The sequence below is a fragment of the Streptomyces sp. NPDC054883 genome (genome assembly GCF_053610645.1).
In genome coordinates this window covers 1-114,777 of sequence record NZ_JBSGYT010000015.1, presented here as the reverse complement: position 1 = coordinate 114,777, position 114,777 = coordinate 1, and the positions used below count along the sequence as shown (strand labels likewise).

The 114,777-nt window shown below is 72.6% G+C and carries 99 protein-coding genes, 1 tRNA gene, 1 pseudogene and 1 riboswitch (1 of these 102 only partly in view); of the genes and pseudogenes, 63 read left to right on the top strand and 38 right to left on the bottom strand.

The annotated features are described in order from the left end of the window. Both aroA and ACWGH1_RS14390 read right to left on the bottom strand, forming a co-directional pair. Positions 1-734 carry the 5' portion of a 3-phosphoshikimate 1-carboxyvinyltransferase gene (gene aroA, locus ACWGH1_RS14395; protein WP_453353279.1) on the bottom strand. It extends 619 nt beyond the left edge of the window, so only the first 734 of its 1,353 coding nucleotides appear in the window; the start codon lies at positions 732-734; its stop codon lies beyond the left edge, outside the window. Positions 735-857: 123 nt separating this feature from the next. Further along, the gene (locus ACWGH1_RS14390; RefSeq protein WP_453353280.1) at positions 858-1,571 is read right to left on the bottom strand and encodes a M50 family metallopeptidase; all 714 of its coding nucleotides are present in this window, start codon (positions 1,569-1,571) and stop codon (positions 858-860) included. 53 nt (positions 1,572-1,624) lie between these two features. On the opposite strand from ACWGH1_RS14390, the gene ACWGH1_RS14385 reads away from it, so the two are divergent. The 8 genes from ACWGH1_RS14385 (at position 1,625) to def (ending at position 9,147) form a co-directional block, all read left to right on the top strand. Next, positions 1,625-2,440: an SOS response-associated peptidase gene (locus tag ACWGH1_RS14385; RefSeq protein WP_453353281.1), complete on the top strand. Its 816-nt coding sequence runs from the start codon at positions 1,625-1,627 to the stop codon at positions 2,438-2,440. Between the two features lie 30 nt (positions 2,441-2,470). Beyond that, a complete protein-coding gene (locus tag ACWGH1_RS14380) occupies positions 2,471-3,121 on the top strand; it encodes an alpha/beta hydrolase family protein (RefSeq protein ID WP_453353282.1) in 651 nt (216 codons plus the stop codon). 356 nt (positions 3,122-3,477) lie between these two features. After that, a complete protein-coding gene (locus tag ACWGH1_RS14375) occupies positions 3,478-4,122 on the top strand; it encodes a sigma-70 family RNA polymerase sigma factor (RefSeq protein WP_008741505.1) in 645 nt (214 codons plus the stop codon). Next, positions 4,119-4,421: a mycothiol system anti-sigma-R factor gene (gene rsrA / locus ACWGH1_RS14370; RefSeq protein ID WP_453353283.1), complete on the top strand. Its 303-nt coding sequence runs from the start codon at positions 4,119-4,121 to the stop codon at positions 4,419-4,421. Before ACWGH1_RS14375 ends, rsrA begins: the two co-directional genes overlap by 4 nt. Positions 4,422-4,598: 177 nt before the next feature. Then, a complete protein-coding gene (locus ACWGH1_RS14365; protein WP_453353284.1) occupies positions 4,599-6,056 on the top strand; it encodes an HD-GYP domain-containing protein in 1,458 nt (485 codons plus the stop codon). Next, positions 6,053-7,330 (top strand): HD-GYP domain-containing protein, encoded by a 1,278-nt coding sequence (locus ACWGH1_RS14360; protein WP_453408686.1) that lies wholly within the window; start codon positions 6,053-6,055, stop codon positions 7,328-7,330. Before ACWGH1_RS14365 ends, ACWGH1_RS14360 begins: the two co-directional genes overlap by 4 nt. A 119-nt stretch (positions 7,331-7,449) precedes the next feature. Next, positions 7,450-8,445 (top strand): tetratricopeptide repeat protein, encoded by a 996-nt coding sequence (locus tag ACWGH1_RS14355; RefSeq protein WP_453357033.1) that lies wholly within the window; start codon positions 7,450-7,452, stop codon positions 8,443-8,445. 66 nt (positions 8,446-8,511) lie between these two features. Continuing rightward, positions 8,512-9,147: a peptide deformylase gene (def, locus tag ACWGH1_RS14350; RefSeq protein WP_453357034.1), complete on the top strand. Its 636-nt coding sequence runs from the start codon at positions 8,512-8,514 to the stop codon at positions 9,145-9,147. A gap of 69 nt (positions 9,148-9,216) precedes the next feature. Here the strand turns inward: def and ACWGH1_RS14345 are convergent, their stop codons facing one another. From ACWGH1_RS14345 to ACWGH1_RS14320, 6 genes are all read right to left on the bottom strand, one after another. Next, positions 9,217-10,233: a ribonucleotide-diphosphate reductase subunit beta gene (locus ACWGH1_RS14345; RefSeq protein WP_453354199.1), complete on the bottom strand. Its 1,017-nt coding sequence runs from the start codon at positions 10,231-10,233 to the stop codon at positions 9,217-9,219. Then, a complete protein-coding gene (locus ACWGH1_RS14340) occupies positions 10,233-12,647 on the bottom strand; it encodes a ribonucleoside-diphosphate reductase subunit alpha (protein WP_453354200.1) in 2,415 nt (804 codons plus the stop codon). Before ACWGH1_RS14340 ends, ACWGH1_RS14345 begins: the two co-directional genes overlap by 1 nt. 154 nt (positions 12,648-12,801) lie before the next feature. Beyond that, positions 12,802-12,925: riboswitch (cobalamin riboswitch) on the bottom strand. Between the two features lie 53 nt (positions 12,926-12,978). After that, positions 12,979-13,479 carry a GNAT family N-acetyltransferase gene (locus ACWGH1_RS14335; protein WP_453354201.1) on the bottom strand — a complete coding sequence of 167 codons (501 nt, stop codon included), beginning with the start codon at positions 13,477-13,479 and terminating at the stop codon, positions 12,979-12,981. A gap of 75 nt (positions 13,480-13,554) precedes the next feature. Beyond that, a complete protein-coding gene (locus ACWGH1_RS14330) occupies positions 13,555-13,752 on the bottom strand; it encodes a YbdD/YjiX family protein (protein WP_453354202.1) in 198 nt (65 codons plus the stop codon). Next, positions 13,749-15,962 (bottom strand): carbon starvation CstA family protein, encoded by a 2,214-nt coding sequence (locus tag ACWGH1_RS14325; protein WP_453354203.1) that lies wholly within the window; start codon positions 15,960-15,962, stop codon positions 13,749-13,751. Before ACWGH1_RS14325 ends, ACWGH1_RS14330 begins: the two co-directional genes overlap by 4 nt. A gap of 128 nt (positions 15,963-16,090) precedes the next feature. Beyond that, the gene (locus ACWGH1_RS14320) at positions 16,091-16,855 is read right to left on the bottom strand and encodes a GntR family transcriptional regulator (protein WP_453354205.1); all 765 of its coding nucleotides are present in this window, start codon (positions 16,853-16,855) and stop codon (positions 16,091-16,093) included. A gap of 291 nt (positions 16,856-17,146) precedes the next feature. On the opposite strand from ACWGH1_RS14320, the gene ACWGH1_RS14315 reads away from it, so the two are divergent. From ACWGH1_RS14315 to ACWGH1_RS14300, 4 genes are all read left to right on the top strand, one after another. Continuing rightward, the gene (locus tag ACWGH1_RS14315) at positions 17,147-18,436 is read left to right on the top strand and encodes an extracellular solute-binding protein (RefSeq protein WP_453354204.1); all 1,290 of its coding nucleotides are present in this window, start codon (positions 17,147-17,149) and stop codon (positions 18,434-18,436) included. Between the two features lie 74 nt (positions 18,437-18,510). Continuing rightward, positions 18,511-19,506 (top strand): carbohydrate ABC transporter permease, encoded by a 996-nt coding sequence (locus ACWGH1_RS14310; RefSeq protein ID WP_453357123.1) that lies wholly within the window; start codon positions 18,511-18,513, stop codon positions 19,504-19,506. Continuing rightward, on the top strand, positions 19,503-20,366 hold the full coding sequence (locus ACWGH1_RS14305; RefSeq protein WP_453357124.1) for a carbohydrate ABC transporter permease: 864 nt from the start codon (positions 19,503-19,505) through the stop codon (positions 20,364-20,366). The genes ACWGH1_RS14310 and ACWGH1_RS14305 overlap by 4 nt, the downstream gene beginning before the upstream one ends. Before the next feature lie 6 nt (positions 20,367-20,372). Next, positions 20,373-21,860, top strand: coding sequence for a glycoside hydrolase family 3 protein (locus ACWGH1_RS14300; protein ID WP_453408685.1), 1,488 nt, complete (start codon positions 20,373-20,375; stop codon positions 21,858-21,860). Between the two features lie 57 nt (positions 21,861-21,917). Here the strand turns inward: ACWGH1_RS14300 and nagB are convergent, their stop codons facing one another. Beyond that, positions 21,918-22,703, bottom strand: coding sequence for a glucosamine-6-phosphate deaminase (nagB, locus tag ACWGH1_RS14295; RefSeq protein WP_453355325.1), 786 nt, complete (start codon positions 22,701-22,703; stop codon positions 21,918-21,920). Positions 22,704-22,832: 129 nt separating this feature from the next. Beyond that, entirely contained in the window at positions 22,833-23,594 is a 762-nt protein-coding gene (locus ACWGH1_RS14290) for an SDR family oxidoreductase (protein WP_453355324.1), read from the bottom strand. An 83-nt stretch (positions 23,595-23,677) separates the two neighbouring features. Here ACWGH1_RS14290 and ACWGH1_RS14285 point away from each other — a divergent pair, with 83 nt between their 5' ends. Both ACWGH1_RS14285 and ACWGH1_RS14280 read left to right on the top strand, forming a co-directional pair. Then, positions 23,678-24,280: a TetR/AcrR family transcriptional regulator gene (locus ACWGH1_RS14285; protein ID WP_453355323.1), complete on the top strand. Its 603-nt coding sequence runs from the start codon at positions 23,678-23,680 to the stop codon at positions 24,278-24,280. Positions 24,281-24,686: 406 nt separating this feature from the next. Next, positions 24,687-26,156, top strand: coding sequence for a sensor histidine kinase (locus ACWGH1_RS14280; protein WP_453355326.1), 1,470 nt, complete (start codon positions 24,687-24,689; stop codon positions 26,154-26,156). 182 nt (positions 26,157-26,338) lie between these two features. Here the strand turns inward: ACWGH1_RS14280 and ACWGH1_RS14275 are convergent, their stop codons facing one another. Next, positions 26,339-26,596, bottom strand: a complete 258-nt coding sequence (locus ACWGH1_RS14275) for a WhiB family transcriptional regulator (RefSeq protein ID WP_003953983.1) — start codon at positions 26,594-26,596, stop codon at positions 26,339-26,341. A gap of 323 nt (positions 26,597-26,919) precedes the next feature. Further along, positions 26,920-27,885: a diacylglycerol/lipid kinase family protein gene (locus ACWGH1_RS14270; protein WP_453355322.1), complete on the bottom strand. Its 966-nt coding sequence runs from the start codon at positions 27,883-27,885 to the stop codon at positions 26,920-26,922. Between the two features lie 107 nt (positions 27,886-27,992). On the opposite strand from ACWGH1_RS14270, the gene ACWGH1_RS14265 reads away from it, so the two are divergent. Then, positions 27,993-28,442 (top strand): hypothetical protein, encoded by a 450-nt coding sequence (locus ACWGH1_RS14265; RefSeq protein ID WP_453408684.1) that lies wholly within the window; start codon positions 27,993-27,995, stop codon positions 28,440-28,442. A 52-nt stretch (positions 28,443-28,494) separates the two neighbouring features. Here the strand turns inward: ACWGH1_RS14265 and ACWGH1_RS14260 are convergent, their stop codons facing one another. From ACWGH1_RS14260 to ACWGH1_RS14250, 3 genes are all read right to left on the bottom strand, one after another. Next, positions 28,495-29,490, bottom strand: a complete 996-nt coding sequence (locus tag ACWGH1_RS14260) for an RNA polymerase sigma factor SigF (protein ID WP_453354684.1) — start codon at positions 29,488-29,490, stop codon at positions 28,495-28,497. Then, positions 29,487-29,900, bottom strand: coding sequence for an ATP-binding protein (locus ACWGH1_RS14255; RefSeq protein WP_136215044.1), 414 nt, complete (start codon positions 29,898-29,900; stop codon positions 29,487-29,489). The genes ACWGH1_RS14260 and ACWGH1_RS14255 overlap by 4 nt, the downstream gene beginning before the upstream one ends. Positions 29,901-30,116: 216 nt before the next feature. Continuing rightward, entirely contained in the window at positions 30,117-30,377 is a 261-nt protein-coding gene (locus ACWGH1_RS14250) for a UBP-type zinc finger domain-containing protein (RefSeq protein WP_453354683.1), read from the bottom strand. Positions 30,378-30,440: 63 nt separating this feature from the next. On the opposite strand from ACWGH1_RS14250, the gene ACWGH1_RS14245 reads away from it, so the two are divergent. Beyond that, positions 30,441-32,021: a Na+/H+ antiporter gene (locus ACWGH1_RS14245; RefSeq protein ID WP_453354682.1), complete on the top strand. Its 1,581-nt coding sequence runs from the start codon at positions 30,441-30,443 to the stop codon at positions 32,019-32,021. Here the strand turns inward: ACWGH1_RS14245 and ACWGH1_RS14240 are convergent. Beyond that, positions 32,000-32,944, bottom strand: a complete 945-nt coding sequence (locus ACWGH1_RS14240; protein WP_453354681.1) for a 1-aminocyclopropane-1-carboxylate deaminase/D-cysteine desulfhydrase — start codon at positions 32,942-32,944, stop codon at positions 32,000-32,002. The two genes, ACWGH1_RS14245 and ACWGH1_RS14240, sit on opposite strands and share 22 nt — an antisense overlap. Positions 32,945-33,010: 66 nt before the next feature. After that, positions 33,011-33,601: an N-acetylmuramoyl-L-alanine amidase gene (locus ACWGH1_RS14235; RefSeq protein ID WP_453354680.1), complete on the bottom strand. Its 591-nt coding sequence runs from the start codon at positions 33,599-33,601 to the stop codon at positions 33,011-33,013. A gap of 275 nt (positions 33,602-33,876) precedes the next feature. On the opposite strand from ACWGH1_RS14235, the gene ACWGH1_RS14230 reads away from it, so the two are divergent. From ACWGH1_RS14230 to ACWGH1_RS14215, 4 genes are all read left to right on the top strand, one after another. Next, positions 33,877-35,289: a family 2B encapsulin nanocompartment shell protein gene (locus tag ACWGH1_RS14230; protein ID WP_453354679.1), complete on the top strand. Its 1,413-nt coding sequence runs from the start codon at positions 33,877-33,879 to the stop codon at positions 35,287-35,289. 30 nt (positions 35,290-35,319) lie between these two features. Further along, positions 35,320-36,384, top strand: a complete 1,065-nt coding sequence (locus tag ACWGH1_RS14225; RefSeq protein ID WP_453354678.1) for a family 2 encapsulin nanocompartment cargo protein polyprenyl transferase — start codon at positions 35,320-35,322, stop codon at positions 36,382-36,384. A gap of 125 nt (positions 36,385-36,509) precedes the next feature. After that, a complete protein-coding gene (locus tag ACWGH1_RS14220) occupies positions 36,510-37,103 on the top strand; it encodes a GNAT family N-acetyltransferase (protein WP_453356090.1) in 594 nt (197 codons plus the stop codon). A gap of 46 nt (positions 37,104-37,149) precedes the next feature. Further along, positions 37,150-37,344 (top strand): hypothetical protein, encoded by a 195-nt coding sequence (locus ACWGH1_RS14215; RefSeq protein ID WP_453356091.1) that lies wholly within the window; start codon positions 37,150-37,152, stop codon positions 37,342-37,344. A gap of 4 nt (positions 37,345-37,348) precedes the next feature. On the opposite strand, the gene snpA is transcribed toward ACWGH1_RS14215, so the two are convergent. After that, positions 37,349-38,008 carry a snapalysin gene (snpA, locus tag ACWGH1_RS14210; protein ID WP_453356092.1) on the bottom strand — a complete coding sequence of 220 codons (660 nt, stop codon included), beginning with the start codon at positions 38,006-38,008 and terminating at the stop codon, positions 37,349-37,351. A gap of 207 nt (positions 38,009-38,215) precedes the next feature. Here snpA and ACWGH1_RS14205 point away from each other — a divergent pair, with 207 nt between their 5' ends. The 3 genes from ACWGH1_RS14205 (at position 38,216) to ACWGH1_RS14195 (ending at position 41,178) form a co-directional block, all read left to right on the top strand. Further along, complete coding sequence (locus ACWGH1_RS14205) at positions 38,216-39,148, top strand: LysR family transcriptional regulator (protein ID WP_453356093.1); 933 nt, start codon at positions 38,216-38,218, stop codon at positions 39,146-39,148. Positions 39,149-39,332: 184 nt separating this feature from the next. After that, positions 39,333-40,262 (top strand): DUF4097 family beta strand repeat-containing protein, encoded by a 930-nt coding sequence (locus ACWGH1_RS14200; RefSeq protein ID WP_453356094.1) that lies wholly within the window; start codon positions 39,333-39,335, stop codon positions 40,260-40,262. 1 nt (position 40,263) lies between these two features. Further along, positions 40,264-41,178 (top strand): helix-turn-helix transcriptional regulator, encoded by a 915-nt coding sequence (locus tag ACWGH1_RS14195; RefSeq protein WP_453356095.1) that lies wholly within the window; start codon positions 40,264-40,266, stop codon positions 41,176-41,178. A gap of 197 nt (positions 41,179-41,375) precedes the next feature. Here ACWGH1_RS14195 and ACWGH1_RS14190 read toward each other — a convergent pair whose 3' ends face one another. Further along, positions 41,376-42,338: a zinc-binding dehydrogenase gene (locus tag ACWGH1_RS14190; RefSeq protein WP_453352903.1), complete on the bottom strand. Its 963-nt coding sequence runs from the start codon at positions 42,336-42,338 to the stop codon at positions 41,376-41,378. A gap of 505 nt (positions 42,339-42,843) precedes the next feature. Further along, entirely contained in the window at positions 42,844-44,046 is a 1,203-nt protein-coding gene (locus tag ACWGH1_RS14185; RefSeq protein WP_453352902.1) for an NAD(P)-dependent malic enzyme, read from the bottom strand. 525 nt (positions 44,047-44,571) lie between these two features. Between ACWGH1_RS14185 and ACWGH1_RS14180 the strand changes: the two genes are divergently transcribed. The 4 genes from ACWGH1_RS14180 to ACWGH1_RS14165 all read left to right on the top strand — a co-directional run bounded on the left by ACWGH1_RS14180 (position 44,572) and on the right by ACWGH1_RS14165 (position 48,150). Then, positions 44,572-45,528 (top strand): ABC transporter substrate-binding protein, encoded by a 957-nt coding sequence (locus ACWGH1_RS14180; protein ID WP_453352901.1) that lies wholly within the window; start codon positions 44,572-44,574, stop codon positions 45,526-45,528. Between the two features lie 35 nt (positions 45,529-45,563). Next, on the top strand, positions 45,564-46,514 hold the full coding sequence (locus ACWGH1_RS14175; RefSeq protein WP_136215061.1) for an amino acid ABC transporter permease: 951 nt from the start codon (positions 45,564-45,566) through the stop codon (positions 46,512-46,514). Further along, positions 46,511-47,278, top strand: a complete 768-nt coding sequence (locus tag ACWGH1_RS14170) for an amino acid ABC transporter ATP-binding protein (protein WP_308433567.1) — start codon at positions 46,511-46,513, stop codon at positions 47,276-47,278. The genes ACWGH1_RS14175 and ACWGH1_RS14170 overlap by 4 nt, the downstream gene beginning before the upstream one ends. A 242-nt stretch (positions 47,279-47,520) precedes the next feature. Continuing rightward, positions 47,521-48,150 carry a CGNR zinc finger domain-containing protein gene (locus ACWGH1_RS14165; RefSeq protein WP_453352900.1) on the top strand — a complete coding sequence of 210 codons (630 nt, stop codon included), beginning with the start codon at positions 47,521-47,523 and terminating at the stop codon, positions 48,148-48,150. On the opposite strand, the gene sodX is transcribed toward ACWGH1_RS14165, so the two are convergent. After that, on the bottom strand, positions 48,054-48,473 hold the full coding sequence (gene sodX / locus ACWGH1_RS14160) for a nickel-type superoxide dismutase maturation protease (RefSeq protein ID WP_453352899.1): 420 nt from the start codon (positions 48,471-48,473) through the stop codon (positions 48,054-48,056). The genes ACWGH1_RS14165 and sodX overlap by 97 nt on opposite strands. 171 nt (positions 48,474-48,644) lie before the next feature. On the opposite strand from sodX, the gene sodN reads away from it, so the two are divergent. Beyond that, positions 48,645-49,040 carry a superoxide dismutase, Ni gene (gene sodN, locus ACWGH1_RS14155; protein ID WP_136215065.1) on the top strand — a complete coding sequence of 132 codons (396 nt, stop codon included), beginning with the start codon at positions 48,645-48,647 and terminating at the stop codon, positions 49,038-49,040. Positions 49,041-49,178: 138 nt separating this feature from the next. Here sodN and ACWGH1_RS14150 read toward each other — a convergent pair whose 3' ends face one another. Next, on the bottom strand, positions 49,179-50,522 hold the full coding sequence (locus tag ACWGH1_RS14150) for a hypothetical protein (RefSeq protein WP_453352898.1): 1,344 nt from the start codon (positions 50,520-50,522) through the stop codon (positions 49,179-49,181). A gap of 159 nt (positions 50,523-50,681) precedes the next feature. Between ACWGH1_RS14150 and ACWGH1_RS14145 the strand changes: the two genes are divergently transcribed. Then, the gene (locus ACWGH1_RS14145; RefSeq protein WP_453352897.1) at positions 50,682-51,176 is read left to right on the top strand and encodes a hypothetical protein; all 495 of its coding nucleotides are present in this window, start codon (positions 50,682-50,684) and stop codon (positions 51,174-51,176) included. A gap of 137 nt (positions 51,177-51,313) precedes the next feature. Continuing rightward, a complete protein-coding gene (locus ACWGH1_RS14140) occupies positions 51,314-51,502 on the top strand; it encodes a hypothetical protein (RefSeq protein WP_453352896.1) in 189 nt (62 codons plus the stop codon). Positions 51,503-51,533: 31 nt separating this feature from the next. Here ACWGH1_RS14140 and ACWGH1_RS14135 read toward each other — a convergent pair whose 3' ends face one another. Then, the gene (locus ACWGH1_RS14135) at positions 51,534-51,719 is read right to left on the bottom strand and encodes a DUF6104 family protein (protein ID WP_361309586.1); all 186 of its coding nucleotides are present in this window, start codon (positions 51,717-51,719) and stop codon (positions 51,534-51,536) included. A 131-nt stretch (positions 51,720-51,850) separates the two neighbouring features. On the opposite strand from ACWGH1_RS14135, the gene ACWGH1_RS14130 reads away from it, so the two are divergent. From ACWGH1_RS14130 to fxsT, 7 genes are all read left to right on the top strand, one after another. Continuing rightward, positions 51,851-53,947, top strand: a complete 2,097-nt coding sequence (locus tag ACWGH1_RS14130) for a VMAP-C domain-containing protein (protein ID WP_453352895.1) — start codon at positions 51,851-51,853, stop codon at positions 53,945-53,947. A gap of 46 nt (positions 53,948-53,993) precedes the next feature. Next, positions 53,994-55,007, top strand: a complete 1,014-nt coding sequence (locus ACWGH1_RS14125; RefSeq protein ID WP_453352894.1) for an AAA family ATPase — start codon at positions 53,994-53,996, stop codon at positions 55,005-55,007. A gap of 5 nt (positions 55,008-55,012) precedes the next feature. Continuing rightward, the gene (locus ACWGH1_RS14120) at positions 55,013-58,135 is read left to right on the top strand and encodes an SAV_2336 N-terminal domain-related protein (RefSeq protein WP_453408683.1); all 3,123 of its coding nucleotides are present in this window, start codon (positions 55,013-55,015) and stop codon (positions 58,133-58,135) included. Between the two features lie 97 nt (positions 58,136-58,232). Beyond that, entirely contained in the window at positions 58,233-58,427 is a 195-nt protein-coding gene (gene fxsA / locus ACWGH1_RS14115) for an FxSxx-COOH cyclophane-containing RiPP peptide (RefSeq protein ID WP_453354264.1), read from the top strand. A 111-nt stretch (positions 58,428-58,538) separates the two neighbouring features. Then, the gene (locus ACWGH1_RS14110) at positions 58,539-59,879 is read left to right on the top strand and encodes an FxsB family cyclophane-forming radical SAM/SPASM peptide maturase (protein WP_453354263.1); all 1,341 of its coding nucleotides are present in this window, start codon (positions 58,539-58,541) and stop codon (positions 59,877-59,879) included. Continuing rightward, complete coding sequence (locus ACWGH1_RS14105; RefSeq protein ID WP_453354262.1) at positions 59,876-61,129, top strand: HEXXH motif domain-containing protein; 1,254 nt, start codon at positions 59,876-59,878, stop codon at positions 61,127-61,129. The genes ACWGH1_RS14110 and ACWGH1_RS14105 overlap by 4 nt, the downstream gene beginning before the upstream one ends. A gap of 72 nt (positions 61,130-61,201) precedes the next feature. Next, a complete protein-coding gene (gene fxsT / locus ACWGH1_RS14100; RefSeq protein ID WP_453354261.1) occupies positions 61,202-64,204 on the top strand; it encodes an FxSxx-COOH system tetratricopeptide repeat protein in 3,003 nt (1,000 codons plus the stop codon). A 161-nt stretch (positions 64,205-64,365) separates the two neighbouring features. Here fxsT and ACWGH1_RS14095 read toward each other — a convergent pair whose 3' ends face one another. The 4 genes from ACWGH1_RS14095 to ACWGH1_RS14080 form a co-directional block, all read right to left on the bottom strand. After that, on the bottom strand, positions 64,366-68,256 hold the full coding sequence (locus tag ACWGH1_RS14095) for a multifunctional oxoglutarate decarboxylase/oxoglutarate dehydrogenase thiamine pyrophosphate-binding subunit/dihydrolipoyllysine-residue succinyltransferase subunit (RefSeq protein WP_453355416.1): 3,891 nt from the start codon (positions 68,254-68,256) through the stop codon (positions 64,366-64,368). Between the two features lie 259 nt (positions 68,257-68,515). Beyond that, positions 68,516-69,640 carry a HAMP domain-containing sensor histidine kinase gene (locus ACWGH1_RS14090; protein WP_453355417.1) on the bottom strand — a complete coding sequence of 375 codons (1,125 nt, stop codon included), beginning with the start codon at positions 69,638-69,640 and terminating at the stop codon, positions 68,516-68,518. Next, on the bottom strand, positions 69,637-70,377 hold the full coding sequence (locus tag ACWGH1_RS14085; protein ID WP_453355418.1) for a response regulator transcription factor: 741 nt from the start codon (positions 70,375-70,377) through the stop codon (positions 69,637-69,639). The genes ACWGH1_RS14090 and ACWGH1_RS14085 overlap by 4 nt, the downstream gene beginning before the upstream one ends. A gap of 149 nt (positions 70,378-70,526) precedes the next feature. After that, positions 70,527-71,054 (bottom strand): hypothetical protein, encoded by a 528-nt coding sequence (locus ACWGH1_RS14080; RefSeq protein WP_453355528.1) that lies wholly within the window; start codon positions 71,052-71,054, stop codon positions 70,527-70,529. Positions 71,055-71,096: 42 nt separating this feature from the next. On the opposite strand from ACWGH1_RS14080, the gene ACWGH1_RS14075 reads away from it, so the two are divergent. The 4 genes from ACWGH1_RS14075 (at position 71,097) to ACWGH1_RS14060 (ending at position 76,902) form a co-directional block, all read left to right on the top strand. Then, positions 71,097-72,512: a glycosyltransferase family 39 protein gene (locus ACWGH1_RS14075; RefSeq protein WP_453355527.1), complete on the top strand. Its 1,416-nt coding sequence runs from the start codon at positions 71,097-71,099 to the stop codon at positions 72,510-72,512. Positions 72,513-72,569: 57 nt separating this feature from the next. Continuing rightward, the gene (locus ACWGH1_RS14070) at positions 72,570-73,421 is read left to right on the top strand and encodes a sulfurtransferase (protein ID WP_453355526.1); all 852 of its coding nucleotides are present in this window, start codon (positions 72,570-72,572) and stop codon (positions 73,419-73,421) included. Positions 73,422-73,814: 393 nt separating this feature from the next. Beyond that, entirely contained in the window at positions 73,815-76,214 is a 2,400-nt protein-coding gene (gene lon / locus ACWGH1_RS14065; RefSeq protein ID WP_453408682.1) for an endopeptidase La, read from the top strand. A 247-nt stretch (positions 76,215-76,461) separates the two neighbouring features. Next, positions 76,462-76,902, top strand: coding sequence for a MarR family winged helix-turn-helix transcriptional regulator (locus ACWGH1_RS14060; protein WP_453356545.1), 441 nt, complete (start codon positions 76,462-76,464; stop codon positions 76,900-76,902). Positions 76,903-76,918: 16 nt separating this feature from the next. Here ACWGH1_RS14060 and ACWGH1_RS14055 read toward each other — a convergent pair whose 3' ends face one another. Next, positions 76,919-77,692 carry a hypothetical protein gene (locus ACWGH1_RS14055; RefSeq protein ID WP_453356546.1) on the bottom strand — a complete coding sequence of 258 codons (774 nt, stop codon included), beginning with the start codon at positions 77,690-77,692 and terminating at the stop codon, positions 76,919-76,921. A gap of 454 nt (positions 77,693-78,146) precedes the next feature. Here ACWGH1_RS14055 and ACWGH1_RS14050 point away from each other — a divergent pair, with 454 nt between their 5' ends. The 5 genes from ACWGH1_RS14050 to ACWGH1_RS14030 are packed head-to-tail and all read left to right on the top strand — an operon-like array spanning position 78,147 to position 83,862. Next, positions 78,147-81,086, top strand: a complete 2,940-nt coding sequence (locus ACWGH1_RS14050; protein ID WP_453408681.1) for a nitrate- and nitrite sensing domain-containing protein — start codon at positions 78,147-78,149, stop codon at positions 81,084-81,086. Beyond that, positions 81,083-81,556 carry a roadblock/LC7 domain-containing protein gene (locus tag ACWGH1_RS14045; RefSeq protein ID WP_453356697.1) on the top strand — a complete coding sequence of 158 codons (474 nt, stop codon included), beginning with the start codon at positions 81,083-81,085 and terminating at the stop codon, positions 81,554-81,556. Before ACWGH1_RS14050 ends, ACWGH1_RS14045 begins: the two co-directional genes overlap by 4 nt. After that, on the top strand, positions 81,553-81,936 hold the full coding sequence (locus ACWGH1_RS14040; protein WP_453356696.1) for a DUF742 domain-containing protein: 384 nt from the start codon (positions 81,553-81,555) through the stop codon (positions 81,934-81,936). Before ACWGH1_RS14045 ends, ACWGH1_RS14040 begins: the two co-directional genes overlap by 4 nt. Then, positions 81,917-82,537: a GTP-binding protein gene (locus ACWGH1_RS14035; RefSeq protein WP_453356695.1), complete on the top strand. Its 621-nt coding sequence runs from the start codon at positions 81,917-81,919 to the stop codon at positions 82,535-82,537. The genes ACWGH1_RS14040 and ACWGH1_RS14035 overlap by 20 nt, the downstream gene beginning before the upstream one ends. A 59-nt stretch (positions 82,538-82,596) precedes the next feature. Then, positions 82,597-83,862, top strand: a complete 1,266-nt coding sequence (locus tag ACWGH1_RS14030) for a styrene monooxygenase/indole monooxygenase family protein (RefSeq protein WP_453356694.1) — start codon at positions 82,597-82,599, stop codon at positions 83,860-83,862. On the opposite strand, the gene ACWGH1_RS14025 is transcribed toward ACWGH1_RS14030, so the two are convergent. Continuing rightward, positions 83,808-85,091 carry a C40 family peptidase gene (locus ACWGH1_RS14025; RefSeq protein WP_453408680.1) on the bottom strand — a complete coding sequence of 428 codons (1,284 nt, stop codon included), beginning with the start codon at positions 85,089-85,091 and terminating at the stop codon, positions 83,808-83,810. The two genes, ACWGH1_RS14030 and ACWGH1_RS14025, sit on opposite strands and share 55 nt — an antisense overlap. 222 nt (positions 85,092-85,313) lie before the next feature. Between ACWGH1_RS14025 and ACWGH1_RS14020 the strand changes: the two genes are divergently transcribed. Next, entirely contained in the window at positions 85,314-86,687 is a 1,374-nt protein-coding gene (locus tag ACWGH1_RS14020; protein ID WP_453354915.1) for an FtsW/RodA/SpoVE family cell cycle protein, read from the top strand. Continuing rightward, positions 86,684-88,156: a penicillin-binding transpeptidase domain-containing protein gene (locus tag ACWGH1_RS14015; protein ID WP_453354916.1), complete on the top strand. Its 1,473-nt coding sequence runs from the start codon at positions 86,684-86,686 to the stop codon at positions 88,154-88,156. Before ACWGH1_RS14020 ends, ACWGH1_RS14015 begins: the two co-directional genes overlap by 4 nt. 103 nt (positions 88,157-88,259) lie before the next feature. Here the strand turns inward: ACWGH1_RS14015 and ACWGH1_RS14010 are convergent, their stop codons facing one another. Beyond that, positions 88,260-89,381, bottom strand: coding sequence for a ferritin-like domain-containing protein (locus ACWGH1_RS14010; protein WP_453354917.1), 1,122 nt, complete (start codon positions 89,379-89,381; stop codon positions 88,260-88,262). 178 nt (positions 89,382-89,559) lie between these two features. Between ACWGH1_RS14010 and ACWGH1_RS14005 the strand changes: the two genes are divergently transcribed. From ACWGH1_RS14005 to ACWGH1_RS13995, 3 genes are read left to right on the top strand one after another with little or no spacing between them, the layout of a single operon-like run. After that, positions 89,560-90,489 (top strand): AurF N-oxygenase family protein, encoded by a 930-nt coding sequence (locus ACWGH1_RS14005; protein WP_453354918.1) that lies wholly within the window; start codon positions 89,560-89,562, stop codon positions 90,487-90,489. 29 nt (positions 90,490-90,518) lie between these two features. Continuing rightward, a complete protein-coding gene (locus ACWGH1_RS14000) occupies positions 90,519-91,235 on the top strand; it encodes a TetR/AcrR family transcriptional regulator (protein WP_453354919.1) in 717 nt (238 codons plus the stop codon). 10 nt (positions 91,236-91,245) lie between these two features. Then, positions 91,246-91,512: a hypothetical protein gene (locus ACWGH1_RS13995; protein WP_453354920.1), complete on the top strand. Its 267-nt coding sequence runs from the start codon at positions 91,246-91,248 to the stop codon at positions 91,510-91,512. 1,080 nt (positions 91,513-92,592) lie between these two features. On the opposite strand, the gene ACWGH1_RS13990 is transcribed toward ACWGH1_RS13995, so the two are convergent. The 3 genes from ACWGH1_RS13990 to ACWGH1_RS13980 form a co-directional block, all read right to left on the bottom strand. Then, positions 92,593-93,837, bottom strand: a complete 1,245-nt coding sequence (locus tag ACWGH1_RS13990; RefSeq protein ID WP_453356671.1) for a histidine kinase dimerization/phospho-acceptor domain-containing protein — start codon at positions 93,835-93,837, stop codon at positions 92,593-92,595. Next, the gene (locus tag ACWGH1_RS13985; protein ID WP_453356670.1) at positions 93,834-94,523 is read right to left on the bottom strand and encodes a hypothetical protein; all 690 of its coding nucleotides are present in this window, start codon (positions 94,521-94,523) and stop codon (positions 93,834-93,836) included. The genes ACWGH1_RS13990 and ACWGH1_RS13985 overlap by 4 nt, the downstream gene beginning before the upstream one ends. Positions 94,524-94,676: 153 nt before the next feature. Then, a complete protein-coding gene (locus ACWGH1_RS13980; protein WP_453356669.1) occupies positions 94,677-94,997 on the bottom strand; it encodes a hypothetical protein in 321 nt (106 codons plus the stop codon). A 183-nt stretch (positions 94,998-95,180) separates the two neighbouring features. On the opposite strand from ACWGH1_RS13980, the gene ACWGH1_RS13975 reads away from it, so the two are divergent. Then, positions 95,181-95,978, top strand: coding sequence for a nuclease-related domain-containing protein (locus ACWGH1_RS13975; protein WP_453356668.1), 798 nt, complete (start codon positions 95,181-95,183; stop codon positions 95,976-95,978). Positions 95,979-96,096: 118 nt separating this feature from the next. Here ACWGH1_RS13975 and ku read toward each other — a convergent pair whose 3' ends face one another. After that, the gene (ku, locus tag ACWGH1_RS13970; RefSeq protein WP_453408679.1) at positions 96,097-97,188 is read right to left on the bottom strand and encodes a non-homologous end joining protein Ku; all 1,092 of its coding nucleotides are present in this window, start codon (positions 97,186-97,188) and stop codon (positions 96,097-96,099) included. A 31-nt stretch (positions 97,189-97,219) separates the two neighbouring features. On the opposite strand from ku, the gene ligD reads away from it, so the two are divergent. Continuing rightward, complete coding sequence (ligD, locus tag ACWGH1_RS13965; protein ID WP_453356914.1) at positions 97,220-98,104, top strand: non-homologous end-joining DNA ligase; 885 nt, start codon at positions 97,220-97,222, stop codon at positions 98,102-98,104. Continuing rightward, on the top strand, positions 98,101-99,006 hold the full coding sequence (locus tag ACWGH1_RS13960; RefSeq protein WP_453356913.1) for an ATP-dependent DNA ligase: 906 nt from the start codon (positions 98,101-98,103) through the stop codon (positions 99,004-99,006). The genes ligD and ACWGH1_RS13960 overlap by 4 nt, the downstream gene beginning before the upstream one ends. A gap of 40 nt (positions 99,007-99,046) precedes the next feature. Here ACWGH1_RS13960 and ACWGH1_RS13955 read toward each other — a convergent pair whose 3' ends face one another. Next, entirely contained in the window at positions 99,047-99,487 is a 441-nt protein-coding gene (locus ACWGH1_RS13955) for a DUF6479 family protein (RefSeq protein ID WP_453356912.1), read from the bottom strand. Between the two features lie 140 nt (positions 99,488-99,627). Then, on the bottom strand, positions 99,628-100,644 hold the full coding sequence (locus tag ACWGH1_RS13950) for an XdhC family protein (RefSeq protein ID WP_453408678.1): 1,017 nt from the start codon (positions 100,642-100,644) through the stop codon (positions 99,628-99,630). Positions 100,645-100,799: 155 nt separating this feature from the next. Between ACWGH1_RS13950 and ACWGH1_RS13945 the strand changes: the two are divergent. Next, a pseudogene (locus tag ACWGH1_RS13945) lies at positions 100,800-101,435 on the top strand (phosphoribosyltransferase); the annotation flags it as partial. 575 nt (positions 101,436-102,010) lie between these two features. Here ACWGH1_RS13945 and ACWGH1_RS13940 read toward each other — a convergent pair. Beyond that, positions 102,011-103,024: a hypothetical protein gene (locus tag ACWGH1_RS13940; protein ID WP_453353652.1), complete on the bottom strand. Its 1,014-nt coding sequence runs from the start codon at positions 103,022-103,024 to the stop codon at positions 102,011-102,013. A 338-nt stretch (positions 103,025-103,362) separates the two neighbouring features. Here ACWGH1_RS13940 and ACWGH1_RS13935 point away from each other — a divergent pair, with 338 nt between their 5' ends. Continuing rightward, positions 103,363-104,982, top strand: a complete 1,620-nt coding sequence (locus tag ACWGH1_RS13935) for an Eco57I restriction-modification methylase domain-containing protein (RefSeq protein WP_453353651.1) — start codon at positions 103,363-103,365, stop codon at positions 104,980-104,982. A 211-nt stretch (positions 104,983-105,193) separates the two neighbouring features. Here ACWGH1_RS13935 and ACWGH1_RS13930 read toward each other — a convergent pair. Then, positions 105,194-105,265: transfer RNA gene (locus ACWGH1_RS13930), tRNA-Arg, on the bottom strand. Positions 105,266-105,371: 106 nt separating this feature from the next. Between ACWGH1_RS13930 and ACWGH1_RS13925 the strand changes: the two genes are divergently transcribed. The 7 genes from ACWGH1_RS13925 (at position 105,372) to rho (ending at position 114,717) form a co-directional block, all read left to right on the top strand. Then, on the top strand, positions 105,372-105,842 hold the full coding sequence (locus ACWGH1_RS13925) for a response regulator (protein WP_453353650.1): 471 nt from the start codon (positions 105,372-105,374) through the stop codon (positions 105,840-105,842). A 106-nt stretch (positions 105,843-105,948) separates the two neighbouring features. Next, positions 105,949-106,974: an ArgS-related anticodon-binding protein NrtL gene (gene nrtL / locus ACWGH1_RS13920; protein ID WP_453353649.1), complete on the top strand. Its 1,026-nt coding sequence runs from the start codon at positions 105,949-105,951 to the stop codon at positions 106,972-106,974. 19 nt (positions 106,975-106,993) lie between these two features. Then, positions 106,994-108,385: a diaminopimelate decarboxylase gene (gene lysA, locus ACWGH1_RS13915; RefSeq protein ID WP_453353648.1), complete on the top strand. Its 1,392-nt coding sequence runs from the start codon at positions 106,994-106,996 to the stop codon at positions 108,383-108,385. 156 nt (positions 108,386-108,541) lie between these two features. Next, positions 108,542-109,834: a homoserine dehydrogenase gene (locus tag ACWGH1_RS13910; RefSeq protein WP_453353647.1), complete on the top strand. Its 1,293-nt coding sequence runs from the start codon at positions 108,542-108,544 to the stop codon at positions 109,832-109,834. Positions 109,835-109,840: 6 nt separating this feature from the next. After that, on the top strand, positions 109,841-110,911 hold the full coding sequence (gene thrC / locus ACWGH1_RS13905; protein WP_453353646.1) for a threonine synthase: 1,071 nt from the start codon (positions 109,841-109,843) through the stop codon (positions 110,909-110,911). 326 nt (positions 110,912-111,237) lie between these two features. After that, the gene (gene thrB, locus ACWGH1_RS13900; protein WP_190183428.1) at positions 111,238-112,164 is read left to right on the top strand and encodes a homoserine kinase; all 927 of its coding nucleotides are present in this window, start codon (positions 111,238-111,240) and stop codon (positions 112,162-112,164) included. A 438-nt stretch (positions 112,165-112,602) separates the two neighbouring features. Beyond that, positions 112,603-114,717: a transcription termination factor Rho gene (gene rho, locus ACWGH1_RS13895; protein WP_453408677.1), complete on the top strand. Its 2,115-nt coding sequence runs from the start codon at positions 112,603-112,605 to the stop codon at positions 114,715-114,717. Positions 114,718-114,777 lie beyond the last annotated feature (60 nt).

Below are 114,777 nucleotides of genomic sequence, written 5' to 3'. Positions count from 1 at the left end.
GTGACCCGCCACACGTTCTTCTCGCCGCCCGCCTCAGGGGTGTCCACCTGCGCGCCCGCCGCGCGCAGCATCTCCACCGTCATCCGGATGTGCGGCATGGAGGGCAGGGTGTCACCGGTGTGCCGGACCTCGACGCCCTGGTTGAAGCGCGGGGCGGAGAGCAGCAGCGCCGAGACGAACTGCGAGGAGTTGGAGGCGTCGATCTCGACCGTGCCGCCCTCCAGGGCCCCGCCGCCCTGCACGGTCAGGGGCAGCGCCCCCCGGCCGTCGTCGTCGATCCGGGCGCCGAGGACGCGCAGGGCGTTGATGACCTCGCCCAGCGGGCGCTCGTAGGCACGCGGGTCGCCGTCGAAGCGGATGTCACCGGAGGCGAGGGTCGCGACGGGCGGCAGGAAGCGCATGACCGTGCCCGCGTTGCCGACGTCGACGGTGGCCGGGCCGTGCAGGGCCGCCGGGATGACCCGCCAGGCCTCCCCGCCCGCGCCCCCGCCGGCCGAGCTGGAGGAGACGGTCTCCTCGATGCCGACGCCCATCGCGCGCAGCGCGTCCGACATCAGCTGGGAGTCGCGCGAACGCAGCGGACGGCGCACCCACCCCGGCTCGGAGGCCAGCGCGGCGAGCACCAGGGCCCGGTTGGTGACCGACTTGGAGCCCGGCACGGTGACGGAGGCGTGGACGGCGCCGTCCGCGAGGGGGGCGGGCCAGAGGGCGTGGGGCGCGGGGGTCTCGGTCATGGCCTCCACTTTAGTGGCTCCACCCGTGCCGGGATCGTGCCCGGGGCCCGTTCGGGGCCCTGCCGCGGGGGCGCCACCGGCACCGTCTCAGCAGGTGGGAAGCAGGCGGGGAGCCGGCCCGTCTCAGAGACCGAGGAGCCAGCGCGCCCCGCCGGTCAGCGCGCACAGCGCGACGGCGTGGAAGAACAGCAGCCATACCACCGGGTGGACGTGGGTGAGCCGCCCCAGCTGGTCGGCGTCGGAGTCCGGGGCGCCGCCGTGCCGGCGTTTGGCCTGGAGCTCGAACACCGGCCGGACCCCGCCCAGCAGCAGGAACCACACCACCCCGTACGCGAACACCGCCTGCACCTCGGCCGGCGTCAGCCAGGAGACCAGGACGAAGGTCCCCCCGGTCAGCACCACCGTCAGCAGCCCGTACGCGTTGCGGATCATCACCAGCAGCGCGATCAGCAGCGCGGTCGCCGCCCACAGCAGCAGCGTGATCCGGTGCGCCGAGAGCAGGGCGGCCCCGCCGAGGCCGAGCAGCGAGGGCGCCGTGTACCCGGCGGCGGCGGTCAGCACCATGCCGAGCCCGCTGGGCTTGCCCCGGCTGACGGTGACGCCGCTGGTGTCGGAGTGCAGCCGGATCCCGTCGAGCCGGCGCCCGGTCAGCAGCGCCAGCAGCCCGTGGCCGCCCTCGTGGGCGATGGTGATCGCGTTCCGGGACAGCCGCCACACGGGCCGGGGCGCCACGGCGGCCAGCGCGGCGAGCCCCGTCGCGACCACCAGCCACCAGACGGGCTCGGTCTGTATGCCGCTCAGCCGGTCCCACAGACCGGCCGTCGTCGTGCTGTCCATGGAGTGGCGGACTCCTTGCGGTAGGGGGAGCGGGCCATGGCAGTGTGTCAGCCATGTGCGGAAGGTATGCAGCGGGCCGGGCGCCCGGGGAACTGGCGCGGATCTTCGGTGTCGAGCGGTGGGAGCCCGAGGAGTCCCTGGCCCCCGACTTCAACGTGGCGCCGACGAAGGAGGTCCACGTCGTCCTCGACCGTCCTGTGAAGGACGCGCCGAGCCGCCGTCCGGTTCGCCAGCTGCGCGTGCTGCGGTGGGGGCTCGTCCCCTCCTGGGCCGGCGGCCCCGAGGGCGCGGCCCGGATGATCAACGCCAGGGCCGAGACGGTCGCCGAGAAGCCGTCCTTCCGCCGCCCCTTCGCGCAGCGGCGCTGCATCGTCCCCGCCGACGGCTACTTCGAGTGGGTCACCGCCCACGACGAACGGCAGCTGGAGGTCGAAGGGAAGAAGAAGCGGGCGCGCAAGCAGCCGTACTTCGTGCTCCCCGCCGACGGAACCGCCTTCGCCATGGCGGGCATATACGAGTTCTGGCGCGACCGGACCCTGCCCGACGAGCACCCGAACGCCTGGTGGGCGACCTGCTCGGTGATCACCACCGAGGCGGAGACGGGGCCGCTGGCAGTGGCGCCCGAGGAGGGCCCCCGCTCGCTCGCCGACATCCACCCCCGGATGCCGCTGATGCTGACCCCCGACAAGTGGGACCCCTGGCTGGACCCCGCCCGCACGGACGCCGACGAGCTCCGGGCGCTGCTGGCGCCGCCGCCCGGCGGGCTGATGCGGGCCTACCCGGTCTCCACCGCCGTGAGCAACGTGCGCAACAACGGGCCGGAGCTGCTGACCGAGCTCGCCGCGCCGGAGGAGGCCACGCTCTTCTGAGCCCCGCCCCGGCGACGGCATGATCGGCGCATGACCACGCGTACCGAAAGCGTCGACACCCCGGCGGGCGAGGCCCGGATCACCTGGCACCCCGCCCGCACGGCCCGGCTCGTGCTCGCCGTCGGCCACGGCGCCGGGGGCGGGATCGAGGCCCGTGACCTCCAGGCGCTGGCCGCCGCCCTGCCCGGCGGCGGAGTGACCGTCGCGCTGGTCGAACAGCCCTGGCGGGTCGCCGGGAAGCGGGTCGCCGCCGCGCCCAAGGTGCTGGACGAGGGCTGGCGCGCCCTGTGGCCCGCCCTGCTGGCACCCGGGGTGCCGGTCGTCGCGGGCGGCCGCAGCGCCGGAGCCCGGGTGGCCTGCCGGACGGCCGCCGAGCTGGACGCGGCCGGGGTGCTGGCCCTGGCGTTCCCGCTGCACCCGCCGGGCCGGCCGGAGAAGTCCCGCGCCGAGGAGCTGCTGGGCGCCGGGCGGCCCACCCTGGTGGTCCAAGGCGGCCGCGACCCCTTCGGGCACCCGGGGGAGTTCCCGCCGCCCGGCCCGCACGCCCCGTACGAACTGGTCGCCGTCCCGCACGGCGACCACGGGTTCGCGGTGCCGAAGCGGGCGGACGTGACCCAGGCCGAGGCCCTCACCGCGATCACCGGGGCCGTGGCCGACTGGCTCGGCCGGCTCCCGCTCTGAGACCGGCCGGCTCCCGCTGCGAGACCGATCTGACGGATTCCCGGGTGATCCGGCTCACTCCTCGCCCGCCGGCCGCCGCGGGCCCCCCGACGGGCCCGGAAGCCCTTGTGCCGCCCGGGAATGCGCCGCCCGGGCCCGTCGTTAACCGGGTGTCGGTACGCACGGAACTTTCGTCGGAGGAGAGGGAGCGCATGACCCAGGTCATCAGCCAGAACCGTCGGCAGGCCGCTGACCTGGACTGGACGGTGCTGCCCGCACCCAAGCGCGGGACGCTTCGGGCGGCGGAGGCCCGGGAGGGTCGACTATTCTCCGATTCGAGCGGGTCCGCTTTCGGAGCCGCCACGCTGTCGGAGGAGGTGGGTCCTGTCGCTGGGACCGACGAAGGCCACGCGGAGGAGACGACCCCGGAGCGCAACGCGCGCTTCGAGCGGGACGCCCTCGGCTACCTCGACCAGATGTACTCCGCCGCGCTGCGCATGACGCGCAACCCGGCCGACGCCGAGGACCTGGTCCAGGAGACGTACGCGAAGGCGTACGCGTCCTTCCACCAGTTCCGCGAGGGCACCAACCTCAAGGCGTGGCTGTACCGCATCCTGACCAACACCTTCATCAACTCCTACCGCAAGAAGCAGCGCGAGCCCCAGCGCAGTGCGGCGGAGGAGATCGAGGACTGGCAGTTGGCGCGCGCCGAGTCGCACATGTCGACCGGGCTGCGCTCCGCCGAATCGCAGGCGCTCGACCACCTGCCCGATTCGGACGTGAAGGAGGCGCTCCAGGCCATTCCCGAGGAGTTCCGCATCGCGGTCTATCTTGCCGACGTAGAGGGCTTTGCGTACAAGGAGATCGCGGACATCATGGGTACACCCATCGGTACGGTCATGTCCCGGCTGCACCGTGGCCGCCGTCAACTCCGCGGAATGCTGGAGGACTACGCCCGCGAGCGCGGGCTGGTCCCGGCCGGAGCGGGAGAGTCGAACGACCTGAAAGGCTCGGGCTCATGAGCTGCGGAGAGCCGCACGAGACGGAGTGCGCCGAGGTCCTGGACCACCTTTACGAGTTCCTGGACCACGAGATGCCCGACAGCGACTGCACGAAGTTCGAGACCCACTTCGGCGAGTGCAATCCCTGTCTTGAGAAGTACGGTCTGGAGCAGGCCGTCAAGAAGCTGGTCAAGCGGTGCTGCGGGTCGGACGACGTGCCGAGCGACCTGCGCTCGAAGGTCATGGGACGGATCGAGCTGATCCGTTCCGGACAGGCCGTCCCCGACCACGACGTCACCGCGGATCCCGCCTCCGGCTGAGCCGTCCACAACCGCCCCCGGAATTCCACTTCGTTCACTCGAAGGTGCTAATCCGGGGGCGTCCGTATGCCCCGAAGCCGAAATGCGGCCCGCTGCCCCGCGGGCCCCGCCTATTCTCCCCTTCCGGTACCGGTCGGTTTCGCGCCCGGCCCGGCCGGGTGCAGGGAGGAGGGTGCCGTGCGGGTACTTCCGCCGGGGGCGCGCGCCTTCATCCTGTGCGCCGTCCTCGCCGCCTGCGGGTGCGTCGCCCCCGCCTTCACGGATTCCGGTACGCCGTGGCCCGCCGTGGCCCTGCTCTGTGTCCTGTGCCTCGGCTGCCAACTCATGGGGGGTCGCCGACTGCCGGGGGGCCGGGTGCCCGGGGGCACGGGCGCCTTCTTCCCGGTCGTGCTGGCCGCCGTGTTCCTCCTGCCGCCCGCGGCCGCCGCGCTCGTGGCGCTGCCCGGCGGGCTCGCCGCACCCGTGGTGCAGCGGCCGGCAGGGGTGCGCCGGACCTGGCACGCGGCCCAGCAGGCGACCGCCGCCTGGGCCGCCGGGCAGGTGTACCGGCTGCTCGGCGGGCCGGCCACGCTCGGCGGCGCCGGATCCCCCGCCGGGGTGGCGGACTTCCCGTACGCCGTCCTGCCCGCGCTCGCCGCCGCCGTCGCCTTCTGCCTGGTGCTGACCGCCCTCGACGGGGGCATCCTGGCCGCCGCCGAACACCGCCCCGCGGTCACGGCCCGGCGCGGACTGCCGGCCTTCTCCGTCGCCCCGTACTGCGTGCACGGGCTGGCCGGGCTGATGATGGCCGTGATGTGGCGCAGCCCCTACGGGGTACCGGCCGCGCTGCTTGTGCTGCTGCCGATGTACATCTCCTGCTGGGCCTTCGCGCAGTACACCCGCGAGCGCACCGCCCACCAGGCGACGATCCGGGCGCTGGTGCAGGCCGTCGACATCAAGGACCGCTACACGCGCGGGCACAGCGAGCGCGTCGGGCAGGCCTCCGCGATGATCGCCCGTGAGCTGGGCATGTCCGATGACCGGATGGAGGTCGTCCGGATCGCCGGGATCCTGCACGACGTCGGCAAGCTCGGCGTCCCCACCCGGCTGCTGCGCAAGGCCGGGCCGCTGACCCCCGAGGAGCGGCGGGTCATCGAACTGCATCCCGAGTACGGGCACGAGATGGTGCGCGGCATCGGTTTCCTGGGGGAGGCCCGGGCCGCGATCCTGCACCACCACGAGCGGGTCGACGGCACCGGGTACCCGTACGGGCTGGCCGGCGAGCAGATCCCGGTGCTGGCCCGGGTCGTGGCGGTGGCCGACTCCTTCGACGCGATGACCTCGACCCGCACCTACAGCCGGGCCCGGCCGGTTCCCGTCGCCCTGGCCGAACTGGAGCGCTGCGCGGGGGCGCACTTCGACCCGGTCATGGTGCGGGCCCTGGTCGACGCCATCGGGCGGCACGGCTGGCACCCGGTGGTGACCTCCGACGACGACGTACGGGCCCCGGCCCCGCACGCCCAGACCCCCACCCCCGCCCCGGCCCCTCAGGAGCCGGTGCTGCCCGGGCTCCCGGGCCAGGGCCGCCGGGACGGCCCCGGTGGCGGGGCCGAAGCCCGCCCCGGCAGCGGCCGGGGCGCCGGAGGCGGGGCGTGAGGGCCGGCGCCGCCCGGGCCGTACGGGCGGCCGCCGCCCTGCTCACCCTCGCGGCGCTCGGCCACACCCTGTGGAACGGGGTCGTGGAAGGCGGCACCGCCCTCGCGTTCGGCGTCCTCATCGGCATCGGCGAGCTGGCCCGCGGCGACCACCGCGAGGCCGCCGGGCCCGTCCCGGCGGAGGAGCGCCGCCCCGCGCCGCTCGGCTTGGCCGGGGCCCTCGCCTACGCGCTGCTCGGCGGGGCCGCGGGGCACCCCACGCACCACGGGGTGCTCCAGGTCGTCGCCGTCGTCGTCGCCGCGGCCCTGGCCGGCATCGTCCCGCACATCGCCCGGGGGCGCGGGCCCGCCTTCGACCACGTGGCCCGGCGGGTGCTGACCGTGGCCTTCGCCGCCGTCTGCTTCCAGCCGCTGCACTACGCCGGGCGGCCGGCGGACCGGGTCGGGCAGGGCCCGTACCTCGTGCTGTTCCTCGTACTGCTGCTGGGCCTCACCGCCCTGTGCGACGCCGTGATCGCCGCCGCGCTGGCCGGGGCCCGCACCGGCCGCCCCTACGGCAGCCTGCTCCGCGACGAGCTGCGCGCGCCGGCCGGGATCGGCTCGGCGATCTGCGCCACCGGTCTGGTGATGGCGCTGGCCACGGCCGTCGCCGGGCTGTGGGCGCTGCCCGTGTTCAGCCTGCCGCTGCTGCTCACGCAGATGTCCTTCCACCGGATCGCCGCCGTCCGCACCACCTACCGCCAGACCATCACCTCCCTCGCCCGGGCCACCGAGATCGCCGGTTGCACCAGCCCCGGCCACTCCCGCCGGGTGGCGGCCCTGAGCTGCGCCGTCGGGCGGGAGCTGGGGCTCTCGGAGCGGGAGCTCACGGTGCTGGAGTACGCGGCCCTGATGCACGACATCGGCCAGCTCTCGCTGGTCGACCCCGTGCCGGCCGGGGCGACGGCCCGGCTGCCGCCCGCCGAGGCCCGCCGGATCGCCGGGCTCGGCGGGGAGGTGGCCCGGCAGACCGGGGTGCCGGCGGAGGTCGCCGTCGTGGTGGAGCGCCAGGCGGACCCGTACCGGGAGCAGCCCGTCGCCGCGCGGATCGTGCGCGCGGTGAACGCGTACGACGACCTGTGCGGCGGCGACGCTCACCCGGGCGGCTCACTGGCCGCTCTGGAACGGCTGCGCCTGGGCACCGGGCGGGACTTCCAGCCCGAGGTCGTGGAGTGCCTGGCGAGGGTTCTGGCCAGGGACGCACGGGCCGGAGTCGGCCCGCTCCCGCCTGGGTAACCCATGGGTAATGAGCGGCCGTCCGAGTGGGCATGGTTGGATGCGAGTAAGAGTGTCCGCAAGGCTGCACCGTTGTCCCCCAGCTACCGCTGGGAGGTGCCCCCAGGCAGGCGGGAATTGTGAGGATCTTCGGGAAGGTACGGCATCGGCCCTCCGCCTCGTGGCGGCAGGCCACCGACCGCGCGTTCACGCTGATCGGCGACGGGCGGTACGAGGACGCGGGCGCGCTCCTGACCAGAGCGGCGGACCTGGAACCCTGGCTGTCCGAGTCCTGGTTCAATCTGGCCCTGCTGCACAAGTTCCGCCACGACTGGGAGCAGGCACGGGCCGCCGGACTGCGCGCCGTGGCCCTGCTGGACCGCGAGACCGGCGCCCCGGACTGGTGGAACGTGGGAATCGCCGCGACCGCGCTCCAGGACTGGCCGCTGGCCCGGCGGGCCTGGCAGGCGTACGGCCTCAAGGTCCCCGGTGACCCGCACGGGGCGGCGGCGGGCGCCGAGCCCGTCGGGATGGAGCTGGGCAGCGCCGCCGTACGGCTCTCGCCGGAGGGCGAGGCCGAGGTGGTGTGGGGCCGCAGGCTCGATCCGGCCCGGATAGAGGTCCTCTCGATCCCGCTGCCCTCCTCCGGGCGGCGCTGGGGCGAGGTGGTCCTGCACGACGGCGTCCCGCACGGCGAGCGGATCACCGCGGCCGGGCCCTCGTACCCCGTCTTCGACGAGATCGAGCTGTGGGCGCCCTCGCCGGTGCCGACCTGGGTGGTCCTGCTGGAGGCGGCCACCGAGGCCGACCGGGACGCGCTGGAGCAGCTGGCCTCGGACGCGGGCTTCGCCGCCGAGGACTGGTCCTCGTCGGTGCGCCTGCTGTGCCGGACCTGTTCGGAGAGCGCGATGCCGAGCGACGAGGGCGACGGCGAGCACCTGGATCCGCACGACCACAGCGAGCCCGGCCACCCCGGTCCGCTGGGCCACCGCACGGCCGGCTCGGGCTCCCTGTGGGTGCCCGAACGGGAATGCGGCATCGCGGCGCCGGCCGGTCTGGTGCGCGGACTCCTGGACGGGTGGGTGGCGGACAGCCCCGACAGCCGCGAGTGGCGCGATCTCGAAGAGGTCTGCTGAGCGGGGGCCGTAGGCTGTACCGGTCACAGCGGTGACTCGGAGACTTACGGAAGGCGTACGGCGGACATGGCCCAGCAGGAGAACCAGGTTGTCCCGGTCGACGACGAAGGCTACGTCGTGGACACCGAGGACTGTGAGGCACGCGAGCTCGCCCACCGTGAGCGCGGCACCTCCCGCCCGATCACGGTGGTCGGCAACCCGGTCCTGCACCGGGAGTGCAAGGACGTCACGGAGTTCGGTGACGAACTGGCGCAGCTGATCGACGACATGTTCGCCAGCCAGAAGACCGCCGAGGGCGTCGGTCTGGCCGCGAACCAGATCGGCGTGGACGCCAAGGTCTTCGTCTACGACTGCCCGGACGACGAGGGCCGGCGCCACACCGGCGTCGTCGTCAACCCGAAGCCCGTGGAGCTGCCGGCCGAGGCGCGCGTCCTGGACGACTCCAACGAGGGCTGCCTCTCGGTGCCGACCGCGTACGCCGCGCTGGCCCGCCCGGACTACGCGGAGGTCACGGGCCAGGACGCGCAGGGCAACCCGATCAAGGTGCGGGGCACCGGCTACTTCGCCCGCTGCCTCCAGCACGAGACGGACCACCTGTACGGGTACCTGTACATCGACCGGCTCTCGAAGCGGGACCGCAAGGACGCGCTGCGGCAGATGGCCGAGGGCACCCCGCGCTACGAGACCGTCCCGAACGAGTAGCCGACGCGGACCACATGGGAAAGGCCCCGCACCGGCAGGTGCGGGGCCTTCCCGTTGCCGGGGCCCGGCTCAGAAGTCCTCGTCGAGGTCGACCGTGCCCTCGACGGCGACCTGGTAGGCCGACGGACGGCGCTCGAAGAAGTTCGTCAGCTCCTGGACGCCCTGGAGCTCCATGAACGAGAACGGGTTCTGCGAGCCGTACACCGGGGGGAAGCCGAGGCGGACCAGGCGCTGGTCCGCGACGCACTCCAGGTACTCGCGCATCGACTCGGTGTTCATGCCCGGCAGGCCGTCACCGCACAGGTCGCGGCCGAACTGCAGCTCCGCCTCCACGGCCTCCTTGAGCATGTCGGTGACCTGCTGCCGGAGGGCCTCGTCGAAGAGCTCCGGCTCCTCCTTGCGGACCGTGTCCACGACCTCGAAGGCGAAGTTCATGTGCATGGTCTCGTCGCGGAACACCCAGTTGGTGCCCGTCGCCAGACCGTGCAGCAGACCCCGCGAGCGGAACCAGTAGACGTACGCGAACGCGCCGTAGAAGAACAGGCCCTCGATGCAGGCGGCGAAGCAGATCAGGTTCAGCAGGAAGCGGCGGCGGTCGGCCTGCGTCTCCAGCCGCTCGATCTTCTCGACCGAGTCCATCCACTTGAAGCAGAACTGCGCCTTCTCGCGGATCGACGGGATCTCCTCGACCGCGTCGAACGCCGCCGCCCGGTCGTCCGGGTCGGGCAGGTAGGTGTCGAGCAGCGTCAGGTAGAACTGGACGTGCACGGCCTCCTCGAACAACTGGCGCGACAGGTACAGGCGCGCCTCCGGGGAGTTGATGTGCTTGTACAGGGTCAGCACGAGGTTGTTCGAGACGATCGAGTCGCCCGTCGCGAAGAACGCGACCAGACGGCCGATCATGTGCTGCTCGCCCGGCGTCAGCTTCGCGAGGTCGGCGACGTCCGAGTGCAGGTCGACCTCCTCGACCGTCCACGTGTTCTTGATCGCGTCGCGGTAGCGCTCGTAGAAGTCCGGGTAGCGCATCGGGCGCAGGGTCAGCTCGAAGCCCGGGTCGAGCAGGTTCTTGTCGGTGTCGGAGCTCATTACTGGCAGGCCTCGCAGGACTCGGGGTTTTCCAGGGAGCAGGCCAGCGCGTCGGCGTCGACGGCCTGCGGGAGGGGCGTGGCGGCGGCCGGGGCGGCGGCGCCGGACGCCGCGCGGGCGATCTTCGTCGCCGGGCGGGAGCGCAGGTAGTACGTGGTCTTGAGGCCCTGCTTCCAGGCGTACGCGTACATCGAGGAGAGCTTCCCGATGGTCGGCGTCTCCAGGAACAGGTTCAGCGACTGCGACTGGTCCAGGAACGGCGTACGGGCCGCCGCCATGTCGATCAGGCCGCGCTGCGGGATCTCCCACGCCGTGCGGTACAGCTCGCGCACCTCGGCCGGGATCCAGCCGAAGCCCTGCACCGAGCCGCTGGCCTCGCGCAGCGCCTCGCGGGTCTGCGCGTCCCACACGCCGAGCTTCTTCAGCTCGTCCACCAGGTACGCGTTGACCTGGAGGAACTCACCGCTGAGCGTCTCGCGCTTGAAGAGGTTCGAGACCTGCGGCTCGATGCACTCGTACACGCCGGCGATCGAGGCGATCGTCGCCGTCGGGGCGATGGCGAGCAGCAGCGAGTTGCGCATGCCGCTCTTCGCGACCCGGGCGCGCAGCGCGTCCCAGCGCTCGGGCCAGTTCAGCTCGACGTCGTAGTGGTCCGGGTGCAGGACACCGCGGGCCGTACGGGTCTGCTCCCAGGCGGGGAGCGGGCCGCTGCGCTCGGCGAGGTCGCAGGAGGCCTCGTACGCGGCCAGCATGATCCGCTCGGAGAGCTTCGTGGACAGGGCCTTCGCCTCGGGGGAGTCGAAGGGCAGCCTCAGCTGGAAGAAGACGTCCTGGAGGCCCATCGCGCCCAGACCCACCGGACGCCAGCGGGCGTTGGAGCGGCCGGCCTGCTCGGTCGGGTAGAAGTTGATGTCCACGACGCGGTCGAGGAAGGTGACGGCGGTGCGGACGGTCTCGTCCAGCCGCTCCCAGTCGATGGCATCCTCCCGCCTGCCGGCTCCTGCCAGGACGAAGGCGCCGAGGTTGACCGAGCCCAGGTTGCAGACAGCGGTCTCGCCGTCGTTGGTGACCTCGATGATCTCGGTGCAGAGGTTCGAGGAGTGGACGACCGTGCCGGGTTCGGCAGTCTGGTTCGCCGTCCGGTTGGAGGCGTCCTTGAAGGTCATCCAGCCCTGGCCGGTCTGCGCGAGGGTGCGCATCATCCGGCCGTACAGGTCGCGGGCGGGCATGCTCTTGCGGGCTAGGCCGGCCGCTTCGGCCTTGCGGTAGGCGGCGTCGAAGTCGTCGCCCCACAGGTCGACCAGCTCGGGCACGTCTGCGGGGGAGAACAGCGACCACTCGGCGTCGGCGTTCACCCGGCGCATGAACTCGTCCGGCACCCAGTGGGCCAGGTTCAGGTTGTGCGTGCGGCGCTGGTCCTCACCGGTGTTGTCGCGCAGTTCGAGGAACTCCTCGATGTCCGCGTGCCAGGTCTCCAGGTAGACCGCGGCGGCGCCCTTGCGGCGGCCGCCCTGGTTGACGGCGGCGACGGAGGCGTCGAGGGTCTTGAGGAACGGGACGATGCCGTTGGAGTGGCCGTTGGTGCCGCGGATCAGCGAACCGCGGGCGCGGATGCGGGAGTACGACAGGCCGATGCCGCCGGCGTGCTTGGACAGGCGGGCGACCTGGTGGTAGCGGTCGTAGATCGAGTCGAGCTCGTCCAGCGGGGAGTCCAGCAGGTAGCAGGAGGACATCTGCGGGTGCCGGGTGCCGGAGTTGAAGAGGGTGGGGGAGGACGGCAGGTAGTCCAGGCGGCTCATCAGCCGGTACAGCGAAGCCACTTCCTCGACGGCGCCCACGCTGTCGTCCGCCGCGAGACCGCAGGCCACGCGCAGCATGAAGTACTGCGGCGTCTCGATCACCTGACGGGTGATGGGGTGGCGCAGCAGGTAGCGGCTGTGCAGGGTGCGCAGGCCGAAGAAGCCGAAGCGGTCGTCGGCGCCCTCGACGAGCGCGTGCTCGACCAGTGCGTCGAGGCGGCTCGCGTGGGCAGCGACGAACTCGGCCGTACGGTCGGCGATCAGGCCCTCGCGGTGCCCGACCGCGACGGACGCGGCGAAGGAGGTGGCGCCCTGGCCCGTGGCCTCGTCGCGCACGGCCAGCGTCAGCAGGCGCGCGGCCAGCCGGGAGTACGCCGGGTCCTCGGAGATCAGCCCGGCGGCGGCCTCGGTGGCCAGCAAGCGCAGTTCGGCCTCGTCCGCGACGGCGCTGCGGCCGCGCAGGGCGGCGGCGGCAACCCGGCCGGGGTCGGTGTCGGGGAGGTCCGCCGTCAGCTCGGTGAGGGTACGCAGCAGCGCGGCCCCATGGCCCCCGCCGGTGGTTGCGCTGTCGGACGGGTCGGACTCGGCGCGCGGTGCGGCGGGCGCGATGGTCACGGGGGGAGCTCTCCCTCACTCGGCTCCGGGGCACCTTCGGTGCGGGGCGCGAGCGGGCACGCGCGGGCGCGTCCCCGACTCCGGGCACGCTTGCGCCGCGCTGCGTCCACCGGCCCAACCGCGAGGCCCGGACGTGGCTGTACCCGGTTCGGTCGAGCCGGGCTCGCTGTCGGCAGGTCCTCGGACTTGCGCATGCACCAATGGGCACAGTTCACACCGTTGCGGGACAGTTCCGGATTCGCACCGGATTCCCCTGCGGCGACAGCGAGCACGAGCATACATGTGGGGGCCCCCTCCTGGGGGACCCCCTAGATGTTGTGTCGCGCGCCGACTACAGCGCGAGACCGTACGTGAGCAAAGGGAGGTCGGGGACGGGCTCCCAGTCCCGCTCCGGGGACCGGACGAAGCCCAGGCGCTCGTAGATCCGGTGCGCGCCGAGCATGTCCGGCGTGGTCGACAGCACGAGTCGCCGTACGCCCTCCAGGGCCCGGGCGCGGTCGATGCAGGCCCGGACCAGTGCCTCGCCGGCGCCCCGGCCGCGGCCCTCGCGGGCGACCGCCAGCATCCGGAACTCGGCCTCGTCGGGGCCGGCGATGTCGCAGAGCGGGCTGCCCGGAGCGGCGAAGGTGACACCGCCCACCACGCGCCCGTCGCCGAGCGCGGCGACGAACACCTCGGCGGCGGCGGCCCGTCCGGCCACGTCCCGGAGCCTGGCGAGGTACGGATCGTCCTCGCCGTACGTGAGCAGCCCGTCGCCGAGGTAGGCCGCGGCGGTGATGTCCCCGAGCGCCTCGTACTGCGACGGCAGCGCCCGTCTGATCGTGATGTCCATGGACCGAGTGTGCCCCGGGGACAGCGCAAGGGCCGCCGCGTTTTCCCTGGCGGGACGCGGCGGCCCGGGGCCGGTTCAGCAGCAGCGGAAGCCCTCGCGCGGGTCGGCTTCGCGGGCGTCCGTGCGGGCCCGCTCGAAGGCGCGCCGGGTGAGGACCGGGGCGTCCGGGTCGTGGGAGCGGGCGTGGGCCGCGTAGCGGTCGTACGCGGCCTCGCCGGTGAACTCCCGTACGTAGTGCGCGGCCTTGGCCAGCGCCGCCCGGACGCCGCTCACGCCACCGGCTCCTTGACCTTGCCGCCGCCGGAGTCGAGGCCGGCCGCGGCCAGCTCCGCCCGCTCCTCGGGGGTCGCGATCAGGCCCGCCGGGGCGACGATCTTCGACTCGGTCCAGGGGACTTCGGTGAGTGCGACGTCCTGCGGCGCGCGGACCGCCTTGACGCAGGTCCGGGCGGCGTCCACCAGCACGATGACGATCAGCAGGGCGAAGAGCACCGACAGGACGCCGTCCACCGTGGCGTTGGTGACCACGGTGTGCATCTGCGAGAGGTCCTTCGCCGGCTTGATGACCTTTCCGGCGTCGATGCCGTCCTGGTACAGGTCGCGCTGCGCGAAGAAGCCGATCTTCGGGTTGTCGGAAAAGACCTTCTGGTAGCTGGCGGTGAGGGTCACCGCCACGTCCCAGGCCAGCGGGACGCCCGTCACCCATGCCCACTTGAGCCGGCCCGACTTGACCAGCAGCGTGGTGCAGACCGCCAGGGCGACCGCCGCGAGCAGCTGGTTCGCGATGCCGAACAGCGGGAACAGCTGGTTGATGCCGCCCAGCGGGTCCTCGACGCCCACCCACAGGAAGTAGCCCCAGCCGCCGACGACGACCGCGCTGGCGATCCACACGCCGGGCTTCCAGCTGACGTCCTTGAAGGACTTGTGCAGGTTTCCGAGGGTGTCCTGGAGCATGAAGCGGCCGACGCGGGTGCCGGCGTCGACCGTCGTCAGGATGAACAGGGCCTCGAACATGATGGCGAAGTGGTACCAGAAGGCCTTCATCCCGGCCCCGCCGATGACGGAGGAGAAGATCTGCGACATTCCGAGTGCGAAGGTCGGCGCACCGCCCGTACGGGACAGCAGGGTGGTTTCCTCGACGTCCTTCGCGGCCTGCGCGAGGGCATCCGGGGAGATGGCGAAGCCGAAGTGGGTGACCGCCTGGGAGGCGGTCTCGACGGTGGCGCCGACCACCCCGGCGGGGGAGTTGACCGCGAAGAACAGGCCCGGCTCGATGATGCAGGCCGCGATCACGGCCATGACGGCGACGAAGGACTCGGTGAGCATCGCGCCGTAGCCGATGACCCGGACCTGGGTCTCCTTCTGGATCATCTTCGGGGTGGTCCCGGAGGAGACCAGCGCGTGGAACCCGGACAGGGCGCCGCACGCGATGGTGATGAAGACGAACGGGAACATCGAGCCGGAGAAGACGGGGCCGTCGCCGCGGGAGGCGAAGTCGGTCACGGCGGGCATCTTGAGCACCGGCATCGCGATGACCACGCCGACCGCCAGCAGGGCGATGGTGCCGACCTTCATGAAGGTCGAGAGGTAGTCGCGGGGGGCGAGCAGCATCCACACCGGCAGCACGGAAGCCACGAAGCCGTAGGCGACCATCCAGATGACCAGGGTCTGCTTGTCCAGGGTGAAGACGCCGGCGAAGGAGGAGTCGGCGATCCAGCCGCCCGCGACGATGGCGAGCAGCAGCAGCGCGACACCGATCAAGGAGACCTCGGTGATCCGTCCCGGTCGCAGGACGCGCAGGTAGAAGCCCATGAAGAGGGCGATCGGGATGGTCATGCCGATGGAGAAGACGCCCCAAGGGGAGTCGGCCAGCGCGTTGACGATGACCAGGGCCAGCACCGCCAGCAGGATGATCATGATGACGAACACGGCGACCAGCGCGGCCGCTCCGCCGACCGGGCCGATCTCGTCACGGGCCATCTGGCCCAGCGAACGGCCGTTGCGGCGGGTGGAGAAGAACAGCGTCACCATGTCCTGGACGGCGCCCGCGAAGATCACGCCCGCCACGATCCAGATGGTCCCCGGCAGGTAGCCCATCTGCGAGGCGAGCACCGGACCGACCAGGGGGCCCGCGCCGGCGACGGCGGCGAAGTGGTGGCCGAAGAGCACCCGGCGGTCGGTCGGGTGGAAGTCGACACCGTTGTCGAGGCGTTCGGCGGGCGTGGCCCGGGTCTTGTCCACCTTCAGGACGCGGTCCGCGATGAAGCGCGCGTAGAAGCGGTAGCCGATGGCGTACGAGCCCAGCGCGGCGGCGAGCAGCCACGCGGCCGAGATCTCCTCACCGCGCGAGAGGGCCAGTACGCCCCAGCCGATGGCCCCGATCAGGGCCACGAACACCCACACGGCGACCGACTTCGGCGAGAGCCCCCCTGACGAGGCTCCCGCCGTCTCCCGTGACGTGCCTGTTGCTTCCGGTTCCGGCATGATCCTCGTCCCCTCGTTGATCACTGCTGAGCGCAGGGAATCTACGGGGGCCCGACCGGTGGACGTAAGCCCCCGTCCGTATAGCGGTACGAGCGTCCACCGAGGGTCGTTCAGGAGTCAATGAGGTATCAGAGGGCGGGCCGTCTGAGGCGGGCAACGAACTTGTAACGGTCGCCGCGATACACCGAACGTACCCATTCGACCGGCTCGCCGTCCGCGTCCAGCGAATGCCGGGAGAGCATCAGCATGGGGAGGCCGACGTCCGTGCCGAGCAGTCCGGCCTCGCGCGGGGTGGCCAGCGAGGTCTCGATCGTCTCCTCGGCCTCGGCCAGGCGCACGTCGTACACCTCGGCGAGGGCCGTGTAGAGGGAGGTGTACTTGGCCAGCGAACGGCGCAGCGCGGGGAAGCGCTTGGCCGAGAGGTGGGTGGTCTCGATGGCCATCGGCTCGCCGCTCGCCAGGCGCAGCCGTTCGATGCGCAGGACGCGTCCGCCGGGGGAGATCTTCAGGAGCCCGGCGAGGGTGTCGTCGGCCGTCACGTAACCGATGTCCAGGAGCTGGGAGGTCGGTTCCAGGCCCTGGGCGCGCATGTCCTCCGTATAGGAGGAGAGTTGCAGCGGCTGGGAGACCTTGGGCTTGGCGACGAAGGTGCCCTTGCCCTGGATGCGTTCGAGCCTGCCCTCGACCACGAGCTCCTGCAGGGCCTGGCGGACGGTGGTCCGCGAGGTGTCGAACTCGGCCGCGAGCGTGCGTTCGGGCGGCACGGGGGTGCCGGGCGGCATGGTATCGGTCATGTCGAGCAAGTGCCGCTTGAGTCGGTAGTACTTGGGAACCCGGGCCGTGCGAGTGGCCGCCCCGCCTTCCGGCTCCGTGGTCGCCCCTTCGGTGGCCATCGCCGCCCGCCTTCCCGACTCCAGTTTCGCTGCCGTCACCGGCTCCTCCGATATGTGCGGTCACATCGTGACACGGGAGGGAGGACAGGCCTCCTCCCTCCCCCAGGTGTCGGTCCGGTAACGGACCGATCACCCGCTCATTAGACCCTTGACACCCCTAAAGGTCTAGGCCAAGCTCCGGTTGCTGGTCTACACCAATATGGATCGGATCCCGGCCCCACGCTCAGTGCTTCGCGTATGTCACCGCGGCGGGCAAGGGACGTGCATGAAGGCATCCCTGAGGAGGGTGGCGTGAAGCGCAAGCTCATCGCGGCGGTTGGAGTCGCGGGCATGGTGATCGGCCTGGCGGCGTGCGGTGGCTCGGACGGCAAGGGCGGGGACACGGCCGACAAGGCGTCCGGGGCCAAGGAGCTGACGGTCTGGCTGACGGTCGACGCCCAGAAGAACTGGCCCGAGCTGGTCAAGGCGGCCGACGACGCGATCGTCGCGAAACACCCCGGTCTCACCATCAAGCACGAGTACTACGGCTGGCCGGACAAGAACGCCAAGCTGGACGCCGTCCTCGCCACGGACAAGGCGCCCGACGTCGTCGAGATGGGCAACTCCGAGATGATCGGCTACATGTCGACCGGTGCCTTCTCCGAGGTCGACCCGGCGAAGTTCGACAACTCCGCCGCCTGGCTGGACGCGCTGAAGCAGTCGGTCACCTACGACGGCAAGACCTACGGCGTCCCCTACTACGCCGGTGGCCGCGTCGGCACCTGGCGCAAGGACCTGGCCGCCGAGGCCGGCGTCACCGCCCCCCCGAAGAGCTGGACCGACCTGACCTCCGCCCTGGACAAGATCCAGGCCGCGAAGGGCGACAAGTTCAGCGCCCTCTACCAGCCTTCGCCGGACTGGTACGCCGCGATGTCCTTCGTCTACGACGCGGGCGGCGCCATCGCCAAGAAGGACGGCTCCGCCTGGAAGGGCTCCCTGTCCTCCCCCGAGTCGGTCAAGGGGCTCAAGCAGTACAAGGAGCTCCTCGACAAGTACATGCACGCGGACAAGACCAAGGACGAGTCCGACCGCCCGGTCGTCTTCGGCCAGGGCAACGCCGCCGCCATGTTCGCCGCCGCGTGGGAGGGCGCCGACGCGGCCGACCCCAAGAGCGACAAGGTAGGCGGGCTGAAGGACAAGATCGAGAACTTCGTGATGCCCGGCCCGAACGGCAAGAACCTTCCGGTCTTCCTCGGCGGTTCGGACCTCGCGGTCCCCTCCAAGTCCAAGGCCAAGGACATCGCGTCCGAGTGGATCAACGCCTTCACCGGCTCCCAGGGCCAGAAGGGTCTGATCGCCAAGGGCAACCTGCCGAACAACAAGACTGACCTCGGCCCGCTCAAGTCCGACCCCAAGACCGAGGTGCCGGCCACCGCGGCCGAGTCCTCCTGGTTCGTCCCGACCGCCCCCGGCTGGGGCCAGGTCGAGAAGGGCAAGGTCCTCCAGACCATGCTCCAGGACATCGGCACCGGCAAGAAGTCGGTCGAGGACGCGGCCAAGGCCGCCGACGCCGAGATCGACAAGGTCATCAACACCAAGTGACCTGAAGTGAGGGGCCCCGCCGGATCGGCGGGGCCCCGCTGCCCGTCAAGAGAGGGACCCCCGAGGAGCACGCGATGAGTGCCGCACAGACAACCACCGCCGATCTGCCGCCGGCACGGCGCCAGACTTCCACCGGACCCGGGACAGGCAAGACCTCCGCGCCGCGACAGCGGGACCGCAAGGGCCCCGGCGCGACCCCCTGGCTGCTGCTGGCCCCCTGCCTGCTGATCATCGTCCTCGTCATGGGCTACCCGCTGTTCAGACTGGTGTCCCTCTCCTTCCAGAGCTTCGGCAAGTCCGAACTCTGGGGCTTCAAGGACGCGGAGTTCGTCGGACTCGACAACTTCACCAAGATCCTCGGCAACGGCGTGTTCTGGACCGTCGTGCTGCGCACCATCGTCTTCGCGGCCGGCGCGGTCGTCCTGACCATGGTCATCGGCATGCTCGTCGCCCTGCTGCTCCAGAAGGTCTCCGGCTGGGTCAAGGCGCTCATCAGCGTCGCGCTGGTCGCGAGCTGGGGCATGCCCATCATCGTCGCCACCGCCATCTTCAAGTGGATATTCGACGCCGACTACGGCGTCCTCAACTACCTGATGAGCCGGCTCCCCGGCGTCGACATGATCGGCCACAACTGGTTCGCCGGCGGCCCCCAGGGTCTCGCCGTGATCATGCTGCTCGTGGTCTGGGGCGCGGTGCCCTTCGTCGTCATCACCCTCAGCGCGGGCCTGACCCAGGTGCCCAAGGAACTGGAGGAGGCGGCGCGCCTGGACGGCGCGGGCGCCTGGGGCGTGTTCCGCCACGTCACCCTCCCCATCCTCAAGCCGATCATCGTGATGCTCACGACCCTGTCGGTCATCTGGGACATGGGCGTCTTCCCGCAGGTCTTCGTGATGCGCAACGGCAACCCCGAGGCCGAGTTCCAACTGCTGACCACCTACTCGTACAAGCAGGCGTTCGTGGTCAACGACTACTCGGGCGGCTCCGCGATCGCCCTGGTGACCGTCCTGCTCCTGCTCGCGGTGGTCGCCGTCTACATGCGCCAGATGCTCAAGATCGGAGAGGTGGAGTGACCTCGACCACCGCGACCGCCAGCGCCCCCCGCTCCAAGCAGCGCAAGAAGTCCCGGCTCGGCTGGAACCTCATCGGCCTGCTGGTCTTCGTCACCGCCGGGTTCCCGGTCTACTGGATGCTCAACACGGCGTTCAAACCCGCCAAGGACGCGATCGACCCGCACCCGCACTTCTTCCCGGCCACCTTCACGCTCGACAACTTCAAGCGGGCGCTGGAGATCTCCGACTTCTGGGGACCGGTCGGGCGCAGCCTGATCGTGTCGCTGACCGTGGTCGTCATCGGCATCGCCGTGGGCATGCTGGCCGCCCTCGCCATCTCCCGGTTCGCGTTCCGCGGCCGCAAGATCGTGATCGTCGGCATCCTCGCCGTCCAGATGATCCCGCTCGTCGCGATGATCATCCCGGTCTTCCTGCTCCTGAACGACCTGGGCCAGTACGACAAGCTCAGCGGTCTGATCATCACCTACCTGACCTTCATCCTGCCCTTCACGGTGTGGACGCTGCGCGGATTCATCGTCAACATCCCCAAAGAGCTGGAAGAAGCCGCCATGGTCGACGGCTGCACGCCGACCGGCGCCTTCCTGCGGGTCGTCTTCCCGCTGCTCGCCCCGGGCATGGTCGCCACGTCCGTCTACGGCTTCATCCAGGCGTGGAACGAGTACCTCTACGCGCTGATGCTGATGAGCCAGCAGAACCAGACGGCCACCGTCTGGCTCGGCAACTTCACCACCCTGCACGGCACCGAGTTCGCCCCGATGATGGCCGGCTCCACCATGATGGCGCTCCCCATCGTGATCCTCTTCCTCATCGTCCAGCGCAAGATGGCCGCTGGCCTCACCGCCGGCGCCGTGAAGGGATAACGGCCCATGACTGTCCTCGCGCACCAGACGGACACGCTCACCCGCGACGCCCTCGCGGTCCTCCAGCCCGGCTTCGAGGGCACCACCGCCCCCGCCTGGCTGCTGCGCCGGCTCGGCGAAGGCCTGCACTCCGTCGGCCTGTTCGGCCGCAACATCACCTCCCCCGACCAGCTCGGGCGGCTCACCGCCCAGCTGCGCGCCGAGCGGGACGACGTCCTGGTCGCCATCGACGAGGAGGGCGGCGACGTCACCCGCCTGGAGGTCCGCGACGGCTCCTCCTTCCCGGGCAACCTGGCCCTGGGCTCCGTCGACGACACCGGCCTGACCCGGGACGTCGCCCGCGAGCTGGGCCGCCGGCTCGCCGCCTGCGGGGTCAACCTCAACTGGGCGCCGTCCGCCGACGTCAACTCCAACCCCGACAACCCGGTCATCGGCGTACGGTCCTTCGGCGCCGACCCCCACCTCGCCGCCCGGCACACCGCCGCCTGCGTCGAGGGCCTCCAGGCCGCCGGGGTCGCGGCCTGCACCAAGCACTTCCCCGGCCACGGCGACACCAACGTCGACTCGCACCTCGCCCTGCCGCGCATCGACGCCGACCTGGACACCCTGACGGCACGTGAACTCGTACCGTTCAAGGCCGCCGTCGAAGCCGGCACCAAAGCCGTCATGAGCGCGCACATCGTGGTCCCCGCCCTCGACCCCACCCGCCCGGCCACCCTCAGCCCGCAGATCCTGACCGGCCTGCTGCGCAAGGAGCTGGGGTACGAGGGCCTCATCGTCACCGACGGCATGGAGATGAACGCCATCGCGGGGACGTACGGCATCGAGCGGGGCTCCGTGCTCGCCATCGCCGCCGGCGCCGACGCGATCTGCGTGGGCGGCGGACTCGCCGACGAGGCCGTGGTCCTGCGGCTCAGGGACGCCCTGGTCGCCGCCGTGCGCGAGGGCGCACTGGCCGAGGAGCGGCTGGCCGACGCCGCCGCCCGGGTCCGTGACCTGGCCGAATGGACCCGCGCCAAGCGGGCCGCCGCGATGCCGGGCGCGCCGGAGGGGGGCGCACCCGGCATCGGCCTGACGGCGGCCCGCCGGGCCCTGGTGCTGACCGGCCGGGCGAGCGCCGTCGGCGCCCCGTACGTGGCCACGTTCGCCCCGCAGGCCAACATCGCGGTGGGCGACGAGACCCCGTGGGGCGTGGCCGCCGAGCTCGCGGCGCTGGTCCCCGGCACCATGGCGGGCGTCTACCCCGAGGGGGCCGGCGCGGGGGAGGTGCTGGCCGCCGCCGGGGACCGTACGGTCGTCGCGGTGGTCCGGGACGCGCACCGCCACCCCTGGATGACCGAGGCGCTGGACGCGCTGGTCACGGCCCGGCCGGACACCGTGGTGGTCGAGATGGGGCTGCCCCGGGCCGAGCCGCGCGGCGCCCTGTACATCGCGACCCACGGCGCCTCACGGGTGTGCGGCCGGGCGGCCGCGGAGGTCATCGCGGGCGCGTAGCACCCCGTACGCACGAAGGCCGGGCCCCGTGGAGGGGGCCCGGCCTTCGTGCCGGTGCTACAGGCCCTGCCAGGCGGGCTTGTCGGCATAGGTCTGGCGGAAGTAGTCGGCCAGCTTCAGCTTCGAGGCGGCGGCCTCGTCCACGACCACGGTGGCGTGGCGGTGCAGCTGCAGCGCGGAGGCCGGGACGAGGGCCGACACCGGCCCCTCGACGGTCTGGGCGACGGCCTCCGCCTTTCCTTCGCCGGTGGCGAGCAGGACCAGGTGGCGGGCGTCGAGGATGGTGCCGATGCCCTGGGTGATGACGTGGTGCGGGACCTGGTCCATGTCGCCGTCGAAGAAACGGGCGTTGTCGACGCGGGTCTGCTGGGTCAGCGTCTTGATCCGGGTGCGCGAGGCGAGCGAGGAGCAGGGCTCGTTGAAGCCGATGTGCCCGTCCGTGCCGATGCCGAGCAGCTGGAGGTCCACGCCTCCGGCCTCGGCGAGCGCGCGGTCGTAGGCCTCGCAGGCGGCCACGATGTCCTCGGCGGAGCCGTCGGGTCCCATGAAGGAGGCCTCGGTCAGCCCGAGGGGTTCGACGACCTCGCGCAGTACGACGGCGCGGTAGGACTCCGGGTGCCCGGCCGGCAGGCCGACGTACTCGTCCAGCTGGCATATGCGGGCCTTGGAGACGTCGGCCTCGCCGGCCTTGACCTTTGCGGCGAGCGCCTCGTAGACGGGCAGCGGGGTGGAGCCGGTCGCCACCCCGAGCAGGGCGTCGGCCTTGCGGCGGACCAGGGCGGCCATGGCCTCCGCGATGAGCTCGCCGCCTGCCTTGGCGTTGGGGACGATGACAACTTCCACGCGGGGCCTGCCGATCTGGAGAGGGTGTGTGGTATAGACCAATCTAACAGAATCGGGCCCGTTTGCGGCGGCCCTTCCGCCCTCTCTTCCATGGTGATCCGATTCCCGCCAGGTGGCCTCTCGGCACCCCTACAGCAGCGCGAGCTGCAGGCCGCCCGTCGCGTCGAGGTGCCGGCCCGTCATCCAGCGGGAGTCCGGCGAGGCCAGGAAGGCGACGATGTCCGCGACCTCCTCCGCCGTGCCGGTGCGGCCGAAGACCGAGCGGGCCGAGACGTGCGCCCGGGCCGCCGGATCGGCCAGCCAGCCCGCGTTCAGATCGGTCTCGATGACGCCCGGGCCCACCGAGTTCACGGTGATGGCGCGGGGGGCGAGCGTGGCGGCCAGCGACACCGTCAGGGCGTTCACGGCCCCCTTGGCCGTGATCGTCGCCAGGATCGCCGGCAGCGCGATGTCCGGAGTGCCCGTCACGTTCACGATCCGGCCTCCGTCCCGCAGTCGCGGCAGTCCGTGTTTGATCACGAAGAACGGCGCCTTCGCGTTGAGCGCGTGCGCGCGGTCGTAGGCCTCCTCGTCCGTCTCCTCGATGCCCCCGAAGGTGGCCGCGCCCGCGTTGTTGACCAGGATGTCCAGCTCCGGACCGGCCGCCGGGTGGGCGTCGTACGCGGCCCAGAGCGCCCGCGCGTCACCCGGGACCCCGAGTTCCGCGCCGATCGCGAAGGCCCGGCCGCCCTCCGCCTCGATCGCGTCCACCGTCTCCTTGGCCGCTGCCGCGTCGTGGCCGTAGTGCACCGCGACCAGCGCCCCGTCCCGCGCCAGCCGCTGCGAAACGGCCCGGCCGATGCCCCGGCTGCCGCCCGTGACCAGTGCCGTCTTCCCCTTGAGCACGCCCATGACGCGCCCCCCTTCGCAATCTCTAGTGGTCGCTACAGAAAGAAACGTATCAGATTCCTTAGCGGCCGCTATAGAATCAGCGCATGGTGACCGGACAGCGCGGCAGGCCCCGCTCCTTCGACCGCGACACCGCTCTGGACACGGCCATGCGCGTCTTCTGGGAGCGGGGCTACGAGGCGACCTCGATCGCCGACCTCACCCGGGAACTGGGCATCGGCGCCCCCAGCCTCTACGCGGCCTTCGGCGACAAGCGCACGCTCTTCGACGAGGCCGTCTCGGCGTACGGCGACCGGTACGGGGGCTTCGCGGCCGTCGCCCTCGCCGAGGAGCCCACGGCGGGCGCGGCCGTACGGCGGATCCTGCGCGAGGCCGCCGACATCTACACCGACCCGGCCCACCCCAAGGGCTGCATGGTCATCAGCGCGGCCGTCAACACCACCGCGGACGCGGTGGCCGAGGCGCTGCGGCAACGGCGCAACGCAAACCTGGTGATGTTCGAGCGCCGGATCGAGGCGGACATCGCCACCGGCGCACTGCCCGTCGGTACGGACGCGGGGACGCTCGCCCGCTACGTCGGGGCGGTGCTCCAGGGGATGTCGCAGCAGGCGCGCGACGGGGCCGGCCGCCGGGAACTTGAAGCGGTCGCGGAGACGGCGGCGCGGGCCTGGCCGGTGGGCAACCCGTAGGGGCCCGGTATTTCCCTGAGGCGCTTCCGCGGTGGGGTTTCCCGGGGGCATTTCCGCTGGTCTTTCCTCTGGGCCACGGTGCAGGACGGGACCCTCAGCCCGTCCGGCACCGTAGCCCGGAGTACTTACGGCCGGCGGGTGTGCGGTTCCCGGCGGCCGGTTGGGAGGTGGCCTGCGCGGTCAGGGCAGAGCGCGCGGCGACCTCTATCCGTCCTCCTGTGCGGGGAGGGCGGAAGCTTAGACCATTGTGGACTAGACCAATCTGTCCTGTCCATCCAAGGACAGGGGTTGCAATCCCGTCACTTCCTCCAACACTACGCGCCGCGAGGGCCTCCTGGATACTCCTGGGTATCCGCCGTGGGGAAAGTCATGGACGTACCCGGGGTACGCTCGGCCCGTGCCCTCCATGAACGACCTCGTACGCCAGCACACCGCTCTCAGTGAAACCGACCTGGAGTGGCTGCACCTGCTGGTCTCGGAGTGGCAGCTGCTCTCCGACCTGTCTTTCGCCGACCTCGTGCTCTGGGTTCCCACCCTGGACGGCACCCGGTACGTCTCGGTCGCGCAGATGCGCCCCAACACCGGCCCCACCTCGTACCAGGACGACATGGTCGGCCACCTGGTCCCGCGCGGCCGCCGTCCGCTCCTCGACGCGGCGCTCGACGAGGGCCGGATCGTCCGCGAGGGCGACCCGGAGTGGCGCGAGGAGGTCCCGGTGCGCGTCGAGTCGATCCCCGTCCGGCGCGAGGGCCGGGTACTCGGAGTGATCGCGCGCAACACCAACCTGCTCACCGTGCGTACACCGAGCCGGCTGGAGCTCACCTACCTCCAGTCGGCCTCCGACCTGGCCCAGATGATCGCGGCGGGCTCCTTCCCCTTCCCCGGCCAGCAGGTCGACATGGACGCCTCCCCGCGCGTCGGGGACGGGCTGATCCGGCTCGATGCCGAGGGCGTGGTGACGTACGCGTCCCCGAACGCCCTCTCCGCCTACCACCGCCTCGGGCTCGCCTCCGACCTGGTCGGCCAGCACCTCGGCACCACCACCGCCGAACTGGCCCCCTTGCGGGGCCCGGTGGACGAAGCGCTGGTGAAACTGGCCAGCGGCTGGGCCCCGCGCGAGACGGAGATCGAGGGCAACGGCGGGGTCATCCAGCTGCGCGCCATCCCGCTCAAGCCCAAGGGCACCCGCATCGGTTCGCTGGTGCTGTGCCGGGACGTCACGGAACTGCGCCGTCGCGAGCGCGAACTGATCACCAAGGACGCGACCATCCGGGAGATCCACCACCGGGTGAAGAACAACCTCCAGACGGTGGCCGCACTACTGCGCCTGCAGGCCCGCCGGATGGATTCCCCGCAGGGGCGCGAGGCGCTGAACGAGGCCGTGCGGCGCGTCGGTTCGATCGCGATCGTGCACGAGACGCTCTCTCAGAACCTTGACGAGCGCGTGGAGTTCGACGAGATCGCCGACCGGGTCATCGCGATGGTCGCCGAGATCTCGCCGGGGAAGGTCGCGTGCCGGCGCACCGGCCGGTTCGGAATCCTGGACGCGGAGGTCGCCACCCCGCTCTCGATGGTGCTGACCGAGATCCTCCAGAACGCCCTGGAGCACGCCTTCACCCAGGGGGAGGGCGGCACGGTCGAGGTGTCCGCCACCCGCTCGGGCACCGGCCGGGCCGACGCGCGGCTGCTGATCAAGGTGCTGGACGACGGGTGCGGTCTGCCCGAGGGCTTCGACCCGCAGCGGGCCGGCAACCTCGGGCTCCAGATCGTCCGCACCCTGGTCGAGGGAGAGCTCGGCGGCACGTTCGACATGGTCCGGGCCGAGCCGCAGGGGACCCGGGTCGTCCTCGACATCCCGGCCAGCCCGCAGAAGTAGGGCGACCCACGGTAACGCAGCGCAGCGACGGGGTTCTCACCCTGCGTGACGAAGGCCCGGCCCAGCGGGGCCCGCACAGCACTGAGCCCCGGACCGATGGTGACCGGTCCGGGGCTCAAGAGCACGTTGCTGAGCGCTTCTCAGGGTTCTACGCGCTGCGGCTCGAGGCTCGAAAGTCGATGTCAGGCGCTGGCGTTGCGCGCCCGGTTGCGAGCGGCGCGGCGCTTCATGGCGCGGCGCTCGTCCTCGCTGAGACCGCCCCAGACGCCGGAGTCCTGACCGGACTCGAGCGCCCACTGCAGGCACTGCTCCATGACGGGGCAGCGGCGGCAGACGGCCTTGGCTTCCTCGATCTGCAGCAGCGCAGGACCGGTGTTGCCGATGGGGAAGAAGAGCTCCGGGTCTTCCTCGCGGCAAACGGCGTTGTGACGCCAGTCCATGGCTGCTCCATCTCCTTGTATTGCGGGCAGGTTGCTTGTGAATGTGAACGCTTTCACGAATCCCCCCGTGAGGGAAGGGCCGACCCCCGGATGACGACCGGGGGAGTCCGAAGATTCGTGGTGGGGTTCTGGCGGTCTGTGTGGGTGCCGGGTTGTGCGGGCTGTCCCGATCGCCATGTAGAGATTCGCAAACCTCGGACGGGGATACAACCCCTTCCGGAAAGTTTTTTTGGATTCGTCGGTGTCGACTAGGTCACAGCCCTAGTTCCTGGGGGTGTACCGGCGTGTAAACGTTCGAGTGAAAGGACTTTGGCCCCTTCTACTCACACAATCACACGCAGTGCACGACGAACGCCTGTGAACCGAACGCTGGTGCGCAGTCCAAGGTGGTCCCCGTCCATCTGGAACGGGAGCGGAACCTTCGAATGCAAGGTGAAGTCGGTCAGATCGTGCAGAGTCACCGCGTGCTTGCCCTGCGGACCGCGCTCAGGAGTCGAGGTCAGGAGCTGCGTGACGTACTTGGCGACGGCCGGAGTTGACAAACGGTCCAGGGCCAATACGTCAAGTGCGGTATCGAACGACGCGTCCGGGGACGCGTACAGCGGCCGATTGCCCAGGTACGTCCAGGGCGAGGTGTTGCAGACTATCGACAGCACCAGGTCCGTCACGGGATCCGCGCCGGGCCGCTCCAGGGTGACCGTCCCGTGCCGCCGGTTGGGCTCGTCGAGGAACTGGCGCACCAGCTGCCGTACGTAGAGGGCGTGCGTCGAACGCTTGCCGCGCTCGCGCTGCTGCTCGACCCGGCCGACCACCCCCGCGTCGAAACCGAAGCCGGCGCAGAACGTGAACCAGCGCGCCGGGACCGACTCGTCCTCCGTGCCGGGAGTCCCGGCCGCCAGCCCCAGGCCGACCGTGCGCTCGCGCTGCTCCCGCAGTGCGTCCAGCAGGGCGCCGGTCGCCTCGACCGCGTCGTTGGGCAGGCCGAGCGCGCGGGCGAACACGTTCGTCGACCCGCCCGGGACCACCGCCAGCCTCGGCAGCCGGTCCGGGTCGGGGCCGTCGTGCAGCAGGCCGTTGACCACTTCGTTGACGGTGCCGTCACCACCCAGGGCCACCACGAGGTCCAGCCCCTCGTGGGCGGCCCTGCGTCCCAGGTCGCGGGCGTGGCCCCGGTACTCGGTGGTCACCGCCTCCAGCTTCATCTCGCTGGCCAGCGCATGGGTCAGGACGTCACGCGTACGCGCACTGGTGGTCGTCGCTGCTGGGTTGGCCACGAGGAGTGCACGCATGAACGCCAGCCTACCCACCGGCTCGGAGCCGGCCGGTACTGCCTGCCCCCGTCCCGCCCGGGCACCGTCCGCTGCGGCCCCGGGCGGCGCGCGGCTACCCTGCTGGAGTGAGTGAGAAGCCGACCCAGAACGCCCCTGCCGCCGCCGCGGCCCCCGGCGGCAAGCCCGCCGCACTGCCCGGCCGGCTGACCGTCGCCGCCGTATTCTGCGCGCTCCAGGGCCTGGCCCTGGCCGGCCTCGGCGGTTATCTGCTGTACGCCGGAGCCGCCGGACACGTCGACTCCGCGCAGCAGGCCGAGACCGGCGGCCTGACCCTGCTCGCGCTCGCCGCGCTGCCGCTGATCGCGGCGCGCGGGCTGCGCCTGGGCCGCCGGTGGAGCCGGGGTCCGGCGCTGATCACCCAGCTGATGGCGCTGCCGGTGGCATGGACGCTGTGGAGCGCCGGCGGGGCGCTGACCGCCGCCGCGGTGGCCCTGGCGGCGGCCGCGCTGGCGGTCGTGGTCCTGCTGGTGAACCCGACGGCGACCGAGGCCCTGGGCATCGGGCCCGCGGCTTAGCGGGTGCCCGGCGGACCGGGGGCGGGCCGCCCCCGGTCTCCGTCGCCGCCGCTCACTCCTCCACGAGGAGCTTCTCGCGCAGCTGGGCCAGGGTGCGGGCCAGCAGCCGGGAGACGTGCATCTGGGAGATGCCGACCTCCTGCGCGATCTGCGACTGCGTCATGTTGCCGAAGAAGCGGAGTAGCAGAATCCGCTTCTCCCGCGGCGGCAGTCCCTCCAGCAGCGGCTTGAGTGACTCGCGGTACTCGACGCCCTCCAGCGCCTCGTCCTCCGAGCCCAGCGTGTCCGCGACCGCCGGCGACTCGTCGTCCGTGTCCGGGACGTCCAGCGAGAGCGTGCTGTAGGCATTGGCCGATTCCAGCCCCTCCAGCACCTCCTCCTCGGAGATCCCGAGCCGCTCGGCCAGTTCGTGGACCGTGGGGGACCGGCCGTGCTGCTGGGAGAGTTCCGCCGTGGCCGTGGTCAGCGAGAGCCGCAGCTCCTGCAGGCGCCGGGGCACCCGTACCGCCCAGCCCTTGTCGCGGAAGTGCCGCTTGATCTCGCCGACGACCGTGGGCGTGGCGTAGGTCGAGAACTCCACGCCCCGGTCCGGGTCGAACCGGTCCACCGACTTGATCAGGCCGATCGTCGCGACCTGCGTCAGGTCGTCGAGCGGCTCGCCGCGGTTGCGGAACCGCCGGGCCAGGTGCTCGACCAGCGGCAGGTGCATCCGGACCAGGCGGTTGCGCAGCTCGGCCCGCTCCGGCGAACCGTCGGGCAGCTCCCGCAGTTCGAAGAACAGGGCCCGTGCGCCGCTGCGGTCGCGCGGATCCGGCAGCGCCGGAGCCGCCTGGGCCACGGCCGCGGGTGGCTGTGAGGATTGTGGTTCGTCGTGCTGGTTCTCGCTCATAGGGCCCGCCCGTCGCTCCGCCGAGTCCAAAAAGCCGTCTTCCGCATCCGCGTCAGCCGGGTGCGGCCGGGCGTGCTGCTGCTCCGGGATGCCGCCGTCGACCCCATGCCGTACCCGGGGCCGATCCCCGCCCCGCACCGGGATCTCCCCGCCGCTCACGCCGGGCCTGGTCCCGCGCCGCGCTGTTTGTAAAGGCTGATGCACACGGTGCGGTCCTCCTCGACCGTCGCCTCGACCTTGCCGGCCAGGGCCGACAGGACCGTCCACGCGAACGTGTCGCGCTCGGGTGCGCGGCCGTCCGTGGTCGGCGCGGAGACGGTGACCTCCAGCGAATCGTCGATCAGCCGGAACACGCAGCTGAGGACGGAACCGGGCACGGCCTGCTGGAGCAGGATCGCGCAGGCCTCGTCGACCGCGATGCGGAGGTCTTCGATCTCGTCGAGGGTAAAGTCCAACCGTGCCGCGAGACCGGCCGTAGCCGTGCGCAGCACCGACAGGTAGGCACCCGCAGCCGGCAGCCGGACTTCTACGAAGTCCTGGGTCGCGGGCTCGCCTGCGATCTGGGACACCCTCACCTCCAAGGTGGTACGAGCTCTGTTCGCCGGTGACGCTACCGCGATCCGGGCGATCGTGTCGCGGCACCCCTCGTGGCACCCGCTGTGAGTGCCCGGGCCACCCGCCGCTCCGGCGGACGGTGACCGATGGTAAACCCATGGGTACGCACAGTGGCTAGGGGTCTGCGGGCCCAATTCGGGGGAACCGGCGGAGGGTTGACCTACCCCGCCTCACACGATCGAACCGTCGACAAAACACCACCGCCACGTCTCGCCCGGTTCGAAGCTGCGCATCACCGGATGGCCCGTCTCGTGGTGGTGCGCCGTGGCGTGCCGGTAGGGCGAGGAGTCGCAGCAGGCCACGTATCCGCACCCCAGGCACATCCGCAGTTGCACCGGATGGCTGCCGAGCGCCAGACATTCCGGGCAGGTCAGGGCAAGCGGGACGGGCTCGGGGCGCGGCAGTTCGGCAACGTGGGTGCACTCGCTCATGATGGCCAGCGTACTGACGTGCGGGCGCACTGGACGGTTGATACCGAGGAGGATCGATCTTCGATGGAGGTATTGCAGCTGGTGGCCCTGGTGGCGGGCAGCGCTGTGGTCGCCGGGGCGGCCCGCCGCACACCGGTGCCCGCGCCGCTGCTGCTCGTCGCCGTCGGTCTGATCGCCGCGTACGTCCCGGGCGTGCCGTCGTACGCCCTCGACCCCCACATCGTGCTGCCCCTGCTGCTGCCGCCGCTGCTGTACACGGCCTCCATGGAGAGCTCGTACCTGGACCTGCGGGCCAACGTACGGCCGGTCGCGCTGCTGTCCGTGGGGTACGTGCTCTTCGCGACCGTGGCCGTGGGGTACGCGGCCTACCTGCTGGTGCCGGGCCTGTCGCTGCCCGTGGCGCTGGTGCTGGGCGCGGTCATCGCGCCGCCGGACGCGGTGGCGGCGACGGCGATCGCCCGCAAGCTCGGGCTGCCGAACCGGATCACGACCATCCTGCAGGGCGAGTCGCTGGTCAACGACGCCACCGCGATCACCGCCTACAAGGTCGCGCTGGCCGCGGCCGTCGGCGTCAGCGCGGGCTGGGCGGGCGGCATCGCGGAGTTCCTGCTCGCGTCGGTGGGCGGCGTCGGGGTCGGGCTGGTGCTGATGGTGCCGATCCACCTGCTGCGCAAGCGGCTGCGGGAGCCGCTGCTGCAGAACACCCTGTCGCTGCTGATCCCCTTCGTGGCGTACGCGGCGGCCGAACGGGTGCACGCCTCGGGCGTGCTGGCGGTCGTCGTGGTCGCGCTGTACCTCGGGCACCACAACTGGCAGGTCGACTTCGCGACCCGGCTCCAGGAGGCCGCGGTGTGGAAGGTGATCTCCTTCGTGCTGGAGTCGGTGGTCTTCGCGCTGATCGGCCTCCAGCTGCCCGTGGTGCTCAAGGGGCTGGCGGAGTACGAGGGCCCGCAGGCGGCCTGGTACGCGCTGGCGGTGTTCCTGGCCGTGGTGGTCGCCCGCTTCGTGTGGGTGTTCCCGGCGACGTTCGTGCCAAGGATCCTGTCCGAGCGGATCCGCAGGCGGGAACCGGAGACGAACTGGAAGGCGCCGGTCGTCGTGGGCTGGGCCGGGATGCGCGGGGTCGTCTCGCTGGCCATCGCCTTCTCCGTGCCGATCAGCGTGCCGCACCGCAACCTGATCCTCTTCCTCACCTTCACGACGGTCATCGCGACGCTGGTGGTGCAGGGGCTGACCCTGCCGCCGCTGATCCGGCTGCTGCGGCTGCCGCCGCGCGACCTCCAGGCGGAGACGCTGGCGGAGGCCCAGGCGCAGAGCGAGGCCTCGCGGGCGGCGGAGGACCGGCTGGACGAACTGCTGGCGGAACCGCGCAACGCCCTGCCGGGGCCGCTGGCGGACCGGCTGCGGACGGTGCTGGAGCGGCGCCGCAACGCGGTGTGGGAACGGCTCGGCGAGGTCAACCCGGTGACGGGGGAGTCGGCGGACGACATCTACCGGAGGCTGGCCGGAGAGATGATCGAGGCCGAACGGGAGGTGTTCGTGACGCTGCGTGACCGTCGGCGGATCGACGACGAGATGCTGCGGGCACTGCTGCGCCGGCTGGACCTGGAGGAGGCCGCGGCCTACCGGGAGGAGCCGGCCTGAGCCCCGTCGGCCGGGTCGGGGGCGCCGGTGACGACGGCGGCGAGGGTGGTGCCCGGCGGGAAGGCGCCCGATGCCGTCAGCTCCGTCAGGGCCCAGAGCAGCTTCGCCACGTAGACCCGCTCGACCGGGACCCGGTGACGGGCCTCGAATCCGGCGGCGAAGGCCTCCAGCTCGGCGGGGACCCGGGCGTAGCCGCCGTGGTGGAACCCCTCGGCCAGGGTCCAGTCGCCCGCCGGGCCACCGAAGGCCGCCCGCTGGAGGGAACGTATCTCCGCCTCCAGGAACCCGCCCGCCAGCACCGGGACGCCCACGGCCCGCTGACCGGGGCCCAGTCCCGCCGCCAGGCCGGCCAGGGTGCCGCCGGTACCGCAGGCGACGGCCACGACATCGGCCGCCCCGCGCAGCTCCCGGCCCAGCTCGGCGCAGCCGTGCAGGGCGAGGGCGTTGCTGCCGCCCTCCGGGACCACGTACGCGCCGGTGGCGCCGGCCGCGGCGAGCAGCCCGGCCAGCACCTGCGGCTCGGCCTTGCGGCGGTACTCCGAGCGGGAGACGAAGTGCAGCCGCATCCCGTCGGCGGCGCAGCGGGCCAGCGAAGCGTTCAGCGGCCGCCCGGCCAGCTCGTCCCCGCGCACCACCCCGACGGTCGCCATCCCGAGCAGCCGCCCGGCCGCGGCGGTGGCCCGCAGGTGGTTGGAGTACGCCCCGCCGAAGGTCACCAGCCCGGCATGCCCACCGGTCACGGCGGCCCGCAGATTGGGGGCGAGCTTGCGCCACTTGTTCCCTGGCAGCGCGGGATGCACGAGGTCGTCCCGCTTGAGCACCAACCGGACCCCGTGCCGCTCGAACCGGTCGTCACGGACCTCCTGCACCGGGGACGGCGGCCGTGCCCGCAGCACCACGTCAAGGCCGACTGAGAGATCCACCCGTCCATTGTGGGCCCGCCGCCGCCCGCCGGGGCATCCGCCCGTGGCGGCGGGCCCGGCCGGCGGCTACTTCAGGCGGTCGGCCACGCGGGCGCGGAACCAGTCCATCGTGAATCCCTTCGGGTCGATCTTGCCGGGCTGCCATTCGAGGTGGCCGATCACCGAGCGCTCGCACCAGCCGTGGACCCGGCACACCGCGGCCGCCGCCTTGACCATCGCGTCGAGCTGCACCTGCGGCCACGGGTCGTCGCCGCTGCCGAGGTTCTCGCACTCGAAGCCGTAGAAGCAGCGGTTGCCGTCGGTGTTCGCGTGGTGGTCGGGCGGGAGGCGCTTCTCCGCGATCACCGCCGCGAGGACGTCCGAGTCGCCCGCGCCCGCGTGGTTGGCGCGGCCGTAACCGACCAGGTGGACGCGGCCGTCCTTGGTGATCACGCCGTGGCACAGGGGGCCCGGCAGTTCCTCGTCGCCGTCACGGCAGAGCGAGACGGTGTAGGCGGTGCCGTGCGTGACGGTGTGGTGCATCATCACCCCGTGCACCGGGCCCCAGGGCCCCTTGTGGTTGCGGTTGTGGGTACGCCAGGCTCCGACCTCCACCACGGTCAGGCCCTCGTCCCGCAGCGCCTCGATGAACCGGTCCGCGGACATGGGTGCGGACATGGCCGCCTCCTTCTTGGCGGTGCGCGGCGGTCACCTTGCGTGCTCGCCTCATCACATACCGGTGTAGTGGAGGCGATTCTTCCGGGCTAGTGCGTTCGTACGCCGAGCGAGCGGATCCGGCCATCCGGCAGTTCCGGAGCCGTATGTGCGAGGGCGGCCCATGAGAGTGCCCATCCCACGCGTGGAGTAGTCCCACCCTTTTGTGTAATGGTCTCACTACGGAGCGTCCTGAAAGCTGTACCCGCAGATCCATGGAGTGATCGAAAGGGAAATACATGTCGGTCCAGGCAGGTTCCGAGTCCGAAGCCCAGGCTCAGACCCCCCAGCGGAGTCTCGGCACCTCGGCCGCGCGGAACTTGGCAACCACCACCAAGTCCGCGCCGCAGATGCAGGAGATCACCTCGCGGTGGCTGCTGAAGATGCTCCCGTGGGTGTCGGTGCAGGGCGGCACGTACCGCGTCAACCGCCGGCTGAGCTACTCCGTCGGCAACGGCATCGTGGAGTTCATCAAGACCGGGACCCAGGTCCAGGTCATCCCCGCCGAGCTGGGTGAGCTCCCGCTCCTGCGCGACTACGAGGACATCGACGTCCTCACCGAACTCGCCGCCCGCTGCCAGCAGATCGACTTCGAACCCGGCCAGGAGCTGACCTCCTTCGGCAGCTCCTCCGACAAGGTCTTCCTCCTCGCCCACGGCCGCATCGAGCAGGTCGGCCCCGGCCCCTACGGCGAGGACGCCGTGCTGCGCACCGTCGCCGACGGCGCCTTCTTCGGCGAGGACGCCCTCGTCGACGAAGAGGCGATCTGGGAGTACACCGCCCGCGCGGTCACCTCCGGAACCGCCCTCGTCCTCACCCGCCAGGACTTCCAGCTCCTCGCCGACCGGGTCGACTCCCTGCGCGCCCACGTCGACACGCAGCGCGCGCTGCCGGCCCAGCGCACCAACAAGTACGGCGAAGCCGCGATCGAGCTCTCCTCCGGCCACCAGGGCGAAGCCGTACTGCCCGGCACCTTCGTGGACTACGAGGCGCGCCCGCGCGAGTACGAACTCTCCATCGCACAAACGGTTCTCCGGGTCCACACGCGCGTCGCCGACCTGTACAACCAGCCGATGAACCAGACCGAGCAGCAGTTGCGGCTCACGGTCGAGGCGCTGCGCGAGCGCCAAGAGCACGAGATGGTCAACAACCCCGACTTCGGCCTGCTCCACAACGCCGACTACGACCAGCGCATCCAGCCGCACGACGGCGCGCCCAGCCCCGACGACATGGACCAGCTGCTCAGCATGCGGCGCGGCTCGAAGCTCTTCCTCGCCCACCCCAAGGCCATCGCGGCCTTCGGACGCGAGTGCAACAAGCGGGGCCTCTACCCCGAGTCGATCGACGTCGGCGGCCACCGCGTGCCGTCCTGGCGGGGCGTGCCGATCTTCCCGTGCAGCAAGATCCCGATCAGCGACGCCCGTACGACCTCGATCCTGTGCATGCGTACCGGCGAGGACGAGTCCGGCGTGATCGGCCTCCACCAGCCGGGCATCCCGGACGAGATCGAGCCGAGCATGTCGGTGCGCTTCATGGGCATCAGTGAGCAGGCGATCATCTCCTACCTGGTGACCGCCTACTTCTCCGCCGCGGTCTTGGTGCCGGACGCGCTCGGCATCCTGGAGAACGTCGAGATCGGCCGCTGGCGCTGAGCCGGCCGGCTCGGAGCGGCGGGGCGGACGATGACGACGGCTGAGGCGATCACCACGGGCGAGGGCCAGGAAGCGGCGGCCCTGCTCGAACGGACAAGAGAAACGGTCAACCCGCGACTGCGCCGGACGGTCGAGAGCCTGCCCGGTGCCATGCGGCGCGTGGCGATGTACCACTTCGGCTGGGAGCACGCGGACGGCACGCCCGCCGAGGGCAACGCGGGCAAGGCCATCCGCCCCGCCCTGGTCCTCGCGGCGACTCGGGCCCTGCGCGGCCCCGCCGGCGGGGCGGGCGAGGAGACGGAGGACGACGCCGTACGCGCGGCGGTGGCCGTCGAGCTGGCGCACAACTTCACCCTCCTGCACGACGACGTCATCGACAAGGACGTCAGGCGGCGCGGCCGCGCCACGGCCTGGACCGTATTCGGCATACCGGACGCGATCATCACGGGTGACGCCATGATGGCGCTCGCGCTGCAACAGTTCGCGGAGGATCCGCACCCCGCCTCGGCGGCGGCCGCCGCCCGGCTCACGGCCTGCGTGATCGAGTTGTGCGCCGGGCAGCAGGCGGACTGCGCCTTCGAGCAGCGGCCGGACGTCTCACTCGACGAGTGCCTGACGATGGCCACGGCCAAGACCGGTGCCCTGCTGGGCTGCGCCTGCGCGCTGGGCGCCCTGTACGCGGGGGCCGGTCCGGACGAGGCCGACGCGATGGACGCCTTCGGCCGGGAGGCGGGGCTGGCCTTCCAGCTGATCGACGACCTGATCGGCATCTGGGGGGACCCGGGCCACACCGGCAAGCCCGCCGGGGCCGACCTGATCGCCCGCAAGAAGTCCCTCCCGGTCGTGGCCGCCCTCACCTCGGGCACCGCGGCCGGGGCGGAGCTCGCCGAGCTGTACGCCGGCCCCATGACCGCGGACGACGTGCGCAGGGCGGCCGACGCGGTGGACCGGGCCGGCGGCCGGGACTGGGCCCAGGCCCACGCGGCGGACCGGATGGGCCGGGCGGTGCAGCAGCTGTCGCGGGCCGTACCGGACCTCGGGGCGGCGGGAGGCCTGCTGGCACTGGCGGAATTCGTCACGCGCCGCACCAGGTGAATCGGCAGGACGTCGGGGACAGGCCTGTTCCGGCACCGCATGGTGCCGGAACAGGCCTGTTCGCGTACGGAGCCCAACCCTAGGATCGCTCACGGTTGTCGGAACGTGAGCGAGGGACGGTTTCCGTGGTGCTGGAGATACGTAAGGCGGATCAGTCGGACCGGGACGCGGTGGCCCGGCTGCTGGACGAGGCGTTCCGCGACGACCCGGTCAGCAGCTGGGTCTTCCCCGACCCCGCGCACCGGGCGGCGGTGCACGGCAAGTTCCTCGGCGTGTTCGTGGACGTGGCGCTCGCGGAGGGCCGGATCGACTGCGCGGCCGACGGCTCGGCGGCCGCACTGTGGCTGCGGATCCCGGCCGGAGAACCGGAGGGGGAGGACGAGGTCCCGGCGAAGATGCGCGCGGTGGCCGACCCGGACAACGAGCGCTGCGAGCTGGTCGGCCGGCTGACGGGCGAGGTGCACCCCACCGCCGAGGAGCACGAGTACCTGCTGATGATCGCGGTGACGCCGGGGCGGCAGGGCGAGGGGCTGGGTACGGAGCTGATGCGGCCGGTGCTGGAGCGGTGCGACCGCGAGGGCGTACCGGCGTACCTGGAGGCGAGCAGCGAGCGCAGCAAGGCGCTGTACGAGCGGCTCGGATGGGAGTTCACGGGCTCGGCGGTGCGGCTGCCGGACGGGCCGCTGATGTGGCCGATGTGGCGCAAGCCGCAGCCGTGAGGGCCCCCGCCCCGCCGGATGCGCCGGACCGGCCTACGGTGGAGGTATGGCCGGTGAAGAGCAGCAGCGCGCGGGCGCGGCGGACGCCCCGCCGGCCGGGCACGACGTGGAGCCGTGCCCGGTCTGCGGGCGCCCCGTCGAGCGGGTGATCGTCGGACGGCACAAGTCCCTGGGGATCTTCGTACCGGAGTGGGGTCCGGGGCGGTGCCGCGCCCCCGACTGCCCCCGGTACGCCCCCTAGTACGTCAGCTCTTGGTGCCCAGGCCCGAGGCGGCCAGGCCGTTCACCCAGAGCTGGTTCACCCGGGAGCGCTCGGTGGAGTTCGGGTAGGGGTTGGTGCACGAGGTGCCCGGCCCGCCGCCGGACATCAGCTCGCTGCACGGGCCGGAGTAGTGGTCCGGCAGGCCCAGCACGTGGCCGGTCTCGTGCGCGGTCACCCGGGTGGAGTCGTACTGCTGGTTCTGCGCGTAGTCGAGGAAGATGTAACCGCGGCCGTGCCCGTCGGTGCTCGCGTACGAACCCCGCGAGTCGTTCCCCTCGTAGTACGAGAAGTTCCCGCCCGAGGACACCTCCTGGAGCTTGACGTTGGACACCGAGCCGTTCCAGATCTGGGTGGAACGGGATATCACGGTGCGGAAGCTCGGCGCGTTGCGGGTGTTGTAGGTGACGGTCACGGCCTGGATGCCCGGGTTCGCGGCGCGCTGCTCGGCCACCGAGCGCTGGACGGCCTCGAAGAAGGCCCGGTTGGCGGCCTGGTTCTCCTGCGAGCGCTCGTACGCGGCGTAGCTCGCGGTGTTGCCGGCCGGGGCGGGAGCGGCGCTGGCGGTGGGCGCGACGCCGGCCAGGGCGGCGGCCAGTACGAGACCGAGGGTGGCGGCCGGAACGGCCGTGCGGGAGTGGCGCATGTGGGGGAGCTCCTACTCATCCGGTGTGGGGGGTGGATGGTTCGAACCGGAGTCTGCGGGAGCGCCGGGGCCCGGCGGATGATGTCAGCCACCGATAACACCGGGCTATCGGTGGGTTTTCGGTAGGCCGACTTCCGCGAAATTGGCGGGATTCGGGGGGATACCGGTGGCTGGTGCGGCCGACCGGGGCCGCCCTACCCTCTGGGCATGGAGCTTGAGGTGAGGCACCTGCGCGCACTGTGCGCCATCGCCGATGCCGGCAGCCTGCACAAGGCCGCGCGGCAGCTCGGCGTGAGCCAGCCCTCGCTGACCACGCAGCTCCGCCGGATCGAACGGGCCCTGGAGGGCGAGCTGTTCCTGCGCGAACGCACCGGCTGCCGGCCCACGCCGTTCGGGCGCACCGTACTGGGCCGGGCGCGCCCGCTGCTGGCCGAGATGGCCGCTCTGGTCGCGGACGCCCGCGCGGTGGCCCGCGGGCCGCGCCTGCGGATCGGCTCCACGGCCAGCCGGGCCCTGCCCGGCTGGCTGCGCAGGTTGCACCGGCGCTCGCCCGAGACGGAGACCTCGCTGCTGGTCGACGTGTCGGCCAACGCCCTGCTGCGGATGGTTGACGCGGGTCAGCTGGACGTGGCGTTCGTGCACGAGGTCGAGGGGTGCCCGCTGAGGATGCCGCCCGGGCTGGAAGTGCGCGTACTGATGGAGCGGGAGCCGCAGTTCGTCTCCATGTCCCGGGACCATCCCGCCGCGCGGCGGCCGGTGGTGGAGTTACGGGAACTCGCCGGCGACCGCTGGACGGTCGACCCGTCGGTGGACGGCGAGTGGGACGGCCTGCGGCGGGCCTTCGCTGGCGCCGGGGTGGACCCGCCGGTGCTGCACGCCGACTACCACACCGCGGCCTCGCTGATCGTCTCCGGCGAGGCCGTCGCCCCCTGCCAGCCGACCTCCGGCCCGCGCGACGACATGGCGATCCGGCCGCTCTCGGGCGACCCGCTCGCCGTACGGCTGCTGCTGGCCAGCCGCCCGGGTGCGCACGCCGAGGTGTACGAGGACCTCCGCGCCGCCTATCGCGAAGCCGCCCTGCGCACCCCGCCCTACCGGGCGTGGCTCCACCACCACGCGAGTCCGCTGCTGGCCGCGTAGGCCCAGCCCGCCCACCCCACCCCCACCGGACCCCGTCCGGCCGTCGGGCTGCCCGGCCGTACTCCGCCGCACCGGCGTGTCCGTCGCTTGACTTCGCCGATCCGCGATATATCGTGTTCTCAGAAGACGCGATATGTTGCGAGCGTCGAGCCCCGTTCGTGCGTCCACGAGGAGGATCAGAACCATGGCCGAGCAGATGACGTGGTCCGTCGCCGAGCCGCAGAAGCTCACCTTCGAGCAGCCGGTGACGGAACTCCGCGTCCGCGTCGTCGGCGGCACCGTGAACGTCGTCGCCGCCGCCGACGCGGGCCCCGCCCGCCTCGAAGTGGCCGAGGTCAACGGGCCGCCGCTGCACGTCGTACAGGACGGCGGCACCCTCACCCTCTCCTACGAAGACCTCCCCTGGAACGGTTCCCAGGGCTTCAAGAAGTGGTTCGAGGGCAAGCCCTGGAAGGCCTGGTCCGGCAGCTCCGCCGACGGCCGCAAGGCGTGGGAGCGCAGCGCCACCGTCACCCTCACGGTCCCCGCCGCCACCGTCGTCCAGCTGGCCACCGTCAGCGCGGCCGTCTTCGTCTCCGGCATCAGCGGCGCCACCGACGTCAACGGCGTCAGCGGCGACGCGACCCTGGTCGGGCTCTCCGGCACGGTGAAGGCCCACACCGTGTCCGGCAGCGTCGAGGCCCAGTCCGTGAACGGCGAGCTCTCCTTCCACTCCGTCTCCGGCGGCCTGACCGTCGTCGACGGCGCGGGCGGCAGCGTACGGGCCGACTCGGTCAGCGGCGACATGCTCATCGACCTCGTGCTCGACCCGGCCGACGTGCGGCCCGTCGACATCTCCCTGAACTCCGTATCCGGACAGGTCGCGATCCGCCTGCCGCACCCCGCCGACGCCCGCGTGGAGGCCAACACCGCCACCGGAGGCGTCTCCAACGCCTTCGAAGACCTGCGGGTCACCGGCCAGTGGGCCGCCAAGCGGATCACCGGCACCCTCGGCGCCGGCACCGGGACGCTGCGCGCCACCACCGTCTCCGGCGCCATCGCCCTGCTGCGCCGCCCGGCGGCCGACAGCCCCGACGCCGCCACCCCGCTCGCGCTCGACAAGAAGGTGCTCTGACATGCCGCCCGTCTTCGCCCACGGACGCCTCCGCCTCTACCTCCTCAAGCTGCTCGACGAAGCCCCGCGCCACGGGTACGAGGTGATCCGCCTGCTGGAGGAGCGGTTCCAGGGGCTGTACGCGCCCTCCGCGGGCACGGTGTACCCGCGGCTGGCCAAGCTGGAGGCGGAGGGGCTCGTCACCCACGCCACCGAAGGCGGGCGCAAGGTGTACTCGATCACCGAGGCGGGCCGCGCGGAACTGGCCGACCGGGGCGGCGAGCTCGCCGACCTGGAACTGGAGATCCGCGACTCGGTCTCCGAACTGGCCGCCGAGATCCGTGACGACGTCCGGGGCGCCGCGGGGGACCTGCGGCGCGAGATGCGGGCCGCGGCCGCCTCGGCGTCGGCCACCCAGGTCGAGGACGAGGGCTGGAAGGCGGCGAAGGAGGAGCTCCGCAAGGCCAAGGCGGAGTGGAAGGAGCAGGCGCGGCGAGCGAAGGACGAGAGCCGCCGGGCGCGCGAGGAGGCGCAGCAGGCCCGCCGACAGGCCAAGGAGGCGCAGGAGCGGGCGCGCGAGGAGGTCCAGCGGATCGCGAGCCAGCTGCAGGAGCAGTTCGCGAAGTCGGGCGGGGTGCTCGGCAGTCTGGCCGGGGCGTGGCTGGGCCACGGGGGCGGCGGTACGGGTGCCGGCACCGGTACCGGTACGCAGGCGGGCGCGCCGGCCGCCGGGGCCGGGGCGGGCTGGGCCGAGGACCTGGCGCCGTCGGTCGATCCGGTGCGGGACCTGGACCGGCTGCTGGACCGCTTCCGCGATGACGTCCGGGACGCGGCGCGGGACCACGGGGTGTCGCCGGCGCAGCTGGCCGAGGCGCGGGCGCACCTGGCCGCGGCGGCCACCCGCCTGACGGCCGCGCTCCGCCCGGAGCAGGCGTAACCCCGGCCGGGCCCGGCCGGTCCGCCGGCCTGCGTGTGAGGGCCACCCGCCGGCTCCGGTGGGTGGGCCCCCTCGCTGCGCTCGGGGTTTCCGGGGCCCCGCGCCTCAAACTCCCCCCGGACTCCGTCCGGGGAGACCCCCACGGGGCTGGAATGCCGGCGGGGCCGGAAGAGCGGGGCAAAGCCCCGGGCTCTGTTCTAGACCGTGAGGACGATCTTGCCGAAGAGGTCGCCCGAGGCGAGTTTCCCGAAGCCCTCGCGGGCGCGGTCCAGCGGGAGGACCTCGTCGATCACCGGGCGGACGCCGGTGGCCGCGCAGAACGCCAGCAGGTCCTCCAGCTCGTCCTTCGAGCCCATCGTGGAGCCGACCACCTTCAGCTCCAGGAAGAAGATCCGCGTCAGCTCGGCGTGCGCCGGCCGGTCGCCGCTCGTCGCGCCCGAGATGACCAGCGTGCCGCCCGGCCGCAGGGACTTCACCGAGTGCGACCACGTGGCCGCGCCCACCGTCTCGATGACGGCGTCCACCCGCTGCGGCAGCCGCGCGCCCGGCTCGTACGCCTCGACCGCGCCCAGCTCCACCGCGCGCTTGCGCTTGGCCTCGTCCCGGCTCGTGGCGAAGACCCGCAGGCCGGCCGCCTTGCCGAGGACGATCGCGGCGGTGGCGACGCCGCCGCCCGCGCCCTGGACGAGGACCGAGTCCCCCGGCCGCACCCCGGCGTTGGTGAACAGCATCCGGTAGGCCGTCAGCCACGCCGTCGGCAGACAGGCGGCCTCCTCGAAGGACAGCTCGGCGGGCTTGCGCAGCACGTTCCACGCCGGGACGGTCACCTGCTCGGCGAAGGTCCCCTGGTAGCGCTCGGTCAGGATCGACCGCGGCTCGTCCGGGCCGACCCCGTGGCCGCTCTGGCCGATCACGGAGTGCAGGACGACCTCGTTTCCGTCCTGGTCGGTGCCGGCGGCGTCACAGCCGAGGATCATCGGGAGTTTGTCCTCGGCCAGGCCCACCCCGCGCAGCGACCACAGGTCGTGGTGGTTGAGGGAGGCGGCCTTGACGTTGACGGTCACCCAGCCGGGGCGGGCCCCGGGAGCCGGGCGCTCGCCCAGTTCAAGGCCGTTCAGCGGCTGGTCGCGGTCGATTCGGGCGGCATAGGCAGCGAACATGCCGCGACGCTACCGCCCGGTAGCGCGCGGGGCCACCCCTTGTCGGGAGCCTGCGGGTGAGGTCTTCGTCGCAGTGTCCCGCAGGACGTCACCACCGGATGCGGGAACCGAACAGGGGACTTTCGGCGTCTGGAACGGGCCACCCGTCAAGGCCGCGCGGAAGGAATGGTTCGCTCCTCAACTGCCACCCGTACCAGACGGTTTGGCCGTCCCAGGCGGTAAAGCGGAATGTCGGGAGAGCCCGCGATCAGGGGTAACATTCTGGCCATGCGGCGCGCTCGCCATGAGCCTGTCATCTGCGCCGCGTTTTCTCTTCGTGGGGCCGGTGCGTCGCTTTCCCGTGCGCCCGGATCCCGCGACAGGCGCGGCGACCCCTCCCGGTTCGGGGGCCAGGAGGGTGCGTCCGCGGCCCGCGTCCGTCGTACGCGGAGCAAACGGAAGGGCCCGGCCGGATGGATCACCAGGCCGGGCCCCTGCCCGTTCACACGTGTGGCCGAAGCGGCGATCAGGCCAGGCGGGCCACGCCGTCCGTCTTCGCCGCGGCGGCGACGGCGGCCGCGACGGCCTCGGCGACGCGCTCGTCGAACGGCGACGGGATCACGTAGTCGGCGGCGAGCTCGTCACCCACGACGCCCGCGATGGCGTCGGCGGCGGCGATCTTCATGCCTTCGGTGATCCGGGTCGCGCGCACCTTGAGGGCGCCCGCGAAGATGCCCGGGAAGGCCAGCACGTTGTTGATCTGGTTCGGGAAGTCCGACCGGCCGGTGGCCACGACCGCCGCGTACTTGTGCGCGACGTCGGGGTGGACCTCCGGGTTCGGGTTGGCCATGGCGAACACGAAGCAGTCCTTCGCCATGGTCGCCACCGCCTCCTCGGGGACCGTGCCGCCGGAGACGCCGATGAAGACGTCGGCGCCGACCAGGGCCGCTTCCAGGGAGCCGGACTGGCCGGTCTTGTTCGTCAGGCCCGCGATCTCGGCCTTGACGTCCGTCAGGTCCGAGCGGTCCGCCGAGACGACGCCCTTGCGGTCGGTGACGCACACGTCGCCGATGCCCGCGTCCACCAGGATCTTGGCGATGGCGATGCCCGCGGCGCCCGCGCCCGAGATCACGGCGCGCAGGTCGCCGAGGGTGCGGCCGGTGAGCTTCGCCGCGTTGCGCAGGGCGGCCAGCGTCACGATGGCCGTGCCGTGCTGGTCGTCGTGGAAGATCGGGATGTCCAGGGCTTCCTGGAGCCGGCGCTCGATCTCGAAGCAGCGGGGGGCGGAGATGTCCTCCAGGTTCACCCCGCCGAAGGACGGCGCGAGACGGATGACCGTCTCGATGATCTCGTCCGCGTCTTTGGTGGCGAGCGCGATCGGGACCGCGTCGACTCCACCGAACTGCTTGAACAGGATGGCCTTGCCCTCCATCACCGGGAGGGAGGCCTCGGGACCGATGTCCCCGAGGCCGAGCACGGCCGTGCCGTCGGTGACGACGGCGACCACGTTGGACTTCCACGTGTACTCGTTGACGAGTTCCGGATTCTCCGCGATGGCGCTGCAGACCTTCGCCACGCCGGGCGTGTACGCGAGGGACAGGTCGTCCTTGTCGCGGACCGGCACGGTGGCCTGCACGGCCATCTTGCCGCCCCGGTGCAGTGCGAACACCGCGTCGGGGTTGTTGTCCGTCACGCTGTCGCTGCGAGGATTGACGATCTCCGCTGCCACTTGTTTGACCCCTTAAGTCTTTGATCGTTGAGGGTGGCCACTCCTGGTTAAGGGGTGGGCGGGCACCGCGTCCGTCTCCGCATCGACGGGTTCGGCCCGCCTCCGCGGAGGGGAGGTTTCGTACGCGCGGGCGCGCCGCACACGCGCCCTGAGCCCCGGATGAGGGGTGTAAGGATCTGTTCTACCTGAAAAACGGCCGCTCGGACGAGTCGATTGCCTCACGTTCGCAGGCCTCTTGCCCCGGTTTTGCCGAAAAGTCCGGACGTTGCTGTCCGATAGGCGAGACCAACAGTAAAAACTGCGGCGAAAGAGCCTGGTGACAGTGCATAGTGCGGCCGCCTCGCCCCTTGGCCGCAGTCCTGTTGGGAACCTCGGGTGGCCCGTTATCCGATTTTGACCTGACGACCACCCTGAATGTCGCAGTCCGAATGGCAAGATGCCGTAATCACACAGGTCGCTGCACTCGAGGGTGCGTGCCCGACCGTTCTCGGATGCTTTTTTCCCCACTGCCGGAGGAACCAGCTCATGACCGCAAGCACCACCCGTCGTACGACCGCCGCACGGTCCCGGATCGCCGCGGTCGGCGCGATCGCGGTCGCCGGCGCCCTGATCCTCACCGGCTGTGGCGACCAGACCAAGAGCGGCTCCGGCGACAATGCCTCCACGGGCACCAAGTCCAGCAGCGCCCCGCTCTTCTCGGCCCTGCCGAAGAAGATCCAGGACGCCGGTGTCATCAAGATCGGCACCGACTCGGCGTACGCCCCGATGGAATTCGTCGAGAACGGCAAGATCGTCGGCGTCGACCCCGACATCGCGGACGCGCTCGCCAAGCAGCTCGGGGTGAAGGTCCAGTTCACCGCGGGCACCTTCGACGGCCTGATCACCTCGATCTACACCGGCCGCGAGGACGCGATCATGTCGTCCATCACGGACAACAAGCAGCGCCAGGAGGGCCTGGACGACAAGGGTCAGAAGATCGGAAAGGGCATCGACTTCGTCGACTACTTCTCCTCCGGTCTCTCGCTCCTGGTCAAGAAGGGCAACCCCGAGGGCATCAAGACCCTGGACGACCTGTGCGGCAAGACCGTCGCGGTCCAGCGCGGAACGACCTACGAGGACGAGTTCAAGAAGCAGGCCGACAAGTGCGGTGACAAGAAGCTCACCATCCAGGCCTTCGACACCGACGCCGAGGCGCAGACCCGCGTCAAGGCCGGCGGCGCCGTCGCCGACCTGAACGACTACCCGGTCGCCGCGTACACCGTGAAGACCTCCGGCGGCGGCAACGACTTCGAGATCGCCGGCCAGCAGACCGGCGTCGGCCTCTTCGGCATCGGCGTCAGCAAGGACAACGCGCAGCTGCGCGACGCCCTCAAGCAGGCGCTGGACGCCGCCATCAAGGACGGCTCCTACGCCAAGGCGCTGGAGAAGTGGAACGTGCAGGACAGCGCCGTCAAGTCCGCCACGGTCAACGCCGGTCAGTAACTCCGCGCTCCACGCTCCACTGAAGGGCAGTCATTGTGACTGACAAGATCGACAAGGGTCCGGCCGCAACCCCGCCGGCCGGACCCGGCGCCTCGGGAACCCCGTACGAGGCGATCAAGGCAATCCCGGTACGGCACTACGGCCGCTGGATCAGCGGCGTCATCGTCGTCGCGCTCCTGGCCTGGCTCGTCTACGCCTTCTCCCAGGGCAACGTCATCTGGGCGACGGTCGGCGACAAGCTCTTCGACCCGGCCGTCCTGAGCGGCCTGTGGAACACGGTGCTCATCAGCGTCGCCGCCATGGCGCTGGGCCTCGTGCTCGGCATCGTGTTCGCGGTGATGCGCCTCTCGAACAACCCGGTGACCAGCGCCGTCTCCTGGCTCTACATCTGGTTCTTCCGCGGTACCCCGGTGTACGTCCAGCTGCTGGTGTGGTTCAACCTGTCGCTGATCTTCGAGTACATCAACCTCGGGCCGATCTACAAGAACTACACCGTCGCCGTCATGACCCCGTTCATGGTCGCCCTGCTGGGTCTGGGCCTGAACGAGGGCGCCTACATGGCGGAGATCGTCCGGGCCGGCATCCAGTCCGTCGACGAGGGCCAGACGGAGGCCGCGCACGCGCTCGGCATGCCCCAGACGAAGACGATGCGCCGGATCGTGCTGCCGCAGGCGATGCGGGTGATCATCCCGCCGACCGGCAACGAGTTCATCAACATGCTGAAAACCTCCTCACTGGTCTCGGCCGTGCAGTACACGGAACTCCTGCGGGCCTCGTCGAACATCGGCAACACGGCCGGTGCCATCATGGAGATGCTGTTCGTGGCGTCCATCTGGTACCTGGCCCTGACCAGTGTGTTCAGCGTCGGCCAGTACTACCTGGAGCGCCGCTTCGCCCGGGGTTCCACGCGGAGCCTGCCGCCGACGCCGTTCCAGCGCCTGCGTGCCAACCTCAACATGTTCCGCCGTACGGAGGTCGCGCGATGACCGCCCAGCCGATGGTCAAGGCAGAAGGCGTCCACAAGTCGTACGGCGCCGCCCACATCCTCCGGGGCATCGACCTCGAAGTCGCCCCGCGCGAGGTCTTCTGCCTGGTCGGTCCGTCCGGCTCCGGCAAGTCGACCTTCCTGCGGTGCATCAACCACCTGGAGCGCATCAACTCCGGGCGGCTCTCGGTGGACGGGCAGCTGGTGGGCTACCGCCAGAAGGGCGACAAGCTCTACGAGCTGAAGGACAGCGAGGTCGCGGCGCAGCGCCGCGAGATCGGCATGGTCTTCCAGCGCTTCAACCTGTTCCCGCACATGACGGCCATCGAGAACGTGATGGAGGCCCCCGTCCAGGTCAAGGGCGAGAGCAAGGCGGTGGCGCGCGAGCGCGCCGTCAAGCTGCTCGACCGCGTCGGCCTCGGCGACAAGGGCGGGAACTACCCCACGCAGCTCTCCGGCGGCCAGCAGCAGCGCGTGGCGATCGCCCGCGCGCTGGCCATGGAGCCCAAGCTGATGCTCTTCGACGAGCCCACCTCGGCGCTCGACCCGGAGCTCGTCGGCGACGTCCTCGACGTCATGCGGGACCTGGCCGAGTCGGGCATGACCATGATCGTGGTGACCCACGAGATGGGCTTCGCCCGCGAGGTCGGCGACAACCTCGTCTTCATGGACGGCGGTGTGGTGGTCGAGTCCGGCCACCCGCGCGAGGTCCTGGGCAACCCGCAGCACGACCGGACGAAGGCGTTCCTGTCCAAGGTGCTGTAGTGCCGTAGCCGCCTGCGGGCGCTGCGAAAGGGGCGGTACGGATTCCCGTACCGCCCCTTTCGCGTTGCCGGGCGGCAGAGCGGGAACCCCCGGGGGTCGCGGTCCGTAATACTTCCCGTACCGCACGCGAGACCGAGCCGGCCGGTGCCGCTCGCCGCGCTCGCCAGCCCCTGCCGTCGTAATACCCTTGTAGCTGTCTCAGGCGTTACAGGGATCTCCATCCGCAGCCGTTAGGACTACAAGTGGAACTGGCCCATTACTCGGACTACGCCGTGCGCCTGGTCAACACCGAGGAGCCGGCCCGCAACAAGGACTCCCTCACCTCCGTGGACGCCGTACGCGCGCTCTTCGGGCCCGGGGTACAGGCCGCACGCCGGGTCACCGACGCCGACGTCACCCGCTTCCGCAACGTCCGCGGCCGGCTGCGCGCCGTCTTCGAGGCCGCCGACGGCGGCGACCACGTACTGGCCGTCGACCTGCTGAACTCCCTGCTCATGGAATTCCCGGTTAGCCCCCAGGTGACCGGCCACGACTCGCTCGGTCAGGACGGCCGCCCGCACTGGCACATCCACCTCGCCGACCACCCCTCGAACGCCTCCGCCGGGTACGCCGCCCTCGCCTCGTTCGGGCTGGCCTTCCACCTCACCGAGCACGGCCCCGACCGCCTCGGCCTGTGCCAGGCGCCGCCCTGCCGCAACGCCTACCTCGACACCTCCACCAACCGGTCCCGGCGCTACTGCTCCGACCGCTGCGCCACCCGGGCGAACGTGGCGGCCTACCGGGCCCGCAAGCGGCTGGAGGCGGAGGAGTCCGCCCGCAGCGGCCGCAGCGCCGAAACCGCCCAGGCCAGCCGCGCCCTCAGCGAGCGCTGACCGGCGGGCAGCGGCCGCAGCCGCAGCACGGCCGTCGCCAGTACCAGCTCCTCGGGCACCGCCCCGTAGTCGGTGCTGTCGCCGGTCGTGTTGTACGGGTTGTCGCCCAGCACCCACCAGCCGCCCGGCCGCCGCTCCACGGCCCGCTTGACCACCAGCAGGTCCTGCTGGAAGGGATGGCGCAGCACCACCACGGCCCCCGGGCGCACGGCCGCCCCGTAGCGGACCAGCAGCCGGTCCCCGTGCAGCAGGGTCGGGACCATCGAGGGTCCCGACACCTCGGCCAGCCCGAACTGCGTGCCCGGGCGCGTCTTCTCCACCATGTACGACCTCCTCGTCCCTCCCGCATGCTGCCGCACGCCCCCGTACGTTCGCTCACCGCCGCCGCCGCGACGCTGGACTTTTGTCCGAAGCCCACGGGGCCGCCCGCGAATTCCGCTGTCCAAGCGAGTAATCTCGCCCTTGAGAAGACGATCACGAGGAGGACAAACTCCATGCTTTCCCGCCTCTTCGCCCCCAAGGCGAAGGTCTCCGCCCACTGTGACCTGCCGTGCGGCGTGTACGACCCGGCCCAGGCCCGCATCGAGGCCGAGTCCGTCAAGGCCGTTCAGGAGAAGTACCAGGCCAACGACGACGCCGACTTCCGCGCGCGCGCCATCACCATCAAGGAGCAGCGCGCCGAGCTGGCCAAGCACCACGTCTCGGTGCTGTGGAGCGACTACTTCAAGCCGCCGCACTTCGAGAAGTACCCGCAGCTGCACACGCTGGTGAACGACACCCTCAAGGCCCTCTCGGCCGCGAAGGCGTCGAACGACCCGGCGACCGGCCAGAAGGCCCTCGAACTCATCGCCGAGATCGACCGCATCTTCTGGGAGACCAAGGCCGCCTGATCTTGGGCGCCCGAGGGATCCTGCTGCGCTGCCGGCCAGAGCGCAGCCGCCGACGGCCCGACCGCTTCCGAGCGGCCGGGCCGTTGTGCTCTGCCGGGACAGTCCGGGAGCCGATCGCCGCGCACGCGCCGGCCGCGGTCAGCCCTTCGCGGCCCCGACCATTCGGGCGCGCTCCCGAAGGTCCCGCACTGGCCTGACGCTGTCGTGCGGGCGGAGCCGACGGTTCATCACCTCGAAATGCTCGTCGCCGCGCGCCGAGGAGAGGGCTTCGTACTCGTCGAGGAACCGGCCCCACGACTCGCAGGCCGCCTCGACGTGGCCGATGGACAGCTGGCGCTGGGCGAGGACGCCGTACGCATGGAGACGCCCCTGCCGCTCGTGCGCCGACTGGACGCGAATGGACTCCCGCAAGGTGCGGACCGACCCGGCTACGTCCTTCGTCTCGTTCTGGACGTGTGCGACGTGGAAGAGGTACGCGGTCCGGTCGTAGCCACCCACGCTGTCCCGACGGTCGTCAGCGCGGGCGAGGGCCTCTTCCGCTTCCCGCAGCCGGGCGAAGGCCTGCCGCCTGTCGCCGACCATCGCGGCCCCGTGGGCCTGCTGTCCGCGCAGGAACGCCACGAGGCGGGGTCCGGCCACCGGTGCCGCCTCGGCGGCTGAGTCCGCGAGCTCCAGTGCCCGCCGGCCATAGCCGAGATTCGACGCCTGGAGGGACATTCCCCGCAGGGTGCGGCAGTAGGTGACGTGCTCCTCCGCCTCCCCCGCGAGCTTGAGCGCGGAGAGGTAGTAGTCCTGTCCGAGCCGGTGCCGGCGCTCGTACATCGCCATCCAGCCGGTCAGGTAGACGAGATCGGAGGCGGCCGCGAGCATGCTGCGGCGCACCGGGGCGGCTGCCTCCGCCTTCAGCCACGGCCCGACGGTGTTGACGAGGAAGGCGGCCGCCATGGGGCGGGCGTGGCCGGCCCCGAGCTCATCGAGGATGTCGGCGATGCGGTCCGTCATCGTCTGGACGGCCGAAACCTGCGCCTGACCCACCCGTGTGGTGGCCTTCCCGGGCCGTATCGGGTCCGGGCCGTCGGCCCTCGCGAGGGTGGGGAAGAGGGGAACGGCGAGAGCTGCGGAGAACACTCCTGCCGCGATGACGCCGCGACGGGACGGATCCATGTCGGCCCTTCCGAGGTCTACGAGGCGCCGGACGGTGTCGCCCTCCGTGGCCGGCTGGGGCGCCGCGAGTCCGGCCTCCGAGTAGCTGACCGGGCGGCCCAGCTTCCGTTCGAACGCCTCGATGATCAAGGCCCTGACCTGCGGTCGGGGCTGGTGTCCGGCGACCCATTGCGATACGGCCGGCTGCCCGTACTTGAGCCTGAGGCCGGCCTCCGCCCCGATGCGGTTGATGATCAGGGCGAACTGGGTTCTCGACCATCCGGCCTGCGCAAGGAGGTTCGACAGGCCTGCGTTCGGGGTTCGTGAGGGTTGCGCCATGAGCAGCTCCCGACAAGTGCATGGCTTGCATACTTCGCCGACCCTCCAACGGTACCCGTGCAGGCGGTACATGGGGTTACCTCATCGCATCAGCCAGTGACGACCGGCAGTTACCGGCCGCGACGACGGTAGGGAGTGACCCCCTTGACCATGCGCACGATGACGGAGTGGTTGGCCGGGAGCGACGGGCGGCCCGAGAGGGTTCATGCTGCTTGGCGGAAGCAGGGTGTCGCTCTCCTGCCCATCGGAAGCCGCTTCGATGTCATCCGGCTCCCGGAACCGCTCGTCCAAGCGGCGGTCGAGACGGTCGGGCTCGGCCACAGCCACACCGACTTCGCTCTCGGGGAACGCCTGGACGGGCCCGTCATCCATGACGGTCACGGCCGGAACTACTACCCGCTGGTTCCACCCGGAACGGTCCACGAGTGGCGCTCCCGCGCCCCGGGCGTCGAGTGCCTCGGACGGGGGACGCACGTCGGCATCCCGGCCCCGGACCTCTTCGCGTACGACCCTACGCACCCGGTTTACTGGGCAGCCGTCGGGCCGATGCCGGGCTACTGCGATCCGTCGTCGGTGGCGCTGCTCGTACGCGTCGGCGCCGCGCGGCTCGCAGAGGACGAAGCGGCTGTCGTCGGCGCCCGGGAGGCGCGGTGATGCCCTCCGACGCGGACGACCCGTTGCCGCCGGCGGGCGAGGAGTCCGACGCACACCCCGGCGGTGCGTGCTCACAGACACACGTGCGCTGTGGCTGTGGCCTGCCGGCGCCCATCGCCGTCAGGTACGGCGGCCCCATGGCCGACTGCCGGCGCTGCTCCTACGCGTGGGCCGTCCACCACGACCCCGAGCTGTGCTGGCTCCGCAGCAACTTCTTCGACGGTCACCCGGACGCGGAGGCGCTCGTCGCCGTTCGGGTACGTGAGGCGGCGCCGCTGCTCATCGCCGCGTGCGCCGTCCTGGGCGACGTCGTCAGCACCCGCTGACCGTATGTCGGCCCGGGGGCGCCGGGCCCTCTTACTCGTCGTCGTCCTCGGCGTCGTCGAGGCGCGCCAGCCAGGTCGCCAGGCGTTCCACCGGGACCTCGAAGTCCGGGTTCAGGTCGACGAAGGTGCGCAGCTGCTCGGCGAGCCACTCGAAGGTGACCTCCTCCTCGCCGCGCCGCTTCTCCAGCTCCTCGATGCCGCGATCGGTGAAGTACAAGTCCGGCTCCGTGTGACGTGGTGGTGTGATGGGGGTGTTTCCCGCCAGGATAATCCGCGTATCACAGACACCTCCCGTCCTCCCCGTCCCTGGCACTAGCCTGGACCGTCCAGACCTGAGGGGGCCAGGACATGCCGGACGGGCGCACGGGCGGCTCCGCGCGCGCCTTCGAGCTTCTGGAACCCCTCGTCAAGGCGGCCACCGTGCGCGTCCACGCACCCGCGGACGGGTATGGAACCCCTGGGACCGGTCCGACCTGGGGGAGCGGTTTCTTCATCGCCCCCGGCTGGGTCCTCACGTGTGCGCACGTGGTCGGCGAAGGGGGTGCTGCGGTGCGTCTGGTGGGCCGGGAGGTCGGCATCACCTTCTCCGTCGCCGGCTCCCCCGCGGAAGCGGGCGCCACCGGGACGGTCGCCGGGCGCGTGGAGTGCGTACTGCCCGAGCGGCTGGAAGAGCGCCGGCCCGCCCCGCGCGCCCTGTGGGACCTGCCCGACCTCGCGCTGGTCCGGGTCCTCGCCCCCATCTCGCACGCCTGCGTCTGGCTGACCGACCGGGCCAGGCCCCGGCTGGACGAGGCCGCGTACTTCGGCGTCAGCGAGGACCTCGGCGTACGGGAGATCACCGGCCGGACCACCCGGCTGCGCGGCACCGCCGCGAACGGCGCGGCGATCCGCCTCGGCGACGACGACGAGATCGAACCCGGCATGTCCGGCGGCCCCCTCGTGGACCTGGCGCGCGGCGAGGTCATCGGAATCGTGAAGGCGCGCCGGCAGGCGGGCGGCGGCGGGATCGCCGTCTCCGTGGCACAGCTGCGGACCCTGCCCACGGGCCCGACCGGGCAGGTCGGCCTGTACCGGCGGGTGATGCAGGGCCACGACCTGTACCACTACGACCAGCACGTCAGCGATCTCGACAGCCGCCGGACCTGGACGGACGTGCACGACGAGCTGCCCTCGGAGGACGACGAGGCCGGCGGACCCGAACGCCCCACCCGCCTCAGCCGCCTGACCCGGCTCACCCCCGGCGAACGCACCACCCTGTGCGGGCTGCTCGCCGAACTGCCACCGCCCGGCGCCTCCGAAGCCGTCCGGGCCCTCGCCGAAGCGGCCCGGGGGGAAGAGCCCGACACGGGCTTACCGGCCCCGCTGACCTGGCGCGACGGGCTGGGCCTGCTGCACGACCCGCCGTCCGCGGGCGGCGAGGCCGCCGCGATGCTCCGCTACGCCACCGACGTCAGCGTCGCCGACCACCGCGAGCCGCCCTCGCCCGGCGCGGACGAGGAACTGTGGGACTGGGTACGGGCGACCGCGGCCCGGCTGTGGCGGCCGCTGCGGCGCGAACTGGGCGAGCGCTACGAGCGGGGCCTCGCCGAACGCGAACGGCGCCGGCGCGCCCTCGCCGGGCAGATGGTGCACGGCCCGTTCCGGCCGGTGGCCGGGGCGACCCCCGGACCGTCGGTGCTGCTGGAGGCCTGGGCCCACGTCTGGGAGGACGTCTACGACTGGCGGGTCTCCGTCCTGGCCGGGCCGGCCCGCCCGGGGGACGCCACCCCCGTGGCCTCCGGCAACCGGGTCACCCTGGCGGCCCTGCCCGAGGCGGTCCGGGCGCCGCTCGCCGAGGGGTTCCGGCGGTGCGACACCCACGAGGCGGCCGCCCTGCTGGAAGTGGTCGTGGCGGAAGAGCTGTTCGGGCTGCCGGTGGACGAGTGGACGGTGTCGGGCGGGGTCCCGGTGGGCGTCCAGCGCCCGGTCGTCCTGCGCCACCCGGGCGGCGACCCGGCCGCGGAGGCCGCCGAGCGGTGGGCCCGGGTGCAGGCGGGCCCACTGCTGGGCCGGCGCGCCGACTGCTCGCGGGGGCGCAAGTGGCGCCCGGCGCCCGGCTGGCTGGCCGGCCTGGTCGACCATACGGTGCCGGTGCTGTGCCGGGACCCGGGTGCGGACCCGACCCGCGGTGTCCTGCACGAGACCCGGGACGCCGGGTACGGGGTGGTGGTGTGCCGGCGGCCCCCGGCCGACCCCAGGGCGTCCTGCGAGCCCTTCCACCGCGGCCTGCGCGAGGAACTGGCCGAGGCCGGCCGGGGAGCGGTACTGCCGGCCCGGCTCCAGACGCTGCGCGGGCGGGCGTACGGGGCCGACCCGGACGCGTACTGGGCGGTGGGGACGGCGCTGGTGTGGCAGGACGCGCAGCGGCCGCTCCCGGAGGACGAACCGCTGCAGGGGGATCTGTGAGGGGCCGGCGGCCGGACACCGCCGGATCGACGGGAGGGGCGCGCACATGACCGAGGAGTGGCTCATCTACCGCGGCGTCGGGGAGCCCCACGACGGGATCGACGCCCTGCCGGACCCGCCGCCCTGGCGGGACTTCGACGGCGGCCCCGCCGAGGACGGCCCGGCGGCCGCGGGCCCGGCCGACGGGAACGTGGCCCGCCGCCTCGGGGCGCACCGGCAGGCCGCCGAGATGCACCGGCCCGAGCCCGAGGAGCTGGAGGCCATCAACGCCGCGCTGTACCTGCGGCGGCCGCTGCTGGTGACCGGCTACCCCGGGACCGGGAAGTCCACCCTCGCGCACGCCGTCGCCCACGAACTGAAGCTCGGCCGCGTCCTGCGCTGGCCCGTCGTATCGCGCACCGTGCTCCAGGAGGGCCTCTACCGCTACGACGCCATCGCCCGGCTCCAGGACGTACAGATCGCCGCGAGCGGCGGGGCGGCGGCGGCCGGGGTGCCCGGGATCGGCAAGTACATCCGGCTGGGCCCGCTGGGGACAGCGCTGCTGCCCACCACCCGCCCCCGGGTGCTGCTCATCGACGAACTCGACAAGAGCGACATAGACCTGCCCAACGACCTCCTCAACGTGCTGGAGGAAGGCGAGTTCACCCTCCCCGAGCTGGAACGGGTCGCGGACTCCGAACCCGAGGTGCGGGTCCTCACCGACGACGGCACCAAAGTGACCGTCCGGGACGGGCGGATCCGCTGCCGGGCCTTCCCCTTCATCATCCTGACCAGCAACGGCGAGCGGGACTTCCCGGCCGCGCTGCTCAGGCGGTGCATCCAGCTCAAGCTCGGCCAGCCGGGCGAGAAACGGCTCGCCACCATGGTCCGGGCGCACCTGGGGGAGGAGGCCGCCCAGCTGGGCGCCGAGCTGATCCGCGAGTTCCTCAGCCGCTCGCAGTCCGAACTGGTCGCGGCCGACCAGCTGCTCAACGCCATCTACCTGACCCACTACGCCGCCCCGCCCACCCGGGAGGACCTCGCCGACCTGCTCATCCAGCGCCTCGACCGGCCGAGGTGAGGCCCGTGCCCCCCGCCGAGCCCATCCGGGACCTCGCCGCGCTGCTGCGGGGCGCGGGGCTCGACCCGTCCGCCGAGGAGCTCGCCGACGCGCTGTGGCTCGCCGGGCGGACCGGCGGGCCGGCCGGGGCGCCGGACGCCGGGGACGGCCCGGCCCGGGAGCCGGAGCCGGGGCCCGGGCGGCGGGAGGGCGCCGGCGCGCAGCCCCCGCGCGCGGACGGGCCCGTACGGGAGGAACCCCAAGCGGAGGAGCCGGTGCGGCTGTACGCCGCCAGAACGGCCGGGGCGGCCGACGCCGACGCGGACCTCCCGCCCGGCGGCGGCGTGCCGGTCCGGGTGCCCGGCGCGGCGGCGCTGCCCCGGATCCTGGAGATCCAGCGGGCCCTGCGCGCCCTCCAGCGGCACCGCCCGCCCGGGCCGCCCACCCGGACCGTGCTCGACGAGGGCGCCACCGCAGAGGCCAGCGCCCGCGCGCTCGGGCTGGTCATCCCCGTGTTCCGGCCCGAGAGCCGGCGGGAGGCGACCGTACGGCTCGTCATGGACGCGTCCCCGTCGATGGCGGTGTGGCACGACATGTTCGAGGAGCTGCGCTCCGTGTGCGAACGGCTCGGCGCCTTCCGCGACGTCCAGGTCTACTACTTGCACCGGCTGGCGGACGGCACCGCCGCCGTCGGCCGGGGGCCGCGCCCCACCGCCGCGCTCCGCTCCGGCGACCAGCTCCGCGACCCCACGGGACGGGCGCTGACCATGGTGGTCTCCGACTGCGCCGGGCCCGTGTGGCGCGAGGGCCGGGCGCAGCGGCTGCTGTACCGGTGGGCCGAGTGCACCCCCTGCGCGCTGGTGCAGCCGCTGCCGCAGCGGCTGTGGAGCCGCAGCTGGCTGCCGACCGAGCGCGGGGTGCTGTCCCGCACCGAAGGCGGCGCCCGGAAGCTGGAGTTCTGTTCGGACCGGCCGCCGCGCAGCGGCCGGCCCACCGGAGGGCTGACCGTGCCCGTGCTCCCGCCGAACGCCGGCGCGCTCGGCGCCTGGGCCCGCCTCGTCGCCGGACTGGGGACCGGTCCCGTACCGGCCGAGGTTGGGCGGGTCCTGCCGCGCCACCCCGCCGGTCCCGAACCCCAGCCCCGGGCCGCCCGGCCGCCGCGCGAGCTGGTGCGCCGCTTCCGCTCCTCGGCCGCGCCCGGCGCGGTGCGGCTCGCCCTGTACCTCGCGGCGGCCCCCCTCACGCTGCCCGTGATGCGGCTCGTCCAGCGCACGATGCTGCCCGACTCGGAGCCCTCGGACCTCGCCGAGGTGCTGCTGAGCGGGCTGCTGCGGCGCGCACCGGACGCCGGGTGGTACGAGTTCGCCCCCGGGGTGCAGGACGTGCTGCTCGGACCGCTCGGCCGGGACGAGGCGGCCCTGGTGCTCAAGCACTGCTCCGAGTACGTACGGGCCCACTTCGGGCGGGGCGTACGGAACTTCCCCGCGCTCGCCGTCTCCCAGCTGACCGGCGCGCCCCAGGAACCCGACGGCGAACGGGTGCCCGCCGGCCGGCTCCCGCAGGCCTTCGCCCAGGTCTCGGCGAAGGTCGTGCGCCGCTACCTGCCCGGGCCGCCGCCCGACGGGCCGGAGACCGAGCCGCCGCCCGCCGCGCCCGCCCGCGAGTGGGCCGTGCGCACGGCCCGGGCCCGGATCGCCGAGGGCGGCCGGCGCGACCTGTACGAGGCCGTCACCCTGCTGCGCCGGGCAGTGACGGCGCCGCCCGGGCCCGCCGACCCGGCGGAGGAGGCCGAGACCGAGCTCGCCGGGGCGCTGCTGCGGCTGTGGGCGCTCCAGCGGGACCCGGAGCTGCTCACGGAGGCGGAGCGGGCCGTGGCCGGCCTGGGGACCCCGCCGGCCCGGGCCGCCCGGGGCCGGGTGCTGTACGAGCGGGCCCTGGCCGGGGAGGTACCGGACGCGGAGCTGCTGGCGGCGGCCGAGCGGGAGTTCGCGGCGGTCGGGTCCGCGCCCGGCCTCGACCGGGAGCTGCGGCTCGACTGCGTCGTGCGGCGGACCCGGGCCCTGGTCCGGCTGGGCGAGCTGCGCGGCGACCCGGGGCCGCTGCTGGAGGCACGGGCCGCGCTGGAGGCCGCCGGGGAGAGCGAGCCCGCCGTCCTCGGCCCGGCCCTCGGCCGGGTCCTGCTCGCCCTGCTGCCCCACACCACGGACCCGGCGGAACGCGCCGCCCTGGCCGCCCTGGCCGCCGACCGGCTCGGCCCGGACCCGGACGCGGGCGCGGAGGAGCGGGCCCGGGCCCGGGTGGAGCGGGCGACGGCGCTGCGGTACCTGCCCGCCCGGCTGGAGGAGGCGGCCGCCGAGCTGGCCCGGGCCCTGGAGGAGTCGGAGGGGGCCGCCGGGGAGCCGCAGCTGCGGCCGGCGGCGCTGGTCTGCCTCGCCCGGGTGCACCGGGCGCGGTACGCGCGGGACGCCGACCCGGCGGCCCTGGACGACGCGGCCGCCGCGTACGAGCGGGCCCGCAGGCTGATCTCCCGGGACGGGGACGCCTACGGGGAGCTGCTGCCCGAGTGGGGCGACGTCCTCCTGGACCGGGCGTCCGCCGCCGGCGCCGACGGGCGGCGGTACGCGTCCACCGCCGTGCGGGTGCTGCGCGAGAGCCGGGCCGCCGTCCCGCAGTCGGACCCCCGCTCGGCCCGGCGGCTGCTGCGGCTGGCGGCGGGACTGCGGCTGCGGCACTCCTACGAGGGGGACCTGGTGGACCTGCGGGAGGCCGAACACCTGCTGGAACTGGCCGCACGGCAGAGCCGCAGCCCGCTGGAGCAGGCGCGGGCCTGGCGGGAGCACGGGGACGTGCAGCAGGAGATCCACGCCCACACGCGGGGCGCGGACCGGCTCGACCGGGCCGCCGACTCCTACCGCAGGGCCTGGCGCGCGGCCCTGGCCGCGGGGGGCGAGGACCTGGAGCGGGTGGCGGTGGAACTGGCCGCGCGGGTGCAGGAGCTGCGCGGCGAGGTACTGGAGCGGCTGGAGCGGCCGCGGGGCGCGCTGGAGGCCTACCGGGCGGCGCTGGAACTGTGGCTGCGGGCAGGCGGTGCGGAAGCCCGCGCGGCTTCGGTGGGCGAGCGGATCCGGGTCCTGGAGGCGGGCCCGTGACCGGCTGCCGCCGCCCCCGCCCGTACCGGCCGTTTCCGGCGGGCACGGGAAGGGAAAGGGCAGTTGACCATTCGGGCAAGAGGGGGACGGGCAGCACATGGTGACTCGGGATCAGCACATGCCGACGGCCGGGCGGGAGTGCGGCGGGCGGTTGCCGGACCTGTCCGGACTGGATCTGGCCGAGCTGCGGGGAATCGGGCACCCGGTACTCGCCGAGGTGATCGAAGGCCTGGTCGAGCGGGTCACACACCCCGCCGAGATCCTCAACGCCTTCGACTCAGGGGTGATGTGAACGACCGGAGTTGACCATTTTCCGCCGTTAGTCCGGCTCGTCCGCCGGGCAGGGATGGACCGTCCGCCGGGCTACCTGCGGGGAGGCGGCGGGGGAGGGAGGCACGGGCCGATGACCCAAGCGATCACGAGCGACGCCGTGCTGCCCGCGCAGCTTCCGCTCCCGGCCGGGGCGGACGCCGCCGACCCGCACCCGCGCCACGCGCCCGCGCACCTGCCGCCCCCGGCCGGGGCGGACGTCGCCGACCCGCACCTGCGCCACGCGCCCTGGCCCTACGCCCGGCTCGACGTGCCCGCCCTGCGCGCCGCCGGCCACCACGCTTCGCCCGTCCGGCAGTTCGTACTCAAGACGCACAGCCGGTGCAACCTCGCCTGCACCTACTGCTACGTCTACGAAATGGCCGACCAGTCCTGGCGCGGACGCCCCGCCGTGATGTCCGCCGCCACCGTCCGCCGCGCCGCCGGCCGGATCGCCGAGCACGCCGCCGCCCACCGGCTGACCCGGGTCGACCTCGTCCTGCACGGCGGCGAGCCGCTGCTGACCGGCCCCGCCGCGCTCGCCGCGCCCGTCGACGCGGTACGGGCCGCCGTCGCCCCCGGCACCCGGGTCACCGCGACCGTCCAGACCAACGCCACCCTGCTCACCCCGGGCCGGCTCGGCGCGCTGACCGCCGCCGGCATCCGGGTCGGCGTCAGCCTCGACGGCGGGCTGCCCGCGCACAACACCCGCCGCGCCGACCACGTCGGGCGCCCCGGCTTCGGGGCCGCGGCGCGCGGGCTGCGGCTGCTCGCCCGCAACCCCGAGAGCTACGCGGGCGTGCTCTGCGTCGTCGACCTCGCCCAGGACCCCGTCGAGGTGTACGAGTCGCTGCTCGGCTTCGCCCCGCCCGCCATCGGCCTGCTGCTGCCGCTGGCCAACTGGAGCAGCCCGCCGCCCGGCCACGGCGGCGCACGCCCGACCCCGTACGCCGACTGGCTGCTGGCCGTCTTCGAACGCTGGTGGCACGACGGCGTGCGCCGCACCCGGGTACGGATCTTCGAGGAGGTCATCGCCCTGCTGCTGGGGCTGCCCACCGCCACCGAAACCCTGGGACTGGCTCCCGCCACCACCGCCGTCATCGAGACGGACGGCAGCATCGAACAGGCCGATTCGCTGAAATCCGCCTACGAGGGCGCCGCCGCCACCGGCCTCCACGTCGACACCGACGGCTTCGACCAGCTCCTGGACCACCCCGGTTTCGCCGCCCGCCAGCTCGGGCGGGACGCACTCGCCCCCGCCTGCCGCGCCTGCGAACTCGTCGAAGTCTGCGGCGGCGGCCACTACCCGCACCGCTATCGCGCCGGCGAGGGGTTCCGCCGGCCCTCCGTGTACTGCGCCGACCTCCAGGCCCTCATCCGGCACATCGCCCGGGCCCTGCACGCGGCCGCCGGCACCGGGCGGGCCGCCTCGTGAGCGAAGCCCCGGCCGCCCCCGCACCGTTCGCCGTCAGCTCCCCGACGCTGCGCGCCCTCGCCTCCACCGAACCCTCCCCGGAAGGCACCCGGCTCGTCCGGGACGTACGCCGCTCGAAGCGGCTGCTCCTGCTGCGCGCCCTGCTCGACCGGGCCCCCGGCACCGAGACCGCCGAGCACTGGGCGCTGCTGGAGGAAGCCGAACGCCGCGACCCCGGCGCGGTGCGGGACGTACTGCACTACCCCTCCACCGGGGTGTGGGCCGAGGAGACCCTGCGCCGGCTGCACGTGCCGGACGGGCCCCCCGCCGACCTCGCGCACCTCGGGGCGCTCGCCGCCGCCGCCGCGCTGCGCGCCGGCATCACCTTCAAGGTCACCCTGCGCCCCGCGGGCGGCCGGCTGGTCCTGCCCACCCTCGGGCTGCTGCGGCCCGACCGGCCCGGCCTCCTCACCGTCACCGAGCGGACCTGGGCCACCGCCCCCGACCCGCTGCCGCTGCACGCCCTGCCCGGCGGCCGTACCGCCCTCGACGACCTCGACCCCTACCGGGCCCCGGCCGCCGACGGGCCCGCCCGGGTCCGCCCCGCCCGGCGGCTCACCCCCAAGGGGCACAAGCGCTGGGACACCCAGTGGTCCGGCGCCCTCACCCTGCTGCGGCGCTACGACTCCGCCCGCGCGGACGAGATCGGCCGCCTGCTGCGCACGGTCGTCCCGCTCGCCGGCGGTTCCCGCTCCAGCGGCGCGACCCTGCCCGCGGCCGCCGGATCTGTCCTCGCCCGGGCACAGGCCCCGCCCGCCCTGGCCGCCACCCTCGTCCACGAGGTCCAGCACGGCAAGCTCACCGCCCTCGCCGACGTACTGACCCTGCACACCGCCGACCGCACGCCCTGCCACTGGGCCCCCTGGCGCAGCGACCCCCGGCCGCTCGACGGGCTGCTGCACGGCGCGTACGCCCACCTGGCCCTCGCCGGCTACTGGCAGCGCGCCGCCCTCTACGGGGCGCGCGGCGCATGGGCCCGGCACGCACGGCTGCGCGCCCAGGTGGCGGCCGTCCTGCCCGCCATCCGGGCCCACCCGCAACTGACACGCACGGGGGCGGAGTTCACCGACGCGATGGCCGCCGCCGAGCGGGCCATGGACGAACTCCCGCCCCCCGGCGACCAGCACGCCACCGCCCGCCGGGCCCTGGAACGCGAACGCCGCGCCTGGTGCGAGGAGCACCCCGAACTCGCCGGGTTCGCCGGTTGCTGAGGGGGTCTGACGGGCCGTCCGTTGCGGTACCTTTCAATCCCGTCCACCGCCCGGTTCCAGGGAGACGGCCGCATGACCACCGGTATTCGGCAGGACCGTGACGGAGCGGCGCAGCCGCCCCAGCGCTTCGTCATCAGCTTCGCGGGATTCAACCGGCCCTGGGCCGTGTGGATCGCGCACCGCCTGGAGGAGCACGGCCACCGCGTCGCCCTCCAGCGCTGGGACCCGCAGACCAGCCCGGGGATCACCGAGGCCCTCGACGACCTGGCACGGGCCGGCGGGAAGATCCTCGTCGTCCTCAGCGAGCGCTACTTCTCCGTCGGCACCCACACCGACGAGGAGTGGAACGCGGCCCTGCGCACCGTCACCGAACACCACCCCGACCGGTTCGCCGCCGTCTGCCTCACCGACGCCCCGCTGCCGAGCGCCGTGGCCGCCCTGGAGAAGACCGACCTGTGGGGGCTGGACGCCTACGAGGCCGAGTACCGGGTGCTGCGCCGGCTGGAGCTGCCCACCGACCGCATCGGCATCGAGAGCGGCCGCCGCGGCCCCCGCTTCCCCAACGACCCGCCGGAGATCTGGGGCCGGGTGCCGCGCCGCAACCCGCGCTTCACCGGCCGCAACGACGTCATCGGCCGACTGCGCGCCGCCCTCACCGAGGCACCGCCCGGCGCGTCCACCGTCACGCTGCTCGGCCTGTCCGGGGTGGGCAAGACGCAGGTCGCCACCGAGTACGCCTACCGCTTCGCCTCCGAGTACGACGTGGTCTGGTGGGTCCCGGCCGAGGACCGGCCCACCCTGCGCGAGCGGCTCGCGGACCTGGCCCCCGCGCTGGGCCTGCCGCCCGGCGCCGGGAGCTACGGCGAGCAGATCCGGGCCGTGCTGGAAGCGCTGCGGCGCGGGAACCCGTACTACCGCTGGCTGCTGGTCTTCGACGGCTGCGACAACCCCGACGACCTCACCGACCTGCTGCCCGCCGGCGCCGGCGACGTGATCATCACCTCCCGCAACCGCGAGTGGGCGGCCCGCCACACCAGCCTCGTCGAAGTCCCGCTGTACGCGCGCCCCGAGTCCGTGACCTTCATCCGCCGCCGGGCCCAGCGGCTCACCGCGGCCGAGGCCGACCAGCTCGCCGAGGCGCTGGAGGACTACCCGCTCGCCCTCGACCAGACCGCCGGCTGGCTCGCCGACTCGCCGATCGGCGTCGGCGAGTACCTGAACCTGCTGCAGAGCCGGCTCGACTCCCACGAGGCCGTCACCCTCTCCGACGACTACCCGCTGCCCTTCCCCACCGCCCTCGCGATACTCCTCAACAACGTACGGGAGAACTTCCCCGACGCCCTGGCGCTGCTGCGGCTGTTCGTCTTCTTCGCCCCCGGCCGGGTCCCGCTGCGGCTGCTGGGCGAGTTCCCCGCGGACGACGTGCCCGAGCAGCTCGCCGGACTGATCAACGACCAGATCCGGTGGAACGCCGCCCTCAACAAACTCGTCCAGTTCTCCGTCGTCCGGCTGGAGTACTCCGACCTGTCCGTCGAGGAGGGCGGCGGCCTGGAGACCGTCCAGCTGCACCGCATGGTCCACAACATCGTCCGCGGCAACCTCGGCGACGACGAGTCCGAGGAACTGTCCCGGGTCGTTCGCCAGGTCCTCGCCGCCGCCGACCCCGGCCGGCCCTCCGACTCCCGGCTCTGGCCCCGGTACGCCGAACTCATCCCGCACCTGGAGTCCGCCGGGGTGCTGCGCAGCTCCAACCCGCGCATCCAGAACTTCCTGCTGCACTGCCTGCGCTACCTGATGCTGGCCGGGGAGTACCGCACCTGCCTGCGGCTGGCCGAGGAGACCGACGGCATCTGGCGGCCCATGCTCGGCGAGGACCACGACCAGGTCCGCGAGCTCAGCTACCACTACGGCGGCGCCCTGCGGATGCTCGGCCACTTCCGGCAGGCCGAGACCCTCGCCAGGGCGCGGGCGGAGCGGCTGGTGGCCGAGCGCGGCCCGCGCGACCTCGAATCCCTGCGCGCCACCAGCTCGTACGCGGGGGTACTGCTCAGCACCGCCAAGTTCGAGCAGGCCCGCGAACTGCTCGAACACGCCTTCACCAGCTACCGCGAGCTGCTCGGCGAGGACGACTCCACCACCCTCAACGCACAGAACAACGTCGCCGTCGCGCTGCGCCTGCTCGGGCGCTACCAGGAGGCCTACGACACCGACCTCGACACCCTGCGGCGCCGCGAACGGGTGCTGCGGGTGCGGCACATCGCCACCCTGTCCTCCGGGATCGGCTGCGCGATGGGCCTGCGCCTGATGGGCCGCTACCGGGAGGCCCTGGCCCGCCAGGAACAGGGGCTCAAGATCAACGTCCAGGTCCTCGGCGCCAACCACCCGCAGACCCTGCGCGCCGAACACAACCTGGGCCTGTGCCTGCGCCGCTCCGGGGACATCCCCGGCGCGGGGGCCAGGCTGCGCAGCGTACTGGAGCGCTCGACGCGGGTGTTCGGGGCGGAATTCCCCTGGACGCTGATGGTCGCCTCCGACTACGCCACCTACCTGCGCGAGTACGGCGACGTGGACGAGGCCCGCCGCATCTCGGAGGACGTCGTACGGGGCTACCAGTCGCAGCTGGGCCTGGCCCACCCGTACAGCATCGGCACGGTCGGCAACCTCGGACTGGTGCTGAGGGCGCAGGGCGAGCGGGTGGAGGCGCTGAGCCTGGCGGAGCAGGCGCTGGTGGGCATGCGGGGGGCGCTGGGCGACCGGCACCCGTGGACCCTGGGCTGCGCGCTGAACGCCACCGGGCACCGGAACATCACCGGGCGGCTGGAGGACGCGGTGGAACTGAGCCGGGAGACGCTGCTGGGGGCGGAGCAGGTGCTGGGGCCGGACCACCCGATGACGCTGAGCGCGCAGATCGCGCTGGCCGCGGACCTGAGGGCGGTGCGGGAGGACGCGGAGGCGGCGAAGCACGAGGACGCGGGCCTCAAGGCGCTGACGCGCACCCTGGGCCCGCAACACGTCCACACGGTCTCGGCCCGCCAACAGACCCGCCCGTACTGGGACTTCGAACCCCAACCGTAGCCCGGTGCCCGGCGGAGCCGGGTTTCCCGGGGCTCCGCCCCAGACCCCGGGCCTCGAACGACGGCGAGGCTGCGCATGGCCGGCCCCGCCGGAGGTGGCCGGAAGGCCCGGACCCCGATCGGGGTCCGGGCCTTCCGGGTGGTGCGGGTCGCGGGAGCGACTTAGGCCTCGAAGACCTCGTTCAGCAGCAGCTGCTGCTCCGCCTGGTGGCGCTTCGCGGAGCCCACCGCCGGGGACGACCCGTGCGGGCGCGAGATGCGCCGCAGCCGCTCGCCCGCCGGGATGTCCGCGCCGACCGCCAGGTCGAGGTGGTCGATCAGGTTCAGCGCGATGAACGGCCACGCACCCTGGTTCGCCGGCTCCTCCTGCGCCCAGATGTACTTCGCCGCGTTCGGGAACTTCGCGATCTCCGCCTGGAGCTCCGCACCCGGCAGCGGGTACAGCCGCTCGATGCGGATGATCGCCGTGTCCGTGATGCCGCGCTTCTCCCGCTCGGCCTCCAGGTCGTAGTAGACCTTGCCCGCGCAGAAGACGACCTTGCGGACGGCGTTCGGGTCCACCGTGCTGTCGCCGATGACCGGACGGAACGAACCCGTCGTGAACTCCTCCGCCTTCGACGCCGCCGCCTTCAGACGCAGCATCGACTTCGGCGTGAAGACGATCAGCGGCTTGTGGTGCGGGTTGTGGACCTGCCAGCGCAGCAGGTGGAAGTAGTTCGACGGCAGGGTCGGCATCGCGACCGTCATGTTGTCCTGCGCGCACATCTGCAGGAAGCGCTCGGGACGCGCGGACGAGTGGTCCGGGCCCTGGCCCTCGTAGCCGTGCGGCAGGAGCAGCGTGACACCGGAGGTCTGGCCCCACTTCTGCTCGGCCGAGGAGATGAACTCGTCCACGACGGTCTGCGCACCGTTGACGAAGTCACCGAACTGGGCCTCCCAGAGGACCAGCGCGTCCGGACGGGCCAGCGAGTAGCCGTACTCGAAGCCCATGGCCGCGTACTCGGAGAGCAGCGAGTCGTAGACGTTGTAGCGGGCCTGGTCGTCCGACAGGTACTGCAGCGGGGTGTAGTCCTCGCCCGTCTCCCGGTCGATGAGGACCGCGTGCCGCTGACCGAACGTGCCGCGGCGGGAGTCCTGACCCGAGAGCCGGACCGGGGTGCCCTCCATCAGCAGGGAACCGAAGGCGAGGGTCTCGCCCATGCCCCAGTCGATGGTGCCCTCGTCGATCATCGCCGCGCGGCGCTGGAGCTGCGGCAGCAGACGCGGGTGGACGGTGACGTTCTCCGGGATGTTGACCTGCGCCTCGGCGATCCGCTTGACGACCTCCTGGGAGACCGCGGTGTTCACCGGAACCGGGAACTGCGCCTGCGCGGCCGGGGCCGGGGTGCCGATCGCGGGCTGCGTGGCGGCCTCGCGGACCTCCGCGAAGACCTTCTCCAGCTGGCCCTGGAAGTCCTGGAGCGCCTGCTCGGCCTCTTCCAGCGTGATGTCGCCGCGACCGATGAGGGACTCGGTGTACAGCTTGCGCACCGAGCGCTTCTTGTCGATCAGGTCGTACATCAGCGGCTGCGTGAACGCCGGATTGTCGGACTCGTTGTGGCCGCGGCGGCGGTAGCAGATGAGGTCGATGACCACGTCCTTGTTGAACGCCTGGCGGAACTCGAAGGCGAGCCGCGCGACGCGCACCACGGCCTCCGGGTCGTCGCCGTTCACGTGGAAGATCGGCGCCTCGATCATGCGGGCCACGTCGGTCGCGTACATGGACGAACGCGAGGACTCCGGGGCGGCGGTGAAGCCGACCTGGTTGTTGATGACCACGTGGACGGTACCGCCGGTGCGGTAGCCGCGCAGCTGCGACATGTTCAGCGTCTCGGCGACGACGCCCTGGCCGGCGAAGGCCGCGTCGCCGTGCAGCGCCAGGGGCAGGACGGTGAAGTCCGTGCCGCCCTTGTTGATGACGTCCTGCTTGGCGCGGGCGACGCCCTCCAGGACCGGGTCGACCGCCTCCAGGTGCGAGGGGTTCGCGACGAGCGAGACCTTGATCTGCTCCCCGTCCAGGCCGGTGAAGGTGCCCTCGGCGCCCAGGTGGTACTTGACGTCGCCGGAGCCGTGCATCGACTTCGGGTCGAGGTTGCCCTCGAACTCGCGGAAGATCTGCGCGTAGGACTTGCCGACGATGTTCGCGAGGACGTTCAGGCGGCCACGGTGGGCCATGCCGATGACGACCTCTTCGAGGCGGGCCTCGGCGGCCGAGTCGATGACGGCGTCCAGCAGCGGGATGACGGACTCGCCGCCCTCCAGGGAGAACCGCTTCTGGCCGACGTACTTCGTCTGCAGGAAGGTCTCGAAGGCCTCCGCCGCGTTCAGCCGGCGCAGGATGCGCAGCTGCTCCTCGCGCTCCGGCTTGGAGTGCGGGCGCTCGATGCGGTCCTGGATCCACTTGCGCTGCTTCGGGTCCTGGATGTGCATGAACTCGACGCCGGTGGTGCGGCAGTACGAGTCGCGCAGCACGCCGAGGATGTCGCGCAGCTTCATCATCGACTTGCCGGAGAAGCCGCCGACCGCGAACTCGCGCTCCAGGTCCCACAGGGTGAGGCCGTGCTCGGTGATGTCGAGGTCGGGGTGCTTGCGCTGCTTGTACTCCAGCGGGTCGGTGTCGGCCATGACGTGGCCGCGGACCCGGTAGGAGTGGATCAGCTCGAAGACGCGCGCGGCCTTGGTGACGTCGTCGTCGTGGGAGGCGTCGATGTCCCGGAGCCAGCGGACCGGCTCGTACGGGATGCGCAGCGCCTCGAAGACGTCGTCGTAGAAGCCGTTCTCGCCCAGCAGCAGGTTCGCGACGATGCGCAGGAACTCGCCGGAGGCCGCACCCTGGATGACCCGGTGGTCGTAGGTCGAGGTCAGGGTCATGACCTTGGAGATGCCCAGCTTGTTCAGGGTGTCCTGCGACGTGCCCTGGAACTCGGCGGGGTAGTCCATCGAGCCGACGCCCATGATGACCGACTGACCGGGCATCAGACGCGGCACGGAGTGAACGGTGCCCAGGCCGCCGGGGTTGGTCAGCGAGACGGTGACGCCGGTGAAGTCGTCCATCGTCAGCTTGCCGACGCGGGCGCGGCGGACGATGTCCTCGTACGCCTGCCAGAACTCGAAGAAGTTGAGGGTCTCGGCCTTCTTGATGCCGGCGACGACGAGCTGCCGGTCGCCGTTGGCCTTCACCAGGTCGATCGCCAGGCCGAAGTTCACGTGCTCCGGCTTGACCAGGGTCGGCTTGCCGTCCTTCTCCGCGAAGGAGTAGTTCATCGACGGCATGGCCTTGATGGCCTGCACCATCGCGTAGCCGATCAGGTGCGTGAAGGAGATCTTCCCGCCCCGGGCGCGCTTGAGGTGGTTGTTGATGACGATGCGGTTGTCGAACAGCAGCTTCACCGGGACGGCGCGGACGGACGTGGCCGTCGGGACGTCCAGCGAGGCGTTCATGTTCTTGGCTACGGCGGCGGCCGGACCGCGGAGCGTCACCAGCTCGGGCCCGGCGGGGGCCTCGGTGGTGGGCGCGGACTTCTGCGGGGCAACCGGAGCGGCGGCAGGGGGCGCGGCCGGTGCGGTGGCCGGGGCCTGGGAGGTGACAGTCACAGCAGGGGCACCAGAGGGGGTGGCAGGAGCAGGGGCAGGAGCTGACACGGGCGCGGCAACAGGGGCTCCGTCGGAGCCGGTGTTCGCCACGGGAGGTGCGGCGCTCGCCGCCCCCGTGGCGGCTGCGACGCTGGCCCGCGGGACCTCGGCGGTGACGGTGGCGGCGGCCTGTGCGGAGGCGCCGTCCGTCGTCGTGGACTTCTCGGGACCATCCGCCTTCACGGGAGCGGCAGCGCCCCCCGGCTTGTAGTCGGCGAAGAAGTCCCACCAGGCCCGGTCGACCGAGTTGGGGTCCTGGAGGTACTGCTGGTAGATCTCGTCGACGAGCCACTCGTTGGCACCGAAGCCTGAGGCAGGGGTCTTCCCGCCCTCTGCTGCTTCGGTCGTGGTGCTCGGGTTACTGGGGGACTGTGGCGACACGGCGGCAACCGCCCTCTTCCGCTTCACAAGGTATGGACAGCGGGAATAAAGGCTACGCCTCCCGGAGGGGGTGATGCAGGCCGGGCGGGAGTTACGTCGCGCAGGTCACATCGAACAGCGGGTTTCACAGCCGGGAATGGCGGGAAACAAGCGTGGTTCGGGTAGGGGGTACCGAGGTTGCGGCCCCCTTGGCTACGCACCCCTTACGACCCCTGCCGGGTGTGGCCGAGATCATGTCTTTTCCCACTCGAACCCTACGTCAACGCGGCGCCCGCGAGCTTCCCGGAAGCGTGACGAGGATGCGGCAGCCCCGTGACGATTCGGCCACGCGGATGTCCCCTCCGTGCAGGCCGACGGCCCAGCGGGCGATCGCCAGGCCCAGCCCCGTACCGCCGTCGCCGCCGCCCGCGCTGCCCCGGTTGAAGCGCTCGAAGACCCTGTGGCGTTCCTCTTCCGGGATTCCAGGGCCTTCGTCCCGGACCTCGACCACGAGGCTGCCGGGGGCGTCCCCGGCCCGGGCGCGGACCGTGACCCGGCCGTGCGGCGGGCTGTGCTTGACCGCGTTGTCGATCAGGTTCGCCACCACCTGGTGCAGCCGCTCCGCGTCCGCGTACGCGGTCAGGCCCGACGGGTGCACGTCCAGGTGGAGGTGAACGTCGTTGCGCGTGTGGCCGCCCGACCCGGTGGCCAGCCCCGGCCGCCCCGCCGCCGCCAGCCCCGACTCCTTGAGCACCCCCGACAGGTACGGCCACACCTCGAACCGGCGCGCCCGCAGCGGCACCACCCCGTTGTCCACCCGGGACAGGTCCAGCAGGGTCTCCACGAGCCGGCCGAGCCGCTCAGTCTGCTTGAGCGCGGTCCGCATGGTCTCCGGATCGGCCTGCGAGACCCCGTCCACCACGTTCTCCAGCACCGCGCGCAGCGCCGCGATCGGCGTGCGCAGCTCGTGCGAGACGTTGGCGACGAGCTCCTTGCGGTGCCGGTCCACCGCCTCCAGGTCGTCCGCCATCAAGTTGATCGTCGAGGCCAGGTCGCCCAGCTCGTCGCGGCGCCCGGCCCCGCGCACCCGGCGCGTGTAGTCGCCCCGGGAGATCGCCCCGGCCACCGTCGTCATGTCGTCCAGCGGCGCCGTCAGGCTGTGCGCCACGAACTGGGTGATCAGCATCGAGGCGATCACCGAGAACACGGTGATGAACCGCAGCTCCGTATCGGTGCGCAGGGCCACCATCAGCAGCCCCGTCGTGATGAACACGGACACCACGACGAGCGAGCCCAGCTTCGTCTTGATCGAGAACGGCGAGAACGGGCGCAGGCCGGCGGCCCGCTCACCGGCGCCGCCGGTACGGCCCGCGCCGCGCCCCCGGCCGGGGCGGGCGCCGCTCACGGCTGGGCCGGGGTCTCCAGGGCGTACCCGACGCCGTGGACCGTACGGATCCGCTCGGCGCCGATCTTCCGGCGCAGCGCCTTGATGTGGCTGTCGACCGTACGGGTCCCCGACGCGTCCGCCCAGTCCCACACCTCGGCCAGCAGCTGCTCCCGCGAGAGCACCGCGCGCGGCGTCCCGGCCAGGCACACCAGCAGGTCGAACTCGGTCGGCGTCAGGTGCACGTCCTCCGCCTGCACCCGCACCCGGCGCTGCGCGTGGTCGATCTCCAGGTCACCCAGGCGCAGCGTCGCCCCGCGCGGGGCGGTCGCCGCCTGCGTGGCCCGCTCCACCCGGCGCAGCAGGACGTGCACCCGTGCGGCCAGCTCCCGCATCGAGAAGGGCTTCGTCATGTAGTCGTCGGCGCCGACCCCGAGCCCCACCAGCATGTCGGTCTCGTCGTCCCGTGCGGTCAGCATCAGCACCGGCACCGGCCGCTGCGCCTGGACGCGGCGGCAGACCTCCAGCCCGTCGAAGCCGGGCAGCATGACGTCCAGCACCAGCAGCTCGGGCAGCCAGCTCTCGGCCGTGGTGACCGCGGCCGGACCGTCGTACGCCGTCTGCACCTGGAACCCCTCGGCGCGCAGCCGAGCCGAGATGGCGTCGGCGATGGTGCGGTCGTCCTCGACCACGAGCACGCGCCGCTGGGCACCTGGAGTGGCCGCGGCGCCGCCGTGGGTGGTGTGTGTCTGTTCCATGTCCCGCCCCTGAAGATCCCGCGTGATGGGGTGCAGCGTAGAGGAGGCACCGGCCCGCGGCCATGTGGGGTTCCGACGGACCGCCGCGGGCGTCCGGAACCGGCTCGCGGGGTGTCGGGCGGATCACGGCCGGGCCCGGCCGTGATCCGCTAGCCCTCGAACGGCGGCAGCGCGTCCAGCACCTTCGTCAACTCCGCTGGGACCGAACCGTCGTTGGTGACCACCTTGAGCGGGCCGCGCACGAAGGTGTACGTGAACCCGTCGAAGACCGTCCCGCCGCTCTTGGCGGCCCGGGGCAGGTGCGCGAAGTCCGCCGCCTCGACCGCCGAGCGCAGCCTGCCGAGCTGGGCCGGCGAGAGCCGGCCGGCGCCCTCCGGTTCGGCGTGCGCGCCCCGGCGGGTCCACGCGCCGTCGGACGTGACGGCCAGGGTGTGCGTCCGGCCGGCGAAGCCGCCGCTGCGGGTGACCGTGACCAGCCCCTCGGCGGCGGCGGGCGGCGGGGAGGGCGCCCCCGGCTCGGGCGCGCGCGCCGACGGGTCCTGCGGCGCGGGCAGACTCCCGCCGGGCGTCGCCTCCGCGGTGAAGGTGACCAGCGCGTGGTCCGGCCGGGCCAGACCGCATCCGCTCAGGACCACCGCGCCCAGCAGTACCGCCGCCATCACCCGGAACGCTCGCACAACCCACCTCCGCTGGAACGGGGGCCGACCCGAACCCCGAGTATGGAGTCCGCACCACTCGCACGGAAGCACCCGGAGGCCGACATCAGCCGCACAGCCCTGTGGCGCGGGCTGCCGCCGCTCCTCGCCGTCGTCCTCGGCCTCTGGGGCCTGGAACGCGGCCCCGGCGCCGGCAGCATGTGGCGCGACGAATCCGTCACCGTCCAGGTGGCGCACCGCCCGCTCGCCGCCCTCGCGGCGCTCCTCGGGCGGGTCGACGCCGTCCACGGGCTGTACTACCTGCTGCTGCACGGGGTCTACGCCCTGTGGGAGGGCGGCCTGTGGGCGCTGCGCCTGCCCTCCGTCGCCGCCACCGCGCTGGCCGCGGCCGGAGTGGCCGCGGTGGCGCACCGGCTGGCCGGGTCCCGGGCCGCGGTGATCGCCGGGAGCGCCTACGCCGCGCTGCCGCCGGTGCAGATGTACGCCCAGGAGGGACGCTCGTACGCCCTCGTCGCCTGCGCCGTGGTCTGGGCCACCCACCTGATGCTGGCCGAGCGGTGGGCGGCGTACGCGATGGTGCTGCTGGCCGGCTGCTGGCTGCACGAGTTCGCGGTACTGGCCCTGCTCGCGCACGGCTGCGCCGCCTGGCGCTCGCGCGGCTGGCGGTGGAGCGCCGCGGCCGTCGCCGCCGCGCTGGCGCCGCTGGCCCTCGTCAGCGCCCGGCAGGCGCAGCAGCAGCTCGGCTGGCTCGGGCGGCCGGGCTGGCAGGACTGGACGGCCTACGGTGCGCTCGCGCTCGCGGTGCTGCTGCTCGCGCGGGGCCTGCGCGACGCGCCGCACGCCCTGCGGGTCGCCGTACCGCTCGCGCTGCTGCCGCCGGGGCTGCTGCTCGCCGTGTCCCTGGTGCACCCCTGGTACGTCGACCGGTACGTGCTCTACTCGCTGGCCGGGCTCGCGCTGCTGATCGGGCTGCGGCTCGCCCGGGCCGAGGGCGTGCGGGCGCGCGCGGTGTGGCCGTGGGCGCTGGCCGGGGCGCTGCTGGTGCCGTGGGCGTGGTGGTCGGGGTGGCTGCGGACCTCCGACAGCCGCAAGGACGACGTACTGGCGGTGGCCGCCGCCGTCCGGGAGCGGGCCCGGCCCGGGGACGCCGTGCTCTTCATGCCGGCGCGGCGGCGCGAGTGGCTGCTGTCCTCACCGGCGACGTACGCGCCCCTGCACGACCTCGCCCTGGCCCGGACCCCGGTGGCCTCGCACAGCCTGTGGGGGACCGAGCTGCCCGCCGGGGAGATACGGGCGCGGCTGGCCGGGACACCGCGGGTGCTGGCGCTGCTCGACCCGCCGGGGCAACCGCTGGACCCGTACCCGGCCGAGGCCGCGAAGCGGGAGGCGCTCGCAGCCGGGTTCCGGCTGTGCTCGGTGACGGACGTACGCGGCGCGCGGATCGCGGTGTACGGCCGGGCGGCGGCCGACTGCGGCTGAAGGCGGCGCCGGGGCGCGGTGGTTGGATGGGCCGGTCGACCCTGCCGGAGGACCCGTATGAACGACAGCGAACGCCCCTTCGGCCCCCTGATCGGGGCCGAGCAGCTCGCCGACCGCCTCGCCGAGCCCGGCCTGGTGGTCTTCGACGCCTCCGTCGGCGCACTGCGCGGCGCGGACCGGCGGATCCCGGGGGCCCGCCCCTTCGACCTCGACGGGGCGCTGTCCGATCACGGGGCCACCGTCCCGCACACCATGCCCGCGGCCGCGGACTTCGAGGAGGCGGTGCGCGGCCTCGGACTGGGCGACCGCGACACGGTGGTCGTCTACGACGGCGCCGGGATCTACTCCAGCGCCCGGGCCTGGTGGATGCTGCGCGCGATGGGCTTCGACCGGGCCGCCGTGCTGGACGGCGGGCTCCCCGCCTGGACCGCCGCCGGTCTTCCGCTGGAGGACACCGCCCCGGCGTACGGGGGCCCGCGCGGCACCTTCACCGCCCGGCCGCGCCCCGGGCTGCTCGTGGACGCCGTCGCGGTGGCCGCGGCCCTGGCGGATCCCGCCGCCGCCGTGCTCGACGCCCGCACCAGGGAGCGGTTCGCGGGCACCGCCCCGGAACCGCGGCCGGGGCTGCGCGGCGGACACATGCCGGGCGCGGCCAGCCTGCCCTTCGCGGAACTCAAGACCTCGGACGGCCTGATGCGGCCGCCGGGGGAGCTGCGGGAGGCGTTCCGGGCGGTGGCGGGGGACCGCGAGCGGCTCTACTTCAGCTGCGGCTCCGGGGTGACGGCCTGCGTCCTCGCACTGGGCGCCGAGCTGGCCGGCTACCGGGAGAGCGCCGTGTACGACGGCTCGTGGAGCGAATGGGGCCTGCCCGGCCGGAGCCAGGACCGCCCGGTGGTGACGGCGGGTTAACCCCCGGCCGGCCGGGATGGCGACCCCACCGCGTCGGGGTCCGGGGTCGACAGGGTTCCGCACGTGAGCTCCCGCCGTCGCGTCCTCATCGCCCTGGCCGCCCTCGCGTCCCGGCGGGACGGCTCCTCACCGGCTGCTCGCCCGGCCGGCTCGCCGGCGGGCAGAAGACGGCGAGCGACGGCGCCGACGTGACCGGGACCGTCCACTGCGTCGAGGTGGCGGACGGGCGGCACGGCTCCGTCGAGGTCACCCGGGCAGCGGCCCGGGCGGCACCGTCCACCGCAACGGTCGGCCCCGAGCGTGTTCGCCCCGGGCGAACTCAGGTTGGGGAACATCGGGGGGCTCCGGGACATTGAGTCCGCATAGCTCAACTTCACTGCCGGAGGGAAGATCATGGCTTCGACGTCCGTAACGCTCACCCTGCCCGTGCTGCCGCTCGTTGACGAGGTCGTGCTGCCCGGAATGGTGGTACCGCTAGACCTGTCCGACGCCGAGGTGCGCGGAGCCGTGGAGGCCGCCCAGGCCGCCGCGGGCAGCGGGAAGCCGCGGGTGCTGCTCGTACCGCGGCTCGACGGGAAGTACGCCGGGACCGGGGTGCTCGGGACCGTCGAGCAGGTGGGACGGCTCTCCGACGGCGACCCCGGGGCGCTGATCCGCGGCCGCGGCCGCGTCCGCATCGGTGCCGGGACCACCGGCCCCGGGGCCGCGCTGTGGGTGGAGGGGGAGACCGTCGACGAGCAGGTGCCCGACCCGCTGCCCGGGGCCGTCGCCGAACTCGTCAAGGAGTACAAGGCCCTCGCCACCAGCTGGCTCAAGAAGCGCGGGGCCTGGCAGGTCGTGGACCGGGTCCAGCAGATCGAAGGGGTCTCGGCGCTCGCCGACAACTCCGGGTACTCGCCGTTCCTGACGGTGGCCCAGAAGGTCGAGCTGCTGGAGACGGCCGACCCCGTCGCCCGGCTCAAGCTCGCCGTCAAGGCACTCAGTGAGCACCTCGCCGAACAGGACGTCGCCGAATCCATCGCCAAGGACGTCCAGGACGGCGTCGACAAGCAGCAGCGCGAGTTCCTGCTCCGCCGCCAGCTGGAAGCCGTCCGCAAGGAACTGCGCGAACTGAACGGCGAGAAGGAAGGCGAGGAGTCCGACGACTACCGGGCCCGGGTCGAGGCCGCGGACCTGCCCGAGAAGGTACGGGAGGCCGCGCTCAAGGAAGTCGAGAAGCTGGAGCGCTCCAGCGACCAGTCGCCCGAGGGCTCCTGGATCCGCACCTGGCTCGACACCGTGCTGGAACTGCCCTGGAACGAGCGCACCGAGGACGAGTACGACATCCGCGGCGCCCGCGCGGTGCTCGACGCCGAACACGCCGGGCTCAGCGACGTGAAGGACCGGATCACCGAGTACCTCGCCGTGCGCAAGCGGCGCTCCGAGCGCGGCATGGGCGTCATCGGCGGCCGCCGCGGCGGCGCCGTACTGGCCCTGGTCGGACCGCCCGGCGTCGGAAAGACCTCACTCGGGGAATCGGTCGCGCACGCCATGGGCCGCAAGTTCGTCCGGGTCGCGCTGGGCGGCGTACGGGACGAGGCCGAGATCCGCGGCCACCGGCGCACGTACGTCGGTGCGCTGCCCGGCCGGATCGTACGGGCCATCAAGGAGGCCGGGTCCATGAACCCGGTCGTGCTCCTGGACGAGATCGACAAGGTCGGCTCCGACTTCCGCGGGGACCCGGCCGCCGCCCTGCTGGAGGTGCTGGACCCGGCGCAGAACCACACCTTCCGGGACCACTACCTGGAGGTGGAGCTGGACCTGAGCGACGTGGTGTTCCTGGCCACCGCGAACGTCCTCGAAGCAATCCCCGAGGCGCTCGCCGACCGCATGGAGCTCGTCCGGCTCGACGGCTACACCGAGGACGAGAAGATCGTCATCGCCCGTGACCACCTGCTGCCGCGCCAGCTGGAGCGGGCCGGCCTCGCCGCCGACGAGGTGGTCCTGGAGGAGGGGGCGCTGCGCAAGCTGGCGGGGGAGTACACCCGGGAGGCGGGCGTGCGCACCCTGGAGCGGTCCCTGGCGCGGCTGCTGCGCAAGGTCGCCTCGCAGCACGAGCTGGGCGAGCGGGACCTGCCCTTCACCATCGGAGCCGAGGACCTGCGGGCGCTCATCGGGCGGCCGCACCACGTCCCGGAGTCCGCGCAGGACCCGGCCGAGCGGCGCACCGCCGTACCGGGCGTGGCCACCGGCCTCGCCGTGACGGGAGCGGGCGGCGACGTGCTGTTCGTGGAGGCCTCGCTGGCCGATCCGGAGACCGGGGCGGCCGGGCTGACCCTGACCGGGCAGCTGGGCGACGTGATGAAGGAGTCGGCGCAGATCGCGCTCAGCTTCCTGCGCTCGCACGGCGCGGAGCTGGAGCTTCCGGTCGCCGACCTCAAGGACCGGGGCGTGCACATCCACTTCCCGGCCGGAGCGGTGCCGAAGGACGGCCCGAGCGCGGGCATCACGATGACGACCGCGCTGGCCTCGCTGCTGTCGGGGCGGCAGGTGCGGACGGACGTGGCCATGACCGGTGAGGTCTCGCTGACCGGGCGGGTGCTGCCGATCGGCGGGGTCAAGCAGAAGCTGCTCGCCGCGCACCGGGCGGGGCTGACGACGGTGATCATCCCGAAGCGGAACGAAGCGGACCTCGACGACGTGCCGGCGGAGGTGCTGGAGGGCTTGGAGGTGCACCCGGTGACCGATGTGCGGCAGGTCTTGGAGCTGGCCCTCGCGGAGGCGGAGGTGACCGCCGTAACGGCTGCCGCGTAGCGCCTGGCCGGCGGTGGACGAGTCATGCCCGGCGGGGCCTGGTGAAGCCGGCTCCGCCGGGCACCGGGCTCCGCCCGGGCTCGCGCCCCAATCGCCGGCGGGGCTGAGGTGGCGGGCCCGCGCCTCCAAGGCCGGCGAGGCCGAATCGGCCGAGCCGCGGCTCGAACGCCCATGGGGCTGGAAGTGTGGGCGCGCTGCGAAATACTGGGTGTACGCAGCGTGAGAACACCACCGATGGGAGCCGGACGTGCACGGGAGAGAAGACCAGGAGTTCCTTGCCCTGGAGCGGGAGCTCTCCGTCTTCCTCCGGCGCGCCCGCGCCTCCTCCGGGGAGATGGCCCGGGCTCTCCACCCCGAGCTGGAGCCGGCCGCGTACGGGCTGCTCGTCCGGCTGGAGGCCGCCGGGCGGCAGCGGGCCACCGAACTCGCCGGCTACTTCGGCGTCGGCAAGGCCACCATGAGCCGCCAGCTGCGCGCCCTGGAGCTGCTCGGCCTGGTCGCCCGGGAGCCGGACCCCGCCGACGGCCGGGCCTTCCTCGTCGGGCTCACCGAGGAGGGCCGGGCCCGGTTCCTGCGGGTCCGGGGCGCCCGGCGCGAGCAGTACATGCGCAAGCTGGCCGACTGGGACCGGGGCGAGGTCGCCGAACTGGCCCGGCTGCTCCACCAGCTGAACCAGGGCGCCGAGTAGCGCTCCCCGCCCGCGTTCAGAGCTCCGCGTACACCGCCGACGCGTCGTCGTGGCGCTTGTGGCGGGCCGACGGGCGGGCCGGGTCGGACTCGACCGCCCGGACCCGGCCGATCAGGCCCTCGGCGCCTTCCTTCCGCAGTACCGCCATGCAGGCCGCCCAGTCGCCTTCCCGGAAGGTGTCCGTCCACCGGCTGGCCCCGTCCGTGAGCGCGGCCACCGCCCGGACCTGCGCCCTCGGCGTACGCCCGGTCACCGCCCGGGCCGCGACCGCCGGGTCCGCGGCCGCCGTGAAGAAACCGCCGTCCGCGTTGCGCAGCGCGTCCGCCGTGGCCACCGAGCGCAGCGCCGCCCGCGGGACCCGGTCCAGCCGGTCGTCCAGTACGGCCGTGATCCCGCCCCCGGGCGCCTGGAGGAGCAGGACGGAATCCGACAGCACCAGGTGCTCCACGTGGGTCTCGTCCCAGCGGACCATCACCACCGTCGCCTGCGGGGTGCGCACGTGAGAAAGGTCACAGCCACCGCCGTGGGCTCCGGCGGTCGCCTCGATGGCCTCCGCGAGGATCCGCTCCAGTGGCATGTCCCTTCGCGAGCCCGACAGTTCGGTCAACCGGCCGCCGAGCCGGGCCGCGAACCACGGCACCCCGTGCACGCACCCGTCGTCGCCGCGCGGCGGCGTGACTCCGTCGAGAACCACCACAACTCCGCCGCCCAAGGCGGGTATCGCGGCCGAGACCCAGTCCTCGTTGGGGCGTTCCGGGCTGCCGGCCACCGAGGCCAAGTCGATGCGCATGCGGACATTCTGCCCCGCGCCGCGGCCGCGGCCCGAACCCCGTGTCGGCGAAGGTCCGTACCAAACCAGGAGGGTTGGGACGGCCCCGCGCGCGGCCCCCGGGGTCACGAGGGTGGGGCATCTTGCCAAAGCGCCCCGCGAAGTTTCAACCGCCCGTCCACGGAGGGCACCTGGCACACGCTGCCCGAGTTGGTCGGCCACTCCTCCGTGATGTTCACTCCTTCGAGTGGCGGGGTGGGCGATGTGCGGCCCTGTTCCCATCGCACTGCGAAGGTCTGAGGCGGTACGAGGGGGCAGGGGGCGTTTACTTGTTGACCGGCCGTTACCTCGGCCACACGAGTAGACGAGCACGAGCACACGTACAGGATTGCGAGCACCGGTGCAGAAGAAGCGGTCTCGGAAGAACGGCACCGCCAGCGCAGACGGACCCGCCATCGCAGGACGTCGCGTCCGCGTGCGCAGCAGGCTGGTGGTCGGCGTCGCCGTCGCGGGCCTCACCGTCCTCGCGGCAGGCGCTCCCGCCGTCGTCTCCGCAACCAGAGAACTGAACGACTCCCAGCGACTGGTCACCCTCGCCGAGCAGGCGCAGGCGAGCCTCACCCTGGCGCACCTCCTCGGCGACGAGCGGGACGCCGTCGTCGAGTACGCCGCCAAGGGGCGCCCCGGCGGCGCCAAGGCCCCCGTGCAGGAGCGCGTCGCGGGCACCGACCGGCAGCTGTCGGAGGTCCAGGCCGACGCGGACGGGCAACTCGCGGGCGTCCTCGGCCGGATCCGGCCCGTGCGCACCGAGTCCGTCGACGGCAAGGGCAGCCCCCTCGCCGCCTACCAGGCCTACACCGCCGTCATCACGGAACTCCTCGCGCCGGGCGACCGGCTCGCGGAACTGACGCCGCCGCGCGCCGAGGCCGCCCTGGCCACGACCCGCCCGCTGGCCCCCCTCGGCCAGGCCGTCGAACAGGCATCGGCGACCCGGGGGCTGCTGCTCGCCGCACTGGCCGTCCCCCGCGCCGAGCAGTCCTCCGGCTCGGCCGCCGCCGACGAACTCACCGCCGCCGCCCAGCGCTCCCGGGTACGGGAACAGGCCGCCCTGGACGACTTCACCCGGGCCGCGCGGCCCGACGTACGGCAGACGCTGACCGCCACCGTCACCGGTCCCGAGGTCAAGACGGCCGACGACTACCTCAAGCGCCTCACCGAGCGGCCGGCGCTGTCCGCGAACGACCGCAAGGCCGACGCCGGTTCCGTCGGCTCCGCCCTCACCGCCCGGATCGACCGGATGCGTTCGGTGGAGTCCACCCTGGCGAGCCGGCGCGCCACCGCGCTCGCCACCCTGCGCGACGACGACGTCACGCGGCTGGAGCTGCTCGTCGCCTTCCTCGGGGTGCTGTTCCTGCTCGTCGTGGGCGTCTCCACGGCCGTCGCCCGCTCCCTGACCCGGCCGCTGTCGGTGCTGCGCCGGGGCGCGGAACGGCTGGCGACGCCGGAGGGCTCGGTGGAGCCGGTCCGGTTCACCGGCCGCAACGACGAGTTCGCCCAAGTCGTGGGCCACCTGAACGCGGTGCGGGACCAGACCGTCGCCCTGCACACCAAGATCGCCGGGCTGGATGCCGACCGGCGCCGCCTCATCGGCCGCAACGAGGCACTGTCCTCGGGCCGGGGCGCGCTGGAGACGGAGCTCAACGAGGTCCGCGCCCGGCTGGAAGCGGAACTCGCGCAGCTGCGGGCCGGGCTCGAGGAGCACCGCCGCATCATGTCGACGACCTCCGTCTCCCTGTCGCTGCGGACCCTCGGCCTGGTGGAGCGGCAGCTGGCGGTCATCGAGGAGCTGGAGTCCAAGGAGCAGGACCCCGAGCGGCTCTCGACCCTCTTCAAGCTGGACCACCTGGCGACGGTGATGCGCCGCCACAACGAGAACCTGCTGGTGCTGGCCGGGCAGGAGCACGGCCACGGACAGGCGCTGCCGGTGCCGCTGGTCGACGTCATGCGGGCCGCGGTCAGCGAGATCGAGCGCTACGAGCGGGTCGACCTGGCGGCGCTGCCGTCGTACACGCAGGTCGCCGGGCACGCCGCCGACGACATCTCGCACGTCCTCGCCGAACTCCTGGAGAACGCGACCACGTTCTCGCCGCCGGACGCCAAGGTGAAGGTCTCGGGCCGGCTGCTGGACTCCGGCGAAGTGGTGCTGTCCGTGGTGGACGAGGGCATCGGCGTCACCGCCGACCGGCTGGAGTCGCTGAACGCCCGGCTGGCGGCGCCGGAGGCCTACGACGAGGAACCCGAGGCGGAACACGGGCTCGGCCTCGGCCTGTACGTGGCCGGCCGCCTCGCGGCCCGGCACGGCGTCACCGCGGAACTGCGGGCCGGCCGGCACGGCGGGACGGAGGCCCTGGTGGTCGTCCCGGCCGCGCTGCTGCCGACCGCGCCGCCCACCTCGCCCGTGCACGCGCTGGCCACGCCGGGGATGCCGGAGTTCCGGCTGCCCGGGGTGATCGCCGAGGCGAATGAGAACACGCTGCCCCCGCGGATGCCGCCGGCCGCCGAGCCGGCCGGGGGCGCCGCCGTCGCCGGCCGGGACGCCGCGCACGAGGTGCCCGCGGCCGCCGGCGCGGAACCGGCCCCGGGCTTCGGGACGGCGGAGCTCCCGGCCGCCGAGTCCGACGGCGCGGCGGACGGGTCCCTCCCGGATCCCGGCCAGGACGCGCGGGCCGCTGCCCAGGAGGGTCCGTCGGGCGCCGCCGAAGCGGGCCGGCCCGCGCCCGTCGAAGAGCTGTTGGCCCGGGTCGTGCCCGAGCCCGGCGAAGGGGCCTTCGGGGCTTCGGCCGGGCAGCTGCCCCCCGCCGGGCAGGTGTTCACGGCGGCGGCCCCCGCCGCCGGGGCGCCGGACGGGACGGGCCCCGAGGAGGAGCTCCTCGCGCGGGTCGTGCCCGAGCCGGACCCGGCGGCCTTCACGGTGCCGGAGCCCGCCCGGGAGGGCGCCGAGCCGCTGCTCGAGACCGCGCCCGGGGCCGTCGTACGCGAGGAAACGGGGTCCGGGCCCGCGCGGCCCGACGCCGCACCGGCGGAGCCCGACCCCCACGGGCGGGCCGCCGCCGAGGACAACTGGCTCCCGCGCCAGGGCAACCACGGCCACCCCGAGGAAGCCGTCACCGACAAGGGCCTGCCCAAGCGGACCCGGCGCCCGGCCGCGCCGGCCGGCCGGACCGCCGACGTACGGCCCGAACCGCGCCGGGTGGACGCCGACGAGCTGCGCCGCCGGCTCGGCGGCTTCTACCAGGGCTCCCAGGACGGGCGGCGCGTCGCGGCCGCCGAACTCGCCCGGGACCGGGGGCCGGACCAGGACCGGCAGCAAGGCCAGACCGACCGGGGGGACACCGCACAGGAGGCACGCACATGACCGCGCCCAGTACGTACGGACTGAGCACCCAGGCCCGCAACCTGCAATGGCTGCTGACCGACCTGGTCGAGGAGGTGCCGGGCGTCAACTCCGTCGCCGTCGTCTCCTCGGACGGGCTGCTGCTGCTCTCCTCGGAGCCGGTGGCCCCCGTGGAAGCGGACCGGCCCAAGGGCCCCCGGGGGGCCTCGGCCGACCTCGCCACCATCGTCTCCGGGCTCGGCAGCCTCACCAGCGGCGCCGCCGAGCTCATGGAGTTCGGCTCCGTGAAGCAGACCATGGTGGCGATGGAGCACGGCTCCGTCTTCGTCATGGTCATCAGTGACGGTTCGCTGCTGGGCGTGCACGCCACCCCCGACTGCGACATGAGCGTCGTCGCCTACCACATGGCCCTGTTCGTGGGCCGGGCCGGGCACGTCCTGACCCCCGAAGTCCGCAGCGAGCTGCGCCAGTCGATGGAGAACACCCCGTGAGGAGTACGGCCTCCGACCGGCTGCCCATACGCGGCGCCGACCGCCGCCCCGCCCGCGTCCGGCCGTACTCCCTCACCGGCGGCCGGACCCGCTTCGCGCAGCTCCTGCTGGTGGAGACCTTCGTCGCCGCCCTCGACACCGGACCGGCCGAGAAGGCCGACCGGATGCCGGAGATGCCGGCCATCGTCGAGGTGTGCCGCCGCATGCGCACGATCGCCGAGATAGCGGCGCTGCTGAAACTGCCGCTCGGCGTGGTCCGGGTCCTGGTCAGCGACCTCGCAGACCAGGGACGGGTCCGCGTCTACGGCACGGGCCACGGCACCGGCCGTCCCGACCGCGCGCTGCTGGAAAGGGTGCTCAGTGGCCTTCGCCGTCTCTGATCCGGACCTGGCCGGAGCCGAGTCCGTCCAGCCGTGGCAGTACGACCGTTCGCGCGCCCCCGTCGCGGTGAAGGTGCTGGTCGCGGGAGGCTTCGGCGTCGGCAAGACCACCCTCGTGTCGTCCGTCTCCGAGATCACCCCGCTGCGCACCGAGTCGGTGATGACCCAGGCCGGCGCGGCCACCGACGACCTGTCCGCGACCCCGGACAAGGGCACCACCACCGTCGCCATGGACTTCGGCCGGGTCACGCTCGCGGACGACCTCGTCCTGTACGTGTACGGAACCCCGGGCCAGGAGCGGTTCTGGTTCATGTGGGACGACCTGGTGCGGGGCGCGATCGGCGGGCTGGTGCTCGCCGACACGCGCCGGCTGGGCGACTGCTTCCCGGCTCTGGACTACTTCGAGAGCTGCGGGCTGCCGTACGCGGTCGCGGTCAACCACTTCGAGGGCTCGCCGGAGTACGAGGAGGCGGACGTGCGCGAGGCGCTCGGCATCCCGGCGCGGGTCCCCGTCGTGATCATGGACGCGCGGAACCGGGCGACGGTCGTCGAGTCCCTGCTCGCCCTGGTCTCGCACGCCCTGGACGTCACCCCCGAATAGCGCGAAGCGCAGCCCCCCCGCCCCCCGCAGCACCGTCGACCCCGAATCGAGAACGTGAGATGCGCAAGATACTCGTCGTGGGGGCCGGCCAGTCCGGTCTCCAGCTCGCCCTCGGACTCCAGTCGAAGGGGTACGAGGTCACCCTCATGTCCAACCGGACGGCGGACGAGATCCGCACCGGGCGGGTGATGTCCACGCAGTGCATGTTCGACACGGCGCTCCAGCACGAGCGTGACCTCCAGCTGGCCTTCTGGGAGCGGCAGGCCCCGAAGATCGAGGGCGTCGGCGTCTCGGTCGCCGGCCCCGACGGCGGCCGCGCCGTCGACTGGCTCGGCCGGCTGAAGGGCTTCGCCCAGTCGGTCGACCAGCGCGTGAAGATGGCGGGCTGGATCGACACGTTCGTGCAGTGGGGCGGCCAGCTGGTCGTCCACGGCGCGTCCGTCGCCGACCTGGACTTCTTCTCCCGGACCTACGACCTGGTGCTCGTCGCCGCCGGCAAGGGCGAACTGGTGTCGATGTTCGGGCGGGACGCGGCGCGCTCCCCGTACGACGCGCCGCAGCGCGCGCTGGCGGTCTCGTACGTGCACGGGCTCGGACCGCGCCCCGAGCACCCGGACACCGAGGCGGTGCGCTGCAACCTGGTGCCGGGCGTCGGCGAGCTGTTCGTCATGCCGACCCTGACCACCTCCGGGCGGGCGGACATCCTGTTCTGGGAGGGCCTGCCGGGCGGTCCGGTGGACGCCTTCAAGGGGATCAAGGACCCGTCGGACCACCTGGCGCTGACGCTGGAGCTGATGGAGAAGTTCACGCCCTGGGAGTACGCGCGGGCCACCAAGGTGGACCTGACGGACGGGGGCGCCACCCTCGCCGGGCGGTACGCGCCGGTCGTCCGCAACCCGATCGGGCGGCTGCCGGGCGGCGGCCTGGTGCTGGGCGTCGCCGACGTGGTCGTGGCGAACGACCCGATCACGGGCCAGGGTTCGAACTCCGCCGCGAAGTGCGCGGCCTCGTACCTCTCGTCGATCCTCATGCACGGCGACAAGCCGTTCGACGAGGCGTGGATGAAGGCGACCTTCGACAAGTACTGGTTCACGACGGGCAAGCCGGTGACCCAGTGGACGAACGCGATGCTGGGCGTGCCGCCGGAGCACGTGCTGAACCTGATCGGGGCGGCCGGGGAGCTGGCGCCGGTGGCGGATCGATTCGCCAACGGCTTCGACAACCCGGCCGACTTCGACGCCTACTTCTACGACCCCGAGGACGCGGCGGACTACCTGGCGGAGGTCTCGGCTTCGGTGTCCGCGTCGGGCCCGGCCCCGGAGTAGCCCGTGTCGTCCCCCGCCGTGGCCGATTCGGGCAGCGGCGGGAGGGTGAACGACGCGAGCGGGGTCCCGGCGGGGTCGGGGCGGACGGCGCCCAGGACCGGGTTCGCGGCGATCGGTGACACCTTGACGGTGGTCCCCGGGCGGGGGGCCTGGATGACCTTGCCGTCGCCGATGTACAGGGCGACGTGGGTGGCGGTGGGGAAGTACACCACCAGGTCCCCGGGGCGGAGCCGGTCCAGCGGCACCTTGGGCAGCTGCGCCCACTGCTCCTGGCTGGTACGGGGGATGGAGCGCCCGGCGTGCTCCCAGGCCCGGGAGGTGAGGCCGGAGCAGTCGAAGGAGGCCGGGCCCTCGGCGCCCCAGACGTACGGCTTGCCGATCTGGGCCGCCGCGTAGGCGAGGGCCGCGCCGCCCGCGGCGGTGGGGGTGGCGGCCGGTACGGAGGCCGCGGGGGCGCCCGCCCGGCCGGCGGCGGGGGCGCCGGCCCGGCCGAGGCGGCCCGAGTCGAGCAGCTCCCGTTGTGCTTCGGCGGTGACCGCCGTCTCACGGGCGTCCAGTCGCGCGAGCTGGTCGGCGGTCAGGGAGGCCAGGAGCCGCTCCACCTCCTTGAGCCGGCCGGTGACCTCGTCCTTGTGCCGCTTCTGCTCGGCGGTCAGGTTCCGCTGGGCGTCCGCGGCCCTGCGGGCGGCGCCGGCGAGGGTGCCGGCCCGCCGCTCGCCGTGTTCGAGGCGGGTGAGGACCGCGGCGGTGCGGGCGCCCTGGAGGGTGGTGAGCCGGCGCTGGTCGGAGGCGTGCCGGAGGTCTCCGGACAGCAGCATCCGCAGGTAGGGGGAGAGTCCGCCGCGGGAGCCCTGGTACTGCTCGCGGGCCAGCCGCCCGGCGCGGGCCCGCTCGGTGGTGAGGGCGGTGCGGGCCGTGCCGAGCTCGGTGGTGAGCCGGCGCTCCTCGGCCTGGCGGGCCTTGAGGGCGACTTCGGTGGCGTTGTAGGCCTCGGAGGCCTGTTCCGCCTTCTGGTACAGGTCCTGGAGGCGGGTCAGCAGCACCCCGACCGGCTCGGTGGCGGCCGGCTGGGTGGCGGGCGGGGGCGCTGCGGCGGCGGGCCGGGGCGCTGCGGCGGGTTCCGTCGCGGGGAGGGGTTCGGCGCGGGCGGTGGCGGGCGGACCGGCGGCCGTGAGCAGGACGGCGGCGGCGATGCAGACGGTGTGGACAAGGCGTGGTCGGTTTGTCATGTAATCACCTCCGGGGCGGCCGATGCTGCCATGCCCGGTATGACGAATCGCCCAGCGGGACCGGCGGGGTGAAGCCGCGTCACCTGTTCGGCGGGTCGCGGCGGCGGGATCCGGCCGCCGCCACGGCTCGCGATCGCCACGTATTCCGACCGTTTGTGGCGACTCTTCGGCGCACTGTGACATAAGCGGACATAACGTTCCCGTGCTTGCTACGTTCCCCTCATGACCGCTCTGACGGCGAAGGTGACGGAGCCCGCCCCGCCCCCGCCTCCCGACGCCCGGACCCCCAAGGGGCGGGGCGTCGAGCTGACCCTGCTGACCGGGGCTGTCCTGATCTCCGTACTCGGTCACCTCTACGTCGGCCTCGCCGCCACCGGCCACTTCCCCGACGCCGTCACCCGCCGCACCATCGGGCTCGCCGCCGCCGCCCTGATCGCGCACCTCGCCGTCCGGCTCCGTGCCCCGTACGCCGACCCGCTCGTACTGCCGATCGCCGTCCTGCTCAACGGACTCGGCCTGGTCCTGATCGAGCGGCTCGACCTCGCCACCCCCGGCCACCCCACCGCAGACGAGCAACTGCGCTGGTCGGGCCTCGGGCTGGCGCTGTTCGTGCTGGTCGTCGCCGTGCTGCGGGACCACCGCGTCCTCCAGCGGTACGCGTACCTCTCCGTCGCCGCAGCGCTCGCGCTGATGCTCGTCCCCGTCTTCTTCCCGGCCGTCAACGGCGCCCACATCTGGATCCGGTTCGCCGGGTACTCCTTCCAGCCGGGTGAGTTCGCCAAGATCCTGCTCGCCGTCTTCTTCGCCGCCTACCTCGCCGCGAACCGCACCGCCCTCGCCCTCACCGGGCGCCGGCTGCTGTGGAAACTGCGCCTGCTGCCCGGCCGGGTGCTCGGCCCGATCCTCACCATCTGGCTGCTCAGCGTCGGCGTACTGGTCCTGGAACGGGACCTCGGCACGTCCCTGCTCTTCTTCGGCCTGTTCGTGATCATGCTGTTCACCGCCACCGGACGGATCGGCTGGATCGCGATCGGGCTGCTGCTCGCGGCCCTCGGCGCGTACGCCGTCGGGACGTTCGAGCCGCACGTGCACAGCCGCGTCGAGGACTGGCTGAATCCTTTCGCCTCCATCGCGCGGGGCGAGGGCCCCGGCCAGCTCGCCCAGTCCCTCTTCGCCTTCGGCGCCGGCGGCCTCCTCGGCGCCGGCCTCGGCCACGGCCAGTCGTTCCTCATCGGCTTCGCCGCCAAGTCCGACTTCGTCCTGGCCACCGCCGGGGAGGAACTCGGGCTCGTCGGCCTGACCGCGATCCTGCTGCTCTACGGGCTCCTCGTGGACCGGGGCTTCCGCGCCGGGCTCGCGCTGCGCGACCCCTTCGGGCGCCTGCTCGCCACCGGGCTCGCCTCGATCCTGGCCCTCCAGGTGTTCGTCATCGCCGGCGGCGTCACCGGACTGATCCCGCTCACCGGCATGGCCATGCCGTTCCTGGCGCAGGGCGGCTCGTCCGTCGTCACCAACTGGATCATCGTCGCCCTGCTGATCCGGCTCGGGGACAGCGCCCGCAGGCCCGCGCCGGCCGGAGAGGCGGGTGTCGCGTGATCCGCTACATCCGCTGGTGCGCGTACTTCTGCGCGCTCCTGCTCGCCGCCCTGCTGGTCAACACGGGCCGGGTGCAGGTCTGGGAGGCCGCCGCCTACGGCGCGAACCCGGCCAACAAGCGCGCCGCCGTCGAGCGGTACGCGAAACCGCGCGGGGACGTCCTGGTGGACGGCCGGCCCGTCACCGGGTCGCGCGACAGCGGCCAACTGCTGCGCTACGAGCGCACCTACGCCAACGGCCCGCTCTACGCGCCCGTCACCGGTTTCTCCTCCCAGACGTACGGGACCAGCTTCGTGGAACGGGCCGAGGACGCCGTCCTGGCGGGCACCGATCCGGGCCTGTCCGCCTTCCCGCTCTGGTACGACCTCGCGCGCGGCCACCCGCCCGGCGGGAACGCGGTGACGACCGTCCGGGACGCGGTGCAGCGGGCCGCGTACACGGGGCTGGCGGGCAAGCGGGGCGCGGTCGCGGCCCTGGAGCCGGCCACCGGGCGGATCCTGGCCCTGGTCAGCAGCCCCTCCTACGATCCTGCGGCGCTCTCGGGGACCGGCGCGCGGGTCAAGGACGCGTGGACGCGGCTCAACGCGGACCCCGCCAAGCCGATGCTCAACCGGGCGCTGCGCGAGACGTACCCGCCCGGCTCCACCTTCAAGATCGTGACGGCGGCGGCCGCGCTCGACGCCGGGGTGGTCAAGGACGTGGACGCCCCGACCGTGACCCCCGACCCGTACCCGCTCCCGGGAACCAGCACCCTGCTGCCGAACGAGGCCACCGGCTGCGAGGACGCCTCGATGGCCGAGGCGGTGCAGTGGTCCTGCAACACGGTGATGGCCAAGATCGGCGTACAGGTGGGCCTGGCCCGCATGGTCGACGCGGCGCGCCGCTTCGGCTTCAACGACGACGGGCTGCGCGTGCCGTCCTGGGTGTCGCCGTCGGCCTTCGACACCGACATGAGCCCCGACCAGCTGGCGCTGTCCTCGATCGGGCAGTTCAACACCAAGGCCACCCCGCTCCAGATGGCGATGGTGGCGGCGGCGGTCGCCAACGGCGGGGAGCTGAAACGCCCCTACCTGGTGGAGCGCACGACCCAGGACGACGGGAGCCAGGTGCGCCGCGGCGAACAGCACACGCTGGGCCGGGCCATGAGCCCGGCGACGGCGCTGCGCGTGCAGGACCTCATGGTCAAGGTGGTGGAGAACGGCACGGGGCGCAACGCCGCCCTCCCGGGCGCGGTGGTCGGCGGCAAGACCGGCACCGCGCAGCACGGCGTCGGCAACGCGGGCACGCCGTACGCCTGGTTCATCGCCTGGGCCAGGGATCGGGGCGCGCCGCTGCCCGCCGTCGCCGTCGCGGTGGTCGTCGAGGACGGGGCGGCCGACCGCGGCGACATCAGCGGCAACAGCGCGGCGGCCCCGATCGCGCGAGCGGTGATGGCGGCCGCGCTGGCGGCGAAGCCGCCCGTACCGTGAGGCGGATGCCCGGGGCGCCGGGGGCACTCAGATGCCCGGGCGCCCTTGGTGCTCAGGCGGTCGGCGCGCTCAGGCGCCCGGCGTGCGCAGGTGCTCGGGCTGTTCAGGCGCTCGGGCTGGCGCTCTGCGCGCCTTCTTCGATCGCGGCCCGGACCTCCGCCACCCGGTCGCGTTCCTCCGCCGCGAACCGCTCCCGGTCCAGCGCCTCGGCGATCTCCTCGTCCTCGCCCATGAGCAGGTCGAGGTTGGAGTTGCCCATCTCGAAGACGCCCATCTCCAGGTACGCCCGCTGCAGCCGGTCACCCCACAGCCCGATGTCCTTCACGCAGGGCACGATCCGGCTGAACAGCAGCCGGCGGAAAAGGTGCAGGAACTCCGACTGCTCGCTGAACTCCTCCGCCTCCTTCCTCGGGATGCCGAAGTTCTCCAGCACTTCCACCCCGCGCAGCCGGTCCCGCATCAGGTAGCAGCCCTCGATCACGAACTCCTCGCGCTCGCGCAGCTCGGCGTCCGTCAGCTGCTTGTAGTAGTCCCGCAGCGCCATCCGGCCGAAGGCCACGTGCCGGGCCTCGTCCTGCATCACGTACGCCAGGATCTGCTTGGGCAGCGGCTTGTCGGTCGTGTCGCGGATCATCCCGAAGGCCGCCAGCGCCAGCCCCTCGATCAGTACCTGCATGCCCAGGTACGGCATGTCCCAGCGGGAGTCGCGCAAGGTGTCGCCGAGGAGCCCCTGGAGGCTGTCGTTGATCGGGTAGAGCATCCCGACCTTCTCGTGCAGGAAGCGCCCGAAGATCTCCGCGTGCCGGGCCTCGTCCATGGTCTGGGTGGCCGAGTAGAACTTCGCGTCCAGATCCGGCACCGATTCCACGATGCGCGCCGCGCACACCATCGCGCCCTGCTCCCCGTGCAGGAACTGGCTGAAGTTCCACGCCGCGTAGTGGCGGCGCAGCTCGCCCTTGTCCTTGTCGGTGAGCTTGGCCCAGTACCGGGTGCCGTAGAGCGTCAGCACCTCGTCGGGGGTGCCGAGCGGATCGTACGGGTCCACCTCCAGGTCCCACGCGATGCGCTTGGCGCCGTCCCACTGTTTGTCCTTGCCCTTCTGGTACAAGGCGAGCAGCCGCTCCCGGCCTCCGTCGTACTCCCAGCTGAAGCGGGCGGCGCCGGAGGCCGGAACCTGCCAGACGCCCTCGCCCGGGTCCTTGGTGTAGAGCTCGTGCGTCGACACTGACGCCCCCTTGCCTCGCGTACTCGCGTACAGGACTGGACAGTTGGCCACCGCCCGCAGCGTCACACGTTGGTAGACGCGGGGTCAACAAGTCGTGCCGGGGGATTGACGGTCTTGCTGACAAGCAGTCTCATAAGCAGTGACCGCCGGTAACTCGACGAGCGAGGTGTCCGAAGCCATGACGACCGTGACCGATCGAGCAGCGCCGAGGGACGCCCTCGGCCTCCTCAAGGACCGCGAGGAGACGGCCGAACGGCTGCTCGAATCATCGGCCAAGCACTCCTTCGACCCCGACCGGGAACTCGACTGGGACGCCCCGCCGATCGACGGCAAGTACTACTGGCCGCCCGAACTGCTCTCGCTCTACGACACGCCGCTGTGGAAGAAGATGGGCGAGGAACAGCGCATCGACCTCTCCCGCCACGAGGCGGCCGCGCTCGGCTCCCTCGGCATCTGGTTCGAGATCATCCTGATGCAGCTGCTCGTCCGGCACATCTACGACAAGTCGCTGGTCAGCAACCACGTCCGCTACGCGCTCACCGAAATCGCCGACGAGTGCCGGCACTCCATGATGTTCGCCCGCATGATCCGCAAGGCGGACACCCCCGCCTACCCGGTCTCGCGCACCCACCACAACCTCGCCCGCGTCCTCAAGACGGTCTCCACCACCCCCGGCTCCTTCGCCTGCACCCTCCTCGGCGAGGAGATCCTCGACTGGATGCAGCGCCTGACCTTCCCGGACGAGCGCATCCAGCCGCTGGTGCGCGGGGTCACCCGCATCCACGTCATAGAAGAGGCCCGGCACGTCCGCTACGCCCGCGAGGAACTGCGCCGCCAGATGCTGACGGCCCCGCGCTGGGAGCAGGAACTCACCCGGATCAGCTGCGGCGAGGCCGCCCGCGTCTTCTCGCTGGCCTTCGTCAACCCCCAGGTCTACGAGAACATCGGCCTGGACCGGCGCGAAGCCGTCGCCCAGGTCAAGGCCAGCGGCCACCGGCGGGAGGTCATGCAGACCGGCGCCAAGCGGCTCACGGACTTCCTCGACGACATCGGCGTGCTGCGCGGCGTCGGCCGCAGGCTGTGGCGGAGCTCGGGACTCCTCGCCTGACCGCCCGCCCCCGGGGTTACCCTGCGGGCATGACGACCGTACGGGCGTACCGCAGGCTGAGCGTCGAGGAGCGGCGGGCCCAACTCCTCGACGCGGCCCTGTCGCTGTTCGCGCACCGGGCGCCGGAGGAGGTCTCCCTGGACGACGTCGCCGAGGCCGCCGGCGTCTCGCGCCCGCTGGTCTACCGCTACTTCCCGGGCGGCAAGCAGCAACTGTACGAGGCGGCCCTGCGCTCGGCGGCGGAGCTGCTGGAGCAGTGCTTCGCGCAGCCCCAGGCCGGCCCGCTGACCCAGCGGCTGTCCCGGGCCCTGGACCGCTACCTGGCCTTCGTCGACGAACACGACACCGGCTTCGCGGCACTGCTCCAGGGCGGCAGCGTCGTGGAGACCTCCCGTACGACGGCGACCGTGGACGGCATCCGCCGCGCCGCGGCCGAACAGATCCTGCTCCACCTGGCCGTCCCGGACCCCGGTCCGCGGCTGCGGATGATGGTGCGGACCTGGATCACGGCCGTGGAAGGGGCCTCGCTGATCTGGATCGACGAGGGGAAGCAGCCGGAGGTCGGCTCGCTGCGGGACTGGCTGGTGGACCAGTTCATCGCCCTCCTGACCGCGACCGCCGCCACCGACCCGGAAACGGCCGCGGCGGCGCGGGCGGCGCTGGCCCTGGAATCGGCGGAGGGCCCGGTCGGGGTGCTGGCCCGGCGGGTGATCCCGGTGGTCTCCGAGGCGGCGCACCTGCTGTGACACTGGAGGGGTGAGAAGCGAAGTCACCCCCTTCGAGGGCGGCCCGATGGACGGCCGGTCCCTGCCGGTCCTGGTGGGCCCGACCGGCCACCCGCCGAAGTGGTACGAGATCCCGGTCCCGGACCCGGGGGGCGCGGCCCCGACGGTCCTGCTGTACGAACGGGTCCCGGCGGGCCAGACGAAACGCCTGGGGCTCCAGAAGGGCTGGAAGTACGCGTTCCGCCCGGAGGGCACGCGTCCCCGGGCCCGCTGGCCGTGGCCCTGGCCGGGTCGTTAGGCGGGTTCCGTGCGGGTTGCCCGTGCCGTGGGGCGGGGCCGGGTTCCGTGCGGGGTGCCCGTGCCGTGGGGCGGGGCCGGTTGTCGCCTCAAGCGCCGGCGGGGCTGGGGGTGGGGGCCGGGTCCGGGCGCGGGGTGGGGTGTTGTCCGGGGCGGGCATGATTTATGGCGCCTGTTGCGCGCCAGTGGAGTAGGGCCCCTACGCGCCACAAATCACGTTTTAGCCCCGGTCAACACCCCACCCCTCACCCGACCCCGGCCTGGTGGGTGGGAACGTGATCCGGGTCCCGCCCGGGCGGGACGGTTGTGCCCCTCGGTGTCCCTTAGCCTACCCACGCAGGGCCGGCCCTGCGGGGCGGATCTGCCCCCGGCGGATCCGGCCAACGTGCCCGGCCAGCGGACTTGCCTCTGGCGGGGCCGGACAGGCTGCCGGGCCGGGGGATGGCATGGCCGGCGCCGGCCAACATGCCGGGCCGGGGGGATGGGCATGGTCCGCGGGGCCGGACAGGCTGCCGGGCCGGGGGGATGGGCATGGTCCGCGGGGCCGGACAGGCTGCCGGGCCGGGGGGATGGGCATGGTCCGCGGGGCCGGAGAGGATGCCGGGCCCGGGGGATGTGAGGTGACCTCCCCGGGCGGGGCTGGGAAGTGATGGCGGGCCTGGAAGGTGATGGCGGGCCGGGATGTGGATATGGCCTTCCCGGCGGGGCTGGAAGGTGATGACGGGGGTGGGGGCGGGGTGGGGGGTTGGCCGGGGCTAAAACGTGATTTGTGGCGCGTAGGGGCCGCGCTCATTCCGCTCCGCACAGGCGCCATAAATCATGCCCGCCCCGGACGACCCCCCATCCCGGCCACGCACCCGGCACCCCGCCCGAGCGCAGCCAAACCCAGCCCCGCCGGCGATTGAGGCGCCCGGCGAAGCCGGGACCGCTTCGCGCAACGGCGCGCCAGCCGAACTCGGCACCGCCACCGCCCGACGGCACGGGCAACCCGCACCGGCACCCCCCAACGCCCGGCCCGGGCAACGGCCCCCCCGCAACACCCGGCCCGGGCAACGGCACCCCCCGCAACACCCGGCCAGGGCTACGTCAACCGCAGCACCGCCTCCGCCCCGCCCCCCTCCGCCTGGCGGAACTCCAGCCGCGCCCCGATCACCCCGGCCTGGCCGGCCGCGATGGTCAGCCCCAGGCCGTGCCCCTTCCCGGCCCGGGACCCCTCCGCCGCGCTGCGGAACCGCTGCGGCCCCTGCTCCAGCAGGTACTCCGGGAACCCGTCCCCGTGATCGCGTACCGTCACCACCGGCCCGTCCACCGTCAGGACGACCGGCTCCCGCCCGTGCCCGTGGGCGTTCGCCACCAGGTTCCCCAGCACCCGCTCAAGCCGCCGCCGGTCCGTCTCCACCAGCGCGTCCCGCACCACGACCACCTCGGTCGGCGTCCCCGACGCCCGCACCACCCGCCGTGCCAGCCGCGCCAACTGGTGCAGGTCCGTCTCCACCACCTCCCGGCCCGAGTCCAGCCGCGAGATCTCCAGCAGGTCCTCCGTCAGCCCCCGCATCGTCCGCACCCGCTCCCGCACCAGCTCCGTCGCCCGCCCCTCCGGCAGCAGCTCCGACGCGGCCTGCAACCCCGTCAGCGGCGTCCGCAACTCGTGCGCGACGTCCGCCGTGAACCGCTGTTCCCGCTCCAGCTTCCCCTGGAGGGTGGCCGCCATCGTGTCGAGCGCGCCCGCGACCGTCGCCACCTCGTCCTGGCGCCGCGCGGGGTCCTTCGTCCGCGGGTCACCCACCCGCGCGTCGAGGTCCCCCTGGGAGATCCGCCGCGCGACCGTCGCCGTCTGGTGCAGCCGCCGCGTCACCCGCGTCACCGCGAACGCGCCCACCAGCAGCGTGCCGCCGAGCGCCAGCAGCGAGGAGCCGATGATCGCGTGGTCCAGCCCGCTGATCGTGCGGGCCGCCTGGCTGTAGTCAACGGCCGTGGCCAGGGCCCGGCCGTCCGCCGGGCCGGCCGCCCACATGACCTGCCGACCGCGGAAGTCGGCCACGACCGTGCCCCGCCGTCCGCCCAGCGCCAGCTTCCGCAGCGGTCCGGGCAGGCCCGCCGGATCGAGCGACGAGCGCGGCGGCAGCGCCTCGCCCGCCTCGTACGCCCGCGTCGCGTCGCCCAGCTTCTCCAGGGCCCGGTCGCGCGCGTTGTCCACCGTCTGCCGGGTGACCTCCACGTGCACGAGCGCGCCCAGCGCCGCCGCCAGCGCACAGCACATGACCACGATGAAGCACGCCGCCTTCCAGGTGAGCGTGGCGGTCCATGCGGGCAGCCGGGCCCTCATGACGTCCGCGGGCGCGCGGGCGCCCGTACGATCTGCTCGCGCGTCGCCAGCATGCTCCGCTGCTTCTCGTCCCACGACCAGGTGCTGATCAGCTCGTACCCGGCATGCCCGCTCGGCGCGTGCACGACCACGTTCTCCCCGGCCAGCTCGACGCCGATGACGGTCTCGGTGGTCGCCATGATCCGGTTGAGCCGCCCGTCGGGGTCGGCCGTGTAGGCGCGCACGGACATCATGCTGCCGGGCAGTTCGATCCCGACGACGACCTCGTCCTTACCGTTCCCCGTGAGGTCCCGGTAGTACGGGGCGAGCACCGGGCACCTCTCCGAGGCCTCCGTCCCGCAGGCCCGGATCGCGTCGGCGGTCTCCTTCGGCATCCCGTCCGCGCCGGTCACGGCGCCGCGGTGGGCACGCAGCTCCGCCTGGACCAGGGCCACCGCGTCCACCTCGTGCACGTTCTGGTCGTGCACCGGCGGCAGACCCTGCACGTACACCGGCTGCACGCCCCCGGGCGGTGCGGGCGGTACGTCGGCCCCCTTGCGCCCCGGCCACAGCCGTACGGGGCCGCGCGCCGTCGCGGTAGGCCCGGCGGCGGCCAGCCCGCCCGGGTCGCCGCACGCCGACAGCAGCGGCAGCAGGCAGGCCGACACGAGCAGCCCGGTACCCGCGCGGAAGAGGAGCGTGCGCACAGCGGTGGGCCTCCTCTTCGCGGTGCCGGAGTGGCGGGCGGTTTCCCGCCAACCTTAGGCCGCCCCGGTCCGGTTTCGCCCGCACACATGGGCGACGCCCCGACGACGGGGGAGCGACGCGCGGGTGCCGTGGAGGTGGCCGGGCGCGCGGTGTCAGGCGTCCGTACGGCCGCGCCGCAGCATCGCGAAGCCAAGCCCGGCGGCGCCGACGGCCGCGATGCCGCCGCCCGCGGCGAGCAGCAACGCCCCGTTGCCGGCCGGAGCCTGCCCTTCCGGACCGGGGGTGGCGGCCCCGACCCAGGACGAGAGCCGGCCGTCGGCCAGGGACGGGCTGCCGCCCGGGGCCCGCGTACCGGCCGGGGCGGCCGGCATCCCTTCGGCGAGCGCGGCGGCGACGGGCACGGCGAGCAGAGCGCCGGCGCACGCGGTCACGGCGGCGGCGCGAACGAGGGTACGGCGGCTGACGGTGGTCACGAAAGTCCTCTGCGGTGGGGCTCGGCCTGGGACGTCCCAAGGTAGGGGCGCGCCGTTGCGGTAGGGCGATGGCCTTGTAACGGTGAGCCGACGGCGTCCCCGCGGAGTCGTTACACCTCGCGCCGTACGGGGGATTGCCGGGCGGCGCACCGCCTGCTCCCATGGACGCCGGGGGTGAGGGTGATGCGCGGACTGAAGGTGCTGCCGAGCGGCCGGCCCGGCCGCGGCCGGCTGTTCGTCAACCTGCCGGACGGCCGCACGGTGGCCTGGTACGACCGGCGCACCAACCGGATCAGCCTGCTGGAGGAGGCTCGCCGGGGGGCGGTGCTGGCGGCCCTGCGCCCGTACCTGAGCGGTGAGGTGGCCGTCGGGCCGCCGCCGGTACCCACGCCCGTCGAGCGGCTCCGGCTGGCCCTTCCCCCGGACCGGGACCTGGCACCGAACCGCCCGGGCAAGCCGCTGCTGGGGGAGTTGGTGTACGGGGCGCCGGGCGCCCGGGCCCGGCACCGGCTGCGCCGCGAGATCGGGGCCCTGGAGGCGGTGGGGGCGGAGCTGGAGGCCCTCGAAGCGCTGGACTGGCGGGTGCTGCACGCCGTGCCGCTGCCGGGCGGCGGGCTGATCGACCACCTGCTGATCGGGCCGGCCGGGGTGTTCTGCGTGGCCACGGTGGCGGGCCGGCGTCAACGGGTCCAGGCGGGCGATCTGCTGCTCACGGTGGGCCGCGCCGACCCGCGCCCCGACGTGCGCCGCATCCGCCGCGCGGCGGCCCACGCCAGCCACGCCATGCGGGCTCCGGCGACGCCGGTGCTGGCGGTGGTCGACGCCTCCACCGTCGAGGTGGCCCGCACCCTGCGCGACGTCCGCGTCCTCCAACCGGCCACGGCGGCCCCCTTCTTCACGACGGCCACCCCTGCCCTCAAACCCCCGGACACCGAAGCCCTCTTCGCTCTGGCCCGCGACACCCACACCTGGTTCCGATAGCCCCCGCCTGGCCCCGGCCCCCACCCCCAGAGCCGCCGGCGTTCGAGGCGAGCCCCGGCCCCGCCCGGCGGCACGGGCAACGGTCACGGCACCCGCGCCCCGCCCGGCCAGCGCACCGTCACGCCGAGCGCCGCTTGCGCCCCGGCGCCGCCTTCTTTCCCGACGCCGTCTTCTTCGCGGCCGCCGAAGTGGACTTCGTCCCCCCGGACTTCCCCGCGCCCGACCCCGTCTTCTTCGCGGATGCCGACCCCGACCCCGACGCCGACGTGGACTTCCGCCCGGCCGCCGTCTTCTTCGCCGCCGCCCCCGACCCGGAGGCCGCCGTGGACTTCTTCCCGCCCACCGCCTTCGGCGCAGCCGCGGCCGCCTTCCGCCGGATCGGCGTCACGTCCCCCTCCGCCCCCGCCTCCGCGGCACCGCCGCCGCCCTCCCCCCGCGAGGCCTTCGCCGCCTGCACGCTCCGCTCCAGCGCCGCCATCAGGTCGATCACCTGACCTCCGGCCGGTTCCTTCACGGCCTCCGCGGGCTCGTACGCCCCACCCGCCTTCGCCGCGATCATCTCCTCCACGGCCTCGCGGTAGTCGTCGTGCAGCGAATCGATGTCCACTTCCCCCAGCGTCGCCATCAGCGCGTCCGCCAGGTCCAGTTCGGCGTCCCGGACGGTCACCGACGTCTCCGGCGCGACCCCCTCGGGCCGCCGGATCTCGTCCGGCCACAGCAGTCCGTGCATCGCGATGACGTCGTCGACGACCCGCAGCATCCCCAGCCGCTCCCGCCCCCGCAGTGCGAACTTGGCGATCGCCACCTTCCGGCTCCGCTTGAGCGCCTCCCGCAGCAGCGTGTACGGCTTGGCCGCCGTCGCCCCGTTCGCCGCGAGGTAGTACGCCGCGTCCATCTGGAGCGGATCGATCTCGTCGGCCGGTACGAACGACACGATCTCGATCGTCTTCGCCGTGGCGATCGGCAGCTGCGCCAGGTCCTCGTCCGTGATCGGGATGATCGAGCCGTCCGCCTCCTCGTACCCCTTGCCGATCTCGGCCGCCGGCACCTCCTCCCCGTCCAGCTCGCACACCTTGCGGTACCGGACCCGGCCGCCGTCGGTCACGTGGATCTGGCGGAAGGAGATCGAATGGCTCTCGGTGGCGTTCACCAGCTTGATCGGGATGCTGACCAAGCCGAAGGAAATCGCCCCGTTCCAGATGGATCGCACAGTTCCTCCCGTTTCATGGCAATCTCATCGTATGACGCCGATCACCGTGGTGGAGGGGCGGCGCATCGCGCTCAGCAACCTGGACAAGGTCATCTATCCGGAGACCGGCTTCACCAAGGGCGAGGTGCTGCACTACTACGCCACCGTCGCGCAGCCCCTGCTGGCCCACGTCCACAACCGGCCGGTGTCGTTCCTGCGCTACCCCGACGGCCCCGAGGGGCAGCTCTTCTTCACCAAGAACCCGCCGCCCGGTACCCCCGACTGGGTGAAGACCAGCCCGGTCCCGCGCTCGGAGGACCCTTCCGCCGAGCAGGTGGTCATCGCCGACATGCCCACCCTCATGTGGGCCGCCAACCTCGTCGTGGAGTTCCACGTGCACCAGTGGACGGCGGGCAGCCCCGCCGTCGCCGACCGGCTGATCCTCGACCTCGACCCCGGCCCGCCCGCCACCGTCGTGGAGTGCTGCGCCGCCGCCCTGTGGCTGCGCGACCGGCTCGCCGCCGACGGTCTGCACGCCTACCCCAAGACCTCCGGCGCCAAGGGCCTCCACCTGTCCGCGCCGCTGGAGCCGACCGCGTCGGCGCGGGTGTCCGCGTACGCGAAGCAGCTCGCCCAGGAGGCCGAACGGGAACTCCCCGAGCTCGTCGTGCACCGGATGGCCAAAGCGCTGCGGCCCGGCAAGGTCTTCGTCGACCACAGCCAGAACGCCGCCGCCAAGACCACCGCCGCCCCCTACACGCTGCGTGCCCGTGCCCGCCAGACCGTCTCCGCACCCGTCTCGTGGGCGGAGGTGGCGGCCTGTGCGAACCCCGCCGACCTGGTGTTCCTCGCCGACGACATCGCGCCCCGGCTGGCCCGCTCCGGCGACCTCTTCGCCCCGCTCACCGACCCGGGGCAGGCGGGGGCGCTGCCGTGAGCCGGGTCCAGGTCGCGCTCGCCGCCACCGTGCGAACCCTCCCGCGGGCGGCGGGCCTGGCGTACGAGCCGAAGTTCGACGGCCACCGGCTCGTCATCCTGCGCACCGCGGACGGCGTGGTGCTCCAGGCCCGCTCCGGCCGGATCGTGACCGGCGCGTTCCCGGACCTGGCCCTGGCCGCGCAACTGCTCCCCGCCGGGACCGTGCTCGACGGTGAGGTCGTGGTCTGGCACGACGGCCGGACCGACTTCGCCCTCGTCCAGCGGCGCGCGGCGGCCACGGCGGCCCGCGCACCGATGCTCGCGCAGAGCCTGCCGGCCTCGTACGCGGCGTTCGACGTGCTGGAGCTGGCCGGGGTCGACGTGCGCGGCCGCCCGTACGAACGCCGCCGGGCGCTCCTGGTGGACCTGCTGCTCCCGCTCGGGCCGCCCCTCCAGCCGGTGCCGATGACGACCGACCCGGAGCTCGCCGAGACCTGGTACGAGACGCTGCCCGCCAGCGGCATCGAGGGGCTGGTGGTCAAACGGCTGGACCAGCCCTATCCGGCGGGCCGGCGCGCCTGGCAGAAGCTGCGGCACACCGACGTACGGGACGCGGCGGTGATCGGCTACACCGGCACACCGCGCCGGCCGGCGGCGCTGGTGCTGGTCGTGCCGGGCGACGACGAGGCCCCGCTGGTGTCGAGCCCGCTCTCGGCGCCGCTGCGCAGGGAGCTGTCCCAGACCCTGGCCGGCCGTACGGGCGGGGCCCCGGCCGGGGCGGGCGCGGTGGCGACCGTCACGGCCATCGGGCTCGGGGAGGTGGCCTACCGGCCGCTCGACCCGCCCCTGGCGGCGGAGGTCCGGCACACCTCGCTGCGCCACCCGCCGCCGGAGGTGCTGCGCCTGCGAACGGACCTCTGACGCGCGGCGTCGAGGCCCGTCCGGCAGCGCCCTGGCGGCGTCAGCTGTGGTCCGTCCCCCCGTGGGGCGGGGCGACCGGCGGCTCCGGCGGGGTCGGCGGGGCGGGCGGCGGGGGCTCGGTGACCTCGGAGGAGGGGCGCTCACCGGCGTGCGGGTGCGAGTGCTGGTACCCGGATTCGCGGGCCGCGCGGACGTCGTCCGGGTGGGTGGAGGTGGTGGACCCGAAGTTGCCGAAGCCCTGCATCTCGTGCGGGCGCAGGCCGCTCTCGGGGAACTCCACGGCGTCCCGCTCCTCGCGCACCTCGTACACCGCGCCGCCGGCGGGCAGGTGCGGCTGGCTCTCGGGAGTGGGCGGCGGCGGCTCCTTGGCGCGCACCCGCTGGCCCAGCTTGAAGGCGGCGAGGAGGAACGCGACGATGACCAGACCGACGAAGATGAACCAAACGGCATTGTGCGCGTCTTCCAACGCGATCGTGTTCATACGTACTATTTTCCCGCATTCCGTACGTATTCACCCGATCTGTTCCCCCAACGCGGGGACGCAGCCGGGCACGGTCCGGAGGCCGCCCGCGGCCGCGGGAGAGCCCCCGCGGCCGCCCGCCGGAGCCCCCCGAGGGGCCGCTACCCCCGCAGCGGCCCCTCGGAGTCCCGCAGCCCCCCGCCGTCCCGGCCCCCGAGCACCCCGAGGATCTCCGCGCAGATGGCCAGGGCCGTCTCCGGCGGGGTCCGCGCCCCGAGGTCGAGGCCGATCGGCCCGTGCACCCGGGCCAGCTCGGCCTCGGTCACCCCGGCCGCCAGCAGGCCCTCGCGGCGCCGGGTGGTGGTCCGGCGGGAGCCGAGCGCGCCGACGTACGGGATGCCCAGCGCGAGCGCGGTCCGCAGGGCCAGCACGTCGAACTCGGGGTCATGGCTGAGGAGCACCAGGCAGGCGGCGTCGCGGTGGGCGCCCAGTACCTTCTCCGCCTCGGCCGCCGACTCGACCGTCACCGCGCCCCACTCCAGCAGCGTCGCCTGCCGCGCGATGATCTCCGCGAGCTCACCGGCCCCGCCGATCACCACCTGCGGCGCGGACGGGTACGCCTCCACCAGCACCAGCCCCGAGCCCCCGTACAGGGCGTCCCGCCCGGGGCGCCGCGTGCGCAGCAGCTCACCCGCCCGCCGCGCGGGGTCGTCGGCCGGGGCGTCGGCGGACCGTACGACCTCGCTCACCGCCCGGTCCGCGGCCTCGTTCAGCCGGGTCACCAGCGCCACCCCGTGCCCCGCGCCGAGCAGCTCCCACCACTCGGCCGGGATCGCCGCCAGCGGCTGGAGCAGCACCTCCGCCTGGCCGCCACAGGTCAGCTTCGCCTCCACCGCCTCCCCGGCGCCGACGGAGACCTCGCACACCCGGGCGGTGTCCGCGGCCCCCATCGCGCGCGCCTCCGCGACGAGTTCGGCGTCGAACACCCCCCGGTACAGGGCCCCGACGCACTCGCCCCGGGCGTCCACGAGCACCGACCCCGCCGGGTCCCGCGGCCCGAACCCCTGCTCGGTGACGGGCCGGGCCAGGTACCCGTCCCGCCCCTCGGCCACCCACTGCCGCGCCGTCTGCACCAGCTCACGCATCGCGTCCGCCCCATCCTCGTCGTCAGAGCCCACCACGAAGCACCTGGTCAGCGGCGCCGCAGTGGTTTCCGGTCAACCTACGCACACCGCCTACGCCTACCCATCCCCCAAAACCCACAGACCCGGCAGCTCCTCCTTCGTACTTCGTACGAGTTGCGCCACGGCGCCGGGTGGCGTTGGTTCGAAGGGTGCTGTTCGCCGACCGCGATGACGCCGGCCGCCGCCTGGCCGAGGCCCTGCGACCCTACGGACCCCGCCAGCCGGTGGTGCTCGGCCTGCCCCGGGGCGGGGTCCCGGTGGCCTTCCACGTGGCCCGGGCGCTCGACGCCCCGCTCGACGTGGTCGTCGTACGCAAGCTGGGCGTCCCGGGCCACCGCGAGCTGGCCTTCGGCGCCCTCGGCGAAGGCGGCGTACGGGTGATCAACGAGGACGTCGTCCGCCGCGCCCGGATCCGCCCCGAGGACATGGCGGCGGTCGAACGCGCGGAGCGGGCCGCGCTCACCGCCCAGGCCCACCGTTTCCGCGCGGGCCGGCCCCGGCTGGCCGTCACGGGCCGCACGGTGATCCTGGTCGACGACGGCATCGCCACCGGCGCCACGGCGGCCGCCGCCTGCGAGGTGGTCCGCGCCCAGGGCGCGACCCACGTCGTCATGGCCACCCCGGTGGCCCCACTGGACGCCGCCGCCCGCCTCGCCACCGCGGCGGACGCCCTCGTCTGCCTCTCCACCCCACCGGCCTTCTCCTCGGTGGGCCAGTGGTACGCCGACTTCTCCCAAACCCCGGACAGCCTGGTCATCACCCTGCTGACCGCGGCGGATCCGCCCCGAGGAACGGCGGATCCGCCCTAGGCAGTGTCTGATGGCTCTTTCATGAGGTCGCGGAGCCAGATCAGAGGGCTGCGGTGGCCAGCGTGCCGTTGAAGATGTTGCGACGGCCCGGTGCTGCTTCAGTTTGCCGATGCAGCGTTCGACAGTGTTGCGCTGGCGGTACTGCGCGCGGTCGAAGGCCGGCGGGCGGCCGCCGGCCCGGCCGCGGCTGCGGCGCTTCGCACGTTGGTCGTCCGGGCTGGACGATCTTTGCTTTGATCCCGCGTTTGCACAGGTGAGGTGGTAAGCCCGGCTTGTCGCCGCGTGCTCGGTTCGGCCGGGTGCGCGGGCGCCCACCCCCGGTGCGGGCCACCTTCAGGGCCTGCGTGACGGGAACATCGGGCCGTCCCCGCGCGGCCGGGCTGTCCGGTCCCACTGAGCATTCGTCAGTTCATGCCGGCGCACCATGACCGACTCGTGCCCGGAACGGCAGCAGATCCACCATCCGGGCAAGAGCCGTCGAAGACTGCCTAGTCCAACCATGAGAACGGGGCAGACCGGTCGGACAAGACGCTCCGCGGTCAAGGGCCGGCCTACGACACCTTGATTTCACCGATCGGATCCGCGGAGATGGTGAGGCGCCGCGACCCGTCCTCGAAAGTTTCGATCGTGACGTAGTGGCCCGTGTAGTCGTGTGCTTTCAGGTACGTCAACAGGTGCTCGCCCCAATGGAGCCACGTCGGGACGTTGCTCTGGCCGGCGATCCTGTAATCGGCATGGTCGATGGCGATCTCGTGCACCCCGAGAGACGTCGTACCGATGACGACTTCGAACGGTACCCTCGCCTCTTCTTTGACTCCTTTGCCATTTGTTTCCGCTTCCCACGCCGCGTTTGCGAAGAACACGTTCCGGAAATACGTCTTCTGGTCGATGGGGTGCCGCGCCTTGGTGAGCTTAAGGCTTCCGATGGGATTGGAGTTCGGATTCGTAGGCCGCTGGGCATCGCTGGCCGACATCTTCTTGAACCATGAGTGGCTCAGCAGCTCGGACGGCAGGGCCGGACCATCGTCTCCACCGACCTCGGCGGCCGTCGGGTCGTTCTGCTGCACGCTTGACGGTTCTTTCCCGTTGGGTTTACGCGGGTCTGCTGACTTGCTGTGCTGGGACCGCCTGAAGATCTGCTCGCCTTCGTCGCCCTGGCGAGCGGTACCGGCCCGCCTCCGTCCGGCCATCCGGATCTCGTCGCCGATCCGGTAGACGGGAGACTCGATCAAAAGCTTGATCAGGGCATCGTCAAGCGGTTTGCAGACGCCGTCATCGTGGAGCAGGTCGTCGAAAAGGGCCGCGAACTGGCCGGCAAGTTCTACGTCGTCAGCGGATCCGAATGACCCGGAGATTTCCACGGCGGCTTCGTAGTTCCAGAAGACGCCCCCCGCAGTCAGATTGTTAGAGCCGATGAACGCTGCCCAATCGTTGGCGCCAGTGAAAAAGTAGATTTTCGGATGGAACGTGCGGCCGGCGTCGTGGAAGACGTACGCTTTATTGCAGATTTTGTGTACCAGGTGAAGCCCCTGGCGGGTGGCGCCGCCCTCGCTGATGCCCACCACTGCCGTGATCTTCTTACCTCGTTCGCGGAATGAGCGGAAATGCTCCTCGATCCGCGAGAGGCCACTCTGCTTTGCCCAAGCTGTTGCGATGTGCAGTTCCGAGTACCTATCATCTGCGCATCGAGAGGCCAGGAACTGGTGAAGGTTGGGTGCGGTTGCGTACGGCTGACCCACGAGGCTGATTCGCATAAATGATCACCGTGCCGCAAACGCTCACCAGTGGCAAGCGGGATTCCGACTTATTACAGCTGGTCCCTTCTGTCCGTCCCAGCCTCTAGACTCGACTGGCGATCGACCGATGCCTGGAGGGCACAGCACACGTGAAGACCATGCAACAGGTGTCCGCCGACAAGCTGCGCGGCGGGTTCTACTCGCCTCAAGCCTTGGTCGCAGTGTGCCTCGACCGGCTGCGCGATCTCCTCCCTGCGTCCCTAGAGTCCCTGCGTCTTTTGGAACCCAGCGCCGGTGACGGCGCGTTCATCCGTGGTCTCGAAGGCGATCCGCTCCGCAAGAGGGTGCGGGAGCTGGTGGCGGTCGAACTCCTGGAGGCGGAAGCCCATCGCTGCGCGGAGGCCGGCGGCCGGGCTTCGTTCGAGACGGAGGTCCGACACGGGAGCTTCCTCGACCCCGACCTGGTCCCCGAGGGGGGATTCGACGCGGCAGTGGGAAATCCGCCGTTCGTCCGGTTCCAATTCGTCAGCGATACGGAGCGGAGCTATGCGGACCAGGTCGCGAAAGAAATGGGAGTAACGCTCAAGGGTGTTTCGAACCTCTGGATTCCCATCTTCCTCTGCGCCCTAAATAAAATTCGCGAGGGGGGTGCGTTCGCCTTCATCATCCCTGCCGAATGCCTTACGGGAATCTCGGCTGCGGCTGTACGCAGGTGGCTTCTGCGCAACTGTTCGTCCGTGCGCGTCGATCTGTTCGGTCCAGGCTCTTTTCCCGGCGTCCTCCAAGAAGTGGTCGTGCTCAGCGGCCGTCGGGAGCCGTCGGCTGCGGACGCGCAATTGACGGTATGGGACCACAGCGCCGACGGGCGCGCGTGGCGGCACTCGGCCTCCCCGGAGGCGCCCACGTGGACTCGCTATCTGCTTTCCCCCGCACAGCTGGAAGCCCTCAACGAGGTTTCCTCGCTGTCCTGCGTGCGAAGTGCGGGAAGCTGGGTTCGCTTCGGGGTCGCGACCGTCACAGGCGCAAACGATTACTTCTCCGTCGACCGCGAGATGATCGAAAAGTACGACCTCGGAAACTGGATCCGTCCCCTGCTGCCGAGGATCCGCAATGCCGAAGGCCTGGTCTTCACCCCTGAAGACCATCAGAGGAACGTCAGCGAGGGGGCGCGCGCTGGCCTGCTCGACTTCGCGCGCGGCGGCACGAGCCCGCTGCGGCACGAAGGCGCCTTGCGCTACATCGCCACCGGGGAGCAGGCTCAGCTCCACACACGGTACAAGTGCAGGATCCGCGATCCTTGGTACTGCGTCCCGGTCGTCGCGGCAGGGGACCTGCTCCTGTCCAAGCGGTCGCACCTCTACCCCCGCGTAGTGGTGAACGAAGTGTCGGCCATCACGACAGACACGATTTACCAGGGCAAGATGCTGGCCCCGGACATGATGCCGGCACGTTCATTCGCCGCCTCTTTCCACAACTCGCTGACTCTGCTGTCCGCAGAAATCGAGGGCAGGAGCTTCGGCGGTGGGGTGCTTGAGCTGGTGCCGAGCGAGGTGGCGCGACTGCGCGTACTAGCGCATCCGTCGATGAGTGAAGAGCTGGACCGACTGGACAAGGTTTCGCGTTCCACCTCCGGTGATGTCGAGGAGGTCTTGATCCGCGAAACTGACGGTCAGTTGGCGAAGCGGATTCCCGGGATCTCCGACTCGGTCCTCGGGCTCCTGGCGGAGGCGCGCATGGAATTGCAGAAGCGGCGCCTCGATCGAAACCGCTCCTCGGCAGTGCTGTAGCCCCCGCCCGACCCTGGGTCCCTGCCGGGCGGCAGGGACCTCCGGCGTGTCTGGGATGCCCGACCCGTTGAAGTTGCCCCGCTCGTCCCGCAAGTAGACCGGAGGGCGCGTCACATGGGCCGGGCTCAAGCCCGCTCCCGACCGCACATACGCGAAGACCCCGTCCTCAGCGTTAGCGCTGATGGCGGGGTCTTGGGCACTTCCTGCGAAGTGCCCCCGGCAGGATTCGAACCTGCGCACACGGCTCCGGAGGCCGTTGCTCTATCCCCTGAGCTACGGGGGCGTGTCGTTCGCGTTGCGGCGACGGGTTGAACCCTACCAGCTCGCGGGCGGTGATCAGAAACGGTTTGGCGGGGCCGGGAGGGGTGGGTCGCCCGGAGGGGGTGGAAGTGGGGAAAACCCGGACGCGGAGGCTTAGGCGGACCTACTCTCGAGTTGTGTCAGGCGCCTCGGGCCGGGTGCTTGTTGTCGACGACAACAAGGTCATCCGGCAGCTGATCAAGGTCAATCTCGAGCTGGAGGGCTTCGAGGTCGTGACCGCGAACGATGGTGCCGAGTGCCTGGACGTCGTACACCACGTGTGTCCCGACGTGATCACCCTCGATGTGGTCATGCCCCGGCTGGACGGATTCGGGACCGCCGCGCGGCTGCGGGCCGATCCGCGGACGCGGGACGTGCCGCTCGCCATGGTCAGCGCCTGTACGCAGCACGAGATGGAGGCCGGGATCACCGCCGGGGTCGACGCGTTCCTCGCGAAGCCCTTCGAGCCCGCCGAGCTGGTCCGGGTCGTACGGCGGCTGGTCGAGCGCCGCGACCGGCGCGAGCGGGAAGGGGCCCCCGCCGGTACCGGGCGGGGGTAAGGGGTGTCCGGCGGATCAGGGCCGGACAGCCCCTGGCGCCGGCAGCGCTGTTCACATGGCGAAACCCTTCGCATGACGCGGAAGGTTCTCCCCTAGGCTGGGTCCCGTGACCCCCGCCGACCTCTCCCGTACCGTCGCGCGCGCCGTGCGCGGCGCCGTCGAGGACGGGGAGCTGCCCGCCGGTGCGGCCGTGTCCGGACGGGTTGTGGTGGAGCGGACCCGGCCCGGAGGGGTGGGGGAGTACGCCACCGCTGTCGCCTTCCAGGTCGCCAAGGCCGCCCGCTGCGCGCCCGGTGAGGTTGCCCGGGTGCTGGCCCGCAGGCTCGGCGGGGAGCCGGGGATCGAGAGTGTGGAGGTCACCGGTGCGGGGTTCCTGAACTTCACTTTGCCGCCCCTGTCCGCCCGCCTCGTCATCAGCGACGCGATCGTCTGGGACGTGGTCATCCGGGACGTGCGGGGAGGCGCCGCGTTCCTTCCCGCCGCCGCCGTCGAGGCGGGTGCCGGCCTCGGGCTGCGGGAGCGGGTCGTGCAGGAGTGTGTCCTGAGGCTCGTCCGCAGCCAGGGCGGCGGCGAGCACGACGCCCCCCTGATCGGGGCCTCCTCCGGGGGACGCACCGCACTCGGTGCCTCCAGCGTCGCGCCCGTCGCCAAGCGGGACGGGGACGTCGTCGCGCGATTCGGAGCCGATGCCGCGCGCTGGGCCATGCTCGCCGCCCCGCCGCACGAGACCCCCTCGTTCCCCGGTCGGCTCCTCGTCCAGGACGAGTCGAGCGAGTTCTTCCGCGTGCGCTACGGATACGCCCGCACCCGGGCCCTGCTGCGCAACGCCGCCCGCCTCGGCTTCCGGCCGGAGCCGGGGGACGTCGCCGGCGCCGACGCGCTGCTGCGCGCCCTCGCCGACCACCCCCTCGCCCTCGAAGCCGCCGCCCACCACCGCGCGCCCGAGCGGCTCGTGCGCCAGCTCGTCCGGCTGGCCGACACCCTGCTCGACTTCCAGTACGACGTGCTCCCCAAGGGAGACGAGAAACCCTCGGCCGCCCACCGCGCCCGGCTGGCCCTCGCCGAAGCCGCCGGGACGGTGCTGGCAGGCGGCCTGTCCCTGCTCGGCATAGCTGCCCCCGAACGCCTGTGACCTGCGAAGAGAGATCCCGATGAGCCGTTCCGCGCACCCCGCCGGGCCCCGCCACGCCGACGTCCTGCCCGAGGGCCACTACGCGCCGCCGCCCGCCGACCTCAACGTCCTCGACGAGAAGGTCTGGTCGCGCACCGTCACCCGCAACGCCGACGGCGTCGTGACCGTGGGCGGGATCGAAGTGACCGAGCTGGCCGCGGAGTACGGCACCCCCGCCTACTTCCTCGACGAAGAGGACTTCCGCGGGCGCTGCCGCGCCTGGGCGCACGCCTTCGGCGCCGACGCCGACGTGTTCTACGCGGGGAAGGCGTTCCTCTCCAAGGCCGTCGTGAAGTGGCTGCGGGAAGAAGGACTCAACCTCGACGTGTGCTCCGGGGGCGAGCTCGCCACCGCGCTCGCCGCCGGGATGCCCGCCGAACGGATCGCGTTCCACGGCAACAACAAGTCCGTCGCGGAGATCACCCGCGCCGTCGAGGCCCGGGTCGGACGCATCGTGCTCGACTCCTTCCAGGAGATCGCCCGCGTCGCGCACATCGCCGCAGGCCTGGGCGTACGCCAGCCGGTGCAGATCCGCGTCACCGTCGGCGTCGAAGCGCACACGCACGAGTTCATCGCCACGGCGCACGAGGACCAGAAGTTCGGGATCGCGGTGGCCGACGGGTCCGCCGCCGAGGCCGTCCGCAGGGCGCTGGGGCACGACTCGCTGGAGCTGCTCGGCGTCCACTCCCACATCGGCTCGCAGATCTTCGACATGGCCGGTTTCGAGGTGTCCGCCAAGCGGGTCGTGCGGCTGCTCGCCGCCGTCCGCGACGAGCACGGCGTCGAGCTGCCCGAGATCGACCTCGGCGGCGGCCTCGGCATCGCCTACACCTCCGCCGACGACCCCCGCGAGCCGCACGAGATCGCCAAGGCCCTGCACGAGATCGTGGCGCGGGAGTGCGAGGCGGCGGGGCTGCGCGCCCCCCGGATCTCCGTCGAGCCCGGCCGCGCGATCGTCGGCCCGACCGCCTTCACCCTGTACGAGGTGGGCACCATCAAGCCGCTGGAGGGGCTTCGGACGTACGTCAGCGTCGACGGCGGGATGTCGGACAACATCCGCACCGCCCTCTACGACGCCGAGTACGCGGTGACGCTCGTCTCCCGCGTCTCGGACGCCGAGCCGATGCTGGTGCGCGTCGTCGGCAAGCACTGCGAGAGCGGCGACATCGTGGTCAAGGACGCCTTCCTCCCGGCGGACCTCGCCCCCGGCGACCTGATCGCGGTCCCGGCCACCGGCGCGTACTGCCGCTCGATGGCCAGCAACTACAACCACGCGCTGCGCCCGCCCGTCGTGGCCGTGCGCGAAGGACAGGCGCGGGTGATCGTCCGGCGCGAGACGGAGGAAGATCTCCTGCGTCTCGACCTCGGATGACGGCGCTATTTCTGGCGCGGGCCCCCGGGCCCCCAAAATGGACGTCTCACTCAATGGACCGAGGATGGAAACTACTGTCCATTGCGTGAGACTGGTCAGACCTGGCACGCAAACCGCGTGCCGGGTGGCGATGGAAGATCGAAAGGCGTAGGTCGAATGATGCGTACGCGTCCGCTGAAGGTGGCGCTGCTGGGCTGTGGTGTGGTCGGCTCAGAGGTGGCGCGCATCATGACGACGCACGCCGCAGACCTGACGGCCAGGATCGGCGCGCCCGTCGAACTCGCCGGCGTCGCCGTGCGCCGCCCCTCCAAGGTCCGCGAGGGCATCGACCCGGCCCTGATCACCACCGATGCGACCGCCCTCCTCAAACGCGGCGACATCGACATCGCCATCGAGGTCATCGGCGGCATCGAGCCGGCCCGCGGCCTGATCACCACCGCTTTCGAGCACGGCATCTCCGTCGTGTCCGCGAACAAGGCGCTGCTCGCCCAGGACGGCGCCGCGCTGCACGCCGCGGCCGACGAGGCCGGGCTGGACCTGTACTACGAGGCCGCCGTCGCCGGCGCGATCCCGCTGGTCCGCCCGATGCGCGAGTCCCTCGCGGGCGACAAGATCAACCGGGTCATGGGCATCGTCAACGGCACGACCAACTTCATCCTCGACAAGATGGACTCGACGGGCGCCGGCTACCAGGAGGCGCTGGACGAGGCCACCGCCCTGGGCTACGCCGAGGCCGACCCCACCGCCGACGTCGAGGGCTACGACGCCGCCGCCAAGGCCGCGATCCTGGCCGGCATCGCCTTCCACACCCGGGTCCGGCTGGACGACGTCTACCGAGAGGGCATGACCGAGGTCAGCGCCGCCGACTTCGCCTCCGCCAAGCGCATGGGCTGCACCATCAAGCTCCTCGCCATCCTGGAGCGGGCCGCCGACGGCCGGTCGGTGACCGCGCGCGTGCACCCGGCGATGATCCCGCTCAGCCACCCGCTGGCGTCGGTCCGCGAGGCGTACAACGCCGTCTTCGTGGAGGCGGAGGCCGCCGGGCGGCTGATGTTCTACGGCCCCGGCGCGGGCGGCTCGCCGACCGCCTCCGCGGTCCTCGGCGACCTCGTCGCCGTCTGTCGCAACAAGCTCGCCGAGGCAACGGGGCCCGGCGAGTCGGCGTACACCCAGCTGCCGGTCAGCCCCATGGGGGACGTCGTCACGCGCTACCACATCAGCCTCGATGTGGCCGACAAGCCGGGCGTCCTCGCCCAGGTCGCGACGACCTTCGCGGAGCACGGAGTGTCCATCGACACGGTCCGCCAGCAGGGCAAGGACGGCGAGGCCTCCCTCGTCGTCGTCACTCACCGGGCTCCCGACGCCGCCCTCTCCGGGACCGTCGAGGCGCTGCGGAAGCTGGACACCGTCCGCGGTGTCGCCAGCATCATGCGTGTTGAAGGGGAGTAAGGACCCATGAGCAGCAATCGCACCCACCAGTGGCGCGGCATCATCGAGGAGTACCGGGACCGCCTGCCGGTGACGGACGCGACGCCCGTGGTCACGCTCCGCGAGGGCGGCACTCCCCTCGTACCGGCCCAGGTGCTTTCCGAGCGCACGGGCTGTGAGGTGCACCTGAAGGTCGAGGGCGCGAACCCCACCGGGTCCTTCAAGGACCGCGGCATGACGATGGCGATCACCAAGGCCAAGGAGGAGGGGGCCAAGGCGGTCATCTGCGCCTCCACGGGCAACACCTCGGCCTCCGCCGCTGCGTACGCGGTGCGTGCCGGGATGGTCTCGGCCGTCCTCGTGCCCCGCGGCAAGATCGCGCTCGGCAAGATGGGCCAGGCCCTGGTGCACGGCGCCAAGATCCTCCAGGTGGACGGCAACTTCGACGACTGCCTGGACCTGGCCCGCGCGCTCTCTGACAACTACCCGGTGGCGCTGGTCAATTCCGTCAACCCGGTCCGGATCGAGGGCCAGAAGACGGCCGCGTTCGAGATCGTCGACGCACTGGGCGACGCCCCCGACATCCACGTGCTGCCGGTCGGCAACGCGGGCAACATCACCGCGTACTGGAAGGGCTTCAAGGAGTACAAGGCCGACGGCCTGGCCTCCCGTACGCCCCGCGTGTGGGGCTTCCAGGCCTCCGGTTCCGCGCCCATCGTGCGCGGCGAGATCGTCAAGGAGCCGCACACCATCGCGACGGCGATCCGCATCGGCAACCCGGCCTCCTGGGAGTTCGCCCTCGCGGCGCGCGAGGAGTCCGGCGGCTTCATCGACGAGGTGACGGACCGCCAGATCCTGGCGGCGTACCGCCTGTTGGCGGCGCAGGAGGGCGTGTTCGTGGAGCCCGCCTCGGCCGCTTCGGTGGCCGGTCTGCTCAAGGCCGCCGAGGCCGGACTGGTCGACCCCGGCCAGACGATCGTGTGCACCGTCACCGGCAACGGCCTCAAGGACCCCGACTGGGCGGTCGCCGGGGCCCCGCAGCCGGTCACCGTTCCGGTGGACGCCGAGGCCGCGGCCGTCCGGCTCGGCCTGATCTGACCCGGAGCCCGCCCCGCGCGGGCTCCACGCCGTGTCGCCGGATTCCGGGATCCCCGGAATCCGGCAACTCGGTCCGTACGGCACGAAATGTCCGGCCGGAACCGACGGAAGCCGACGGAAGTCCGCGACACGCATCGTGCGCCTCCTGTGCGCCCTATGTCGCGAGAGAACCTTCCTTCGATAGGCTGTACTTACATCCGCCACCGCGCATATGACCGCGGTGCTGCCCCGAGGGCCTTCGGGTGTCGTGCGTTCTCCAGTACATTCGCAGCGAAGATCCCGCCAAGCACCAGATCTCGCACAGTCACAAGGAGTGTCATCGACCGATGGCAGGTCCAGCGTTCCGCGCCGCCGCCGTACGAGTGCGCGTCCCCGCCAGCAGTGCCAACCTCGGCCCCGGCTTCGATGCCCTCGGCCTGGCCCTGGGGCTCTACGACGACGTGGTCGTCCGGGTCGCCGACTCCGGCCTGAACATCGACATCGCCGGTGAGGGCGCCGACAACCTCCCGCGCGACGAGAGCCACCTCCTCGTACGCTCCATGCGCACGGCCTTCGACCTGCTGGGCGGCCAGCCGCGCGGCCTGGAGGTCGTCTGCGCCAACCGCATCCCGCACGGTCGCGGGCTCGGCTCGTCCTCCGCCGCGATCTGTGCCGGCATCGTCGCCGCCCGCGCCGTCACCATAGGCGCGGAGGCCAGGCTCGACGACGCGGCGCTGCTGGAACTCGCCACCGAGATCGAGGGGCACCCCGACAACGTCGCCGCGTGCCTGCTGGGCGGTTTCACCCTCGCCTGGATGGACGGCGGCAGCGCCAAGGCGATCCGGATGGACCCCGCCGATTCCATCGTTCCGGTGGTCTTCGTGCCTTCCAAGCCGGTCCTCACGGAGACGGCGCGCGGCCTGCTGCCGCGCACCGTCCCGCATGTGGACGCGGCCGTCAACGCGGGTCGCGCGGCCCTGCTCGTCGAAGCCCTGACCAGGCGTCCCGAGTTGCTGCTGCCCGCCACCGAGGACCGGCTCCACCAGGAGTACAGGTCCCCGGCGATGCCCGAGAGCGTGGCTCTCGTGGCCCGGCTGCGGGCGGACGGGATCCCCGCGGTCATCTCCGGCGCGGGCCCCACGGTCCTTGCGCTGGTCGACAACGGTGCGGCCGACAAGGTCGCGCAGCTCGCGGGCGAGGGGTGGGCGGCCAACCGGCTGGCCCTCGACGTCCCGGGCGCGAGCGTTCTTCCGCTGGGCACCCAGGGCGGCTAGGCCCACGGGCCCGGCCGGCCAGGGTGCCGGTGCGGCGGCTGGGCAGGCCGACCGCGCGGAAGGCGTGATTGCCGGTGATTGAGAGGGGGAATGTCTGTTGGATCCGGTAGTGTTAATCTCGAGTGCGCATCCGAAGCCGCCATGGCTCGGTGCTCAGTGTCCCCATTCGGGACCACCTTTCTTCCGGGAGCCTCCCCGACTGCTCTGATCGCTTCCAGCAGTTTCGAGCACGCTCCGGAATCGGCGTGACATTCCCACGCTTCCAGCTCGGGGGCTTCTCGCCGGAACCAGCACGCACGTTTCTCTCCGCCGTATCTCTACCGGCGGACCACCGCCCCGGCTGCAGTCCACGACCCATCAGGTCACAGACTGTCGTCGGACAGCACAACCGGTCGCCGAGCCAGACAGGCCGACGTCCGCTCCAGGGAAGGACCCTTCGTGAGCGACACCACCGATCTGATGGGCGCTGCCGACACCAACGTCGACACCAGTGCCCCCGCCGCGGGTGCCGCGGCTGCCACTGCCGGACGGCGGCGCCGCTCCGGCACCGGCCTTGACGGCATGGTCCTGGCCGAGCTCCAGCAGGTCGCGTCGGGCCTCGGTATCAGGGGCACCGCGCGGATGCGCAAGAGCCAGCTGATCGAGGTCATCAAGGAGGCGCAGGCGGGCGGAAGCGCCCCCAAGGCCGCCGCCTCCGCCGCGGACACCGCCGAGGCCAAGCCGAAGCGCCGCGCCACCAGCAAGGCCCGCACGGGTGAGGCCGCCGCCGAGGCGCCCGCCGAGAAGCCTGCCGCGCAGGCCCAGATCGAGATCCCCGGCCAGCCGGCCAGCGACGACGCCCCGGTCGGCGAGCGCCGCCGCCGTCGGGCCACCGCCCCCTCCGGCAGCCCGGAGTCCACGGCGCCCGTCGCCGTCCAGGTCGAGCAGAAGACCGACACCGCCCCCGCCACCCAGACCGAGGTCAAGGTGGAGGCCGCGACCGCCGTCTCCGCGCAGGGCCAGGGCCAGGGGCAGACGCAGCTCCAGGAGGCCGGCGAGGGCCGCGGCCGCCGGGACCGCCGCGACCGGGGCGAGCGCGGCGAGCGCCAGCGCGACCGCCGCGAGCGCGGTGCCAAGACCGACGAGCAGGGCCAGGGCGGTCAGGCCCAGGGCGGCCAGGGCCAGGGCCAGGGCCAGGGCCAGGCTCAGGGCGGTCAGGGCGGCCGTCAGGACCGGCAGGACCGCGGCGACCGTCAGCAGCAGGGCGGCCGCGGCCAGGGCCAGCAGGGCCAGCAGGGCCGTCAGGACAACGGCCCGCAGGACGACTTCGACTCCGAGGACGGCCGTCGCGGCCGTCGCGGCCGCTACCGCGACCGCCGTGGCCGTCGCGGCCGCGACGAGTTCGCCCCGAGCGAGCCGCAGGTCGCCGACGACGACGTCCTGATCCCCGTCGCGGGAATCCTCGACACCCTCGACAACTACGCGTTCATCCGGACCTCCGGCTACCTGCCCGGCCCGAACGACGTGTACGTCTCCCTCGCCCAGGTCCGCAAGGCGGGGCTGCGCAAGGGCGACCACACCACCGGTGCCGTGCGCCAGCCCAAGGACGGCGAGCGCCGCGAGAAGTTCAACGCCCTCGTGCGCCTGGACTCGGTGAACGGCATGGCGCCCGAATCCGGCCGCGGCCGCCCGGAGTTCCAGAAGCTGACCCCGCTGTACCCGCAGGACCGGCTCCGTCTGGAGACCGACCCGGGCGTGCTGACCACCCGGATCATCGACCTCGTGTCGCCGATCGGCAAGGGCCAGCGCGGTCTGATCGTGGCCCCGCCGAAGACCGGCAAGACCATGATCATGCAGGCGATCGCCAACGCGATCACCACGAACAACCCCGAGTGCCACCTGATGGTCGTCCTGGTCGACGAGCGTCCGGAAGAGGTCACCGACATGCAGCGGTCGGTCAAGGGCGAGGTCATCTCCTCGACCTTCGACCGTCCGGCCGAGGACCACACCACCGTCGCCGAGCTGGCCATCGAGCGCGCCAAGCGTCTCGTCGAGCTGGGTCACGACGTGGTCGTCCTGCTGGACTCCATCACCCGTCTGGGCCGCGCGTACAACCTCGCCGCCCCCGCCTCCGGCCGCATCCTGTCCGGTGGTGTCGACTCGACCGCGCTGTACCCGCCGAAGCGCTTCTTCGGTGCCGCGCGCAACATCGAGGACGGCGGCTCGCTGACCATCCTGGCCACCGCGCTGGTCGACACCGGCTCGCGCATGGACGAGGTGATCTTCGAGGAGTTCAAGGGCACCGGCAACATGGAGCTCAAGCTCGACCGCAAGCTCGCCGACAAGCGCATCTTCCCGGCCGTCGATGTCGACCCGTCGGGCACGCGCAAGGAGGAGATCCTCCTCAACGCGGAGGAGCTCGCCATCGTCTGGAAGCTGCGCCGGGTGCTGCACGCGCTCGACTCGCAGCAGGCGATCGAGCTGCTCCTCGACAAGATGAAGCAGACGAAGTCGAACGCCGAGTTCCTGATGCAGATCGCCAAGACCACCCCGGCGGGCAAGAACGACGACTGACCGTCGCCGTAGCCGGACCGCCTTGCGGGACCGCCCCCGTCGCAGCCGCGACGGGGGCGG

Bases quoted from the DNA above. Each gene is read 5' to 3' on its own strand.
- ACWGH1_RS13910 (WP_453353647.1), top strand. From the start codon at position 108,542: ATGATGCGTACGCGTCCGCTGAAGGTGGCGCTGCTGGGCTGTGGTGTG.
- lon (WP_453408682.1), top strand. From the start codon at position 73,815: ATGGCTTCGACGTCCGTAACGCTCACCCTGCCCGTGCTGCCGCTCGTT.
- lysA (WP_453353648.1), top strand. From the start codon at position 106,994: ATGAGCCGTTCCGCGCACCCCGCCGGGCCCCGCCACGCCGACGTCCTG.
- ACWGH1_RS14380 (WP_453353282.1), top strand. From the start codon at position 2,471: ATGACCACGCGTACCGAAAGCGTCGACACCCCGGCGGGCGAGGCCCGG.
- thrC (WP_453353646.1), top strand. From the start codon at position 109,841: ATGAGCAGCAATCGCACCCACCAGTGGCGCGGCATCATCGAGGAGTAC.
- ACWGH1_RS14235 (WP_453354680.1), bottom strand. From the start codon at position 33,601: ATGTCCGCACCCATGTCCGCGGACCGGTTCATCGAGGCGCTGCGGGAC.
- ACWGH1_RS14085 (WP_453355418.1), bottom strand. From the start codon at position 70,377: ATGGAACAGACACACACCACCCACGGCGGCGCCGCGGCCACTCCAGGT.
- ACWGH1_RS14250 (WP_453354683.1), bottom strand. From the start codon at position 30,377: ATGAGCGAGTGCACCCACGTTGCCGAACTGCCGCGCCCCGAGCCCGTC.
- ACWGH1_RS14190 (WP_453352903.1), bottom strand. From the start codon at position 42,338: ATGTTCGCTGCCTATGCCGCCCGAATCGACCGCGACCAGCCGCTGAAC.
- ACWGH1_RS14145 (WP_453352897.1), top strand. From the start codon at position 50,682: ATGACGGAGTGGTTGGCCGGGAGCGACGGGCGGCCCGAGAGGGTTCAT.
- fxsA (WP_453354264.1), top strand. From the start codon at position 58,233: ATGGTGACTCGGGATCAGCACATGCCGACGGCCGGGCGGGAGTGCGGC.
- ACWGH1_RS14320 (WP_453354205.1), bottom strand. From the start codon at position 16,855: ATGGCCACCGAAGGGGCGACCACGGAGCCGGAAGGCGGGGCGGCCACT.
- ACWGH1_RS14310 (WP_453357123.1), top strand. From the start codon at position 18,511: ATGAGTGCCGCACAGACAACCACCGCCGATCTGCCGCCGGCACGGCGC.
- ACWGH1_RS14180 (WP_453352901.1), top strand. From the start codon at position 44,572: ATGACCGCAAGCACCACCCGTCGTACGACCGCCGCACGGTCCCGGATC.
- sodN (WP_136215065.1), top strand. From the start codon at position 48,645: ATGCTTTCCCGCCTCTTCGCCCCCAAGGCGAAGGTCTCCGCCCACTGT.
- ACWGH1_RS14140 (WP_453352896.1), top strand. From the start codon at position 51,314: ATGGCCGACTGCCGGCGCTGCTCCTACGCGTGGGCCGTCCACCACGAC.
- ACWGH1_RS14200 (WP_453356094.1), top strand. From the start codon at position 39,333: ATGGCCGAGCAGATGACGTGGTCCGTCGCCGAGCCGCAGAAGCTCACC.
- ACWGH1_RS13955 (WP_453356912.1), bottom strand. From the start codon at position 99,487: ATGAACACGATCGCGTTGGAAGACGCGCACAATGCCGTTTGGTTCATC.
- ACWGH1_RS14270 (WP_453355322.1), bottom strand. From the start codon at position 27,885: ATGCGTGCACTCCTCGTGGCCAACCCAGCAGCGACGACCACCAGTGCG.
- ACWGH1_RS14215 (WP_453356091.1), top strand. From the start codon at position 37,150: ATGGCCGGTGAAGAGCAGCAGCGCGCGGGCGCGGCGGACGCCCCGCCG.
- snpA (WP_453356092.1), bottom strand. From the start codon at position 38,008: ATGCGCCACTCCCGCACGGCCGTTCCGGCCGCCACCCTCGGTCTCGTA.
- ACWGH1_RS14335 (WP_453354201.1), bottom strand. From the start codon at position 13,479: ATGGACATCACGATCAGACGGGCGCTGCCGTCGCAGTACGAGGCGCTC.
- ACWGH1_RS13975 (WP_453356668.1), top strand. From the start codon at position 95,181: ATGCGCGGACTGAAGGTGCTGCCGAGCGGCCGGCCCGGCCGCGGCCGG.
- sodX (WP_453352899.1), bottom strand. From the start codon at position 48,473: ATGGTGGAGAAGACGCGCCCGGGCACGCAGTTCGGGCTGGCCGAGGTG.
- ACWGH1_RS14025 (WP_453408680.1), bottom strand. From the start codon at position 85,091: ATGACAAACCGACCACGCCTTGTCCACACCGTCTGCATCGCCGCCGCC.
- ACWGH1_RS14075 (WP_453355527.1), top strand. From the start codon at position 71,097: ATGGAGTCCGCACCACTCGCACGGAAGCACCCGGAGGCCGACATCAGC.
- ACWGH1_RS14345 (WP_453354199.1), bottom strand. From the start codon at position 10,233: ATGAGCTCCGACACCGACAAGAACCTGCTCGACCCGGGCTTCGAGCTG.
- ACWGH1_RS14000 (WP_453354919.1), top strand. From the start codon at position 90,519: ATGACGACCGTACGGGCGTACCGCAGGCTGAGCGTCGAGGAGCGGCGG.
- ACWGH1_RS14390 (WP_453353280.1), bottom strand. From the start codon at position 1,571: ATGGACAGCACGACGACGGCCGGTCTGTGGGACCGGCTGAGCGGCATA.
- ACWGH1_RS14290 (WP_453355324.1), bottom strand. From the start codon at position 23,594: ATGGGCGTGCTCAAGGGGAAGACGGCACTGGTCACGGGCGGCAGCCGG.
- ACWGH1_RS14385 (WP_453353281.1), top strand. From the start codon at position 1,625: ATGTGCGGAAGGTATGCAGCGGGCCGGGCGCCCGGGGAACTGGCGCGG.
- ACWGH1_RS14205 (WP_453356093.1), top strand. From the start codon at position 38,216: ATGGAGCTTGAGGTGAGGCACCTGCGCGCACTGTGCGCCATCGCCGAT.
- ACWGH1_RS14150 (WP_453352898.1), bottom strand. From the start codon at position 50,522: ATGGCGCAACCCTCACGAACCCCGAACGCAGGCCTGTCGAACCTCCTT.
- ACWGH1_RS14280 (WP_453355326.1), top strand. From the start codon at position 24,687: ATGAACGACCTCGTACGCCAGCACACCGCTCTCAGTGAAACCGACCTG.
- ACWGH1_RS14070 (WP_453355526.1), top strand. From the start codon at position 72,570: ATGAACGACAGCGAACGCCCCTTCGGCCCCCTGATCGGGGCCGAGCAG.
- thrB (WP_190183428.1), top strand. From the start codon at position 111,238: ATGGCAGGTCCAGCGTTCCGCGCCGCCGCCGTACGAGTGCGCGTCCCC.
- ACWGH1_RS14045 (WP_453356697.1), top strand. From the start codon at position 81,083: ATGACCGCGCCCAGTACGTACGGACTGAGCACCCAGGCCCGCAACCTG.
- ACWGH1_RS14110 (WP_453354263.1), top strand. From the start codon at position 58,539: ATGACCCAAGCGATCACGAGCGACGCCGTGCTGCCCGCGCAGCTTCCG.
- ACWGH1_RS14230 (WP_453354679.1), top strand. From the start codon at position 33,877: ATGTCGGTCCAGGCAGGTTCCGAGTCCGAAGCCCAGGCTCAGACCCCC.
- fxsT (WP_453354261.1), top strand. From the start codon at position 61,202: ATGACCACCGGTATTCGGCAGGACCGTGACGGAGCGGCGCAGCCGCCC.
- ACWGH1_RS14170 (WP_308433567.1), top strand. From the start codon at position 46,511: ATGACCGCCCAGCCGATGGTCAAGGCAGAAGGCGTCCACAAGTCGTAC.
- ACWGH1_RS14005 (WP_453354918.1), top strand. From the start codon at position 89,560: ATGACGACCGTGACCGATCGAGCAGCGCCGAGGGACGCCCTCGGCCTC.
- ACWGH1_RS14325 (WP_453354203.1), bottom strand. From the start codon at position 15,962: ATGCCGGAACCGGAAGCAACAGGCACGTCACGGGAGACGGCGGGAGCC.
- ACWGH1_RS13990 (WP_453356671.1), bottom strand. From the start codon at position 93,837: ATGAGGGCCCGGCTGCCCGCATGGACCGCCACGCTCACCTGGAAGGCG.
- ligD (WP_453356914.1), top strand. From the start codon at position 97,220: ATGACGCCGATCACCGTGGTGGAGGGGCGGCGCATCGCGCTCAGCAAC.
- def (WP_453357034.1), top strand. From the start codon at position 8,512: ATGGCCCAGCAGGAGAACCAGGTTGTCCCGGTCGACGACGAAGGCTAC.
- ACWGH1_RS14195 (WP_453356095.1), top strand. From the start codon at position 40,264: ATGCCGCCCGTCTTCGCCCACGGACGCCTCCGCCTCTACCTCCTCAAG.
- ACWGH1_RS14275 (WP_003953983.1), bottom strand. From the start codon at position 26,596: ATGGACTGGCGTCACAACGCCGTTTGCCGCGAGGAAGACCCGGAGCTC.
- ACWGH1_RS14245 (WP_453354682.1), top strand. From the start codon at position 30,441: ATGGAGGTATTGCAGCTGGTGGCCCTGGTGGCGGGCAGCGCTGTGGTC.
- ACWGH1_RS14300 (WP_453408685.1), top strand. From the start codon at position 20,373: ATGACTGTCCTCGCGCACCAGACGGACACGCTCACCCGCGACGCCCTC.
- ACWGH1_RS14130 (WP_453352895.1), top strand. From the start codon at position 51,851: ATGCCGGACGGGCGCACGGGCGGCTCCGCGCGCGCCTTCGAGCTTCTG.
- ACWGH1_RS14020 (WP_453354915.1), top strand. From the start codon at position 85,314: ATGACCGCTCTGACGGCGAAGGTGACGGAGCCCGCCCCGCCCCCGCCT.
- ACWGH1_RS14225 (WP_453354678.1), top strand. From the start codon at position 35,320: ATGACGACGGCTGAGGCGATCACCACGGGCGAGGGCCAGGAAGCGGCG.
- ACWGH1_RS14055 (WP_453356546.1), bottom strand. From the start codon at position 77,692: ATGCGCATCGACTTGGCCTCGGTGGCCGGCAGCCCGGAACGCCCCAAC.
- ACWGH1_RS14125 (WP_453352894.1), top strand. From the start codon at position 53,994: ATGACCGAGGAGTGGCTCATCTACCGCGGCGTCGGGGAGCCCCACGAC.
- ACWGH1_RS14285 (WP_453355323.1), top strand. From the start codon at position 23,678: ATGGTGACCGGACAGCGCGGCAGGCCCCGCTCCTTCGACCGCGACACC.
- ACWGH1_RS14030 (WP_453356694.1), top strand. From the start codon at position 82,597: ATGCGCAAGATACTCGTCGTGGGGGCCGGCCAGTCCGGTCTCCAGCTC.
- rsrA (WP_453353283.1), top strand. From the start codon at position 4,119: ATGAGCTGCGGAGAGCCGCACGAGACGGAGTGCGCCGAGGTCCTGGAC.